At 69.0% G+C, this 115,343-nt stretch carries 93 protein-coding genes (2 of these 93 running past the window's edge); 59 read left to right on the forward strand and 34 right to left on the reverse strand.

The annotated features are described in order from the left end of the window. The 7 genes from OXI49_02910 to OXI49_02940 all read right to left on the reverse strand — a co-directional run. Window positions 1-81, reverse strand: partial view of a thioesterase family protein gene (locus OXI49_02910; GenBank protein MDE2689434.1) — the start only. Its footprint begins 336 nt before the window's first position; only the first 81 of its 417 coding nucleotides appear in the window; it begins with the start codon at window positions 79-81; its stop codon lies beyond the left edge, outside the window. Window positions 82-94: 13 nt separating this feature from the next. Further along, window positions 95-2,269 (reverse strand): prolyl oligopeptidase family serine peptidase, encoded by a 2,175-nt coding sequence (locus tag OXI49_02915; protein ID MDE2689435.1) that lies wholly within the window; start codon window positions 2,267-2,269, stop codon window positions 95-97. Between the two features lie 55 nt (window positions 2,270-2,324). Beyond that, a complete protein-coding gene (locus OXI49_02920) occupies window positions 2,325-3,005 on the reverse strand; it encodes an alpha/beta hydrolase (GenBank protein MDE2689436.1) in 681 nt (226 codons plus the stop codon). Further along, window positions 3,002-4,210 carry an L-2-hydroxyglutarate oxidase gene (lhgO, locus tag OXI49_02925; GenBank protein ID MDE2689437.1) on the reverse strand — a complete coding sequence of 403 codons (1,209 nt, stop codon included), beginning with the start codon at window positions 4,208-4,210 and terminating at the stop codon, window positions 3,002-3,004. Before lhgO ends, OXI49_02920 begins: the two co-directional genes overlap by 4 nt. 7 nt (window positions 4,211-4,217) lie before the next feature. Next, a complete protein-coding gene (locus tag OXI49_02930; GenBank protein MDE2689438.1) occupies window positions 4,218-5,426 on the reverse strand; it encodes a bifunctional chorismate mutase/prephenate dehydratase in 1,209 nt (402 codons plus the stop codon). A 47-nt stretch (window positions 5,427-5,473) separates the two neighbouring features. After that, window positions 5,474-6,451: an alcohol dehydrogenase catalytic domain-containing protein gene (locus tag OXI49_02935; protein MDE2689439.1), complete on the reverse strand. Its 978-nt coding sequence runs from the start codon at window positions 6,449-6,451 to the stop codon at window positions 5,474-5,476. A 73-nt stretch (window positions 6,452-6,524) separates the two neighbouring features. Next, on the reverse strand, window positions 6,525-7,541 hold the full coding sequence (locus OXI49_02940; protein ID MDE2689440.1) for an alcohol dehydrogenase catalytic domain-containing protein: 1,017 nt from the start codon (window positions 7,539-7,541) through the stop codon (window positions 6,525-6,527). 634 nt (window positions 7,542-8,175) lie between these two features. On the opposite strand from OXI49_02940, the gene OXI49_02945 reads away from it, so the two are divergent. Further along, entirely contained in the window at window positions 8,176-9,264 is a 1,089-nt protein-coding gene (locus tag OXI49_02945) for a DEAD/DEAH box helicase (protein ID MDE2689441.1), read from the forward strand. On the opposite strand, the gene OXI49_02950 is transcribed toward OXI49_02945, so the two are convergent. Further along, entirely contained in the window at window positions 9,241-10,383 is a 1,143-nt protein-coding gene (locus tag OXI49_02950) for a mechanosensitive ion channel family protein (GenBank protein MDE2689442.1), read from the reverse strand. The two genes, OXI49_02945 and OXI49_02950, sit on opposite strands and share 24 nt — an antisense overlap. Window positions 10,384-10,441: 58 nt before the next feature. On the opposite strand from OXI49_02950, the gene OXI49_02955 reads away from it, so the two are divergent. The 4 genes from OXI49_02955 to OXI49_02970 all read left to right on the forward strand — a co-directional run bounded on the left by OXI49_02955 (window position 10,442) and on the right by OXI49_02970 (window position 13,151). Then, complete coding sequence (locus OXI49_02955; GenBank protein ID MDE2689443.1) at window positions 10,442-10,822, forward strand: DUF423 domain-containing protein; 381 nt, start codon at window positions 10,442-10,444, stop codon at window positions 10,820-10,822. Between the two features lie 86 nt (window positions 10,823-10,908). Further along, the gene (pruA, locus tag OXI49_02960; protein ID MDE2689444.1) at window positions 10,909-12,534 is read left to right on the forward strand and encodes an L-glutamate gamma-semialdehyde dehydrogenase; all 1,626 of its coding nucleotides are present in this window, start codon (window positions 10,909-10,911) and stop codon (window positions 12,532-12,534) included. Between the two features lie 15 nt (window positions 12,535-12,549). Next, on the forward strand, window positions 12,550-12,831 hold the full coding sequence (locus tag OXI49_02965) for a type II toxin-antitoxin system RelE/ParE family toxin (GenBank protein MDE2689445.1): 282 nt from the start codon (window positions 12,550-12,552) through the stop codon (window positions 12,829-12,831). Window positions 12,832-12,845: 14 nt separating this feature from the next. Next, window positions 12,846-13,151, forward strand: coding sequence for a HigA family addiction module antitoxin (locus tag OXI49_02970; GenBank protein ID MDE2689446.1), 306 nt, complete (start codon window positions 12,846-12,848; stop codon window positions 13,149-13,151). Between the two features lie 24 nt (window positions 13,152-13,175). Here the strand turns inward: OXI49_02970 and OXI49_02975 are convergent, their stop codons facing one another. Further along, a complete protein-coding gene (locus OXI49_02975; GenBank protein ID MDE2689447.1) occupies window positions 13,176-14,603 on the reverse strand; it encodes an FAD-dependent oxidoreductase in 1,428 nt (475 codons plus the stop codon). Between the two features lie 226 nt (window positions 14,604-14,829). Here OXI49_02975 and OXI49_02980 point away from each other — a divergent pair, with 226 nt between their 5' ends. The 10 genes from OXI49_02980 to OXI49_03025 all read left to right on the forward strand — a co-directional run bounded on the left by OXI49_02980 (window position 14,830) and on the right by OXI49_03025 (window position 26,830). Then, complete coding sequence (locus tag OXI49_02980) at window positions 14,830-16,710, forward strand: hypothetical protein (protein ID MDE2689448.1); 1,881 nt, start codon at window positions 14,830-14,832, stop codon at window positions 16,708-16,710. Window positions 16,711-16,765: 55 nt separating this feature from the next. Then, complete coding sequence (rocD, locus tag OXI49_02985; GenBank protein MDE2689449.1) at window positions 16,766-17,956, forward strand: ornithine--oxo-acid transaminase; 1,191 nt, start codon at window positions 16,766-16,768, stop codon at window positions 17,954-17,956. Next, window positions 17,953-18,525 (forward strand): PH domain-containing protein, encoded by a 573-nt coding sequence (locus tag OXI49_02990; protein ID MDE2689450.1) that lies wholly within the window; start codon window positions 17,953-17,955, stop codon window positions 18,523-18,525. Before rocD ends, OXI49_02990 begins: the two co-directional genes overlap by 4 nt. Next, window positions 18,522-19,394: a PH domain-containing protein gene (locus OXI49_02995; protein ID MDE2689451.1), complete on the forward strand. Its 873-nt coding sequence runs from the start codon at window positions 18,522-18,524 to the stop codon at window positions 19,392-19,394. The genes OXI49_02990 and OXI49_02995 overlap by 4 nt, the downstream gene beginning before the upstream one ends. A 68-nt stretch (window positions 19,395-19,462) precedes the next feature. Next, a complete protein-coding gene (locus OXI49_03000; protein ID MDE2689452.1) occupies window positions 19,463-20,383 on the forward strand; it encodes a formamidopyrimidine-DNA glycosylase in 921 nt (306 codons plus the stop codon). Further along, on the forward strand, window positions 20,383-21,159 hold the full coding sequence (locus OXI49_03005; GenBank protein MDE2689453.1) for a TatD family hydrolase: 777 nt from the start codon (window positions 20,383-20,385) through the stop codon (window positions 21,157-21,159). The genes OXI49_03000 and OXI49_03005 overlap by 1 nt, the downstream gene beginning before the upstream one ends. 180 nt (window positions 21,160-21,339) lie before the next feature. Then, on the forward strand, window positions 21,340-23,106 hold the full coding sequence (locus OXI49_03010; protein MDE2689454.1) for a hypothetical protein: 1,767 nt from the start codon (window positions 21,340-21,342) through the stop codon (window positions 23,104-23,106). 159 nt (window positions 23,107-23,265) lie between these two features. Continuing rightward, on the forward strand, window positions 23,266-24,207 hold the full coding sequence (locus tag OXI49_03015) for a PKD domain-containing protein (protein ID MDE2689455.1): 942 nt from the start codon (window positions 23,266-23,268) through the stop codon (window positions 24,205-24,207). Window positions 24,208-24,716: 509 nt separating this feature from the next. Continuing rightward, window positions 24,717-25,562, forward strand: coding sequence for a PKD domain-containing protein (locus OXI49_03020; protein MDE2689456.1), 846 nt, complete (start codon window positions 24,717-24,719; stop codon window positions 25,560-25,562). A 14-nt stretch (window positions 25,563-25,576) separates the two neighbouring features. Continuing rightward, entirely contained in the window at window positions 25,577-26,830 is a 1,254-nt protein-coding gene (locus OXI49_03025) for a PKD domain-containing protein (GenBank protein ID MDE2689457.1), read from the forward strand. A 98-nt stretch (window positions 26,831-26,928) separates the two neighbouring features. On the opposite strand, the gene OXI49_03030 is transcribed toward OXI49_03025, so the two are convergent. Next, a complete protein-coding gene (locus tag OXI49_03030) occupies window positions 26,929-27,315 on the reverse strand; it encodes a M23 family metallopeptidase (GenBank protein MDE2689458.1) in 387 nt (128 codons plus the stop codon). A gap of 563 nt (window positions 27,316-27,878) precedes the next feature. Here OXI49_03030 and OXI49_03035 point away from each other — a divergent pair. The 12 genes from OXI49_03035 to OXI49_03090 all read left to right on the forward strand — a co-directional run bounded on the left by OXI49_03035 (window position 27,879) and on the right by OXI49_03090 (window position 41,504). Next, on the forward strand, window positions 27,879-29,333 hold the full coding sequence (locus tag OXI49_03035) for an amidase (GenBank protein MDE2689459.1): 1,455 nt from the start codon (window positions 27,879-27,881) through the stop codon (window positions 29,331-29,333). Window positions 29,334-29,339: 6 nt separating this feature from the next. Next, window positions 29,340-30,221, forward strand: a complete 882-nt coding sequence (locus OXI49_03040; protein ID MDE2689460.1) for a hypothetical protein — start codon at window positions 29,340-29,342, stop codon at window positions 30,219-30,221. 10 nt (window positions 30,222-30,231) lie between these two features. After that, window positions 30,232-30,891, forward strand: coding sequence for a hypothetical protein (locus tag OXI49_03045; GenBank protein MDE2689461.1), 660 nt, complete (start codon window positions 30,232-30,234; stop codon window positions 30,889-30,891). A 2-nt stretch (window positions 30,892-30,893) separates the two neighbouring features. Then, on the forward strand, window positions 30,894-32,060 hold the full coding sequence (locus tag OXI49_03050) for a polyprenyl synthetase family protein (protein MDE2689462.1): 1,167 nt from the start codon (window positions 30,894-30,896) through the stop codon (window positions 32,058-32,060). Then, on the forward strand, window positions 32,060-32,818 hold the full coding sequence (locus OXI49_03055; protein ID MDE2689463.1) for a ubiquinone/menaquinone biosynthesis methyltransferase: 759 nt from the start codon (window positions 32,060-32,062) through the stop codon (window positions 32,816-32,818). Before OXI49_03050 ends, OXI49_03055 begins: the two co-directional genes overlap by 1 nt. Then, on the forward strand, window positions 32,815-34,326 hold the full coding sequence (locus OXI49_03060; protein ID MDE2689464.1) for an isochorismate synthase: 1,512 nt from the start codon (window positions 32,815-32,817) through the stop codon (window positions 34,324-34,326). The genes OXI49_03055 and OXI49_03060 overlap by 4 nt, the downstream gene beginning before the upstream one ends. After that, window positions 34,317-36,134 (forward strand): 2-succinyl-5-enolpyruvyl-6-hydroxy-3-cyclohexene-1-carboxylic-acid synthase, encoded by a 1,818-nt coding sequence (menD, locus tag OXI49_03065; GenBank protein MDE2689465.1) that lies wholly within the window; start codon window positions 34,317-34,319, stop codon window positions 36,132-36,134. The genes OXI49_03060 and menD overlap by 10 nt, the downstream gene beginning before the upstream one ends. After that, window positions 36,131-36,904, forward strand: coding sequence for an alpha/beta fold hydrolase (locus tag OXI49_03070; GenBank protein MDE2689466.1), 774 nt, complete (start codon window positions 36,131-36,133; stop codon window positions 36,902-36,904). The genes menD and OXI49_03070 overlap by 4 nt, the downstream gene beginning before the upstream one ends. A gap of 46 nt (window positions 36,905-36,950) precedes the next feature. Continuing rightward, window positions 36,951-37,799, forward strand: a complete 849-nt coding sequence (menB, locus tag OXI49_03075) for a 1,4-dihydroxy-2-naphthoyl-CoA synthase (GenBank protein ID MDE2689467.1) — start codon at window positions 36,951-36,953, stop codon at window positions 37,797-37,799. Next, window positions 37,796-38,692 (forward strand): 1,4-dihydroxy-2-naphthoate polyprenyltransferase, encoded by an 897-nt coding sequence (locus tag OXI49_03080; GenBank protein ID MDE2689468.1) that lies wholly within the window; start codon window positions 37,796-37,798, stop codon window positions 38,690-38,692. The genes menB and OXI49_03080 overlap by 4 nt, the downstream gene beginning before the upstream one ends. Before the next feature lie 98 nt (window positions 38,693-38,790). Continuing rightward, window positions 38,791-40,119 (forward strand): class I adenylate-forming enzyme family protein, encoded by a 1,329-nt coding sequence (locus tag OXI49_03085; GenBank protein MDE2689469.1) that lies wholly within the window; start codon window positions 38,791-38,793, stop codon window positions 40,117-40,119. Then, on the forward strand, window positions 40,116-41,504 hold the full coding sequence (locus OXI49_03090; GenBank protein ID MDE2689470.1) for a hypothetical protein: 1,389 nt from the start codon (window positions 40,116-40,118) through the stop codon (window positions 41,502-41,504). Before OXI49_03085 ends, OXI49_03090 begins: the two co-directional genes overlap by 4 nt. Before the next feature lie 15 nt (window positions 41,505-41,519). Here the strand turns inward: OXI49_03090 and OXI49_03095 are convergent, their stop codons facing one another. The 4 genes from OXI49_03095 to OXI49_03110 are packed head-to-tail and all read right to left on the reverse strand — an operon-like array spanning window position 41,520 to window position 46,945. Next, window positions 41,520-41,840, reverse strand: a complete 321-nt coding sequence (locus OXI49_03095) for a hypothetical protein (GenBank protein MDE2689471.1) — start codon at window positions 41,838-41,840, stop codon at window positions 41,520-41,522. An 8-nt stretch (window positions 41,841-41,848) separates the two neighbouring features. Beyond that, on the reverse strand, window positions 41,849-42,658 hold the full coding sequence (locus tag OXI49_03100; GenBank protein ID MDE2689472.1) for a symmetrical bis(5'-nucleosyl)-tetraphosphatase: 810 nt from the start codon (window positions 42,656-42,658) through the stop codon (window positions 41,849-41,851). Window positions 42,659-42,683: 25 nt separating this feature from the next. Further along, window positions 42,684-44,015 (reverse strand): serine hydrolase, encoded by a 1,332-nt coding sequence (locus OXI49_03105; protein ID MDE2689473.1) that lies wholly within the window; start codon window positions 44,013-44,015, stop codon window positions 42,684-42,686. Between the two features lie 47 nt (window positions 44,016-44,062). Continuing rightward, a complete protein-coding gene (locus OXI49_03110; GenBank protein MDE2689474.1) occupies window positions 44,063-46,945 on the reverse strand; it encodes a M20/M25/M40 family metallo-hydrolase in 2,883 nt (960 codons plus the stop codon). Between the two features lie 167 nt (window positions 46,946-47,112). On the opposite strand from OXI49_03110, the gene OXI49_03115 reads away from it, so the two are divergent. Then, a complete protein-coding gene (locus OXI49_03115; GenBank protein ID MDE2689475.1) occupies window positions 47,113-47,328 on the forward strand; it encodes a hypothetical protein in 216 nt (71 codons plus the stop codon). A gap of 57 nt (window positions 47,329-47,385) precedes the next feature. Here OXI49_03115 and OXI49_03120 read toward each other — a convergent pair whose 3' ends face one another. Then, complete coding sequence (locus tag OXI49_03120; protein ID MDE2689476.1) at window positions 47,386-48,630, reverse strand: aminotransferase class III-fold pyridoxal phosphate-dependent enzyme; 1,245 nt, start codon at window positions 48,628-48,630, stop codon at window positions 47,386-47,388. A gap of 4 nt (window positions 48,631-48,634) precedes the next feature. Beyond that, window positions 48,635-50,050 carry an arylsulfatase gene (locus OXI49_03125; protein MDE2689477.1) on the reverse strand — a complete coding sequence of 472 codons (1,416 nt, stop codon included), beginning with the start codon at window positions 50,048-50,050 and terminating at the stop codon, window positions 48,635-48,637. Between the two features lie 105 nt (window positions 50,051-50,155). Here OXI49_03125 and OXI49_03130 point away from each other — a divergent pair, with 105 nt between their 5' ends. The 11 genes from OXI49_03130 (at window position 50,156) to OXI49_03180 (ending at window position 64,401) form a co-directional block, all read left to right on the forward strand. Beyond that, on the forward strand, window positions 50,156-50,299 hold the full coding sequence (locus OXI49_03130; protein MDE2689478.1) for a hypothetical protein: 144 nt from the start codon (window positions 50,156-50,158) through the stop codon (window positions 50,297-50,299). Continuing rightward, entirely contained in the window at window positions 50,296-51,774 is a 1,479-nt protein-coding gene (locus tag OXI49_03135) for a sodium/proline symporter (protein MDE2689479.1), read from the forward strand. Before OXI49_03130 ends, OXI49_03135 begins: the two co-directional genes overlap by 4 nt. A gap of 15 nt (window positions 51,775-51,789) precedes the next feature. After that, window positions 51,790-54,420 (forward strand): M14 family zinc carboxypeptidase, encoded by a 2,631-nt coding sequence (locus OXI49_03140; protein MDE2689480.1) that lies wholly within the window; start codon window positions 51,790-51,792, stop codon window positions 54,418-54,420. Window positions 54,421-54,535: 115 nt separating this feature from the next. Next, window positions 54,536-55,546 (forward strand): ABC transporter ATP-binding protein, encoded by a 1,011-nt coding sequence (locus tag OXI49_03145; protein MDE2689481.1) that lies wholly within the window; start codon window positions 54,536-54,538, stop codon window positions 55,544-55,546. Then, the gene (locus OXI49_03150; protein MDE2689482.1) at window positions 55,543-56,304 is read left to right on the forward strand and encodes an ABC transporter permease; all 762 of its coding nucleotides are present in this window, start codon (window positions 55,543-55,545) and stop codon (window positions 56,302-56,304) included. The genes OXI49_03145 and OXI49_03150 overlap by 4 nt, the downstream gene beginning before the upstream one ends. 12 nt (window positions 56,305-56,316) lie before the next feature. Then, window positions 56,317-58,401, forward strand: coding sequence for a Gldg family protein (locus OXI49_03155; protein ID MDE2689483.1), 2,085 nt, complete (start codon window positions 56,317-56,319; stop codon window positions 58,399-58,401). A gap of 12 nt (window positions 58,402-58,413) precedes the next feature. Then, window positions 58,414-59,475: a DUF4340 domain-containing protein gene (locus OXI49_03160; protein MDE2689484.1), complete on the forward strand. Its 1,062-nt coding sequence runs from the start codon at window positions 58,414-58,416 to the stop codon at window positions 59,473-59,475. Between the two features lie 119 nt (window positions 59,476-59,594). Further along, window positions 59,595-59,963, forward strand: coding sequence for a VOC family protein (locus OXI49_03165; protein ID MDE2689485.1), 369 nt, complete (start codon window positions 59,595-59,597; stop codon window positions 59,961-59,963). A gap of 107 nt (window positions 59,964-60,070) precedes the next feature. Continuing rightward, the gene (locus OXI49_03170) at window positions 60,071-62,380 is read left to right on the forward strand and encodes a TonB-dependent receptor (protein MDE2689486.1); all 2,310 of its coding nucleotides are present in this window, start codon (window positions 60,071-60,073) and stop codon (window positions 62,378-62,380) included. Next, window positions 62,380-62,946 carry a TlpA disulfide reductase family protein gene (locus OXI49_03175; GenBank protein ID MDE2689487.1) on the forward strand — a complete coding sequence of 189 codons (567 nt, stop codon included), beginning with the start codon at window positions 62,380-62,382 and terminating at the stop codon, window positions 62,944-62,946. The genes OXI49_03170 and OXI49_03175 overlap by 1 nt, the downstream gene beginning before the upstream one ends. 54 nt (window positions 62,947-63,000) lie before the next feature. Next, a complete protein-coding gene (locus tag OXI49_03180; GenBank protein MDE2689488.1) occupies window positions 63,001-64,401 on the forward strand; it encodes a tetratricopeptide repeat protein in 1,401 nt (466 codons plus the stop codon). A gap of 12 nt (window positions 64,402-64,413) precedes the next feature. On the opposite strand, the gene OXI49_03185 is transcribed toward OXI49_03180, so the two are convergent. The 3 genes from OXI49_03185 to OXI49_03195 are packed head-to-tail and all read right to left on the reverse strand — an operon-like array spanning window position 64,414 to window position 71,734. After that, window positions 64,414-66,957 (reverse strand): PQQ-binding-like beta-propeller repeat protein, encoded by a 2,544-nt coding sequence (locus OXI49_03185; GenBank protein ID MDE2689489.1) that lies wholly within the window; start codon window positions 66,955-66,957, stop codon window positions 64,414-64,416. Further along, window positions 66,954-70,574, reverse strand: a complete 3,621-nt coding sequence (locus OXI49_03190; GenBank protein MDE2689490.1) for a plastocyanin/azurin family copper-binding protein — start codon at window positions 70,572-70,574, stop codon at window positions 66,954-66,956. Before OXI49_03190 ends, OXI49_03185 begins: the two co-directional genes overlap by 4 nt. Then, on the reverse strand, window positions 70,571-71,734 hold the full coding sequence (locus tag OXI49_03195; GenBank protein MDE2689491.1) for an SGNH/GDSL hydrolase family protein: 1,164 nt from the start codon (window positions 71,732-71,734) through the stop codon (window positions 70,571-70,573). Before OXI49_03195 ends, OXI49_03190 begins: the two co-directional genes overlap by 4 nt. Window positions 71,735-71,808: 74 nt before the next feature. Here OXI49_03195 and OXI49_03200 point away from each other — a divergent pair, with 74 nt between their 5' ends. The 3 genes from OXI49_03200 (at window position 71,809) to OXI49_03210 (ending at window position 74,693) form a co-directional block, all read left to right on the forward strand. After that, the gene (locus tag OXI49_03200; GenBank protein ID MDE2689492.1) at window positions 71,809-73,584 is read left to right on the forward strand and encodes a DUF885 domain-containing protein; all 1,776 of its coding nucleotides are present in this window, start codon (window positions 71,809-71,811) and stop codon (window positions 73,582-73,584) included. A 79-nt stretch (window positions 73,585-73,663) separates the two neighbouring features. Next, window positions 73,664-74,167 (forward strand): hypothetical protein, encoded by a 504-nt coding sequence (locus tag OXI49_03205; GenBank protein MDE2689493.1) that lies wholly within the window; start codon window positions 73,664-73,666, stop codon window positions 74,165-74,167. Window positions 74,168-74,186: 19 nt separating this feature from the next. Beyond that, complete coding sequence (locus OXI49_03210; protein MDE2689494.1) at window positions 74,187-74,693, forward strand: hypothetical protein; 507 nt, start codon at window positions 74,187-74,189, stop codon at window positions 74,691-74,693. On the opposite strand, the gene OXI49_03215 is transcribed toward OXI49_03210, so the two are convergent. Then, entirely contained in the window at window positions 74,694-75,482 is a 789-nt protein-coding gene (locus tag OXI49_03215) for an AMIN domain-containing protein (protein ID MDE2689495.1), read from the reverse strand. It lies immediately after the preceding gene. 72 nt (window positions 75,483-75,554) lie between these two features. Between OXI49_03215 and OXI49_03220 the strand changes: the two genes are divergently transcribed. Both OXI49_03220 and OXI49_03225 read left to right on the forward strand, forming a co-directional pair. After that, entirely contained in the window at window positions 75,555-77,624 is a 2,070-nt protein-coding gene (locus tag OXI49_03220; protein ID MDE2689496.1) for a S9 family peptidase, read from the forward strand. Further along, window positions 77,621-78,325, forward strand: coding sequence for a class I SAM-dependent methyltransferase (locus tag OXI49_03225; GenBank protein ID MDE2689497.1), 705 nt, complete (start codon window positions 77,621-77,623; stop codon window positions 78,323-78,325). Before OXI49_03220 ends, OXI49_03225 begins: the two co-directional genes overlap by 4 nt. A gap of 24 nt (window positions 78,326-78,349) precedes the next feature. On the opposite strand, the gene OXI49_03230 is transcribed toward OXI49_03225, so the two are convergent. Together OXI49_03230 and hemB are read right to left on the reverse strand one after the other, a co-directional pair. After that, a complete protein-coding gene (locus tag OXI49_03230) occupies window positions 78,350-79,954 on the reverse strand; it encodes a sulfatase (GenBank protein ID MDE2689498.1) in 1,605 nt (534 codons plus the stop codon). Next, a complete protein-coding gene (hemB, locus tag OXI49_03235; GenBank protein MDE2689499.1) occupies window positions 79,951-80,931 on the reverse strand; it encodes a porphobilinogen synthase in 981 nt (326 codons plus the stop codon). The genes OXI49_03230 and hemB overlap by 4 nt, the downstream gene beginning before the upstream one ends. 99 nt (window positions 80,932-81,030) lie before the next feature. On the opposite strand from hemB, the gene OXI49_03240 reads away from it, so the two are divergent. The 5 genes from OXI49_03240 to OXI49_03260 are packed head-to-tail and all read left to right on the forward strand — an operon-like array spanning window position 81,031 to window position 85,662. Beyond that, complete coding sequence (locus OXI49_03240) at window positions 81,031-81,762, forward strand: DUF4336 domain-containing protein (protein MDE2689500.1); 732 nt, start codon at window positions 81,031-81,033, stop codon at window positions 81,760-81,762. Window positions 81,763-81,771: 9 nt separating this feature from the next. Then, window positions 81,772-82,950: a CoA transferase gene (locus OXI49_03245; GenBank protein MDE2689501.1), complete on the forward strand. Its 1,179-nt coding sequence runs from the start codon at window positions 81,772-81,774 to the stop codon at window positions 82,948-82,950. Further along, window positions 82,947-83,768 (forward strand): enoyl-CoA hydratase, encoded by an 822-nt coding sequence (locus tag OXI49_03250; GenBank protein MDE2689502.1) that lies wholly within the window; start codon window positions 82,947-82,949, stop codon window positions 83,766-83,768. The genes OXI49_03245 and OXI49_03250 overlap by 4 nt, the downstream gene beginning before the upstream one ends. Before the next feature lie 40 nt (window positions 83,769-83,808). Then, the gene (locus tag OXI49_03255) at window positions 83,809-84,594 is read left to right on the forward strand and encodes an ATP-binding cassette domain-containing protein (GenBank protein MDE2689503.1); all 786 of its coding nucleotides are present in this window, start codon (window positions 83,809-83,811) and stop codon (window positions 84,592-84,594) included. Window positions 84,595-84,618: 24 nt separating this feature from the next. Continuing rightward, entirely contained in the window at window positions 84,619-85,662 is a 1,044-nt protein-coding gene (locus tag OXI49_03260) for a hypothetical protein (protein MDE2689504.1), read from the forward strand. On the opposite strand, the gene OXI49_03265 is transcribed toward OXI49_03260, so the two are convergent. Further along, complete coding sequence (locus OXI49_03265; protein ID MDE2689505.1) at window positions 85,659-86,732, reverse strand: malate/lactate/ureidoglycolate dehydrogenase; 1,074 nt, start codon at window positions 86,730-86,732, stop codon at window positions 85,659-85,661. The genes OXI49_03260 and OXI49_03265 overlap by 4 nt on opposite strands. 356 nt (window positions 86,733-87,088) lie before the next feature. Here OXI49_03265 and OXI49_03270 point away from each other — a divergent pair, with 356 nt between their 5' ends. From OXI49_03270 to OXI49_03290, 5 genes are all read left to right on the forward strand, one after another. Beyond that, window positions 87,089-87,937, forward strand: a complete 849-nt coding sequence (locus OXI49_03270) for a hypothetical protein (protein ID MDE2689506.1) — start codon at window positions 87,089-87,091, stop codon at window positions 87,935-87,937. Window positions 87,938-88,055: 118 nt separating this feature from the next. Then, a complete protein-coding gene (locus OXI49_03275) occupies window positions 88,056-88,193 on the forward strand; it encodes a hypothetical protein (protein MDE2689507.1) in 138 nt (45 codons plus the stop codon). Between the two features lie 170 nt (window positions 88,194-88,363). Then, a complete protein-coding gene (locus tag OXI49_03280) occupies window positions 88,364-89,083 on the forward strand; it encodes a hypothetical protein (GenBank protein ID MDE2689508.1) in 720 nt (239 codons plus the stop codon). A 574-nt stretch (window positions 89,084-89,657) separates the two neighbouring features. Beyond that, window positions 89,658-89,852 (forward strand): hypothetical protein, encoded by a 195-nt coding sequence (locus OXI49_03285; protein MDE2689509.1) that lies wholly within the window; start codon window positions 89,658-89,660, stop codon window positions 89,850-89,852. Between the two features lie 71 nt (window positions 89,853-89,923). Further along, window positions 89,924-90,268, forward strand: a complete 345-nt coding sequence (locus tag OXI49_03290) for a hypothetical protein (protein MDE2689510.1) — start codon at window positions 89,924-89,926, stop codon at window positions 90,266-90,268. Window positions 90,269-90,477: 209 nt separating this feature from the next. On the opposite strand, the gene OXI49_03295 is transcribed toward OXI49_03290, so the two are convergent. Together OXI49_03295 and OXI49_03300 are read right to left on the reverse strand one after the other, a co-directional pair. Next, the gene (locus tag OXI49_03295; protein MDE2689511.1) at window positions 90,478-91,059 is read right to left on the reverse strand and encodes an IS1595 family transposase; all 582 of its coding nucleotides are present in this window, start codon (window positions 91,057-91,059) and stop codon (window positions 90,478-90,480) included. 308 nt (window positions 91,060-91,367) lie between these two features. Beyond that, a complete protein-coding gene (locus OXI49_03300) occupies window positions 91,368-91,811 on the reverse strand; it encodes a hypothetical protein (GenBank protein ID MDE2689512.1) in 444 nt (147 codons plus the stop codon). A 285-nt stretch (window positions 91,812-92,096) separates the two neighbouring features. Here OXI49_03300 and OXI49_03305 point away from each other — a divergent pair, with 285 nt between their 5' ends. The 3 genes from OXI49_03305 (at window position 92,097) to larA (ending at window position 95,115) form a co-directional block, all read left to right on the forward strand. Next, complete coding sequence (locus tag OXI49_03305; protein ID MDE2689513.1) at window positions 92,097-92,312, forward strand: hypothetical protein; 216 nt, start codon at window positions 92,097-92,099, stop codon at window positions 92,310-92,312. Between the two features lie 110 nt (window positions 92,313-92,422). Further along, window positions 92,423-93,811 carry a DUF1080 domain-containing protein gene (locus OXI49_03310; GenBank protein ID MDE2689514.1) on the forward strand — a complete coding sequence of 463 codons (1,389 nt, stop codon included), beginning with the start codon at window positions 92,423-92,425 and terminating at the stop codon, window positions 93,809-93,811. 29 nt (window positions 93,812-93,840) lie between these two features. Further along, the gene (larA, locus tag OXI49_03315) at window positions 93,841-95,115 is read left to right on the forward strand and encodes a nickel-dependent lactate racemase (GenBank protein MDE2689515.1); all 1,275 of its coding nucleotides are present in this window, start codon (window positions 93,841-93,843) and stop codon (window positions 95,113-95,115) included. 155 nt (window positions 95,116-95,270) lie between these two features. Here the strand turns inward: larA and OXI49_03320 are convergent, their stop codons facing one another. The 6 genes from OXI49_03320 to OXI49_03345 all read right to left on the reverse strand — a co-directional run bounded on the left by OXI49_03320 (window position 95,271) and on the right by OXI49_03345 (window position 107,721). After that, on the reverse strand, window positions 95,271-98,186 hold the full coding sequence (locus OXI49_03320; GenBank protein ID MDE2689516.1) for a carboxypeptidase regulatory-like domain-containing protein: 2,916 nt from the start codon (window positions 98,184-98,186) through the stop codon (window positions 95,271-95,273). 320 nt (window positions 98,187-98,506) lie between these two features. Further along, entirely contained in the window at window positions 98,507-100,006 is a 1,500-nt protein-coding gene (locus tag OXI49_03325; protein MDE2689517.1) for a glutamate synthase subunit beta, read from the reverse strand. Window positions 100,007-100,036: 30 nt separating this feature from the next. Further along, window positions 100,037-104,629, reverse strand: coding sequence for a glutamate synthase large subunit (gene gltB, locus OXI49_03330; protein MDE2689518.1), 4,593 nt, complete (start codon window positions 104,627-104,629; stop codon window positions 100,037-100,039). After that, window positions 104,626-105,546, reverse strand: a complete 921-nt coding sequence (locus OXI49_03335) for a LysR family transcriptional regulator (GenBank protein MDE2689519.1) — start codon at window positions 105,544-105,546, stop codon at window positions 104,626-104,628. The genes gltB and OXI49_03335 overlap by 4 nt, the downstream gene beginning before the upstream one ends. A gap of 77 nt (window positions 105,547-105,623) precedes the next feature. After that, complete coding sequence (locus OXI49_03340; protein ID MDE2689520.1) at window positions 105,624-107,408, reverse strand: Na(+)/H(+) antiporter subunit D; 1,785 nt, start codon at window positions 107,406-107,408, stop codon at window positions 105,624-105,626. Window positions 107,409-107,415: 7 nt separating this feature from the next. Continuing rightward, the gene (locus tag OXI49_03345) at window positions 107,416-107,721 is read right to left on the reverse strand and encodes a hypothetical protein (GenBank protein MDE2689521.1); all 306 of its coding nucleotides are present in this window, start codon (window positions 107,719-107,721) and stop codon (window positions 107,416-107,418) included. Window positions 107,722-107,789: 68 nt separating this feature from the next. Between OXI49_03345 and OXI49_03350 the strand changes: the two genes are divergently transcribed. Beyond that, complete coding sequence (locus OXI49_03350; protein MDE2689522.1) at window positions 107,790-112,418, forward strand: DEAD/DEAH box helicase; 4,629 nt, start codon at window positions 107,790-107,792, stop codon at window positions 112,416-112,418. Between the two features lie 26 nt (window positions 112,419-112,444). Here the strand turns inward: OXI49_03350 and OXI49_03355 are convergent, their stop codons facing one another. The 3 genes from OXI49_03355 to OXI49_03365 all read right to left on the reverse strand — a co-directional run bounded on the left by OXI49_03355 (window position 112,445) and on the right by OXI49_03365 (window position 114,618). Continuing rightward, window positions 112,445-112,906, reverse strand: coding sequence for a hypothetical protein (locus OXI49_03355; protein MDE2689523.1), 462 nt, complete (start codon window positions 112,904-112,906; stop codon window positions 112,445-112,447). Between the two features lie 34 nt (window positions 112,907-112,940). After that, a complete protein-coding gene (locus OXI49_03360) occupies window positions 112,941-113,891 on the reverse strand; it encodes an alpha/beta hydrolase (protein MDE2689524.1) in 951 nt (316 codons plus the stop codon). Window positions 113,892-113,961: 70 nt separating this feature from the next. Beyond that, window positions 113,962-114,618 (reverse strand): hypothetical protein, encoded by a 657-nt coding sequence (locus OXI49_03365; GenBank protein ID MDE2689525.1) that lies wholly within the window; start codon window positions 114,616-114,618, stop codon window positions 113,962-113,964. A 156-nt stretch (window positions 114,619-114,774) separates the two neighbouring features. On the opposite strand from OXI49_03365, the gene murA reads away from it, so the two are divergent. After that, window positions 114,775-115,343, forward strand: partial view of a UDP-N-acetylglucosamine 1-carboxyvinyltransferase gene (gene murA / locus OXI49_03370; protein MDE2689526.1) — the 5' portion only. It continues 769 nt past the right edge of the window; the window shows 569 of its 1,338 coding nt (coding positions 1-569); it begins with the start codon at window positions 114,775-114,777; its stop codon lies beyond the right edge, outside the window.

Raw genomic sequence — 115,343 nt, forward strand, 5'->3', positions numbered from 1 at the left:
GTAGTGGGCATTGAACACCACGCCCTGCTTATCGACCTCTCCGTAACGGACGCAGATCGTGTGCCGGTAGGGAGTGGTCATCGTCCCCTGCCGCTCAGAGGCTCGGTTCGAGGCCGACCGCCCAGGCCGCGAAGGCCCACTGGTCGGCGACGTCCTCGATCTGCATCCAGGTCGGCTTGCCGGCGCCGTGGCCGGCCCGGGTCTCGACCCGGATGAGGACCGGGTTGTCGCAGCCCTGTGCCCGCTGCATCTCGGCCGCGTACTTGAAGCTGTGCCAGGGCACTACCCGGTCGTCGTGGTCGGCGGTCGTGACCAGGGTTGGCGGGTAGCAGGCGCCCTCCTGCACGTTGTGGAGCGGCGAGTACGCGTACTGGGCCCGGAACTCGTCTTCGTTCTCGGAGAGGCCGTAGTCCGTCGACCAGTTGCGGGCGTTGGCGCTCGGCAGGTGGTAGCGCAGCATGTCGAGGACGCCGACCGCCGGCAGCGCCGCCGCGAACAGGTCGGGCCGCTGGTTGAGCGTCGCGCCGACCAGGAGGCCGCCGTTGCTGCCGCCCTGGATCGCGATGCGTCCGGCGCTCGTGTAGCCCTCGGCGACCAGCCATTCAGCGGCGGCGATGAAGTCGTCGAAGACGTTCTGCTTCTTCTCCTTGGTGCCGGCGAGATGCCAGTCGCGGCCGTACTCGCCGCCGCCGCGCAGGTTCGGGATCGCCAGCATGCCGCCCATCTCGAGCCAGGCGAGGCGTGACGAGGAGAAGCCGGGCGTCAGCGAGATGTTGAAGCCGCCGTAGCCGTAGAGCAGCGTCGGGTTGTCGCCGTTCTTCTCGATCCCCTTGCGGTGGGTGATGAACATCGGGACGCGCGTGCCGTCCCGGCTCTCGTAGAAGACCTGCTCCGTCTCGTAGCCGTCGAGGTCGGCGTCGATCGCGGGGCTGCGGATCAGAGAACTCTCGCCGGTGGCCACGTCGTAGCGGTGGATCTGCGACGGCGTGCCAAAGCTGGAGTAGGAGTAGAAGGTCTCCGCGTCCTCCCAGCGGCCGCCGAAGCCGCCCGCTGTGCCGATTCCGGGTAGTTCGACCTCTCCGGCCGGAGTCGCGGGCTTGGCGCCGTTCGGTTCGGCCAGACGGACAACGGTGCGCGCGTCGTGCAGGTAGTTGAGCACCAGCTTGCCGCCGACAGCGGAGGCGTAGGAGAGCGTGTCCTCGGCTTCCGGGACCACCTCGTGCAGCGTCGGGTTCCCGGCCGGCGAACCGTCGTTCAGGTCAACGGCGACGATCCGGTTGCGCGGCGCGTCCTTGTTCGTTTCGAACACGAGCACGGGACCGACGTTCACGACGTAGCCGTAGAGAGCGTCCCATTGGTCGAGCAGGGGGCGGATCGCGGAGTCCGGCTCGCCGATCTTCCGGTAGTGGACCGCGTTCTCGAGATACCCCTCCTGGAGGTTGACCAGCAGGTACTCACCGTCCTCGGAGACCGAGGCGTACGGGTTGCGGCGCGGGTGCTCGGGCTGGCTGAACACGAGCCGGTCCTCGGTCTGGTCCGTGCCCAGGGCGTGGAAGTAGACGGATACCGCCTTGGAGCCGTCACCCCGGGTCGGGTCGTCTTCTCGCGGGGGATAGCGGCTGTAGAAGAAGCCCGAGTTGTCCGGCATCCAGGAGATCGAGGTGAACTTCGTGAAGTCGATCAGGTCGCCCGTGTCCTCGCCACTCTCGACGTCACGGACCTTCCACTTCCGCCAGTCCGAGCCGCCGTCCGACTGCGCGTAGGCGACGTAACGGCCGTCCCGACTGGGCGTCATCCCGGCGAGCGCCACCGTTCCGTCGTCGCTCCAGCCGTTGGGATCGAGCAGGACGCGCCCGGGCGGCTCGTCGCCCTCCAGGTCCATCGACTCGGCGACGTAGACCACGCTCTGGTCCTGCAGCCCGTCGTTGTGGCTGTAGAAGTAGCGCTCGCCCCGCTTGCCCGGAGTGCCCCAGCGCTCGTAGTCCCAGATTGCCAGCAGCCGCTTCTCGATCGCTTCGCGGCCCGGGAGCGCGGCCAGGAATGGCTCGGCGACGGCGTTCTGCGCCGACACCCAGGCCGCCGTCTCCTCGCCGTCGAGGTTCTCGAGCCAGCGGTACGGGTCGGCGACCTGGACCCCGAAGTAGTCGTCGACCTGGTCGACGGTCCGGGTCTCCGGATACTCGACCGGCCCGGGGTCGTAAACGTCGGTGGAGCAGGCCAAGAGGGGAAGAACAAGAGCCGGCGCGAACCGGCGAAGAGTGGGTTTCATGATGGGCCGGATTATAGGGCTCCGGTCTCGGTATCGCGGAGGAGGCTCCTCGGTGTCAGAAGCGCAGAGCCTTCCGGCACCAGTCGCTGACCGCCTCGGCGACCTCGAGGTCGACATCCTCCTGTGGGCGGCCTGACCGTTTCAGCACCTGCAGGCTGTGGTCGCCGCCGTCGATGCAGTGAAGGGTGGCTCGTGGGCCGAGCCGCTCGCAGACGCCGGCGAGCAGTTCCGGGTCGGCGAGGCGGTCGCGGGTACCGTTCAGGAACAGCATCGGCTTCTCGACCAGGCTCAGGTGGTCGGCACGCGACGTTCCGGGTTTCCCGGGAGGATGCAGCGGAAAGGCGTGGAAGACGAAACCGGCGACGCTGAGCGCCTCCGTAGCGTCGGCACCGGAGGACATGCGGCCTCCCATTGAGCGGCCGCCGGCAAGGAGCGGCAGTTCGGGCCGCGTGTCCCTGGCGTTCGCTACCGCTGCCCGGACGGATCGCTGCAGGACAAGTGGCGGGTCCGGGCGGCGGCGGCCCTTCTCGGTGTAGGGGAACTGAAATCGGAGCGTGGCGATTCGAAACCCGGCTACGCCGCGGGCGAACGTCTCGATCGTCGCGTGACGCATGCCCGCGCCGGCGCCGTGGGCGAAGACGAGGAGGCAGCGCGCGCCGTCGGGTTCGAGCAGGATCGCGCTGACCCGGCGGTCGCCGGAAACGGTGAAGCCGGTCTCGGTCGTTTCGACCCTCACAGCCCGAACATCTCCGCCGCGCGGTCGGCCAGCGTGTCGCCGATCGCTAGCGAGGCGGTGGCGCCCGGCGACGGAGCGTTCAGGACGTGGAGCATGCGCGGGCTGGTCTCGATCGCGAAGTCGTCGACCAGGTTGCCCTTGCGGTCGAGGGCCTGGGCACGGATGCCGGAGCCGCCCGGCATCAGGTCGGAGTCGCTGAGATCGGGGACGAAGCGCCGCAGGTCGCGGGCGAAGCGGGAGCGGCTGCCGGAACGCGCCATCTCGCTGATGCCGACCTTCCAGAACCGGAGGGCCATCTTCCAGAAGCCCGGATAGCTCAGGCTGCTCCAGGTGTCGCGGGCGTCGAAGCTGCCGCGGTCGTAGCCCTCGCGCTTGAGCGCCAGGACGGCGTTCGGGCCGGCTTCGACCGAGCCGTCGACGCGCCGGGTCAGGTGGACTCCGAGAAATGGGAAACGGGGATCGGGAACGGGGTAGATCAGTCCGCGCAGCAGGTGGCGGCGCTCCGGGGCGATGTCGAAGTACTCGCCGCGGAAGGGGACGATCCGCACGTCTGGATCGAGGCCCGCCATGCGTGCCACGCGGTCCGACTGGAGGCCGGCGCAGTTGATCGCGTGGCCGGCCTCGAAGTCGCCGGCGGTGGTCTCCACGACGACTCCGTCAGGGCGTGGCGCGAGGCCGGTGACGCGCGTCCGCAGGTGGAGGGAGACACCGGCCGCCTCGACCTCTTCGGCGTAGGCGCGGGCCACGGCCTTGAAATCGACGATGCCGGTCTCGGGAACCCAGAGAGCGTCGACGCCGGTCGCGTGCGGCTCGAACTCGGGGATCCGCTCGGGCGCCAGGCGCTCGAGTCCGGCAAGGCCGTTCGCCCGGCCGCGGCGCTCCAGTTCGTCGAGCCGGGGGATCTCTTCCGGGTCGGTGGCGATGACGAGCTTGCCGCAGATCTCGTACGGAATCGCTTGCCGGTCGCAGTAGTCGATCAGCCGCTTCCGGCCGCCGACACAGTTGCGCGCCTTGAGCGAGCCGGGCTTGTAGTAGAGGCCGGAGTGGATGACGCCGCTGTTGTGGCCGGTCTGGTGGACGGCGGGCCGGGGTTCCGCCTCGACGACGCGGATGTCGATCTGCCTGAAGCGGCGGGAGAGGCTTCGGGCAGTGGCGAGACCGATGATCCCGGCCCCGATGCAGACGACGTCGGCGCGTTGGGGCAAGGTGGGCTCAGGCGTCTTCGGCCGTGGCGCCTTCCGCGCCGTCGCCGTCGGCTGGACGCTCGGTGGGCGTTGGCGGCAACGCGCTCGGGTAGGTGCCGAGGATGCGGAGTTCCTTCGTCTTCTCCCCGATTGCCTCAAGCGCCTCGGTCACCGGCGCCGAGGCGGCGTGGCCGTCGATATCCAGGTAGAACTGATAGCGCCAGGGCGTGGCGGGGATCGGCCTGGATTCGATCTTGGTCAGGTTGACGCCCCGCCGCGAGAAGCTGCGCAGCACTTCGCCGAGGTCGCCCGGCTGGTGACCGGTCACGAGCAGTAGAGACGTCTTGCAGGGCTGGTCGGGCGGGCACGGCGCCGCCTCGCTGGCGACCTCAACGAAGCGGGTGAAGTTCCCGGCCTGGTTCTGGATGCCGTGGGCGAGGATCTCCAGGCCGAAGACCCGCGCCGCCGGCTCGCTGGCGATAGCGCCGACCGTCCGGTCGTTCCCTTCGCGGACGCGGGCGGCGGCGCCCGCGGTGTCGAACTCGGGCTGTGGCCGCAGCCAGTCGTGGTCGTGGAAGAACTGGTCGCACTGGCGTAGTGCCTGGGGGTGAGAGAGCACGAGCCGGAGGTCCTCGATCTCCGTGCCGGGCAGCGCGAGCAGGCAGTGCGCGACCTTGCTGATGACTTCCGCGGTGATCACCAGACCGCCTTCGGCCAGCAGGTCGTAGGTTTCGTTGATGCTGCCGGCGGTGCTGTTCTCGATGGGCAGCAGGGCGATGTCGTGGCGGCCGTCGCGGACACCTTCGGCAGCCCCCCGAAACAGTTCGTAGCCCTGGAGTACGACGCCTCCGGGCCGGCCGGCGTACTGCCGCTGGGCGGTCAGGTGGCTGAACGAGCCCTCGACGCCCTGGTACGCGACCCGCAGCGGTGCCCGATCGAGATCGCGGATGTACCCCTGCTGCGCCGCGATCGACATCTCGATCAGCAGCCGGAAGATGCGCTCGGTCTGGTGGGGGTCGAGGTCGAGTTCGGCGGCGATGGTCCGTACGCGGGTCAGCAGTTGCTCTTCGCGCAACTGGTCGCGGAATGGAAAGGCCGACGCGATCTTGGCGCCCGCAACCTCGCGCGACAGTTCGACGCGGCGCCTGAAACCCTTCAGGAGCTCCTGGTCGATGTCCTCCAACTCCTGGCGAACCGCTTCGAGATCGGGCAAGACGTCATGCTCGGCAGCGGCCATGAGGAATCTCCACGGCCCGGGATGGCCGCGGGGCGCAGTATACGGCTCTAGCCGCGGTGCGGCCGGATGGCGACCTTCAGGGCGTGGCGGCCGGTCATCAGGTCGAGCGCTTCCGTCAGCCGGTCGAGGGGCAGCTCGCGCTCGACCAACGCGCCGTAGCGCTCAGGCGCGCTACACAATCGGTCGATCGCCGCGCGGAACGACGAAGGCCGATGGTGGTAGACGCCCAGCAGCGTCTGTTCCTGGTAGTGGACCCGCTCCGCGTCGATGACGAGCTCGGTTCCGGGACGGCAACCGCCGAACAGGGCGGCGACGCCGCCGGGAGCGAGCGATCTCACGGCGTGGTCCCAACCGGCGGGCGTACCGGTCGCATCGATCGCGAAGTCGAACGGATCCTCGGCCGCTGGGCCACTGCCGTCGCCGGCGCGGCCGAGATGCGTCTCGGCGGCGCCGAAGGAGCGCGCCGCTTCGAGGCGGTGGCGGTGCGGGTCGAGGCCGCGGACATGAGTACGCATGCTGTGGAACAGGTCGATCAGCATGAGGCCCAGCGGCCCGCAGCCGATGACCAGGGTCCGCGCCTCGGTGGGCGGACCGCTCCAGGCGCCGAGGCACCGTTCGAGGCAGTGGACGGCGCAGGCTAGAGGCTCCGCCATGGCGGCCACCACCGGTGCGAGGCCGGCGGGCCGCGGGTGCACGCTGCGCTTCGCGACGGCTTCGGGGAGCAGCAGGTAGTCGGCGAAGGCGCCGTTCAGGTAGATGAGGTTGCGGCAGAGGTTCTCGCGTTTGTGCCGGCACGGCTGGCACTTGCCGCAGGAGGCGCTGTTGGCGACGACGACGGCGTCTCCCTCGGTGTGAAAACTCCCGGCCGCGGCCCGGACGACGGTGCCGGTGACCTCGTGGCCGAAGGGCGACGGCAGGGCCAGCATGGTCGGATGGCCGCCGCGGCGGTAGACCTTGACGTCGGTGCCGCACGTGGTCGCGGCGTCGACCCGGATCAGCAGTTCGCCGGGGCCTGGTTCGGGCATCGGCAGCCGCCTCAACTCGACGCTCCCGGGCCCGGTGAGAAAGGCTTGGGTCTGGTACTCCGGGATCATGCCTTCAGGGGTGCAGGAGGACCTTCAGCGCCGCCCGCCGCCGGCACAGATCGACGGCTTTGGCGGCGCGGTCCAGGGGCAGGCGGTGGGTGACCAGCGGCGTGGGGTCGAGCGCGCCCTCGTGGAGCAGATGGAGCACCCTCGCTTGCTCGGCGGGGGAGCCCGAGTAGGCGCCGATCACCTGGCGTTCGGACCTGAAGACCGCGTTGATGTCGAACGTGACGCGGGCATCGTGGGCGGCGTGCGCGAAGAGGACGACACGGCCGCCTGGCCGCGTGACCTGAAGGGCCAGCTCGAAGGCCTCCTGGCCTCCGGCCGTGTCGAAGACGGCGTCGGCGCCGCCTTCGGGCAGGTTTCCTCGGGCCATCTCGGCGGCATCCGCGGGGGGCGCCGCGGAATCGGCGCCCAGCTCGAGCGCCATCGCCCGGCGCTCCGGCGCCGGCTCAGCGACGACGACTCGGCCGCCGGGAAAGACCGCTCTCAGCACCAGCAGATGGAGCAGGCCCATCGAGCCGGCGCCGATCACGACGATCGCGGGTGTCTTCCGGGCAAGGCCGGCGCGGTCGACGCCACGCAGGACGCAGGCGGCCGGTTCGACGAACGCGGCCGCTTCGTCGGCGAGCCCGTGGTCGAGCTTGCGCACGGTGCGTTGGACCGCTCGGGCCTTGAGCCGCAGGCGCTCGCTGAAACCTCCCGGGTCCAGCAGGTTCTCCGCGAACCGGGGGCACATCGTTTCGGCGCCGGACCGGCACAATCGACAGTCGCCGCAAGGGGCGTGATGCGGAGCGATGACCCGGTCGCCGGGTGCGAGCGAGTCGGCGCGGCTCGCGATCACCCTGCCGACGACTTCGTGCCCGAGCACCTCTCCCGGCGTCCGGCCGGCGTCGGCCAACTTGTAGAGATCGGTTCCGCACAGGCCGCAGTAGACGAGTTCGATCAGCGCCTCGCCGGTCTTGATCGGCGGCTCCGGCGCCTCGGCGAGTTCCAGACTCCCGCCGGCGGTGGTGCGCGCGACCTTCACTTGTCTGGCTTGATCCGGTTCGAGCGCGGCATGTCGTTCCCGACGGGCATTCTAGTGAGCCGAGGGGCGGGGCCGGCTTTGACTCGGAGGTCGGGTTCGTGTAGGTTGCGTTTTCCGCCGGGTCCAGCTCGCAGTCCCCTGGTCGCCATTGCGACCGACAACGCTCGATTGCCGCGCCAGGGTTGATGCAGCGGTGGACATGAGTCCTCGCCCCTGCTTGCTCGCCCGCGCCTCAAGACCGCCTCATCACTATCTCCCGACCCGAGGAGTTCCTTTCCTTATGCCCAAGAAGTCTCGCTCGACCGGCCGGCGTCCGCCCGGTCGAAAGCCGCACGGCCGGCGTCCATCCGGCCGAAGGCCGCAGCAAACCCACGATGCCGTCTGCACCGAGTGCGATAGCCCGACGACCGTTCCCTTCAGGCCCGCGCCCGGCAGGCCTGTGTACTGCCGCTCCTGCTTCACCAGCCGTCGTGACAGCGCCGGCGCGCCGGCGAAGGCCGCTCCGGCCAGCCGAGCGGTCAACGGCAGCCATCGCCCGGCCGAAGCTGTGGCCGGCGGTGGACAGGACACCCACGCCGGTGCCGTCTTCGCCGGCATTGCGCTGAGGCCCGCGACCCGGGCTGCGATCGGCCGAATGAAAATCTCCGAGCCGACGCCGATTCAGGAGCAGTCCATCCCCTCGCTGCTGGCGGGGCGGGACCTGGTCGGACAGGCTCAGACAGGATCGGGAAAGACGCTGGCCTTTGCCGTTCCCATCGCCGAAGTCTGCGATCCGGCGGTCCGGCGGGTTCAGGCGCTGGTGCTGGTGCCGACGCGGGAGCTTGCCCTTCAGGTCGCCGAAGTTGTTTCCGGTCTGGCTTCATCGCGGGGCGTGTCCGTGACGCAACTCGTCGGGGGCCGGCCGATCAGGCGGGAGCAGGCGGCGTTGAGGCGAGGAGCCGACGTCGTCGTTGGCACTCCCGGCCGTACCCTGGACCACCTGCGGCAAGGGTCGCTGAATCTGGGCGCCGTGCGATTCCTCGTCCTGGACGAGGCCGACGAGATGCTGGACCAGGGCTTTGCCCGCGATGTCGAGGCGATCCTAAGCCACACCCCCGATGCACGACAGACGGCCCTGTTCTCGGCCACCATGCCGAACTGGGTGGCGAACACGGCGAAGCAGTACCTGCGCAACCCGGTCAAGGTCGAGATCGACGACGGCCTCCGGGAGCCGGCGGTGGAGCATCTGGTCTATTCGATCCAGAGGGACGACAAGATGAACGCTCTCCGGTCGCTGCTGGATGGCCGCAATGGCGACCCGATCCTCGTCTTCGGTCGCACCAAGCACGGCGTCCGGAAGCTGGCGAAGAAGCTCGACGCGCTGGGCTATCCGGTTGGGGCGCTGCAGGGGAACCTCAGCCAGGGCGCCCGAGAGCGCGTGATGAGGGGCTTCCGTTCCGGCGCCGCGCCGATCCTCGTGGCGACGAACGTGGCCGCCCGGGGGCTGGACGTGAACGGTATCGGCCAGGTCATCAACTACGACCTGCCGGACTCGCAGCGACTGTTCACGCACCGCGTCGGGCGGACTGGCCGCATGGGGCGTTCCGGAGAGGCGGTCACCTTCGTGACCCCGGACGAAGAAAGGAAGTGGCGTGAGATTCAGCGCGGGCTTGGCCGCCGGTTCCCGCACCGGCCGTGGCGGGCGCGGGCGCGGTCTTCGTCAGTCGGCCGCGGGCTCGGCTAGGCGGGGTTGCCGCGAGGGCCGCCCTTCCTTGATGTAGATGTCGTGCTTGCTGTACGGGATCTCGATGCCCGCCTCGGCGAACGCACTGATCGTCGCCTTCACCAGCTCGTGGGTGACGATGCCGCGAAGCACCGGCTCCTCGACCCAGCACAGCAGCTCGTAGTCGATCGAGGAGGGCCCGAAGCCCCGGAACCGGACGCGGGGAGTGGGCTCCTTGCACACCTTCTCGTTCTCGTCGGCTACCTGAAGCTGCAGGGCTTCGACCTTCTCGACGTCGCTGGTGTAGGCCACGCCGACCCGGACGCGGATCCGGTACTTGACGTGGGGTCCGCCGCTTTCGTTGTTGATCTTGGCGTTCCCCATCACCGCGTTGGGGATCGTGACCTCGATGTCGTCGCGGGTCAGCAGCCGGGTGCTGCGGATGCCGATCTCGGTCACCATGCCGCGTTCCCCTGTGTCGAGGGTGATGAAGTCGCCGATCTTGTAGGGCCCGTCCGCGAAGATGAAGATGCCGGCGAAGAGGTTGGCCAGCGTGTCGCGGGCGGCGAAGCCCACCGCGAGGCCGGCGATGCCGCCGGCGGCGAGCAGCCCCGAGACGTCGGCGCCCCAGGCGTTGATCACCAGGTAGGCCCCCAGGATCACGATCGCGACCTTGGCCAGGTTCTCGAACAGGGGCTCGGTGTGCCTGGAGACGAGAGCGCCCTCGCTCCTGCGCCGCGCCAGAGCCCGTAGCAGGACTCCCGAGGCGCGAAGCGCCGCGACGACCCAGAACACCAGCGCGACGGTCTGGAGCGCGTCGACGATCCTCTGCTCGGTGGCGCCGGCGAGTTGCAATCGAGCGACGCCCATCCGCAAGCCGATCAGGAAGACCGAAATCCAGAGCGGCCAGTGCGCCGCCTCGAGCAGTCGGTCGTCGACTTCGGTCTTCGTCTTCCTGACGAGTTTCGTCGCGCCGAACTTGAGGATCCACCAGACCACCCAGGCGCTCAGCGCGGAGACGAACGCGATCGCCAGCAACTGGAGCCACGCGCCCCATAGCTCGTGCACGTAGACCGGAACCAGCTCTGCGAGCCGTCCTTCCAGTGCGGTCAGTTGCGCGTCCACGGGTCCAGTGCCCACGCCCGATCACGGGCGTACCGGTTGTTACGATAGCCGACGCCCGGAGGAGGCCACCGTAGTGAACTGGCTGTTTGTGGGACTGTTGATGTGCGCGACCTCGGTGGCCGCGGGCGCTTTCGGCGCCCACGGCCTGCGGTCCGCGCTCGACGCCGAGCACCTGGCGCTGTGGGAGACGGCCGCCCGCTACCTCATGTACGGTGGCGTGGTGGTGGCGCTGCTCGGGCTCGCCGCCCGGGGCTCGAACGTCGACCTGCGGCTCACTGGCTGGCTGCTGTTCGTCGGCTCCCTGATCTTCTCCGGAACCGTCGCGGTGATTGCCGTCGGCGGACCGCGCTGGCTGGGCGCGATCACTCCGATCGGCGGCACGCTGCTGATCGTCGGCATCCTGGTTTTCGCCTGGAGAATGCTGGAAGGTCAGGGGACCCCGGCCGGTTTCTGAGAAACGGGGGAAACCCGCCCCGCGCGGTTTATGCTCCGGCTCCGGCCGCCCCCCAGCGGTCCTTACCTTCCAGGAGATCAACTGAAATGCCGAACGGCACCTTGCAAGTACCCGCACCCCGCAACGAACCCGTCCTCGACTATGCGCCCGGTTCCGCCGAGCGGGCCGCTCTCGAGACGCGGCTGAAGCAGATGCTCGGCGAGCGGGTCGAGATTCCGGTCCTTGCCGGCGGGCGTGAGATCCGCACCGGCCGCACGCAGGACGTCGTCTGCCCTCACGATCACGGTCATGTTCTCGGCACCTGCCACCAGGCCGGCGCCGCGGAAGTCGAAGCTGCCGTGGCGGCCTCCCAGGAGGCCTGGCCGGCGTGGTCCGCGATGCCGTTCAAGGAGCGGGCGGCGATCTTCCTCCGAGCAGCCGAGCTCCTGGCCGGTTCCTGGCGGCAGACGGTGAACGCCGCCACGATGCTCAACCAGTCGAAGACCTGCTATCAGGCCGAGATCGATTCGGCCTGCGAGCTGATCGACTTCCTGCGCTTCAACGTCGCGTTCGCGGAGGAGCTCTACGGCCAGCAACCCGTCTCATCGCCCGGGATCTGGAACTACGTCGAGTACCGGGCCCTCGAGGGCTTCGTGTTCGCGGTCACGCCGTTCAACTTCACCGCGATCGCGGGGAACCTGCCGACGTCGGCGGCGATCATGGGCAACACCGTGCTGTGGAAGCCGGCGTCCACGGCGTTGCTCTCTGGCTACTACGTGATGAAGCTGCTGGAGGAGGCCGGGCTGCCGCCGGGCGTCATCAACTTCGTCCCCGGTCCGGGCGCCACGGTGGGCGATCCGGTCCTGGCCAGTCGCCATCTGGCGGGAATCCACTTCACCGGTTCGACGCCGGTGTTCCAGCGCATGTGGCGGACGATCGGTGACCAGATCGAGAACTACAGCACGTACCCGCGCATCGTCGGCGAAACCGGCGGCAAGGATTTCGTGTTCGCCCATCCGTCGGCGGACCCCGCGGCGCTGACGACGGCGTTGATCCGGGGCTCCTTCGAGTACCAGGGGCAGAAGTGCTCCGCGGCTTCGCGCGCGTACATCCCGGCATCGCTTTGGGGCGAGGTGCGGGAGCGCCTGTGCGACGAGCTGGCGACGGTGAAGATGGGCTCCCCCGTCGACTTCTCGAACTTCATGGCCGCGGTCATCGACCAGTCGTCCTTCAACAACATCTCCGGCTACCTCGCCGATGCGGAGAACGGAGCTCCGTACGAGGTCGTTTCCGGCGGTGGCCGCGACGATTCAACCGGCTACTTCGTGGAGCCGACCGTCGTCCGCAGCGAGGATCCGCGCTCGCGCCTGATGAGCGAGGAGATCTTCGGGCCGGTGCTCACGTTGTACGTCTACGCGGACAACACACTCGACGAGGCCCTGGAACTCTGCGACACGACGAGCCCATACGCGTTGACGGGCGCCGTGTTCGCGCGCGACCGGGCGGCGGTCGCCAGCGTCGGCGATCGCCTGCGACATGCCGCCGGGAACTTCTACATCAACGACAAGCCGACCGGCGCCGTCGTCGGCCAGCAGCCCTTCGGCGGCGCGCGGGCGTCGGGGACCAACGACAAGGCGGGCTCCATGGCCAACCTGCTGCGCTGGACTTCCCAGCGGGCTGTCAAGGAGAACTTCGCGCCGCCGACGGACTACCGCTACCCGCACATGGGCTGATCCGGCTGGCACGACGTGATCGTCGATTGGGCGGACAAGCGCACCGAGGCGTTCTACAACGGTCGTCGGGTCGCAGCGTTCTCGGGCTTCGCACGGACGGCCTCGCGAAAGCTCGACCAGCTCGACGCGGCCACAAGCCTGGGCGATTTGGCCAGGCCGGGCAACCGGCTAAAGGCACTCAAGGGTCGCCGGAAGGGACAGTGGAGTATTCGCATCAACGACCAATGGCGGGTCTGTTTCAGGTGGCCCTCCGGAAGCCCCGGCCCTACGGATGTGGAGATCGTGGACTACCATTGAGACGGAGGCATACCATGCGCGAGCCCATTCATCCCGGCGAAACGCTGCGCGAGGATCTCGACGCGCTCGGCATGAGCGCGGCGGAACTTGCGCGGCGAATCGAGGTGCCAGTGAGCCGCATCACGGGGATTCTCAACGGTCGGCGGGCCGTCACCGGCGACACGGCCCTTCGGCTCGGGCGTTTCTTCGGCACCTCGGGAGAGTTCTGGCTCAACCTGCAGAAGCTCTACGAGTTGCGGCTTGCGGAGCGGGAGAACGGATCAGCGATCTCTCGGCTTCCGACCCTGGACGCAGGCGGGGGCCTCGCCGCGAGGGGTTGAGCAGCGGACTGCCGCTTCCAGGGTTTATCGAAGCCGGCGGATCGCCGCCATCATCGACCCGATGTCGGTGTACTTCTCGCGGACCTTGCTCTGCGCCTCTCCGAGGCGAACTTCGTCCTCGTCAAGCATGGTCCAGTCGTCGAAGCTCACGAAGTCGACGCCGCGTCCGCGCAGCAGTTCGACAATCCTCTCCGGGGCCCTGGCGGAGTCGGCCGGGGCGGTCATGCCGTCGATGTCCTCGATCATCTTCTTGACGGTGGCGGTCGAGTCGGGGCTGTTCGTGCCGATCAGGCCGGTCGGGCCTCGTTTTGCCCAGCCGACGACGTACTGGCCCGGCACGATCTCGCCGTCCGGCCCGGTCTGCAGGCGGCCTTCGTCGTTGGGCAGGATGCCCCAGCGCTCGTGGAACGGCACGCCCGGCAGGGGGATGCCGCGATAGCCGACGGCCTTGAACACCAGGTCGACATCCAGGGTTTCGGTCTCTCCGGTGCCCCGGGGCCTGGGCGTGCCGTCGTCGGCGGCGTAGAGCTCGTTCTTCTCGATCACGACCCGGCCGACCCGGCCGTCGTCGCCCGCCTGAAGGTCGATGGGCGAAACGAGGAAGCGGCAGGTCACGAGGCGGTCGCCGTCGCCGGCCACGGCTCCGGCGACCTCGGTCAGATAGGCCACGTTGCGGCGCGCGCTGGGCGCGGCGCTCTCCTCGAGCCAGGTGCTGCTGATCTCGTCGAGGTCCATCTCCGCTTCGGACACCAGCAGGCTGACGCCTTCGAGCGATCCGATCTCCTTGATCTCCTGGGGCGAGAATGCCGCCTGCGCCGGTCCCCGGCGGCCGAGCAGGATCACCTCCTCGACCCCGCTTTCCCGGAGCACGGCGAGCGATTCGGCGGTGATGTCGGTTGGAGCGAGTTCGTCCGGGCTGCGCGCCAGGACGCGGGTCACGTCCATCGCCACGTTGCCGTTGCCCACCACCGCGACGCACCGGGCCGAGGCCAGGTCGAAGCTGCGATCCTGGAAGTCGGGATGGCCGTTGTACCAGCCGACGAACTCGGTCGCCGAGTGGACGCCGGGAAGATCTTCGCCCGGGATCCCCATCTTGCGGTCGGACTCGTTGCCGGTGGCGTAGACGATGTGGTCGTAGTGCTGGCGGAGGTCCTCGACCGAAATATCGCGACCGAGTTCCACGTTTCCGAAGAAGCGGAAGCGGTCATGCTGTGCGGTGCGGTTGTAGACCCGGATGACGTTCTTGATCTTCTGATGATCGGGCGCGACACCGCCGCGCACCAGGCCGAAGGGCGTGGGCAGACGATCGAACAGATCGACATCGGCCTCGAGACCGTCCGCCTTGAACAGCGCGGCGATCGCGTAGAAGCCGCTGGGACCGGAGCCGATGACGGCCACCCGCAGCGGTCGTTCACTGCTGCCGAGAGGCCAGTTTCCTGAGGTCTCGTGCACTTGTTCCTCGCCTTCGCGTCTCGCAGACGCGGTCTTCGTTCCGGTGTCGGGAGTGGTCGATCGGTCGGGAATCATAGCGTCGCGCCAGCCAGCGCCGTTCCGGCGCGCGGCAAGGCCCGCAGGCGGCATTTGTCAACCCGGCTAAGTGTTGACATGATTAGACATACGCCCCTCCGGCCCGCTCGGTCAAGCGGACTGCGGCGGGGAAACTCTGGGGGAGAATGCCATGTCCCATCGCCGTTGGCTCGCTGAGTACGCCGCCGTCCGCGCTTCGGCGCTGTCGGCCTTCGTCCTGTTCCTTCTCGCCGGCCTGATCCTGGCCGCGCCGGCCGCCGCCCAGCTATGCGAGGGCGCGTCGTCGATCACACGTCTGGGAGGGGCCAACAGGTTCTCGGCGCCGGTCGAAGATCAGGAGTCCCTGCAGGCGCTGTTCGTCGATCATCGCGAGGAGATCCTCTCGCTGTTGGGACAGGCGAACTGGACGGGCGACCCGGACGATCTCTTTGCCGCCGTGGCCGCCTGGCGGGGCGTCACGTCGACCACCTTCGACCCCGGCCAGCGAGTCCAGTGGATGTTCTTCCGCGAGCGCGGCCAGACCCCGACGCTTGGCACGAACCTCTGCTGGGCGGGCGGCGAGGCGTTCGCGGCCTGGGAGATTCGTTTCAACTCGAACGGGCGCTGGTACTCGATGATCGTTCCCGAGTCCTGCGGCAACCTGGCGCTCCTCGCCGAGCAGCCGCTGCCGAAGGTGACCCTCGACCTGGACATCGGCGGCCTCTCCTGCAGCGACCGGACCTTCGACTTCCAGAGTTCCTGCGCCGACGGCGAGAGCGCCGTAACGGTCCGGATGCCGGACGGCGGCGAGCGTTCGGCGGCCTCGGGCGGCGCGTCTTTCCCGTTCACCGCCGAGGGCGACTACACGGTCACCGCGACCTGCTCCGCGATGTCGTCGCGTGGCGACCGGCTCGAGGACTCGGTCAGCAACACGATCGCCGTCGGCTGCCCGAGCTGTAGCGTGACCGCCGCGCCGGCCGAGGTCGACCTGGGCGAGTCGTCCACGTTGACGGTGGCGCCGAACGCCGGCCATGGCGCGGAGTTGTCACGGGTCCTGCTCGACGGGCAGCCGCTCGCGTCTCCGTACACCCGGGAGATGGCCCACGACGGCGCCGACGCCTTCACCCATACCGTGACCGTCGAGACCAGCACCGGCCAGAGCGCCCAGTGTTCGACCGGGATGAAGGTCGCGCCGACGGTCACGATGTCGATCGAGCCGGACCGGGTGCTGGTCCGCCAGACCGCCGTCGTCACGGTGGCGCCGGAGAACGGCAGCGGGGCGCCGGTGACGGTCACACTGGACGGCCAGCCGCTGGACCAGCCCTACCAGCGCGAGGTCGTTCACGCGACCGATGGCGAGTTCACACACACGGCGATGGTGGAGAACGCCGGAGGTAGCAATGAGGCCTCCGCGACGATGAAGGTCGATCGGCGGTGGACCCTGATGCCGACCCTCAGTTCGCTGAGTGGAGACGACGTGCACATTTCGGTGCTCGGTCCGGATACGCGCGACAGGCTCAAGGCCTGCGTGGACGGAGTCGGCGTCGGGCTTGCCGCCGAGTACCGCCTGAGCTATCCCGTGGGATTCATGTTCGGGGCGAACACGATCAACTGCGAGGTCGACTGGTGGCTGCACCCGGGCGGCCGGACCGGTTACGCCGGCGCGGACATCGAGATGAAGAAGTTCTTCGTCGGGCTGAACTTCCACCTGACCCGTCCTGGCAGCCGCGTGGACTGGTGGCTCGGTCCCGTGATCGCCCAGCTCGACTACAGCTCGCCCTCCCTCGTGCCGACCGGAATGGATGGCGCGTCGGTGGACGCCGTCTATCGTCCCGAGTGGCCCGGCGAGACCGTTCTCGGCGCCAACATGGGACTGAAGATCCCCTTCAAGACGGATTGTCCGGTCGGCCTGTATCTCGGCGCCTTCTGGTTCGACGCCTCGATGAAGGCGAAGAGCTCGGAGATCCGGGGAGATGACGGAGCTCTCGCCCCTGCGTTCGAGCTGCGCAAGACGCCGGTCTACGTCCACGCTGGAATCTCGATCGAGTTCTGACGGTTTCCAGCACTCCGCGGCAGAAGTCGCGCTACATTTGAGCAGGGAACCTGCGGTGAAGCCGACGGAACTGGAAGCGCGATACGGCGCCCGGAACTACGCGCCGCTGGACATAGTGATCGACCGCGCCGAGGGCGTTTGGGTCTGGGACCTTGACGGTCGCCGCTACCTCGACTGCCTCGCCGCCTACTCGGCGGTCAACCAGGGGCACTGCCATCCCCGGATCGTTGAGGCCCTGATCCGGCAGAGCCGGAAGGTGGCGGTCACTTCGCGGGCCTTCCACAACGCCGAACTCGGGGCGTTCTTTCGGGATGTCTGCGAACTGACCGGCTTCGAGCGGGCGCTGCCGATGAACACCGGTGCCGAGGCGGTCGAGACCGCGATCAAGCTGGCCAGGAAGTGGGCCTACACGCGCAAGGGCGTGCCTCCCGGCGAGGCCGAGATCCTGGCGTTCGCCAACAACTTCCACGGTCGCACGACGACGATCGTGGGCTTTTCGAGCGAAGCGCAGTATCGCGATGGTTTCGGTCCATTCACGCCCGGTTTCGAGCTGCTGCCCTTCGGTGACGCCTCCGCGGCAAGAGCGGCGGTGGGTCCGAACACGGCGGCCGTGCTGGTCGAGCCGATTCAGGGCGAGGGCGGAATCGTCGTACCGCCGGACGGTTTCCTTGCTGAACTGCGCGACGTGTGCAGCGAGCGGAACGCGCTCCTGATCGTTGATGAGATTCAGTCCGGCCTGGGGCGTACGGGACGGATGTTCGCGCACGAGCACGACGGCATCCGGCCGGACGTGATGCTGCTCGGCAAAGCGCTCTCCGGCGGTCTGTATCCCGTGTCGGTGGTCGTGGCGGACACTGAGATCATGGACGTGTTCCAGCCAGGCGATCATGGTTCCACCTATGGCGGCAATCCGGTAGGGGCGGCGGTCGCGCGCGCCGCGCTCGCTGTCCTGCAGGACGAGAGATTGGTCGAGAACTCGGCCCGTCTCGGCGAGTACGCTCTGGGGCGGTTGCGGAGCGTCCGCTCACCGCTGGTGCGCGAGATCCGTGGCCGCGGACTGTGGATCGGAATCGAACTCCATGAATCCGCCGGCGGGGCCCGTCCGTATTGCGAGAAACTGGCGAGGCAGGGACTGCTGTGCAAGGAGACACACGATCACGTGATTCGGTTCGCGCCGCCCCTGGTGATCGGGCGGGAGGAACTCGACTGGGCGCTGGACCGCATCGAGGAAGTGTTGACGGCATGACGGCCGACGCGGCGAGCGCGGAGCCGGTCGCGGCGCCGCTTCGGCCCGAGACCGCCGCCGACCGGGTGCGGGCGATCCGCCGTCCCCATCCCAAGCTGCTGCGCTACTACGTCCTCTTCTCGCTGATCACCGGACCGGCGTTCCCCGTCGTCTTCACGATCCTGTTCCTGCGTTATCGCACGTTGAGGTATCGCTTCGACGACGAAGGCGTGACGATGAGTTGGGGCGCCGTGTTCAAGCGCGAGATCAGCCTCACCTACAGTCGCATCCAGGACATCCACGTGCAGAGCAACGCGGTCGAGCGCTGGCTCGGCCTTTCGCGCCTGCTGGTCCAGACCGCGAGCGGTTCGGCGAAGGCCGAGATGAAGGTCGAAGGCCTGCTGGAGCTGTCGGCGGTCCGCAACTTCATGTACAGCCGGATGCGTGGCGCGCGGACGGCAGTGCCGGCCGCCACCGGCGCGCTTCCCGCTCCCCCTGCCGGGGACGATGCCGCCGCTCTCGCCTCGACTCTCCGGGAGATCGCCCGCGAAGTCGGGGCAATCCGGAGCGCACTGGAGCGCGGGCGATGACGACCGGCAGCAGCGAAGGCGCGCCCAGCGGCCGGATGCCGGCGGGCCTGAAGCGTTTGCTGCTGCGGTTGTTCCGAGTCGACGAGCGGCCCGAGCCTCCACCCGGATCGCCGGAGTCTCTGCGCACCTTTCGCGCCTCGCCGCGGTTCTTCTGGTACAGCCTGCTCAAGTGGGGTCTGGGACAGGCGGGCGCGCTGTTCGGCCTGGTCGTGTCGACGCTCGGCTTTCTGCCGTTCGCGTTCTGGGTGTCGGACGAGGGCTTCGAGTTCCTGGACATTGGGCCGTGGACCGACTTCACCAGGGCGTTGGGGCCGCTTCTGTTCGTCCTGTTCTTCGTCCAGTTGGTGGGGTCTCTCGCCGTGTTGCGCCTGGGCTACGAGATGCGCTGGTACATGGTCAGCGACCGGGCCCTTCGCATCCGCTACGGCATCTACAGCGTCAGGGAGCAGACGATGACGGTCGTGAACATCCAGAACATGGCGGTCAAACGCGGGCCGTTGCAGCGCCTGTTCGGGATCGCCGACCTGGAGATCCGTACCGCCAGCGGCGCCGGGTCGGACGACGACGAGGACAGCCTGAGCCGGGGCTTGTTGCAGGGTCTGGACAACGCGGAGGAGTTGCGCAACCTGCTGCTGACGTCGCTGCGGCAGAGCCGGGACGCCGGTCTGGGCGATCCCGACGACGATGCGGCCGGGATCGTCGTCGAGGGCGAGCGGGTCGTGGAGGCGGCCGCGACTTGGGCACGGGACGATGCCGCCAGGCCTCCTTCGTCCGGCGGTGCGGGCGACGAATCCGTTCTGGCCGCTGCCCGCCAACTGCTCGCCGAGTGCCGCGAGCTACGGGCGGCGGTCGGTCGGGCCGAGGGATGAGGCGTTGCTCGGCGCCGTAGGAGTGGCGTCCCTGCGGCCGGGCGCCGCGGTTGGCTCATACTTCCGGCATGCCGGAGCTTCCCGACGTCGAGGTCTACTGCGAAGCGATCGAGCAACGGGTCGCGGGCCGCGAACTCGTCCGCGTCCGCCTCAGGAGCCCCTTCCTGCTCCGTTCCGTGCGCCCGCCGCTGTCCGAGGCCGAAGGTCGCACGGTCGTGTCCCTGCGTCGCGTCGGCAAGCGGGTCGTCTTCGTTCTGGAGGGGGAGCTGTTCCTCGCCATCCACCTGATGGTCGCCGGCCGGTTCCGCTGGGCAGGCCCGTCTGCGAAGGTGCCGGGCCGCGTGGGGCTGGCCGCGTTCGACTTCGGCTACGGCACGCTGCTGCTCACGGAAGCCGGGAGCAAGCGCAGAGCGGCGATGCACCTGGTCGCGGGTGAAGACGGGCTGGCTGCCCTGGACCGCGGCGGTCTGGAGGTGCTGCACGCCGGACCGGAGGCATTCAGGGCGCGCCTCAAGGAGGAGAACCACACGCTGAAGCGGGCGCTCATCGACCCCCGGCTGTTCAGCGGTATCGGCAACGCCTACTCGGACGAGATCCTGCATCGCGCGCGCCTGTCGCCGATGCGCTGGACCACCCGGCTCAGCGACGAGCAGGTCGATCGGCTGTACGAAGCCTCGGTCGCCGTCCTCACGGAATGGACAGACCGGCTGCGCGCCGAGGCGGGTGGCCGGTTTCCGGGAAAGGTGACGGCGTTCCGGGAGGGCATGGCGGTTCATGGCCGCTACCGCGAGGCCTGTCCCGTGTGCAATGCGCCGGTGCAGCGGATCGTGTATGCGGAGAACGAGTGCAACTACTGCTCGCGCTGCCAGACCGGTGGCCGGCTGCTCGCGGACCGGGCCCTCTCGCGCCTGCTGAAGAAGGACTGGCCGAGGACGGTCGAAGAACTGGAGGAGCGCCTGGGCGCGGCGGCCGGGGAGCCGGCCGGCTGATGGGTGGAGCCTCGGAGTTGTCGGGCCTTACCGACTGTCATGCCCACCTCTGCGACGGCTCGTTCGCAGGCGATCTCGGCGACGTGCTTGCACGGGCCCGCGACGCCGGCGTCGACTCGGTCGTCGCAGTCGGCGAGACGCGCGCGGACGCGGAGCGGAACCTCGAGCTGGCCGAGACCTATCCCGGGGTCGTGCGACCGACCGCCGGCCTCTATCCGACCCATCTCGATCCGGCGGAAGCGGAACGGGTCGCCGGCCTGATCCGCCGGGAACGTTCTCGCCTGGCCGCCATCGGCGAGGTCGGCCTCGACCGCTGGAAGGTGCGCGACGAGCGCGACCTGGCGGTGCAGCGCGGGATCTTCGCGCTGTTCATCGACCTGTCCATCGAACTCGATCTGCCGCTCAACGTCCATTCGCGTTCCGCTGGTCACTATGCGGTCGATCTGCTACGGGAGCGCGGAGCGACGCGGGTGCAGCTCCACGCCTTCGACGGCCGCGCCGCGCGGGCCGAGCCGGCGGTGGAAGCGGGCTACTTCTTCTCCGTACCGCCTTCCGTCGTGCGTTCGCCGCAGAAGCAGAAACTCGTCCGGCGCCTGCCGCTGTCCTGCCTGCTGCTGGAGACGGACAGCCCTGTGCTGGGGCCGGAGCGACATCAGCGCAACGAACCGGCGAACGCGGTCGTGTCGCTCACGGCCATCGCGCAGATCAAGGGCCTGCCGGTGTCGGAAGTAGCCATGGCGGCGCGAGAGAACACGGCGCGGCTCTACGACCAGTAGCGGCCCGCGCATTTCGCCGAGGTTCGCAAACGACGCGCGCGCAGGTGCACTTGCGCGCTGGCGCCCTTCGTTTCCCAGCCAGGTCGACGTACCTCCCAAACGGGAGATGCGTGGACCTCCTACCTGTTGTAGACAGCCGCTCGATGCGTCAGTGGGCGGGTGTGCAGGCTCGGAGGCGAAATGTCGTGTAGGACGCTGGCATGGGCCGGTGCGGCCGTCTGTGGTCTCGGCCTTCTCCACTCCGTGGTGGAGGCGCAGCCGGCGTTTCCGGGTCGTGAGCCGAACGTGCGCCGCATCGAGTCCGGGTCGGTCGACTCACGACCGCTGCAAGTCAGGCTGCGACGGCCTGACGCCGCGGAGTTGAGGGCTTATGCGGCCGCGGCGGAGCGGGAAGCGCGGCGGCCGCACATGACGGCGGTGATCGGCTTTCACCGTGGCGTGCCGGGCCCCTTCGAGGGCGACCTGTCGGACCGGTTGTCATGGACACTGGCGAGGGACGGGTTTCGGGTGAGCACCGTGACGGTGACGTCGCCTGGCGCCGACTCGGTGCGGCTCGGCATCCGCGCGGCCCTGCCCGAGGGCGGCGAGATCCGGTTCTTCGGGGGGCCTCACGACTCGACCTTCGCTCCGGTGACGCACGAGTTCGCACCCGACTACGACGGTCCGTTTCTGACGTGGTCTCCGACCGTTGAGGGGAGCACGGTCGAGGTCGAGATCTCGCTGCCGCCGGGGGCGGACGTCGATGGCGTGCGATTCGCGATCGAGGTGGTGGCTCACGACGGGAAACCGGAGCGGATTCGCTCCCGGACCACGACCCCATCGTGCAGCGACTTCGATGGCATCGACGTCGCCTGCATCACGTCGAGCAGCGATCTTCCTGCCGAGGCGAGGGACTCCACCGTTCGGATTCGGGTCGAGACGCCGCGAACCGGGCTTTCCAGCACCTGTACGGCGGTTCTCCTGGACGACAGGGACGGAGACGACAACACGCAGTACCTGTTGACGGCCATGCACTGCCTCGACGTGGACGGGCCCGCGACGGCCCAGTCCGTCAGCGTCAGGTGGAACCACGGGTACACCGAGTGCGACGGCGACACGCTGGAATCGCCTCTCCAGGAAACGACGGGAGGCACGTTTATCGTGCGGCCCTTGCCCCACTACGACATGGTTCTGCTGCGCTTTCGTGCCGCCGCGCTGCCGTTGCCTTCGGGACGGAGCGGCGTGTCCTGGGACACTTCCAGCACGCCGGCGGCAAGCGCAAGCGAGGACATTCACGAGTGGCTCTTCTACCAGGGGCGGAGACGCACTTCCTCCGACGCGGTCTTCGGCGTTCATCACACCGGGCAAACCATGGACCGGCTTGCGACGGTCGTGGACGTGAAGAGGTACTCCGCGGGTGTCGTCATGCCGGAGAAAGCGTGCCTCCTGACATCCGGCGACACGTGCGTCAGCGCGGGCCGTGTCCTGCGGTCGTACGTCCCGGTGCTTCTTCCGGACAAGGACACAACCGTTCCCGAGGGAGGCGACGCGGGACCCGGAGCGAGTGGGTCGCCACTGTTCCTGCAAAACAGCTCCGACCTGGTTGGAGTCCTTTCGGTTGGGGGGTGCTGGTTGCAGGGCGCCGTGACGGACATCGCCGTGACGAACGGCGGCTCCGGCTACACGGTCGCGCCGACCGTAACGATCGAAGGCCCGGACTCGTCCGGTACCACGGCGACCGCCTCGGCGACCGTCGCTTCGGGCGTCGTGACGGCGATCACCGTGACGGACGGCGGTTCCGGCTATGTCGGGGCGCCGACCGTGACGATCGACGGTGTCGGCACGGGAGCGTCCGCTACGTCAACGGTTACCTTGAACGACAAGGAGATCGAGCTGTTGTACGCGCCGTTCCATCGGTTCTGGGAGTTCGCCCAGCACTGGCTCGATCCGTCCGGCGCGACGGCCTAGGGCAACGACCACGGTGACACCTACGAGGACGGCACCGTCATCGGTCTCGGGGAGACGGTGGAGGGCACTCTGAAAAGGTGGGGAGAGTACGACTACTTCCGCTATCGCCACCGCGGTGGCCGCGTGACGTTGAGCGGATCAAGAAGCACTTCCGGGCCGGTGCAGATCATCATGGAGTCGGCTGATCGGGAGGCCGGCTTCTGGGCATACGGTTTCCGCGTCAACGAGTTGACGTTCACGGTGAGCGCGCCCGCTGGCGACTACACGTTGGTCGTGACCGATGTCGGCTATGTCAACAACGAGCCGTACGTTCTTGGCTTGAGTGCTGCCGCACCTGATCCTCCCCCGGGCGGCGGTGGCCCCCCGGGCGGTGGCACGCCGCCGCCGCCCGAACCCGAGCCGCCCCCGCCCGAGCCCGAGCCGCCCCCGCCCCCGCCCCCGCCCCCGCCCCCGCCCCCATCTCGACCTCCTACGGCGGCGTTCTCGGTGCAGGGTGCGACCTGCGACGCGGACCTCTGCCGCGCGCTGACCGGCAAGGCCCTGCGCTTCACCGACACGAGCACCGGGACCGTGCGGTTCCGTCGCTGGGAGTTCGGGGACGGCAAGACGTCGCGGTCCGGCACGCCGGTGCATTCCTGGTCGTCGCCGGGCTTTCGCGAAGTGACACTCGAGGTGAGCGACGGCACGTCGCCCTCCACGGCGCGGCGGATGTTTCTGGTCGAGGCCGCGGAACCGAAAGGGACGTGCGCCGTGGACGCGGAGACGTTGTGTCTTCAGGACTCGCGCTACGAGGTCCGGGTGGAGTGGCAGTCGCCCGACGGCGAGATCGGCGCGGGCCGCGTGGTCCATGCGGGGACGAACGACTCGGGGCTGTTCAGTTTCTTCGACCATGACAACTGGGAGATGCTGGTCAAGGTCCTGGACGGCTGCGCGGCGAACGGCCACGTTTGGGTGTTCGGCGGGGCGACGACGGACCTGGGTTACCTGATCCGGGTGACGGACACCGTGACCGGCGCGGTGAAGGAGTATCGCAACGAGCCGGGCACGCCGGCGGCCGCGATCGCCGACGTTGCGGCGTTTACCGAGGGTTGCAGGCAGTAGCCGATTCGGCGCGTCCTCCCTCCTTTCTCTGCGTCTCCAGACCTTCTATCTGGGAGATGTGGAAGGCACCCAACTTGGTGTATCAGGATGCAGGCGCTTACCGCCGAACTTCATGCGCACCCGACCGAAGCGACATCAGCCAGCGTCGGCGCTTGGCCGTTCTGTGTTCGTGGCAGCTCTCGTCATGGGAGCGTGGGCGGAAGAGTCGCACGCGCAGAACACGCATCCGGAAGTAAGGGTCTCCTGGGATCGGTCGGACTTCAGTCTTCGGGAAGGCCAGAAGACCGGCATTCGAGTCCGGGTTGACCGCGGGAACCCGGGCGACCCGTCGGGTTCTATAGAGAGTCACTCACCACGGCGGAGCGGCCCAGGGCGACTACGCCACCAGCGGCATCTGGGTCGTCGACCCGGACGACCTGACGGGGGGTGTCTACATAAGGGCCATTCCGGACGACCTCGACGACGACTGCGAGTGGTTGGAGCTCCGTCTCGTTCCGAGGTCCTCTGGTGTGACCGTCAGCGATCAGCCGTTGCGGATCAGGATCGTCGACGACGATGGTGAAGCGGTCGACTGCGGGGAAGGCTGGCCCTCGGTTGGCAGCGGTCCACCTCCGGCCGAGCCCGCGCCCGGGCCGGAGCCCGAACCCGAACCGGAACCAGAACCAGAGCCGGAACCCGAACCAGAGCCGGAACCCGAACCTCCTCCGCCCCCGGTGCCGCCGGTGGCGTCGTTCAGCGTCGACATGCCCTGCGAGGACGGCCTGTGCCGCGCCCGGACGGGCGGCGACGTGACGTTCACCGACACGAGTTCGGGCACCGTGGCGCGGCGCTCCTGGGACTTCGAGTCCACGGGCAGGGCACGGTCCGCGAAGAGCGTCGAGCATGACTGGTCCTCGCCGGGCTTCTACCGCGCGACGCTGACGGTCGAGGGCGCCGGCGCCGAGTCGACGGCGTCGCGGATGTTCCGGGTGGATGCGGCCGAGCCGGCCGGGAGCTGCGTCCCGGGGCCGGAGACGTCCTGCCTGCAGGACTCGCGCTACGAGGTCGAGGTGGAGTGGCAGGGGTCGGACGGCGGGTTCAGCGCGGCCCGCGTGGTGCATGCGGGCACGAACGACTCGGGGCTGTTCAGTTTCTTCGACGGCGACAACTGGGAGATGCTGATCAAGGTCCTGGACGGTTGCTCGATCAACGGCCACGTCTGGGTGTACGCGGCTTCGGCGACGTCCCTGCCGTTCGAGCTGTCGATCACGGACACGGCGACCGGCGAGGTGTACCGCTACTCGAAGGGCGCGGAGGAGTTCGGGGCGCTGGCCGACCCGGCGGCCTTCGAGAACTCCTGCCCGGCCGGGCGCTAGTTGGAGGAGGCAGGATGACTACAAGACCGAACCGCTCGACTCGAACTCGACACCTGCGTTGGACGCCGGGCTGGCTGCCTCATGCCGGTCTGCTGGTGATCCTCCTGGGCTCGGCGTCGTCCGCATGGCCGCAGGACACGACGCCGCCTGGGTTGATGCGAACTTCCGAGTACAACAGCTCGAGCGGAACCTGGATCCTCTTCATCAACGAGCGGCTCGACATGGACTCGACGCCGGCGAAAGAGGCCTTCCAGTTCCAGATATGCAGCGTTGACTGGAGTCTGAGCGGCGTGCGCGTCGGGAGCTACGGCCCGTTCTCGGACAACCGCGGTCGTTCGCTCGAGTTGACCCTGAGTCCGATTCCGACACTGGAGCAGGAACGCCAACCTTGGAGGCTGGTCTACACGCCGCCTTCGGAGAACCCGCTCCAGGATCTCGCGGGCAACCTCATGCCGGCCTTTGACAGGTCTTCTCGAAGTACCAACCAACTCGCCTGCGGCAGTCCTCCTGGCGGCGGTCCGCGGCCACCGGAACCGCCGCCGCCGCAACCCGAGCCGCAACCCGAGCCGGAGCCCGAGCCCGAGCCGGAGCCGGAGCCGCCACCACCACCACCCCCTCCGCCGGTGCCGCCGGAGGCCGCCTTTGCCGTCGACGCGCCGTGCGCGGACGGGCTGTGCCGGGCGGCCACCAGCGAGGAGGTCACGTTCACGGACACGAGTTCCGGCACCGTCGCGCGGCGCTCCTGGGACTTCGGCGTCCCCGGAGGCAGGGCGCCGTCCGCCGCGACGGTGCGCCACGCCTGGTCCTCGCCCGGCTTCCACGAGGTCACCCTGACCGTCGGCGGCGCCGACCACGAGTCCATTGCATCGCGGGTCTTCCTGGTCGAAGCCGCAGACCCCGCTGGCGCCTGCGAGCCGGACGGCGAGACGATCTGTCTCCAGGACTCCCGCTACCAGGTGCGGGCCACTTGGAGCGATGCGGACGGTGAAACTCAGCCGGCGCGGGCGGTGCGCGCCGGCACGAACGATTCCGGCCTGCTCTGGTTCCACGATACCGAGAACTGGGAGGCGCTGGTCAAGGTGCTCGACGGTTGCGCGATCAACGGCGCGGACTGGGTGTTCGCCGCCTCGGCGACGACTCTGGGGTTCAGGATCGAGGTGACGGACACGGTGACCGCCGAGGTCAGGGAGTACAGCAACGAACCTGGCCGTCAGGCGGACGCGGTCGCCGACACGGCGGCCTTCACCGGCCGCTGCGCGAGCAGGTGAACGGTGGCGCGGTGGTCCGTGCCCTCACCGCCTTGCGCCGTACTGGCACGGAACCGACGGTTTCGCAGTCAGGCCCGCAGAGTGGCGACCGCCAGACCCTAGCGAACCGTCGCGATGGAGGCCGGCTCGCCGAGCCACAGCGCCGGGTCGACCCGTTCTCCCTGCCAGCGGATGCCGAAGTGCAGATGCGGGCCGGTGGATCGTCCGGTCGAGCCGACGGTGCCGATCCGGTGCCCGCGGGACACCTCGTCCCCCTGCTCGACGAACACCTCGTGCAGGTGGAAGTACATGCTGATCAGGCCGTTGCCGTGGTCGAGAAACACCGCGTTGCCGGAGAAGAAGAACTCCCCGGCCAAAGCGACGACGGCGTTCTCGACAGCCAGTACGGGCGTACCCTGGGGTACGGCGTAGTCGGCGCCGGTGTGGGGCGAGCGCGGCTCGCCGTTGATGATCCGCTTCGCGCCGAAGCGGCCGCCGGCAGGCATTTTCTCGAGCGGCGCGCCCAGCGGCAGGGAGAACCTCGGTTTGCCCTGCCGTCCCCACAGCTTGCCGATCAGGGCGTTCTCACGCTGCACGCGAGCCAGGTTCTCGGGTGACAGATCGACGCGACTCCGGTCCTTGATCTCGAGTCGCTGCACGGAGTAGGGGTACTCGCCGAGACCGATGTGCAGCTTCTCCCGCCGGCCATCCCGGTCGCGCTGGGCGATCACGTCGGCGGTTCGGGTCAGGCCGACGGGCACCAGGCAGCCGGGTTCTCCGGCGACCACGGTGGGTGCGAAGGCGCGGTCGCGGACGAGGCAGCGTTCGATGCCTTCGCCCGGCCAGTGGACGAGGCTTCCGGGGGCCGCGGTCTGGGCGGTCAGCGGATGAGCGACGACGGTGAGGACAGCGATGGCGCCGAGTGTGGCGATGGAGCGGAGCGGGTCCATTGGACAACTATAGCCAATCGTGCATAGGCGAGCCCGGGCTCGAGGGCGGTCATGCTGGAAGGACGCGGTACGCTTGGCCTCTTGTGCGGCGATCGGTTGCCGCGTCGGAGAGGTGTCCCGTGAGTCTGAGAGCGACGTATCTGGCCAGCGACGGGCTGGCGCTGGCCGAATTGCTGAGGACCGGCGATCTGGCTCCGGCCGAGGCGGTCGAGTGCGCGGCCGAGATCTCTGCGGAACTGAACGGAGACCTGAACGCGGTCGTCTGTTCGGACTTCGAGCGCGCTGCCGCCGGCGCGGCCGAGGTCGTGGCGGCTGGTGGGCCGTTCGCCGGCGTGCCGTACCTGCTGAAAGACCTCTACGCGAACGCGGTGGGCTTGCCGCTCACGAACGGCAGCCGCCTCTTCGAGGGCAGCGTGCCTGACCACGACTCGGAGATGGTGAGTCGCTACCGGCGGGCCGGGCTCCTGATCGCGGGGCGGACGGCTTCGCCCGAGTTCGGGCTGACGACCAGTACCGAGTCCGCGGTCTTCGGGCAGACGCGCAACCCGTGGAACCTGGAGCACATCGCCGGTGGGTCCTCGGGCGGCGCCGCGGCGGCCGTCGCCGCCGGCATCGTGCCGGCCGCCCACGCCAGCGACGGCGGTGGATCGATCCGCATCCCGGCCTCGTGCTGCGGACTCTTCGGACTCAAGCCGAGCCGGGCCCGGGTTTCGCTGGCGCCTGACGCCGGCGAGGGTTGGGCCGGGTTCTCGGTGCAGCACTGCGTGAGCCGCAGCGTTCGCGACAGCGCCGCGCTTCTCGATACGGTCGCGGGTCCGGTCGCGGGAGATCCATACTGCGCGCCGCCGCCTGAACGGAGCTTCCTCGAGGAGACCGGGCGCGAGCCGGGACGGCTGCGGATCGCGCTGGCCCTGGAGGCGTTCAACGGCTCCCCGGTCGATGAGGCGTGCGTTGCGGCGGCCCGCGGCGCGGCCGAACTCTGCTCGGGACTCGGGCACGAGGTTGCCCACGCGGCCCCGGAGATCGACGCGAACGCGCTCGGCCTCGCGACCCGGCTGATCGTCGGCGCGAACGTGCGCGCCACGATCGCGGAGCGCTGCGAGGTTCTCGGCCGCGACGCCCGGGAGGACGAGCTGGAGCCGCTCACCTGGGCGACGGCCGCCACGGGCGAGCAGAGCGACGCCGCCGCCTACGCGCGGGCGACCCGCACGGTTCACGCCGTGGGCCGCCGGCTGGCCGCGTTCTTCGATGGAGGTTTCGATGTCCTGCTGTCGCCGACGATGGCGGCGCCGCCGGCCAAGCTCGGCGTGCTGTCGCTTTCGAACCGGGGCGACGACTATCTGCCGGCCTTGCTGCAGACGATTGGCTTCACCCAGTTGATGAACGTCTGCGGCAATCCCGCCGCCTCGGTGCCGCTCGGCTGGAGCGGGGCGAACGGCGGCCTGCCGATCGGCGTCCAGATCGCCGCACCGATGGGCGGCGAGGGAGTGCTGCTCCGGCTGGCGGCGCAGCTCGAGCGGGAACGTCCCTGGATCGACCGGAAGCCGCCCTGCTCGGCGTGGCGGAACGGCTAGCGAGCCGTGGCGCGGCCGCGGCAGGCAGTTCGGAAGCCGGCGAAGCTCGCGGCGCCGGCGCTTCTCGTCGCCCTCGCATGGCCGGCGGCGGCCGCCGAACCACCCTGGCAGCGACTCGAGTTCGAGGCCAGGAAGCTGTTCCTCTCGGCGGGCGCCGCGGTCGAGTTCGAGCCGGCGGCGGAGCTCCCGGTGGACGAGCGCTGCGAAGGCAAGCCGCCGATGCCCGGCTCGGCCGCGCGGATCCGGATCGAGTCCACGATGTTCGGCCGTCGCTCGGAGTCCTCCCTGTGGTTCGATCCGGGCAGCCTGAATGCTCATCTTCGAGTCCAGGAAGAACGGGGTAGCCGGAACCGCTACAAGCGGTACACGTTCTGTGAGGGAAGCGTGGAGGCCGAGCGCGCGACTCCCAATCCCGGCGAGGCTGGTCTTCCGGTCGCGGAATGGACCCATCGTTATCCGCTCCATCATCCCGTTCCGCAAGGACTCGAGGCGCCGCTGTCGGAGCCCTCGGCGCTGCTCCATCTCGTCGGACGGCTGGCGGCGCTACCGTCCGGAGCAGAGGCGGAAACCCCGTGGACAGTGCCGATGTTCTCGAACCAGAGGGTGCTGGCGGTGCGGATCGAACGAGACCCGGAGACTGTGACCGCGTCTCCCTCGTTCTCGGTGGCCGGCGGTCAGGCGCCGGCGCAGTTGACGCTTGTTCGTTTCTCCATGACGCCGGTCGCGTACGGGCCCGAGGGTAGCGCGGAGGACTTCGAGCTGCTGGGGCTCGAGGGCGCGATCGAGATCGTGGCGGTGAAGGAACTCCAGGCGCCCGTGTCGATCAGCGGTCGCCTTCCGCCGGCGGGGCGGGTCACGGTCCGGCTGCGCCACGTGAAGTTGCGTTAGGGTGCCGAGCGTGGGGGCTGAAGGCGCCGAGAACGTGGATCGGGTTCGCGAAGAGTTCGTGCAACTCTGGGGCGCTCTGGGCACCTTCTGGGGCGTGCCGCCGACCACCGCGCGGGTCTTCGGCTGGCTGATGTCCCGCAGCGAGCCCGCCGATGCCCAGGAGATCATGGCCGGGCTGGAACTCAGTCGCGGCGCGGTCTCGATGGCCTGCAGGGAGCTGCGCGAGTGGAAGCTCATCTCACCGGAGCGCGTCGCGGGCGCGCGCCGGGTGGTCTACCGGCCCGAGACCGACCTGGAGCGGGTCCTCCGGAACGTCGTTGAGATCCGCAAGCGGCGGGAGTGGGACCCGATCCGTGAGAACATGCGGGACTGGATTCCGGCCCTGGAGGACCCGTCCTTTCCCGGCAAAGCAGCCTCTCCCGAGAATGCGGTGTTTCTCAGGCGCCTGCGCGCGATCGACCAGGTCATGGGACGGGTGGACTCGATCGCGGAGTTTCTCCTCAACGGCGGCACGGTGACGGACTTCGGGCTGAAGGCCCTGCTGGGAGCGGGAGCGGTCGCAGCGCGGCTGGGCAACCTCGCCCGGCGCGAGGCGCAGTCCTTCTCGGGCAAATCCGCCCCACCGGCGGAGCCGGCGCCGGACCTCGACCCGGAGGAGCAGAAGAGTTGACGGTGCTCACGGATCGCCCGGCTGGGCCTCTGTCGAGAAACACGGCCGTGGAAGACGAGGTGCTCGGGCGCCTCCGCGACCTCTGTGACGTCGGCGGCCTCCAGGGTCTTGCCGCGACGATCGACGACCTGGTCGGCTTCGTCCGCGACGATCTCGCCGCGTTGGAGGAGGGACTGGCGGCCCTGTCGACGGGAGACACGCTGGTTGGCGAGGCCGGAGCTTCCCTTGTACACCTCGGTGGTAAACGGTTGCGTCCACTGTGCGTTGTCCTGGCGTCGCGGGTCGGGTCCGCACAGCCTTCCGCGGTGCGTGACATCGCGGTCGCGGCCGAGCTGGTCCACAACGCCACGCTGCTGCACGACGACGTCGTCGATCACGCGGACCAGCGTCGAGGGCGGCCAACGGCACGCGTCGAACTCGGCAACGCGGCCTCGATTTTCGCGGGTGACTACCTGTTGATCGAGGCGCTCAACAGGGTGCGGCGCGCCGCGGTTCCGGGCGTCATGGAAGGCCTGCTCGAGACGATCGCCGAGATGATCCGGGCTGAGTCGCTTCAGCTCGAGAACCGCGGCTCCCTCGACGCCTCCGAGGATCTCTACTTCGAGGTTGCCCGCGGCAAGTCGGCGGCGCTTTTCAGTTGGGCGTTGGGCGCCGGCGCCTTGAGCGGCGGCGCGTCGTCCGAACTCTGCCGGGCGCTTCGGGCCTACGGGGAATCGATCGGGGTCGCCTTCCAGTTGATCGACGACCTGCTCGATCTGGTCGGACACCACAGCAACACGGGCAAGACCCTGTTCAGCGACCTCTCGGAGGGGAAGATCACCTATCCGCTGATCGTCGTGCTGGATCGCGAACCCGCGCTCGCCGACACGATCCGCGCGATAGCCGCCGAGGCGACCCCGTCCTGGGATGCCGACGGCCTCGGTCTGGGGTATGCCGGCTCGAACGGCGATGGTTCGGCGAACGGCCACCCGGGCGGCGCGAACGGGGAGGGTCGGGAGCGTGAGCGCGTCCTCGAGGCGATGCTTCGCTACAACGTCGAGGCGACGTGCCGCGACCTCGCCGCGAGCTACATAGACGAAGGGATCGCAGCGCTGGCGAAGGTCCCCGACGGCCCCGCGCGCCGTGCGCTGACGGTTGTCGCTCGGGCGAGCGTGTTGCGGGAACGATGATGGCGCTGGCTGAGCCGCTGGCGGGCCCGAGCGACGGCTCGGGCGCGATGTTCGACCGGATCGCCGCTCGCTACGACCTGCTGAACCGCCTCAACTCCCTGGGCTTCGATCGGGCGTGGCGCCGGATCACGGCGGAGGCCCTGGCGCCGGCCGCGGCCGCCGGCCGGCCCCTGCGCGTGCTCGATGTTGCGTCCGGAACCGGAGACCTGGCGATCGCGATCGCGCGGCGGTTTCCCTCGGCGGTCGTCGAGGGTGTCGACACCTCGACTGCGATGACGGCGATCGGACGAGGGAAGGTGGAGCACGCCGGCCTCGCCGACCGCGTTACGCTGGCTTCTGGCGACGCTCACGAGCTTGGTTTCCCCGATCGCGCCTTCGACGCGGCGGCGATCGCGTTCGGCATCCGCAACGTCCCCGACCGGGTCCGGGCGCTGCGCGAAATGGCGAGGGTCACCCGGCCGGGCGGCCGAGTCGCGGTTCTCGAGTTGAGCGAGCCGACTTCCGGCCTGCCGGCCGCTCTCGCGCGCTTCCACATCCGCGTCCTCGTGCCACTGATCGGGGCGCTTCTGGCCGGGGGCGAGGAGTACCGGTACCTGCGGAGGTCGATCCACGCCTTTCCGTCGCCGAACGAGTTCGTTGGCACGATGGCCGGCGCCGGTCTGGAGCCGGTCGAAACGCGGCCTCTGACGTTCGGCGTGTGCAACCTGTTCGTGGCCAGTCCGGCCGTGGAGTGTGCGACGGGAGGCTCTGGTCCATGACCTCTCCGGTGATCAGACCGCGTTCGGGTCGAGAGACGCGCGCTCCGCGGTCCGGCCTTCTGGCCGTGGCCGCCGAGGCGCCGCGAGTGGCTCCCGAGGAGTTTCTCCGGCGGGCTTCGCGGAGCTTCCGCGAGATCGGCCCGGTGGGCCACCTGTGGTCGCCCTCCGGAGGGATGCAGTCCGCCGGCTGGGGTGTGGCCCGGCGCTTCGAAGTCGCCGGAGACGCCCCGTCCCCCGGGTTCCCGGGCGGAAACGGCGACGGCGACCACAGGATGCAAGCCGGCGGCGTCGCGCTCGACCAGGTTGCGGCGCTGGCGTCCGGGCTGTTTCGCGAACTGGCGGGAGCGGACGAGGTGCCGTTGCGGCTCTTCGGTGGACTCGCGTTCGATCCCGGGCCGGACAGCCCCGGATCCGGAGCGTCCGATTGGGACGAGTTCGGCGCGGGCAGCTTCGTGCTGCCGCGGCTGGGATACGTTGCCGACGGTGACGCCGCACATCTGTATGCGGTCATCGACGCGACGGCGGTCGGGGCAGCGCCGGAGTGGCAGCGGCGTCTTCAGCGGCTGGCCGAAGACCTCGACCTCACCGGCAGCCTCGGAAGCGGCGCGAACGGCAACGGACACCTGGGAGAGCTTCCGGAAGCGGCCAACACCCTGGAGGCGCTGCCGGGAATCCTGCGGAGCCTTGATCGCCCGGCCGCTTCAGAGTGGCTTCAGCGTGTGAAAGAGCTTCGCGCGGAGGTGCTTTCCGAACGGCTGCAGAAGGTCGTCGCGGCGCGCGCCGTCGAGCTCGACCTCGACCGGCCGTTCGGCATCGACGATCTGGTCCGCATCGCCGGGCGCCTGGGGAACAGCATGCCGACCTGCACGCGCTTCGCCTTCCTGCGCGGCGGCTCGATCTTCTTCGGCGCGACGCCGGAGCTGCTGGTCCGTCGCCGGGGCCGCCGGATCGAGACGCAGGCGCTGGCCGGTTCGATCGCCAGCGACCCAAAGCCAGTGCGTCGGCGCGAACTGGAGCGGCGCCTGCTGGAGAGCCGGAAGGACCGGCTGGAACATGACGTCGTGGTTCGTTACCTGGTCGAACGCCTCGACCGTAGCTGCGGCGGGGTATCGCCGCCCGCCCCTCCGGAAGTCCGTGTCTTGCCGAACGTGATGCACCTGGAGACGCCGATTCGCGCCGCGCTGCCGGAGACCGTCGAGCCGCCGCACGTGCTGCGGCTGGTGCGGGCGCTCCACCCGACGCCTGCGGTCGCCGGCAGGCCGACGCCTCTCGCCCTGGCCGCGATCAGGCGCACCGAAGAGCGGGCCCGGGGCTGGTACGCGGGCCCGGTCGGTTGGTTCGACGGCAGCGGCGATGGCGAGTTCTCGGTCGCTCTTCGTTCCTGTCTCGCGACACGGCGTCGAGGCCTGCTCTACTCGGGCAACGGCATCGTCGCCGACTCCGATCCCGCACGCGAGCTGGTTGAGACGAACCTGAAGCTGGACGCGATCCTCGGAGCATGGGGCTAGGGGCCGGCGCGGGCAAGGCGCAGTTTCAGCGTGCGCGCCTCCTGGTCGGCGCCCTGATGCGGGCCGGCGTCCGGCGGGCGGTGACGAGCCCGGGTTCCCGCTCGACGCCACTGGTGCTGGCGGCGCTCGATGCCGCGGCCGCCGGGCTGGACATCGCCAGCATCATCGACGAGCGGGCGGCCGCTTTCTTCGCGCTCGGTCAGGCACGGGCCACGGGCGTACCCACGGTCCTGATCTGCACTTCGGGGACAGCGCCGGCGCACTACCTGCCGGCGATCCTGGAAGCCCGCGAGGCCGGGGTTCCCCTGATCGCCCTGACCGCCGACCGCCCGATGGAGTTGATGGACTGCGGGGCGCCGCAGGCGACGGACCAGACAAAGCTCTTCGGCCGGGCCGTCAACCACTTCACCGAAGTCGATCTCGCGGGTCCGGTCGATGCGCTGAGCCTGCGGGCGATCCGTCGAACCGCGGCTCAGGCCGTGTTCCGTTCCCGCTGGCCGCGCGGCGGCGCGGTCCACCTGAACGTGCGGGCGCGCAAGCCGCTCGAGCCGGAGGTGGATACCGGAGACGGTTCGCTCGTGGCTACCGTTGACGCTCTGCTCGAGGAGCCGGTCGAGGCGGCTGTGCCCGCGGCGCAACCGGATCCGGCGGCGCTGGATCGGGCGGCGGCGCTGTGTCGGCGAGCGGAGCGTGGCCTGATCGTCTCCGGTCCCTTGCCTCTTCCGTCGCCCGAGTGCCGACGGGCCGGTGACGTCCGGGGTCTGGCGAAGCTCGCGCGGCGTACAGGCTTCCCGCTACTCGCGGAGGCCACGAGTCAGGGCAGGTTCACGGAAGGAGACACTGCGGCCGACGCCGCGCGGCTCGGAGCGGCCTGGATAGCCGACGGCGGAGAAGGCCTGCCTCTTCCGGACCTGATTCTGCAGGTCGGAGCGCCACCGGTCGCGGCAGGTGCTCAGCGCCTGATCGAGGCCGCGGGGGCACCTCAGATCGTGCTGTCCGACGGTCCCTGGACCGATCCGGACGGACTCGCTTCGGTGTTCCTGTTCGGAGATGTCGAAAGCTCGACGTCAGAGCTCTGTCGACGGCTCGGGGATGTGGGGCCGGCCACCGAGGCGGCCGGTTGGCGGGGGGACGTACTTCGGTTGTGCGGGCGATTTCGGGCGGCGGCGGCACGACTTGACTCCGGCGGTCTCGGCTTTCACGACGGGGAAGCGGCCGGAGTGGCGGTCGCGGCAACGCCGGCGGACGCGCTCCTCATGCTTGGCAACAGCCTGCCCGTGCGCCTGGTCGAAACCTGGGCCGCGCATCCCGGTCGCCGGCTCTGGGTTGCGAGCCAGCGGGGGTTGAGCGGGATCGACGGGTTGGTTGCGGGCTTCCTTGGCTCGCTCGGCGCGGGCGGTTTTCCGGCCGGCCTGCTGCTCGCGGGCGACGTCAGCCTGCTGCACGATCTCGACGGTCTGGCGATCGCCCCCGAGTACGGCGACGGTCCGCCGGCGGTGGTCGTGGTGATCGACAACCAGGGCGGACGGATCTTCGACCGACTTCCGATCGCGAAGGCCGGGATTCTCCGTGGCCCGGACGGCAGGCACTGGTTGACGCCGCACGGGGTCGACTTCGGCGGCCTGGCACGCGCGTTCGGCGTACCTTACGCACGAGTGGAAGATGCCTCGGCACTCGCACGGGAGATCGAGGCGGCCCTCGGTCGGAGAGGCGTTTCCCTGATCGTTGCGGGGGTCGCTCCAGAGTCGCTGGCGGCGGCCGAGGAGTCGCTGCGGCAGGCAATGGGCGCGGCGTCGTCGTCGCGATGACAACGGCCGTCCTGATCCACGGCTTTTCGGGCAGTCCGGCTAGCTGGCGGCGGGTCGAAGCGTGGCTCGACGCGCCGAGCCACGCGGTGGCGGTCTGCGGTCATGGCGGCGAAAGTCCGCCAGCGATCTCCGAAGGTCCGGCGGCGTTCGAGGCCGAGGTCGATCGGCTGGCGGCTACCGTCCGGGCCGAGGTGCCGGCGCCTCGTCTGGCGGTTGGCTACTCCCTGGGGGGGCGGCTGGCCCTCGGCCTGCTGGTCCGTCGCCCGGACCTGTTTCGCGGCGGCGTTCTGATCGGCGCGAACCCGGGCATTGCCGGCGAGGACGTCCGCGTCGCTCGCCGACGCGACGACGATCGCTGGGCTCGGCTCATCGAGGAAGAGGGCCTCGCCGCCTTCGACAGCGAGTGGTCGGCTTTGCCGCTGTTCGCCAGTCAGCACGACCTGGATTCCGGACGGCTGGCGGAGCAGCGGCGTACTCGCCTCAGCCACGATCCTGCGGCCCTCGGGGCGGCGATGAGGGCGCTCGGTCTCGGCGCCATGCCGGACTACCGACCCTTCCTGTCCTCGATCTTCTGCCCGGTCGAGTTGATAGTGGGCAGTGAGGACTCGAGGTTCGTCGGTCTGGCGCGACAGATGGCCGGACGCCTTCCGTTCGCCACGGTCCGCATCGTCGACGGAGTTGGCCACAATGTTCCACTGGAGGCGCCGGCCGAGCTGGCCCGCCTCCTGAACGCGACTCTGGGCAAGGTTGATCGGGACCGCGGGCGCTGATGGCACCCCCCGTTGTAGTGTCGCTGATCGAAGGAGGCGGGAGGGGATGAGCGGAGAATCGCACCAGGAATGGCGGAGTGGCGGTGACTACACGGATATCCGCTACGAGAAGTCCTACGTCGGCGGCGAGCCGGAGGGGATAGCCAAGATCACGATCAACCGGCCGGAGGTGCGCAACGCCTTCCGGCCGCTGACGGTCCAGGAGATGAGCGCGGCGGTCGACGTGGCCCGCGATGACGGTGAGGTCGGCGCGGTGATCCTGACCGGCGAAGGACGAAACGCCTTCTGTTCGGGCGGCGATCAGCGTATCCGGGGCGACGCCGGCTACGTCGGTGACGACGGCGTGCCGCGCCTGAACGTCCTCGACCTGCAGCGTCAGATCCGCACGTTGCCCAAGCCGGTCGTGGCGATGGTCGCCGGCTACGCGATCGGCGGTGGCCACGTGCTGCACATGGTCTGCGACCTGACGATCGCCGCCGACAACGCCCGCTTCGGCCAGACCGGCCCGCGGGTGGGCAGCTTTGACGGCGGTTACGGCGCCTCGTACATGGCGCGGATCGTGGGCCAGAAGAAGGCGCGGGAGATCTGGTTCCTGTGCCGTCAGTACAACGCCCGGCAGGCGCTGGACATGGGCCTCGTCAACACGGTCGTGCCGCTCGAGCGGCTGGAACAGGAGACCCTCCAGTGGTGCCGGGAGATGCTGGCCAACAGCCCGATGGCGCTCCGCTGCCTGAAGGCGGCGATGAACGCCGACTGCGACGGCCAGGCCGGCCTGCAGGAGCTGGCGGGGAACGCGACCCTGCTGTTCTACATGACGCAGGAGGGGCAGGAGGGCCGGCAGGCGTTCCTGGAGAAGCGGAAGCCGGACTTCTCGAAGTTTCAGCGCTACCCATGAGCGGGCGCCGCCCCGGCAACCTGGGGGCGTGGGCGCAGGCGATCCGTCCGAAGACGCTGTGGGCGGCGGTGACGCCCGTCGTTGTCGGCAGCGCCTGCGCCATGTCCGTCTCGGGCTTCCGGGTCGCCCCGGCCCTGGCCGCGCTCGGCGTCGGAGTCTTCATCCAGATCGGCACGAACCTGTCGAACGACGTGCTCGACTTCGACCGCGGCGCCGACACGGAACGCCGGGTCGGGCCAGTGCGGACGGTGCAATCGGGGCTGCTCAGCCGCGGCCAGGTGTGGGTCGGGGCGTGGATCGCCTTCGGTCTCTGCATCGTTTGCGGCCTCTACCTGGTGGCGGTCGCGGGCTGGCCGGTGCTGGTAGTCGGCGCGGTTTCGATCGCATCAGGGCTGCTGTACACGGCCGGCCCCTGGGCGCTGGCCTACGTCGGCCTGGGCGACCTGTTCGTCTTCCTGTTCTTCGGTCTGGCCGCCGTGGTCGGGACGGTGTATGTCCAGGCGCTGGAAGTACCGGCCGTCGCCTGGTGGGCGGCGATCGCCGTCGGCGCCCTGGCGACGGCGATCCTCGTCGTGAACAACCTTCGCGACCGCGAGACGGACGCGGCGGCCGGCAAGCGGACGCTGGCAGTGCGCTTCGGCGCGCGTTTCACGCGGCTGGAGTATGCGGCGCTGCTCCTGGCCGGGCATGCCGCTGCCCTGCCGCTGGTCGTCCGGTTCGGTCCGTGGCCCCTGCTGTCGTGGCTGGCGCTGCCGTTCGCGGTCGCCCTGCTGCGGTCCGTGTGGCGCGGCGAGGGCGCGGCCCTCAACCTGGCGTTGGCGGCGACCGCCCGCCTGCTCCTCCTGTTCGGCGCGCTCCTGTCGATCGGCATCGTGCTGGGGGCCCGGCACTGAGCGACGCACTTTCGGTTCGAGCGGCGGGCTGTGAAGCGCGGGGGCCGGCGCTGGTCGACGGTGGCCATGAGGTCGGCTGGGTGGAGCTTGCGGAGCGGGTGGATCGGACGCGAGACGCGCTGCGTTCGCGGCTCGACGAACTGGACGCGCCGGTCGTCGCCGTCGTTGGGGGCACGGGGCCCGACACCGTGGTCAACCTTCTCGCACTGCTTGAGGACCGGGTCTCGTTCGTGCTGATCCATCCCCGGTGGACGCGCGCCGAACGCGACCGGGCGATGGCGATCGCCGGGGCCTGCGTCTGTCTCGAGAGCGGCGGAGCCCTGGCGCCGGCGCCCGCCGCGGTCGGCAACCCGAGCGTCGGCCAGGGCGCCGCGATCGTCTTCACTTCCGGCACGACGGGTCGGCCGCGGGGCGCAGTTCTCAGCCGGGCGGCGCTGCGCGCGTCGGCGCTTGCGCATGGACGGGTGCTGGGCTGGCGCGCCGACGACCGTTGGCTCCTGAGCTTGCCGACCGCTCACGTGGGCGGCCTGATGATCGTCGTTCGCTGCCTCCATGCGCGGCGGACGGTGGTCGTGGGTGGACGTCGGGCTTCCGGGAGCTTCGATCCCGCCGAGACCCTTGGGGTCGTCGAACGCGACCGGATCACGCTTCTGTCCGTCGTGCCGACGATGCTCGCGCGGCTTCTTCAGGCAACCAGGCGTCCGCCGCAGAGCCTGCGGGCCGTGCTCGTGGGCGGCGCCGGCGCTCCGCCGGCTCTGATGGAGCGGGCCAGAGAAAGCGGCTGGCCGGTGTTCGCGACCTACGGGCTGACGGAGGCCTGTTCCCAGGTCGCGACGGAGCGGCCGGGCGAGACGTTTGGGGGGGTGGGTACGCCGCTGCCCGGGATCGAGGTGCGGGTTGCGGCTCCGGACGGGTTCGCCGGCACGATCGCGGTGCGGGGCGACGCGCTGTTCGACGGCTATCTGGGCGCGGAACCGGGGGCGCTGCTCGAACGGCCTTTCGATGTGGACGGCTGGTTCGATACGGGCGACCTGGGTGCGATCGGCGAGGACGGCCGGCTCCGGATCGTGGGTCGGCGCTCCGAGCGGATCCTGACCGGCGGCGAGAACGTCGATCCGGCGGAAGTGGAAGCGGTCGTCGTGGAGTGGCCCGGCGCGGCGGCGGCCTGCGTGGTCGGTCTGGAGGACGAGGAGTGGGGCGAAACGGTGGGCGCCGTCCTGGTCCCGACCGTCGGTTTCGAGTCCCTTGGCGGGCTGGCCGGACTCGGGAGGCACCTGGGTGGACGTCTCGCCGGGTTCAAGCGGCCGCGGTGCTGGCGTGTCGTGGATGGGCTGCCACTGGCCGCTTCGGGCAAGGTGGACCGAAGCGCCTGCGTTCGACTCCTGGTCGAGTCGCCAGGCCTGCGGACGGGGCAGGAGGGACAGTGACTGTCGCCGCCGCGGTGGCGGAGTTCCGGGACCGACTCGACCTCGAGTGGCGGCTCCGGGCCTTCGAACCGTTTCGCTATCGGGCGAGCGACGCGGGGACCAGGACCCTGCACCTGGACGACTTCGCGGCGATCCCGTTCCTCGACGGCGTGAGCGGCGTCGAGCACTATCAGCACCGGGCACGGCTGCGGGCGCGAGGAGGTGACTCCTATGTGGCCTCGACGCCTGGGTCAGCCGGCTACGAGCGCTACTGCCGGGAGATCCTCGGCCTCGGCGCGGTGGAGCTCCTGGAGGTCGACCCTGTCGGCGACCGGCTCGCGATTGCCCGCGCCTGCATGGAGAACCGCGCGCTCCTCGAACGGCTCGGAGCGCTTGCGCGCCGGGGCGGCCTCGTCGTCGAGCCTTTTCTCGGCGCCGAGGCGATCTGGGATCTCGCGGCGGCCGTTGCCGCCGAAACCACCTCCATGGTGCGGGTGCTGGCCCCGCCGCCGCCGGTGACCTGGATCGCCAACGACAAGGCGAACTTCGAGGACCTCGTCACCGCGGTCCTCGGTCCCGGCTTTCTGCCCGAAAGTCGCCGGTCGGCGTCGCCGGAAGCGCTGGCCCGCGCGCTGCTCGAACTCTCGGAAACGGGTCCGTCCGTGGCGCTCAAGCGGCTGCGCTGCGCTTCGGCGATGGGCAACGAGGTGTTCGAGTCCGCGGCGCTCCGTCGCCGCGGACTCTCGGGCACCCTGGACATCGTCCGGGATTTCCTCGAGAGGACCGGCTGGGAGGGCGGCGAGGACGTACTCGCGGTTCGCTGGGAGCAGGCGACCTCGTCTCCTTCGACCCAGTGGTGGCTGCCGCCCCCTGGCGGCGGGGAGCCGACGCTCGACGGCGTCTACGAGCAGATCCTGGCCGGAGAGGAGGGTGTCTTCGTTGGCAGCCGGCCGAGTGGGCTGGCGGCGGAGGTGGAGGAGCGGATCGTGTCGCAGTCAGGCCAGGTAGCGGCCGCCCTGCAGGGCCTGGGCTACGTGGGCCGCTGTTCGTTCGACCACCTGGTGCTGCCGGATGGACGGGTCGTGTTCACGGAATGCAACGGACGCTGGGGCGGCACCAGCACCCCGATGAACCTGGTCGACAGGCTCTACCCGGGCGGCCGCCCGCCGTACCAGGCGCAGGCTTTCCTTCACCCGGACCTCACGGGAACCACGTTTCAGCAGCTCCTGGCGCGCTTCGGCGACGCCGTGCATGACCGCGGTTCTGAGGCCAGCCGGTTCCTGCTCTACAACGTGGGGCCGCTGGAGCAGTTCGGCAAGTTCGATGTCGTGGCGCTGGGTTCGAGCCGCTCCCATGCCGAGGATCTGATGGCCCGGGAGCTGCCGCGCCGCCTCGGGCTGTCCTGACCTCACCTCGCGGCGTCAGACAGGGGTGCCGTCGTCGCGGAGGCTGCGGTCGAGCGCCTCGCTCATCTGGCGCAGTCGCTCAGCTTCGGTTGGCGACAGCAGGCCGCCGTCCTGGCAGGCCTCGATCGTCGACGTCATCTCGTTCAGACGGTCGAGCGCCTCGTCGGACGCACCGCGCCGCTCCGGTGACGCGTGAGCCGCCGCGAACAGCAGGGTCGACAGCGTCAGCGCGAGCCGGCGCAGACGCTGGCGCGGCGCCGGGGCGGACTCCGGCTCGGCGGTCGCGTCGTAGACGTCCGCCAGCAGGATGCGCGAGATCGCGTATGCGTCCTTCATCTCATTGGTTACAACGAATGGGAGGCCCGGTTGGTTTCCGGCAATCGATCGATCACCTTCTTCTGCATGACGCGCCGGTCTTCGAGCCGGATTGCAGTGAGCCCTTCACCCCAGACGCAGCCGCTGTCGAGGGCGATCAAGTCGGGTCGCAGGCGGAGTCCGAGGGCGGCCCAGTGCCCGACGACCGCCGTATGGTCCGGGCAGCTGCGCGGCGCTAAGTCGAACCAGGGTCGGAGTCCTGGCGGCGCTTCCTCGAGAGGGCCGCTGTAGTCGTGGGGCCGGCTCTTCCCGTCGAGCATCCGCATGCGAGTGAACGCCGCCAGCGACTTGTCGTTCCGGCGGCACAACAGGCTCCTCGCCTTCGGACCGCGGAGCTTTCGTTCGAGCCGCCTGGCCGCATTGGTGACGTCCTCCCGGGACCAGCCGGGCCGCAGGCCCGCGTGGACGAGGACGTAGTCGTGTCCTGCGACCCGTTCGATGTGAACGAAGGGCCGCCTGCGCAGCCAGTCGACCAGCTCGGTTGCGTCCGCCGCCTTGAGGACCTTCTTCAGGGTGTCTCGCGGTTTCTTGCTGGTGACCCCGAGGTGCCGCGCGATCAGGTGCAGGTCGTGGTTGCCGAGGACGACCTGGAACCGATCGCCCATCTCGGCGTCCAGCGTACGTGCCCAGCGCAGCGTCTCGAGTGAGCACGGTCCCCTGTTTACCAGGTCGCCCACCATCCAGAGACGGTCCCGACTGCGGTCGAGGTCGATGTGCCGGATCAGCGCGTCAAGGGTGCGGAAGCAGCCGTGGACGTCGCCGATCGCCCAGGTCGCCATCGGAGACCGTCGCCCTCCGCGATCGTCAGTCGACGATGGCCTGGTACGTCAGGCTCTGGAGATCCTGGCGGATGTTCAGGTGCGTGTACGGCCGGACTTGGGTCATCAGGATGCCGATCAGCTCTTCTACCGGATCGACCCAGAACACGGTGCAGTAGGCGCCGCCCCAAGAGTACGACCCGACGGAGGCCGGCATCGCCGAGGCGCCCTTGTCCATCACCACGCTGTAGCCGAGGCCGAAACCGTAGCCCGGTCCGCGCAGCCAGAGGCCGTGGTCACCGGTGTGGTTCGACGTCATCAGTTCGACCGTCTTGCGGCCGAGGATGCGGTGACCGCCCAGCTCGCCGCCGTTCAGCATCATCTGGTGGAAGCGGTAGTAGTCGGCGGCGGTGGAGACCAGGCCGCCGGAACCGCTGAAGTACTTGTGCGGCTCGCGGACGTGCCGGGCGTTCACGTTCGGCGCCTCGGTGAGGACGATCCTGCCGTCCTCGCCGGGCCGGTAGAGCGCGGCGAAGCGGCCGACCTTCGACTCGGGAAGGTAGAAGTACGTGTCGACCATGCCCAGGGGCTCGAAGATGCGCTCCCTCAGGTACTCGTCGAGAGCCTGGCCGGACAGCACCTCGACCATCCGCCCGACGACATCGACGGAGGGGCCATACTGCCAGGCGTCGCCGGGGTGGAACTCCAGCGGCAGTTCGGCGAGGGCCGTTACGAAGTCGCCGACGGTCCACTCGGGGTCACGATTCGTCCGCAGCTTCGTGTAGTCCGCGTTGAGCAACCCGCGATAGTTGTTCGCGAAACCGGCGGTATGGGTCAGGATGTGTTGCACCGTGATCGGCCGCGCGGCCGGGACCAGTTTGTACGGCGCACCCAGGTACTCGTCGGCGTCCGGCACCGTCGCGACCTGCATCTCGGCGAACTCGGGCAGGTACTTCGCGATCGGATCGCGAAGCTGGAACCGGCCCTCTTCGTACAGGGTCATCAGCGCCACGGAAGCGATCGGCTTGGTCATCGACGCGATCCGGAAGATCGTGTCCCGGGTCATCGGGGCGCTCTGCTCGGGCCAGCGTTCGCCCTGGGCTTCGAAGTGGACGACCTTGCCGCGGCGGGCGACCAGGGTGACGGCGCCGGCGATCTGCTTGCGGTCGATGTAGCCGGCCATCGTTTCGGTCAGACGCTCCAGGCGCTCGCTCGACATGCCGGCGCTCTCGGGCTCGGCGATCGGTAGCGGAGCAGGCGCCGTCTGGTCGGCGGCTGTAGCTGGCGGAGCGGCCGCCAGGGCGCCGGCGAGGCAGCCTCCGAGGAGGAACGCGGCGGCGGACAGCATCGGGACACGGTTGCGTTGGTCGAGGTTCATGGTGCGCCTCCCTGGGAGTGTGGCGGTGGTCGTCGGGACTTGGGCGTTCAGCGCCTCGCCCGGGGCGTCAGGGTCGTCGTATGCCTTTCGCCGTCGCGCATGTAGACGACCTCGATCGGCTCGTCGATCTTCACGGCGTCGAGGGCGTACGTGTAGTCGTAGATGTTGGCGATCTTCTGGCCGGCGAACTCGACGATCACGTCGCCGCCCTCAAGCCCCGCCTCGGCCGCCGGTCCGCCTTCCATCACCCCGCCCAGCAGCAGGCCTTCCACTTCGCTGGCGTAGTCCGGGATCGTGCCGGTGTAGGCGCGTACGGTGTCGCGGCTGCCGCCCTGCTGGAGGCTCCGCTCGACCTTGACGAACTCGAGCGGCTCGTCCTGGTTCGCGGCCCGGCGTGTCAGCAGGGCGGCGAAGCGGGCCACGCGCTCCAGGCCGTCGTAGTTGATGCGATCCGGCGTGTCGGTCGGCCGGTGATAGTCCTCGTGGGAGCCGCTGAACAGGTTGACCGTCGGAACGCCGGCATTGTTGAAGCTCAAGGTGTCGGTCGGCAGGTACGGATCGGTCTGCACGCCGAGATCGAAACCGACCGGGACGTTGGAGGCTTCGACCAGCCCCGTCCAGTCGGGACTTGAACCCACGGCCTGGACGGTCAGGCGATTGTCGCGGACGCGACCGACCATGTCCAGGTTCACGTAGGCCGCGATCCGGTCGGCCGGAATGACGGCGTCTTCGACGAAGGCCGCGGAGCCCAGGAGCCCGAGTTCCTCGCCGGACCAGAAGGCGAGCGCGACGTTCCGGTCGTGGCCCATCTCGCGCAACTGCCTCGCGGCGTCGAGCACCGCGGCGATGCCCGAGGCGTTGTCGTCAGCGCCGAGGTGAATGGCGCCCTTCTCGTCCGCCCGCGCCAGCGAGTTGCCGCCGCGACCCCGGCCGAGGTGGTCGTAGTGGGCGCCGACGACGACCCACGGCTTGTCGAGGCTCTCAGCCTTGCCGCCGGCGAGGACGGCGACCACGTTCCGCGCCGTGCCGCGCTCCCGCTCGATCGCCGTTGTCAGGGTGACTCGCGTGTCGGGGATGGCGAAGCCCGCGGTGTGCGGGTTGCCGTCGTCGAAGCTCTTCTGGATCTCCTCGAGATCACGGCCGGTGCCGGCGAACAGCGCTCTCGCGACCTCGCCGTCCACACTGGCGGCGGCGACGCCGGAGCCGGCCGCCGCGGTGTCGAATGCCATCGGGATCGTCTCGCCGGCGTTCGGTGAGCGCGGTCCGGTCAGGACGAGGAGCCCCACGGCGCCCGCCTCGCGCGCGGTCAGTGCCTTGTAACGGAGTCCCGAGTAACGGTTGAGGATCGCCCGTGCCTCGCCCTCGACATCCTCGGGGACGTAGCGCAGAACGACGGCGATCTTGCCGCTGACGTCGAGCGTCGCGTAGCTGTCGTAGCCGAAGTCCTGGGAGTCCGGCACCCTGATGCCGTAGCCGGCGAACACCGCCTCTCCTTCGACCTCCGTCGAGTCGGAGAAGCCGAGCGCCTGGATCTGCGTCTGGTCGCTGAATGCGGCGGTGCCGCTCTCGGTCTCGATCCGGATCGTCGAGCCCGTGTCGCGGGCGCCGGAGGTGAACTCGAAGTCGAGCAGCAGGTCGTCCTCGCCGGGGAGCGGCTCGGCGCCGAGCGCCCCAAGCTGCTCGACGAGGTAGGCGGCGGCTCGCTGCTCGCCCTCCGTGCCCGTCAGCCGGCCGCCGAACTCGGGCGAGGCAAGGGTGGTGACGTGGCTCTCGAGCGCTTCCCGGGGATCAGGCGGCGCGTCCGGTCGGCCGCCCGCGACGCGGGCAGGAGCGGCCGCCAGCGCGTCGAGTGCCGCCTCGTGGTTCCAGTCGGCGATGTAGAGCTGGCCGCCGTCGCCGCCGTGGCGGCTCGAAGTCCAGACGAGTTGTCGGCCGTCCGGCGACGGCACGGGCAGACCGTCGAAGCGGTCCGTGTAGGTGATCCGGACGGGTTCCTTCGTCCCCTCGGTGTCGACGATGAAGACCTCGAAGTTCTCGAAGCCGAGCTTGTTCGAGGCGAAGAGGATGTACTGCCCTGAGGGGTGCTGGTACGGCGCCCAGCTCATCGCGCCGAAGTCGGTCAGCTGCCGCTGATCCGAGCCGTCGGGCTTCATCGACCAGACGTCGGCGATCAGGCCGTCCTCGCCGAAGCGTCGCCAGACGATGCGGGAACCGTCGGCGAAGAAGAAGGGGCCTCCGTCGTAGCCGGGAACGTTCGTCAGCCGGGTCTGTTCGCTGCCGTCGGCGCGCATGACGTAGATCTCGCCGAAGTAGGCGGGATCGACTTCCAGCAGGTTCGCCTCGCGCTCCGAGAGTTCCCGGTTGAAGGCGTCGCGGGTGGAGGCGAAGACGATCCACTCGCCGTCCGGGGAGTAGGCGCCTTCCGCGTCGTAGCCGCGGACGTTCGTCAGCCGGCGCGGCTCGCCTCCGGCCATGGGCACCGTGTAGATCTCCATCTCCGGGTCGTAGTCCCAGGCGTAGCGCCGTTCCTGGCCCGAGGCGCGGAAGTCGAGCTCCTGTTGCTGAAACTCGGCCGAGCGCGGGTCGTGGTGGGTCGACCCGTACAGGATCTCCGAACCGTCCGGGCGAATGAAAGCGCAGGTCGTCTTGCCGATTCCGGTCGACACCTCGCGGGTGTCACCGGTGGCCAGATCGAGCAGGTAGATCTGGTAGAACGGATTCTCGGGCCGCCGCTCGCTCTGGAAGACGAGGAGCCCGCCGTCGGCGGAGAAGTAGCCTTCTCCGGAGCGCCTGCCCTCGTAGATCAGACGCCGGGTGCGTTCCAGGAACGTGTTTTCGTCGAGTTCGCCGTCCGAGGCTTGGACCGGGGCGGCGCTGACGGCGAGAGCCACCGCTACCAGTGCGGCGGTTACGGACTGAGGTCTCGGCACAATGGATCTCCCTCGCCAGTTCTCGACGGGCCTGCGAGGCCAGGAGATCCCGCCGCGGAACGAAGTCGGGCGAGTCTACTAACGGTGCTCGCACACGCCGGGATCCGTGCCATACTCAGGAGGCCAACTCGCCGGTTCTCCGGGGCGCCTCGTGGAGGCAAAGTGACATGACGACCGCGAACGTGACGACCGCCGATCCGCCCCGGACGGACGACTGGGTTGCGTGGCGCGCCCGGATCGACGAGCGCATGCAGCACATGGCGACCAAGGCCGACCTGGCTGATCTCAAGGTGTGGATGCTGAAGACCATGGTTACGACGATGGTCACGACGATGATCGGCTTCGGCGCCTTGATCGTTGCGGCGATCAGGTTGCTGCCGTAAGCCGCCTGGTTGGGGCACCACGGCTAGCCTGACGGTGGTGGCCAGCGGCCGCCACTACTACGGCGGCGTCAGCGGGGTCAGGGCGAAGGCGCGGCTGGCGATGTCGATGGCCTCCTCGATGTCGTCCGGCTGGTGCGCCAGCGACAGGAACCAGTTGAGCCGGGGGTGGAAGATGGCGCCGAGCCGGGCCGCTTGGCTGCCGAAGATGCGGGCGCGCTTGGCCTTCACGTCGCCGCGAAAGAGAAAGGTGGGCATGGTCGGTGGCCCGGACATGACGACGTCCTCGTGGCCATGCGCCCGTCCGGCGGCGACGATGCCCTCCCTGAGCCGCGTGCCCATTCGCACCATGTGCTCGAAGACGTTGTCCCGCCCGTAGATCTCGAGCGTCTTCATGCCGGCGCGGAAGGCGACCGCGGAGAACATGTAGGTCGCGGTGAAGGCGATCCGTTCCGCGCCCTCCCGCAGTTCGTTGCGGCCGAGTACGGCCGAGACGGAGTAGCCGTTCGCCAGGGGTTTGCCCAGGCAGATGAGATCAGGCTCGAGGCCCATGCCGAGGTGGGAGCCCTTCGGGTGCATCCGGAAACCGGCGCGGACGTCGTCCAGGGCCACGCGGCACCCGGTCCGTTCGCGCGCGGCGTGAATCGCCGCGACGATTTCCGGGCTCGCCTCCCGCGTCTCCTGGCTCGGGTTCTGGTCGAGGGGGCTGATCATGATGCCGGCGAGGCGGTCTCCGAGTTCCTCCACCGCGCGCTCCAGGGCCCCGGCGTCGTTCCAGGGGACGCGCGCGACGTGCCGCTGCTCGCCGGTGGCCGGGGTTTCCGGGTGGAGCGCGATCTCGGTCCCGAAGCCGTGGTAGGAGTCCCGGAACAGGATGACGACCGGCCGGTGGGTCGAGGACCGCATGGTGCGTAGCGCGAGGTTCGTGCTGTCCGATCCGTTCTTGGTGAAGATCATCCAGTCGAAACCCGCCACCGCCTCGAGCAGTTGCTCGGCGTAGATCGGCATCGCCTCCGGGAAGAAGGCGCTGAGGTCCATCTCGCCGGCCTGCTCGGCTGCCGCGGCGTCGACCTCGGGGTGGCAGTAGCCCAGGATGTTCGGCCCGTTCCCGCAGTTGAAGTCCAGGTAGGAGCGGCCGTCCGCGTCCTCGATCCGGCACCCCTTCGCCGAGCGGATGAACCCCGGTAGCACGTCCCGACCGGCGAAGCGCGCGGACCGGGTCAGGTAGATGCCGCCGCGCGGGATGACTGTGTCCGTTCTCTCCCAGAGTTCCCGGCCCCGCGGACCGTCGACGGAGTCGTTCATCGGGTCAGGCTCCTTCCGTTCCGGCCGCGGTGGCGCGCGAAGTCTCAGCTTCTTCGGCGTGGATGTCCCCCTTGACGCCGGGGCCGGCTCCTCGCGGCGGGACGTGAGGGCACTTGGCGACGGAGACGTGGTAGTCGCGCATGAGCCCGTTGATCGGCTCCGCAATCCAGGTGTTGGGTTCCATGATGTCCCACTCTTCCTTCGGGTCCTGCTCGACATTGAACAACTGGGGGTTGTTCAGGGAGATGCGCGTGCGCCGTCCCGCTTCCGGCTGGAACTCCACGAAGTGCATCTTGAACTGCCGCCACTTGATGGCCGCGAGTTCGTCCTTGATGAAGCACAGAAGGTGCTCACGCGGCCCTTTGTCGGTGTTCCCCAGGAAGACCCCCGACTGGTCCACGCTGTCCAGGACCCGGTCGTCCGGCACCAGGTTCCCGGCATCCGCCAGGTGGGCGAGGGTGCGGTAGAAGTCCAAGACGCTCACGATCTGGTCGCTGACGGCGCCCGCCGGCACGCGGCCGGGCCAGCGCAGGATGCAGGGCGTGCGCAACTGGCCTTCGTAGGCGGTGCCCAGGCAGCCGCGCCAGGGACCCGAGTCCGCCTGGGGGCCGAGACTGGGGATCAATACAGGTCCGTTGTCGCTGGCCCACACGACGAGCGTGTCCCGCGCTATGCCGGCCTCCTCGATGGCGTCGAGGATCTGGCCCGAGCGATGGTCGCACTCGACCATGCAGTCGGCGAAGTCGCCGCCGCGGGTCCGGCCCTTGAAGTCGGGGTGTGGCATGGCCGGATGGTGCACGAGTGAGTAGGGAATGTAGAGGAAGAAGGGCTTGTCGCCGCGCGCGTGTTCGCGGATGTAGGCCACGGACTTCTCGGTGATGATCGAGTCGACGAACGGGCGGCTTTCCAGGTTGTAGGGCTGCACCGGCACACACGGTTCGCCGAGGCGGCCCTCCCACAGCATGGGATTGTCCATCTCGTCCGGATCGAAGCCGATCAGGTCGCCGTAGATGGCGGGCGCGGTGCTGTCGCGTACGCCCCACCACTCCTCGAAGCCGAAGCGGGTGGGCATGCGCGTCTGGACGTTACCCAGATGCCACTTGCCGAAGATGGCGCAGCGATAGCCGGCATCCCGGAGCAGCTCGGCCAGGGTGTACTCCCAGGGCGCCAGCCCCTGCTTGATGCCGGGTGGAATCACCCGGTGGCAGCCGGTGCGGATGGGCATTCGACCGGTGAGCAGGGCGGATCGGGTCGGCGTGCACTCGGCTTCCACGTTGAAGTTCGTCAGTCTCAGGCCTTCGGCGGCCAGTGCGTCGAGGCGGGGAGTCGGGGCGCCCCGCGTGATGCCGCCGCCGTAGCAGCCCAGGTCGCCGTAACCGACGTTGTCGGTCAGCATGAAGACGATGTTGGGTGGTTTCATGCCTGCCTCTCGTTCCTCGTGCGGTGGCTGCCGCGAGGTGTCGCCGTGCGCCGTGCTGCCGGATGCGGACTGATCCTGCCACGGCGACTGCTAGCCTGACGGCCCATGTGGGCCGGCCTGCCGATCTCGACCTGGGCTCTGCTCGCGGTGTCGGTCGGCAGCGGACCGGCTCTGGTCCTGCTGCGGTGGTGGCTTGAGCGGCGTGGTCGCCGCCGCGGTCACGGGACCGCGCGGAGCGGTGCGGCGTGACGGCAAGCGCGCTGGTCCTCGTCCCCCTGGGCCTCTACATGCTGGTCCTGATCGGGCTCGGCCTGTGGGGCCGGCGCGAAGGAGGGAGCCTGGAGGGCTACTACGTGGCCGGCAAGAAGCTGCCCTCCTGGGTCATTGCCTTCAGTTCGAACGCCACCGGCGAGAGCGGCTGGCTGCTGCTCGGTCTGACCGGCATGGGCTACGCGGTGGGCTTCCACGCGCTCTGGGTCGTGTTCGGCGAGGTGATGGGCGTTGCGATCGCCTGGACCCTCGTTTCGCGGCCGTTCAAGGAGTACACCGACCGCTACCGGGCGATTACCGTTCCCGACTACCTGGAGGAGCGGTTCCGGGACCGCCGGCAACTGCTGCGGAAGCTGAGCATCGCGATCATCCTGTCGATGGTCGCGGTCTACTGTTGCGCGCAACTTGTCGCGACGGGCAAGGCCTTCTCGTCCTTCCTGGGCTTCAGCTACGTCCACGGCGTTTTTCTGGGCGCGGGCGTGACGATCGTCTACACGGCGGTCGGCGGCTTCAAGGCGGTGGCCTACTCGGACCTGGTGCAGGGCCTGCTCATGGTGGGCGGGCTCGCCATGCTCCCGATCGTTGGCGTCGCGGCCGCGGGCGGTTGGCACGAAGTGATCGGCGCGCTCCAGGCGGCCGATCCCAACCTGTTACGTGCGATGGGCAGCCACGGCGCGACCTGGGCCGGCGTGCTTTCGGCTGCGAGCTTCGCCGGCATCGGCCTCGCCTTTCTTGGCGTGCCGCAGCTTCTGACCCGGTTCATGTCGGCGGCTTCCGGCCGCGAACTGGTCCGCGGCGGCCGGGTCGCGGTCGTGTGCATGGTCCTGTTCGACGTCGGTGCCGTGTTCACCGGGATCGCCGGACGGGCCCTGTTCCCGTTGCTGGACGATCCGGAGACCGTGATGCCGACGATGAGTGCGGAACTGTTCCCGGCCCTCTTCACCGGCATCTTCCTGGTCATCGTTCTGGGCGCGATCATGTCGACGGTCGATTCCCTGTTGATCCTCGCCTCGTCTTCGGTGGTGCGGGATTTCGGACAGAAGATCCTCGGTGCGGCGCGTGGCGGGGGGCGCCTGTCGCGCTACGGGAAGTTCGTCACCGCGCTCGTGGGCCTGGTGGCCATCCCCTTCGCCCTGTCCGAACCGCCGCTGCTGTTCTGGTTCATGCTCTTCGCCTGGTCAGGGCTGGGCGGCGCCTTCGTTCCGGTCATTCTCTGCTCCCTCTTCTGGAAACGGACGACGTTGCCGGGTGCGCTGGCCGGGATGGCGGCGGGATTCGCGGTGACGGTGATCTGGGTCGTACTGTTCAAGGCGTCCTACTACGACCTGTACGAGCTGATCCCGGGGCTCATCGCCGGGACGGCGGCGACGGTGGTCGTCAGTCTGTGGACGAGTCCGCCCGAAGGCGCGGCGGCGGAGTTCGAGGACGTTCACGCGGTGGTCAGAGGTTCGTAGGACTACACTCGCGCGATGCGCCTTAGACTGCCCTTCGTTCTTCTCATCTTCAGCACCGTAGCTGCGGCTGCCGCCGAAGATCTGTCGTACTACCTGCCGGACGCCCGCGACCCGGCGGGCTACGACCCGGGCGTGCCCCGTCCGTCCGCCGTGCTTGGCTACGAGGTGGGCGAGTGGCACGTTCGTCCCGATCAGCTCAACGCCTACATGCGGGCCGTGGCCGCGTCCTCGCCACGGGTGACCATCTCCGTGCAGGGGCACAGCCACGAGCAGCGTCCCCAGCCCCTGCTGACGATCACGTCGCCGCGCAACCATGCCCGGCTCGACGAGATCCACGAACAGCGGCGCGGCGTCGTCGACCCGCGGCAACCGGCGCCGGAACTCGAGGACCTGCCGGTCGTCATCTGGCTCGGCTACAGCATCCACGGCAACGAGCCGAGCGGCGCGAGTGCCTCGATGCTGGTTGCCTACCACCTGGCCGCGTCGCTCTCCGACGTCGTCGCGGAGCAACTGGAGCAGGCGGTCATCCTCCTGGATCCGAGCCTGAATCCGGACGGGATCGGCCGCTTTGCCCATTGGGCGAACACGAACCGCGGCATGGTGCTGAATGCCGATCCTGCCCACCGGGAGCACCGTGAACCGTGGCCGGGGGGCCGCACGAATCACTACTGGTTCGACCTGAACCGGGACTGGCTGCTGCTGCAGCACCCCGAGTCGCGGAACCGGATGGTGACCTGGAAGGCCTGGCAGCCGAACCTGGTCGGCGATTTCCACGAGATGGGCTCCGACGCCACGTTCTTCTTTCAGCCGGGCGTTCCGAGCCGGCGCAATCCCCTGATTCCCGAGCGCAACGTGGAGCTGACGGAAGCGATCGCGGCGCATCACGCGGCCGTGTTCGACGGCGCGGGCCGGCTCTACTACAGCCGGGAGGGCTTCGACGACTTCTACCTCGGCAAGGGCTCGACCTACCCGGACGCACACGGCGCGGTCGGTTTCCTGTTCGAGCAGGCGAGAGCGGCGGGGCACCGGCTCGAGACGGCGAACGGCGAACTGGCGTTCGTGTACGGGATCAAGAACCAGTTACTGGCCTCGCTGTCGATGGTCGAGGGCGGCGTGGCGAAGCGCCTGGAACTGCTGGAGCACCAGCGCGACTTCTTCCGCGGCGCTCTGGCCGAGGCGGAGGCGGCCGGTCCGGCCGCCTGGGTGTTCCACGTGGACGGCGACCACGGCCGCGCCCACCGGATGCTCGACCTGCTGCTGAGGCACGAGATCGAGGTCTACGGGACGGCAGAGGAAATCGCGGTTTCCGGCCGGGCCTACACGCCGGGCACGTCATGGCTGGTGCCGCTGGCGCAGCCCCAGTCGACGCTCGTGCGCTCCCTCTTCGAGAAGGTCACCGAGTTCAACGACTCCGTGTTCTACGACGTCTCGGCGTGGACGCTGCCGCTCGCCTTCGGCGCCGAGTACGACTTGCTCGAAGGCGGCGTCTACCGGCCCGAGTTGCTGGGGACGGCGGTTACCGACGCCGCGATCGAGCCGGGCGCGTTCAGTGCCCCTCCCCGAGGTACGTCGACCTACGCCTACGCCTTCTCCTGGGACGGCTACTTCTCGGCCCGCACCCTCAACCGCCTGCAGCGGGCGGGCGCGCGGGCCCGGGCCGCGACGGCTTCGTTCATCGCCGAGACCCCCGACGGCCCTCAGGCTTTCGAGCCGGGAGCGATCGTCGTGCCGGTCGGCCGGGACGGCGAGCCGGGCGCCAATGCCCGGGTCGCGCTGGAGGCGCTGTTCGCGGAGGCGGCGGCCGCGGACGGCGTCGACGTCCATCGCCTGATCAGCGGTCAGGCGGCGGCCGGGATCGACCTCGGCAGTCCGAGTCTGCGGCCTCTGGTCGCGCCGCGTCCCCTGCTCGTGACCGGCAGGGGCGTTTCCGCGTACCGGGTCGGCGAGGCCTGGCACGTGCTCGACGAACGCTTCGGCGTTGAGGCGTCCCTGGTCGATCTCGGAGCGCTCGGCGGCGTGGACCTGGACCGCTACACCCATGTCGTGCTGACTCTTGGCGGCTTCGGCGGCGGGGCCCCGCGGGACGACGTTCGGGATCGCCTCCGGAACTGGGTGCGGAGCGGCGGCGCGGTCGTGGCCATCGGCGCGGCCAGCCGTTGGGCAGGCGTCGAACTTCTGGGCCGCGAAGCGGAGGTCGACGAGGGTGAGGACGCGGGCGCGTCCGAAGCGTCGGAGCGTCACCGCTACGCCGACTACCGGGACCAGCGAGCCGAGCAGCTCATGGCCGGCACGATCGTCGGCGCCGAACTCGATCTGACGCATCCGCTGGCTTACGGCTATAGGCGGTCGGCCCTCGCCGTGATCCGCACCGGCGAGTGGATCCTCCCGCCCAGCTCCGATCCCTTCGAGAACGTCGCCCTGTACCAGGACCCGCCGCGGCTCTCCGGTTGGATTTCACCCGAGAACCAGCGTCGGCTGGCCGGCAAACCGGCCGTCATCGCCAGTCGGATGGGCCGCGGCGTCGTGATTCAGCTTCTCGACAATCCAAACTTCCGCGCCTACTTCTACGGTGCCAACCGGCTGTTCCTGAACTCGATCTTCCTCTCCGGCCTGATCGACGCAACGTCGGCGCCGGATACCTGGTAGGCCGGCGGTCCGAGGTCAGCTCGCGACTTCGCCAGGAATCTTGCGCTCCCTCGCAGGGTTGTGCTGAGATCCTGCGTCGAAAACTGGTGTCCACTGTTCACGGAGAACGTCGAGAGTGACCGAAACCGACCACCCCGACTCCGTCCCGTCCGCGGTAGCGGCGGAGACCGAGGCCGCATTGCCCGAGGCCGACGCGCCTGGCGAGGTCCTGATCTCCGTCGCCGACCTGACCAAGCACTATGGTGCGATCCGCGCCGTCGACGGCATCAGCTTCCAGGTGCGCCGCGGCGACGTGCTCGGCTTCCTGGGGCCGAACGGCGCCGGCAAGACGACGGCGATGAAGATGATCACCGGTTTCCTGGAGCCGGACCGGGGTTCGGTCGCGGTCGCCGGCATCGACGTCGCCGCCGACCGCCTGGCCGTCAGCCGGCGGATCGGGTACCTGCCGGAGGACGCCCCCGCTTACGGCGAGATGACGGTCGAGGCGTTCCTGCGGTTCATCGCCGAGGCCCGGGAGCTGGAGGCGGCGGATGAGGCGATCGACAGGGTGCTCGAGACGGCCCACCTGCGGAGCGTGCGCGGCCAGACGATCGAGACCCTGTCGAAGGGATACAAGCGCCGCGTCGGTCTGGCGCAGGCGCTGATCCACGATCCGGACGTGCTGATCCTGGACGAACCGACGGACGGCCTCGACCCGAACCAGAAGGCGGTGGTCCAGGACCTGATCTCCAGCCTTTCCGCGAATCGCTGCATCGTCCTCTCGACCCACATCCTCGACGAGGCCGAGCGAGTGTGCAACCGCGCGGTCATCCTCTCGGAAGGGCGCATCCTGGTCGATTCGACGCCGGACGCCCTGGTCGCCCAGGCACCGGGCCACAACGCCGTCCGTTTCCGGGTGACCGAGGGCGACGCCGCCGACGTGGCGGCGATCCTGTCCGCCGCCGACTGGTGCGCCGGCGCCCGCGTGTTGCCCGGTGGCGAAGTCGAGGCGGAGCCCAGGGACGGTCAGAACCGGCTGAACGACTTGCTGGCGGCGGTCGGCGAGCACCGGGTCGCCGATGTCAGGGTGCGTGAAGGCCGGCTCGACGAGCTGTTTCGCGACGTGACCAGGGGAGTGGCGGCATGAGCGGTCTGGCACGCCGGTTCACCGGCATGAGAGCGGTGCTGCGCCGGGAGTTCCACGGCTACTTCGCCTCGCCGCTGGGCTACATCTTCATCGTCATCTTCCTGATCGCCAGCGGCTACTTGATGGTGTCGCGCGACTTCGGCCGTTTTCTGGAACTCCGCGAGGCGAATCTCGACGCATTGTTCAGCTACCTGCCGTGGATCTTCGTCGTGCTGGTGCCGGCGGTGGCGATGCGGCTCTGGGCCGAGGAACGCCGGTCCGGCACCGTCGAGCTGCTGCTTACCCTGCCGATCACCCTCGAGGGTTCCTATCTCGGGAAGTTCCTGGCCGGCTGGGCCTTCCTCGCCGTCTCCGTGTTCCTGACCTGGCCGGCGGTGTTCCAGGTGGCCCGCCTCGGCGACCCGGACTGGGGCGCGATCTTCGCGAGCTACGTCGCGACGCTGCTGGCGGCGGCGGTGCTGCTGGCGATCGGCCTTCTGTTCTCGGCGCTGTCGAAGAACCAGGTGGTGGCATTCATCCTGGCCGTGGCGGCGTCGGTCGGCTTCCTACTGATCGGCGTGCCGCAGACACAGGAGTTCGTGGGCAAGTGGTTCGGCGGCTACGTCGAGCGGGTCGTCTCGTCGCTGAGCCTGCTCGATCACTTCGAGACGCTGACCCGGGGTCTGTTGCAGTTGAACTCGTTGCTGTTCTTCGTGTTGTTTACCGTCGGCTGGCTGGTCTGCGGCATGTTGGTGCTCGGCCAGACGAAGACGAACTGAGGGTGTGGGCAGATGACTGACGAACCGAGGACGAAGCAGAGCCGCGTGCTGACGCTGGCACTGATCGGCCTGATGACCGCGCTGTCGATCCACGTCGCGAACGAGTGGTTCGAGGGCCTCCGCGTCGACCTGACCGGCGACGACCTCTACTCCCTGACGGACGGATCCCACGTCATCCTCGATCGGATGCAGGAGGAGGGGATCAAGCCGCTCGACATCCGGCTCTACTTCTCCGAGACGACGGGCAAGACGCTGCCCAAGTTCGTCAAGGACTTCATCGGATACGAGCGCTACCTCCGCAGCCTGCTCGGCGAGTACGAGCGGGCTGCTGCGGGGAAGATCCAGGTCGAGTGGATCGACCCGATTCCGGACAGCGACGCCGCCGACCAGGCCGCCGAGGACGGCCTCGACGGCAAGCTGATCAACCAGAACGGCGACCTCTTCTACTTCGGCCTCGCCTTCGAGACCCAGACCGGCAGCCGGGAGACCATCGAGTTCCTGTGGCCTCAGGAGCAGGGGAACATCGAGTACGAGATTTCGAAGAAGATCCACGGCCTGCTCTGGCCGACACGCCAGCGGGTGGGGGTCCTGTCGAGTCTCGAGGTGTTCGGCGGCGCCCAGGATCCGATGATGGCGCAGATGCTGGCCGCCCAGGGACGGACGCCTTCCCAGAAGTGGATTCTCGTCCAGGTCCTCGAGGATCTCTACGACGTCTCGCAGGTCCCTGCCGACGTCGACGAGATCCCGCGCGAGGACTACGACCTCCTGGTCGTGCTTCATCCGAAGGCGCTGCCGGACAAGACCGTCTTCGCGATCGACCAGTGGGTGGCCGGGGGCGGCAACACGCTGGTCTTCGTCGATCCCTACGCGTTGGGCGACACGCCGCCGCAGAACCCGCAGCAACCCTGGGCGGCGCTCCAGTACCAGCCGGCCTCGAACCTGGCGCCGTTGCTCGACGCCTGGGGCCTGGAGCTCCTGGACAACGAGTTCGCGGCCGACTTCGAACTGGCGGCGCGCCGGCCGATGAGCCAGTTCGGCGCGTCGGAGTCGGTGATCATCGACCTGGTGGTCGACTCGAGCCGGCACGACGATGTGCTGGATGGGGAGAGCCCGATGCTGAGGGGCCTGTCCGAGCTGCGTTTCTTCCTTTCCGGAGTGCTGCGCGAGAGCGAGAGTCGCGAAGAGGCAGTCGCGGAGGCCGGCGCCGCCGAGGAAGAAGAGGACGCGGCGGATGTCGCCGAGCAGGCCGGGGGCGTCGAGCGCCGTCCGCTGATCTCGACCACGGCCGCCGGCAACACCCTCGAGGTGCTGCCCGGCTTCGGCGGCGGCGATGCCCTCGCGTACACCGACCTGAACGACGGCGCCAAGCTTCGCGACGCCTTCATGCCGGGGGAGGAGCCCCTGGTCCTCGCCTACGTGGTTCGCGGCAAGCTGCCGACTGCCTTCCCGGAGGGCGTGGACTACCCGGACAGGGAGGCGGTGCGGCCGCCGAACCTGCCGCCGGAGATCGAGGTTCCGCCGCCCGACGACGTGGAGATCATTCACCGCGATCCGCTGCCCGACGAGGAGCGTGCAGAGGCGGCGGTGGTCGTGTTCGCGGACGTGGACTTCGTCCACGACCAGATCGCCTTCCTGCAGAACCCGTTCGGCATCGTCCAGGCCCAGAACGACAACCACAAGGTCGTCCTGAACAGCATCGACTACCTGCTTGGCTCCCAGGACCTGATGGCGGTCCGGGCCAAGAGCGGAATGAGTCGGCCCTTCCTCCGTTTCGACGAGATCGAAGCCCAGGCGGAACTCGACACGCTCGACCGCGAACGGCAGATCCGCGAGGAAATCGAGAGCTTCCAGGAGGAGCTGCGGGAGAAGCAGGGCGAGATCACTCAACGGAACGCGGCACTGTTCGAACGGCAGTTGCAGGACGAGGTCGACGAGTTGAACGAGCGGATCCTGGAGGCGAACCGCGAACTCCGGGACATCCGCAAGGGCCGTCGCGAGGCTCTGGAGCGCGAAGAGTCGGCGGTGCGCTTCGCCGTCATCGGCTGGATGCCGATCGTCGTGCTGCTGGTCGGCCTGTACCGGGCCCGAAGGCGTTAGGAGTCAACCGGCATGAACCAGATGAACCAGCGACTGGCGGCGGCCGCCGCGGTGCTGCTCGCCCTTTCCGTCTTCAGCTACTGGAACAGCGTGTCGCGCGCGGAGCGCTTCGAGACCGGCCAGAGGTTCCTGCCCAACCTGAACCCGGACGAGATCGCGCAGGTAGAGGTGATCCAGGGCGGTGAGCAGGTGACGCTGACGCGTGACGGCGACCGCTACGTCGTCGAGGAGGTCCACGACTACCAGGCCAGGAACGAAGGAGTGAACCGGCTGGTGCGCAACCTGCTCGACATCGAGCTGGCCAAGGATGTCGGCTCCGGCGAGAGTCTGGCCGCGGAGCTCGGGATCGAACCACCCGGTGAGGACACCGTCGAGGTGGCGCTCAGGAACGCGGCCGGCAGCGACATGGTCCGGCTACGGGTCGGCGACCGCTTCGCCGATGGCAGTGGCAACTACGTGCGGCGCCTCGACGGCGAGGACGACCCGATCTATCTGACCGCAGCGACCGTGCTGATCGACAGCACCGCGGATCAGTTCCTGCAGAAGGAGATCGTCGATGTCGCCTCAGGCGACGTGGTGCGCATCGAGGGTCCCGACTTCACGTTCAGCAAGGACGGCGAAGAGGGCGCGGATCTCGCACTCCAGCGGGTGCCGTCCGGGCGGCGTGAGAAGACGAGCGAGGTCGGCCGGGTCAAGAACTTCCTGTCCCGCCTTCGGTTCTCCGAGGTCCATCTGGCCGACGACGAGGAAGTGACCGATCTCTCCTTCGATGGCGAGTTCCGCTACGAGCTGGCGGATGGCTCCGGCTACGCCGTCGCGGTCGCCGCGCGCGAGGACGACCGCTACATCCGCATCGGCGGCTACCACACGGTGCAACAGGTGGAGATCGAGCGGGACACGCCGGAGGAGGAGCTCCAGGAGAAGGCGGACATCCTGAACCGGGCGGAGGAGATGCAGGAGTTCAACGACTACCACGGCTCCTGGGTCTACAAGCTGGACAGCTTCACCGGCGAGAAGCTCGACCTGCGCCGCGCCGACCTGATCGAGGACATCGGAGGCGACGAGGAGAGCTGAGAGCAGGGCTCGTAGCGGGCTCTCGGAGCGCTTCGCGCGCGGTCGATTCGGGCTGCTATCTTTCGGCTCCGCACGTCGCGGCTGGTTGCGACGGTAGCGACTTCAAGGGAGCACTCTCGATGTTGGGATACTGCACGATCGGCGTGAACGACATGGACCGGGCAACGGCCTTCTACGATGCGCTGCTCGGCGAGCTGGGCGCGAAGACGATGTTCGACATGGGCCGGATCAAGGGCTACGGCGTCGCGCCCGGACAGCCGATGCTCGCCATCTGCATTCCCTACAACGAGGAGCCGCAGGTACCCGGAAACGGGAACATGGTGGCGATCGCCGCGGCTTCGCAGGAGCAGGTCAACCAGCTCCATGCCAGGGCGCTCGAGCTGGGCGGCACCGACGAGGGCGCGCCCGGAACGCGGGTGGCCACGTTCTATGGCGGCTATGTGCGGGACCTGGACGGCAACAAGCTCTGCTTCTTCAAGATGGGCTGAAGCTCGGACGGCCGTCGGGCGATTCGGCTGGCAGCGCGTCGCCCCCGGGAGTTGTTCGATGTCGCGCAGTTGATTTTTAGTAGGAACTAAAAATAAGATTCGCGACCATGGAAAGGCTGCGGATGTCCGAGCTTGTGCCGAGCGGCGCTGCCGTCGTTGCGGCCGGAGCGCTGGCGCTTCTGGCAACCGGGCAGGTGATGGCGACGGTGTGTCCGACCGACAGCGGAGTTCACGGCACGGTGAAGTCGCTCCAGGGCCAGCCGGTAGCCGGCGCCGCGGTGACCTTGACCTCGTCGTCCGCTACGGCGGTGACGTCGGTGGACGGTCGGTTCTGCCTCCACCCGGTGACCGCGGGCGAACACCGCCTGGTGGTCTACGCGGAGGGTTACGGCCTCGCAGAGCAGGGATTCCTGATCGAGGACCGGGAACCGGTTCAGCTCGACGTGCAGCTTCGCCCTTCCTTCGGCGCGGAGGTCGTGATCAGCGCGACGCGGACGGAGAAGCGGTTGGCGGACGTGCCGCTCCACATGCAGACGGTGCCGCGCTCCCGGATCGAGAGCGCGGCCGCCCGGACCCTGGCCGACGCGGTCGAGTGGACGCGCGGCGTGCGCGTGGAGTCGACTTGCCAGACCTGCAACGCCTCGCAGGTCCGGCTGCTGGGGCTCGAGGGACCGTATTCGCAGCTCCTGGTCGACGGACAGCCGGCGCTGTCTTCGCTGGCGATGGTCTACGGCATCGAGCAGTTGCCGGCGCGCCTGATCGACAGTATCGAGGTGGTCAAGGGAGGTGGCTCTCCGGCCTATGGCGCGGGCGCCGTCGCGGGCGTGATCAACCTGATTCCACACCATCCGGACCACACCCACGTCGAGGCGGACGCCCGTTCGGAGAGGATGGGCGGCGCCGCCGGTACCGCCGAGACGCCGTCGTACAGCCTGGTCGCGGACTGGATTCCGAGCGAAGGGACTCCGAGTTCAGGGCGTGCCGCGACGTTTCATGGCCAGGTCGACCGGGTGGCGCCGGTCGACGTGGACGGCGACGGCTTCAGCGAGGTGTCGATCCGCGATCTCGACGCCGCCGGTGCGCGCTACCACGAGTTCTTCCTGGACGGCTCGGCGCGGCTCGCGGCCGAGGTCAGCTACATGTCCGAGTTCCGTCGCGGCGGCGACCGGTTTCACCTGCCGCCCGAGCAGGCCGAGGTCGCCGAGCAGTTGGACTCGAACCGGAGCGGCGGCGCTGTCTCCTGGCTGCACACCGTCTCGCCGCTTTGGGACTGGCGCGCTACGGTGTCGCATGCCGCCACCGGTCGGGCCAGCTACTACGGCGCGGGCGGTGATCCCGGCGCGTTCGGCGCGACCCGCAATCCGCTGTGGGTGTTCGACTCCCACGTCAACCGCGGCGGCGACCGGGGAACCGTCAGCTTCGGCGTCCAGGCCGGGCACGACCTGATCGACGACCGGCAACCGGCCTATGGGCGTCTGATCCGGGAGACCTACCGGAGTGTCTCGGGCTTCGTTCAGGACGACCGCCGGATCGGCGATCACGTGACCTTGCTGTACGGGCTGCGGGCGGACCGGCACAGCGCGGTCGACGGGTCGATCGTCTCGCCGCGGGCGGCACTGATGTGGACGCCCCGAAGCGACCTGACCCTGCGCGTCTCCCACAGCGCCGGCTTCCTTCCGCCCGCGGTGTTCGACGAGGAGCTTCACATCGCTCTCCTGGGCGGCAGGGCGATGGTCGTGCGCGACGACACCGGCCTGCGCGAGGAGACGTCGGCTTCGCGCATGGCGAGCCTGGAGTGGCGGCCGACCGTGGGCCGGCGCATGTCGATGGCGTTCGACGCGACCGTCTACGACACCAGGATCGACGACCTGTTTCACCGCCTGGAGGCCGACGATCCAGCGACCCCGGAACTCGAGTTCCTGCGCGCGAACTTCGGCCGCGCGCGGGTGCGGGGCGTAGAGGTCGGCTGGGGGCTTCGTCGCGGCGGCCTGACAGTCGACGCGGGCTACGCCTGGCAGAGGGCGGAGTTGGGCGAAGCGGAGCCGGACTTCGGCAGCATGACGATGTTCCGGACCCCCGAGGAGTACGGCACGGCGAGCGTCCAGTGGCCGTTGCCACGCGAACTCACGCTCTTCGCCGGGCTCCGGTACACCGGTTCGATGCTGGCGCCTCACTACGCGGGCTACATCGCCGAGGACCGGCTGGAAGTCACCGCGAGCTTCCTGACCTGGGACCTCGGCCTGTCCCGCCGGTTCGCACTCGGCGGCGAGCGCCGGCTCACGGCCACCGTTGCGCTCAAGAACCTGACCGACGAGTACCAGCGCGACCTGGACCGCGGGCCGTTCAGGGATGCGGGTTACGTCTACGGACCCCGGTTCCCGCGGAGCCTCGTCGTCGGCCTGAAGGCGGTTCTGTAGTGCAACGGACCGACGTTCTCCGACTGGCGCTTGTCGCAACGCTGGGTGTCGCATCGGCGACGCCGGCGGCGTCTGCCCTGGAGGGTGGAGAGACTCCGGCGAGCGTCGAGTCGTCGGCGCCAGGGGAACTGCGCGGAGTTCGGCTTGCCGACCTCTGGTCGGACCTGGAGGCGCGCGACATCGACGGCCGGGCATGGACAGGTGCCGACTTCGAGGATCGTGTCGTCCTGGTCGAGTTCTGGGGCACGTGGTGCGCTCCCTGCCTCGCCGACTTTCCGCACATCGAGCGTGCCCGGGCGGCATACGCCGACCGGGGACTCGTCATTCTGTCCGTCTCGCTGGACCGCTCCTCGCGCCGCAGGCTGCGGAGTTTCGGCCGGCGGCAGGGCATCACCTGGCCCGTCCTCTTCGACGGGCTCGGCGCGGCCGGCGCCGTAGCCAGGCGCTTCCAGGTGGAGTATCCGCCGCGCTCCCTGCTGTTCGACCGGGAGGGTCGGCTGGTCGCGCTCGATCCTCGTGGAGAGATGCTCGGCGCGGCGCTGAGGGTCCTTTTCGCCGCGGAGTGACTGCTACGCTGACTGCCCGTGTCCGGGCCAGCCGCCAAACCCGTCGCAGGCTCCGTGTCTGGCCTCGGCCGCGCGTCGATCCTGCCGTGCAGCCTCGTGGCCGCCCTCCTGGTGGGCGCGGCCGTGCCGGTCACACCTGGCTGGATCGTTCCCGGCGAGGGTGAATCCGCAGCGCGCGACCCGGTCGAGTCCCTGGCGCAGGCCCGTGCGGCGGTGGAGCGCGCGCCTTCGGAGTTCGGGCCTGTCCTGGCGCTGGCCCGGGCTTTGCTGACGCTTGGCCGCGCGGACGATGCCCTGGCGGCGTTCTCCCGGGCGCGAGAGCTTGAGCCGGATGGTCTGGCAGCCGCCGGTAGCGGGGCGGCCCGCGACGTGGCGTCGGCCTACCTGGCGCCAGCGCTGCTGCTTCGCGACCTGGACCGCACTGGCGAAGCGATCCGGCTGCTGGAGCAGGGTGCGGCCCGGGGGCTTGGCAGCGCAGACATCTACGAGCAACTGGCCCTCCTGCGGCTGGCCGACGGTCAGGCGGGGGAGGCGCTGGCGGCCGCCTCGGCGGCCGCGGCCGAGAACGTCACGAGTCCCGGCCTCGACCTCGCCCGCGGGCTGGCGCTGGCGCGCGATCCGAGCCGCCGCGTGGAGGCCCTGGGCTACCTGCAACGCGCTCTCGACGTTGGTGTAGGCGAGGCGGTCGTCGTGCGTCTGGAAGCGGCGGACCTTCTCGTGGCCGAAGCACGCTACCCGGAAGCGCTCGAACACCTGCGCGTCGCCGCGGAACTGGCGCCGGAGGAACCGGAAGTGGTCTACCGGCTCGGGCGGACGCTTGCCGCCGCCGGAGACCGGCAAGCCGCCCAAGCGGCGCTCGACCGCTACCGGTCGCTCGAGGAGGCCGGGGAACGTGCGGCGGAGAGTGAGCGTCTGGCCTCCACGGGGACGGTGTCGGCCCTGTCGGAGGCGCAACGGTTGGCGGCGGCTGGCGACCTGGAAACCGCCCTTGAACGCCTGGCGGGCGTGCCGGGACGCCTGGACGATCCGCGTGCCGCGGACGTTCACTCTCTGCGGGCCAAGGTGCTGTTCTCCCTGGGTCGGGCCGCCGATGCCGCGGCCAGCGCTCGTGAGGCGCGCCGACTTGAACCGAACCGGGTCGAGCACCACTACCTGGAGGGGATGTTCCTGCACACGAGTGGGCGTGCCGAGGGCGCCGCGTCCGCGCTTCAACGCGCCCTGGCGCTCGATCCCGATCTCGGCGAGGCCCACGCCCTTCTCGGCATGATCGCCGCGGAGGCCGGCCTACACGCCGAGGCCGCCGAGCGGATGGAGAGGGCGCTCGACCTCGGGCTCGACGACAACCCGCCGCTCCGTTTCAATTATGCCCGAGTGCTCGAGGCTCTGGGGCGCAGCGAAGAGGCGAGCGCGCAGATGGAGGTGTACGAGCGCTTGCGAGCAGACGGGCCGCCGTAGCGGTTCGCGGCTCTACTCGCAGTTGAACGCCTGGTTGTTGGCGACCGGCTGGAACAGCTCGCCGAGCGGACTCGTGATGACGCGTCGTCGCTGGGTCACCGGGTCGGCGACTTCCAGCTCGACCTCGAGGTCGGTGAGGCCGGCTGCGTAGAGCCAGTACTGCCCGCTCAGCACGCAGGCGTCGAGGACCTTCAGCACGATCTCGATGTTCTCCGGGTCGAAGAAGGTGAAGTAGCCGGTGTCCCCGGTCAGGCGGGTGCCGGCGGCTGAGGCGTAGTCCCCCCCGACGGCCGTGGCAAAGCGGGCCCGGATCCGGAAGCGGCCGTCGTTGAGGCAGAGGGTGGTCGGGTCCGGCACGCATTCCGCGATCGGCCCGGTCGGAGCGTCCGCCTCCTCGACCGTGACGACCATGCGGCGCTCGCCGAGGGCCGCGCCGCCCAGTGCATCGTGAAGTTCGAGTTCAATCGTCTCCGGTCCCTCGCCGGCGCCGTCCTCGAGCAGCCGGAGCGTGAACATCCGGCTGGCCGAATCGCTGTGAGCCCAGGCGAGTGTGCGGGCGATCGGCTCGTAGTCGGTTCCCGCCGTGGCGGTACCTCCAGCGGTCCGCACGGAGGCGGCGACCGCCCCGTCGCCGCCGCCGGCGCGGACGACGCTCAGCGTGATCTCACCGTCTGTTTCCCGGGCCGTCACGGACGGCGGGGAGAAGCCCAGGGTGCCGGGACGCTGCTCCGGCAGGTCCGACGCCAGGGAAAGGGCGACGAGTTCGGCGTCGAAGGACCCGGCGCCGACCGCGACGACGACGTACTGGCGGCCGTCCACGGTGTAGCTCATCGGGGCGCCCGAGGCTGCCGCCGGCAGCGCGATCGTGCGGACGACGTCGCCGTTCGCGGGATCGAGGACGGTCAGTGAGGGCCGGCTACGGTTGGCGTAGAAGAGCAGATCCTGAGTGGCGAGCAGGGACGGAGTGCCGGCGTAGCCGTTCGCACCGTCGTTTACCCGCTGCCAGAGGATCTCGCCGCGGTCGAGGTCGTAGGCCGCGACGTGCCCCCAGGGCGGCTTCAGCAGATAGCGGTTGCCGGACGCCCACAGGATGCCCGAGTCGTACAGGTAGTAGCCGGAGATCGCGGTCTGGTACAGGCGGATCCAGAAGGGAACGACCCCCTGGACCGGAACGTAGAGCCTCGAGCGGGTCGGATCGAAGGCGGCGCCGCCCCAGTTCGCGCCGCCGCCGAGACCCGGGTAGATGACGGCGCCGCGGGTGGACAGGGGCGTGTAAATCGGCCCCCAGTCCAGGTCGGCGAGCACCTCTTCGGCGCCGTCGCCCAGATCCTCCGGCGCGATCCCCAGCCGGTCAAAGGGCGGCGGTTTCGTCGGCCGCGGCTGGGTCAGCGCGGTTCGCTCGCCGGGCACGGACGACTGGGGAACCGGAACCTCGTGGATCGGCCACACGGGCCTGCCGTTCCGCCGGTCGAACACGAACACCCAGCCTTGCTTGGTGACCTGCGCGACCGCGGGGATCTCGCGGCCTCCGACCGTGATGTCGACCAGGTTGGGCGGCGCCGGCAGGTCGAAGTCCCAGATGTCGTGGTGAACGATCTGGTAGTGCCAGACGCGGCGGCCGGTCCTCGCGTCGAGACAGACGATGCTGTTGGCGAACAGGTTGTCGCCCTTGCGGTGGCCGCCGTAGAAGTGGTTCGACGGGGCGCTCACCGGCAGGTAGACATAGCCGAGTTCCGGGTCGGCGGTCATCGGCGCCCAGACGTTGGCCCCGCCGACCCGTTCGGCGGAGCCGTTCTCCCAGGTCGAGTAGCCGAACTGGCCGGGGCGGGGCACGGTGTGGAAGGTCCAGAGCAGCCGTCCCGTGCGGGCGTGGTAGCCGCGGACGTCGCCCGGCGGCCATTCCGGCTGCGGCGCCCAGTCCATGACCGACGAGCCAACGACCACCACGTCGCCAACGACGGTCGGCGGCGAGGTGTGTCCGTACTGGTCGGATCTGCCGTTCAGGGAGCGGATGCCGGCTGTGAGGTCCACGGTGCCGCGGTTGCCGAACTCCCGCCGGGGCCTTCCGGTCGCCGGATCGAGCGCGATCAGGCGGGCGTCGCCGGTGGCCAGGTACACCGTCTCCGTCTCGCCGTCCGTCCACCAGGCGAGTCCGCGGTGGAGGAAGCCGTTGTTCGGAGGGCGTCCGGAGTCGTAGCTCCTCGGGTCGTGAAGCCAGAGCTGCCGGCCGGTCGCGGCGTCGATGGCGGCCGCCTGGCTGAATGACGTGCTGGTGTAGAGGACGCCGTTCCTCATCAGCGGGGTGGACTCGAAGGCGACGTTGTCGAGACCGGCGTCGGGGTCCGCGATCGAGTTGTCTGGCGATTCCCAGCGCCAGCGGATGGCCAGATCGTCGACGTTGCCGCGGTGGATCTGACCGAGCGGTGCGTACTTCGTGCCGCCGGCGTCGCCGCCGTACTCGTGCCACTCTCCTCCGATCGCGCCGTGCTGTCCGGCCGCCGGCGCCACGGTCGCCGCGGCGACGAGCAGGATGACGGCGGCCGGCGCGCGGGTCACGGCGAGTGGAGCACGTAGCGGATCAGGTCCTGGACCTCGGACGGCTGGAGAGTGCTGAGCAGGCCGCTCGGCATGGGCGAGAGAGACGACTCGTCGAGACTCTCGATCTCCTCGCGTGGAATCGACTCGATGTGGTTCGGGTCGAGCGGGTTCGAGCGGATGCGCACGGCCTCCTCGCCGGCCTCGACCAGAAGACCGGAGTAGAAGCGGCCGTCGCGGGTCTCGACCAGGCTCGTGCGGTAGTCCTCGGCCACCTCGTCAGAGGGCTCCAGGATGTGCCGCAGGGTGTCCAGCGCTCCGAGACGCTCGCGCACGTCGTCGAGGGCCGGGCCGATCTCGCCGCCGGCGCCGCCGAGTTGGTGGCAGGTGGCGCAGCCGGCCTCGAGGAAGAGCAGACGGCCGCGCTCGAGTTCCTCGTCGCTTGCCGGCGGCGCGGCATCCAGGGGAGCGACGTCGGTCTCCAGCATCTCGTACTTCCAGTCGGCGACGAAGGCGCGCTGGGGAACGTCCGGGGCGAGCCGGGGAGCGGCGTAGCGGGTGACCGCCGCGCCGTCGAGGCGCTCGACCACGCGCATCGTGCCCTTCATCAGGATCCAGTGTCCGGGGAAGGTGCAGACGAAGGGATAGAGGCCGGGTTCCGTTGGGGCGTTGAAGCTCAGGACCTCCGTTTCGCCCGGCTGGACCAGGCCGGTGCGGAAGAGGACCAGGGGCGTCTTCGGGACGTAGCCCGACGCCTCGGCTCCGGCCGGATTGCGCTCCGCCTCCGCGTCGGCGGCGCGGCCGACCTCTTCAAGCGCCCCGGGCCTCGTGACGACGACGTTGTGGGGCATCACGTCGATGTTCTCGAAGGTGATCTCGACCGGCCCGCCGGCGCGCACCGTGAACTCCTCGAGGTCGAACAGCATCTGGTGAGGGACGGGTCGGAGCGTGACGATCGCGGCGCCGAGGTTGACGATCTCTTCGCGGAGGTCGCCGCCGCCCTCGCCGTCGCTGCGATCGATCTGCCGGTCGGCGAGGCGCAGGCCCAGGTCGTGGATGCGCCGGTAACGCGGCGAGGTCAGTTCGCGGGGCGGCGCGTCGCGGAGGGCGGCCAGGATCGGACCGGCGAGCGCGTCCTCACCGCCGGCCGCGGGCCAGGCGTCGGAGGCCTCGGCGGTCAGCTGGCCGAGACCTTCGAGTGCCGCCAGCCCCATCGCTGGATCGGAGACGAGATCGGCCAGTCTCCGGAAACTGCGGCCGGCGTCCCGGGTAATGCCGGCGAGCGTCCGGACCGCCGCGTCGAGCGCGCTCCGGTCGCGTCCGCGGCGCTCGTCGAACAGGGAAGAGACGGCAGGGTAGGCCTCTCCCCGGAGCGCCGGCGGCAGGGAGTCCACGGCGCGCAGCCAGTCGATCAGCCGGTCGTCCGTCCGCCGGCGAGGCAGCACGTTGCCCGGCGAGGGGTCGCCGGTGGCGACGATCAGGGCGGCGATGGCGGCGCTTCGTGTGCCCTGCCGGGCGCCGTTCCCGGCCAGCGCTTCGAACTGGCCACGGGCGGCGAGCAGGGAGGGTGCGTCCTGTTCCATCAGGTGCAGGATGATGCGGTCGAAGCGCTCCGGGTCGGCGGACCCAGCCTGGTCCAGCTCCGCCAGCTCCCCGGCCAGGAGCATGGCCGGCGTTTCCCCGCTGCTGCGTTCGCCGCTGGTCAGGCTGGTGAGCGCCTGGCGCTGGCGTTCCACGCTGGCGTCGGCACGACGGAGCACGGCGCGGTCGGTGAGCGGGTGGGCGGGCAAGCGCTCGAGTTTGCGGGTCGACAGGCGACTCAGCAGGTAGCCGGCCAAGGGCGGCGCCAGGGTGTCGAGCAGCGCCGGTTCGCGGTCCGACTCGAGCGCCGGGAGCCAGAAGTCCTCCAGGGTGTCGACCGTCTCGCCGAGGACGTAGTCGAGGTAGTAGTCGGTCTGCTGGTCCAGCGTCTTGAGGGCCGCCAGCGCCGCCGGCTCCGATTCCAGGTAGCTCAGACCGAGCAACGCTTCCAGGCGGGTCCGCGGGAAGGAATCCTCGGTGCGGGCGGCCAGGATGGCCAGGGGATCGTCCAGTTCGCGCCGCCAGAAGCGGGCGACCCGGGTCGCCGCCGCGCGCGCCTGCGGTTCGGGTGAGTCGAGCATGCGGTCGAGCAGTTCGGGTTCGACGACGTTCAGGTTCTGGTAGAGCCACAGGGCTTCCAGGCGGTGGTGCTCCAGATCGGAAACGTTCGCGTCGTCGCCGGCCCCCAACTCGCGGGTGTCCAGCTCGCGGGCGTCGACGTCGTCCAGCCACGCCTCGACCGCGGCCAGCACCTCGTCGCGCGGGCGTTCCCGGAGTTCGCGGCGGACGCGGTATCGGGTGCGGTCTTCGTAGCTCTCCAGCAATCGGACGAGTCCCGGCGTCGAGGCGCCCGCGATCTCGGGCGGATCGAGCAGCGGCCGCGAGCCATGCCGCACGCGCCAGATCCGGCCGTGGTCGTGGTCGCGGCGCTCGTCCCGGAGCGAGTACTGCATGTGGCCGATCAGCGGGTTGAACCAGTCGACGACGTAGAGCGAACCGTCCGGTCCGAACTGCAGGTCGACGGGCCGGAAGTTGATGTCGGTCGAGTAGAGGAGCGGCTCGACCTCCTCTGAGGTGAAGCCGGAGTCCTCCTCGATCACCCGGTGCTGCTTGATGCCCTGGAAGCCGATCGTGTTGTTGATCAGGAAGTTGCCCTGCGCCTCGTCCGGGAAGTGGCGCGAACTGACGATCTCGCAGCCGGACGTCGGCCGGACGATCGAGGTGAACACCTTCATCCGCCGCCGCTTCGTCGGGTAGGGCGCGTTGCCGGTGATCGGGGCGCCAAAGTAGTTCGAGCCGCCGGAGGCGTCGGCGATGAAGTTCTGTCCCCAGCGGTCGAAGACGTGGCCCCAGGGATTGGCGAAGGGGTAGGAGACGAAGACCTCGAGGTGGAAGCGGTTCGGCTTGTAGCGGAACACGCCGGCATCGACCAGCCGCACCGGGCCGTGGGGTGTCTCGACCTGGCTGTGATGGAACACGCCCTCCTGGAAGTAGAGCGCGCCGCCGGGTCCCCAGGTGAAGGCGGAAATCGAGTGGTGGCTGTCCTCCGTGCCGAAGCCGTGGAGGATGACCTCGTAGCGGTCGGCCACATCGTCACCGTCGGTGTCCTCGATGAACATCAGGTTCGGCTGCTGGGCCACGTAGACGCCGCCGTCGCCCAGTTCGAAGCCGGTCGGCACGTGCAGGCCGCGGGCGAAGACGGTGTGGTGGTCCGCGCGCCCGTCGCCGTTGCGGTCTTCGAGGATCACGATCTTGTCGTCGGGTTCCTCCTCCGGCAGTCGCTGGGGATAGGAGGGCATGGTCGCCACCCAGAGGCGCCCTCGGGAGTCGAACGCCAGCGCCACCGGGTTGCCGATCGGGAAGTCCTGCTCGGAGGCGAACAGCGAGACCTCGTACCCCTCGGCCGGGTGCAGGTGTTCCAGCGCGTAGGCGGGATCGCGGGCTTCGTAGCGGGCCTCGCCGCCGCGATTCGGTTCCTCGTCGGCGACGTTCTGGGCGATCGCCGGACCGGTAGTGAGCGCCGCCGCCAGGAGCGCCAGGAGCGGGGCGCGGTTCATCGGTCGACGCGCTCCAGGCGCCAGACTTCGTCCGACCGGGCGAGCGCCGCGGCCTCGTCGTCGAGTTCGCCGACCAATTCGTCGAAGCGGACCATCTCGGGCGGGAAGGAGTGAACGCCGAAGGGCTCCTTGCGCCCGCCGTAGATGTAATAGCCGTTCACCGCGCGGTAGCGGTCGAAGAACAGCCGGCTCTTGTGCAGCACCACGCGGCGCAGGCCGTCGCCGGTCTCCATCAGGGCGGTGATGGCCGACGTCTCCTGGACTTCGAGTCCCTTCGCCCAGTCTCCGTCGCTGGCGGAGGCCAGGGTCTGGTCGCCGCGCCGCAGGGCGTAGTAGCCGGGCGCCAGGTCGCGGACGCTGATCCGGAGCCCGTCCGGTTGCGGGTTGGGCCCCGGTGGCAGGACCGGCGGGCGGATCTCCAGCCCCGCCCCGCCTTCGGCCGAGGCGACCACGGTGCCCGGCGCCGAAGCGCCGAGCGCGTCGAGCAGCACCCGGGAGACGTGCCAGTAGCCGGCCTCGTTCAGATGCAGACCGTTGACGGTCAACGGCGCGGGTGCGCCGGCGAAGGCGGCCGCGACGCCGTCGAAGATGTCGACGAAGGGCACGCCGTTCCCGGCCGCGACGGCCTCGGCCGCTTCGGCGTAGGCGCGCAGGTCGGTGTTGCGCCGTTCGACCGCCTCCGGACCGAGCCCGCGACCGGAAGGCAGCGCCTGCTGCGGTATTGGCGAGACGAGGGCGATGCGCGCCGGCTCGGAGCCGTTGTAAAGCTGCTTCGAGACATGGCGGAGCAGCCTCCCGAGGTCGTTCCTGAAGGCCGGCAGGCCCTCGCTGCCGGCGAACGACTCGTTGGCGCCGTAGAACAGCAGGACGACGTCCGCGCCCTGCGCCTCGAGATGACGGTCGACCGCGCCGAAGTCCAGGGGTCGCGGCCGCAGGGCCGCTTCGTCGGCCGACCAGGCGAGGTTGCGTACCGACAGCTCCAGGTCAGGGAATGCCGCCAGCAGCCCGCTCTCGAAGTAGCCGAAGAGCTGGAATCGCTCGGCGAACGTGTTGCCCACCAGGCAGATCCGGTCGCCGCGGCGAAGGTCAAGCGTGGCGGCGTCCGTCGCGGAGGCGCCGGTCGCGACCATTGCGAGCAGAAGGGCGGACAGTTTCTTCACGCGCGGTCGAGGATCGTAACAGCCGGCAGTCGGCCGCACCCGTCCACTGCGCTTCGATAGGGTTGCCGCTTCCGATGAGCAGAATGCGACTGGAGTGGATGGCCTCCGCGTTGCCGATGCTGATGGCGCTGGCCGCGCTGGCCGCCTGCGCGCCGGCTCCGGACGCTCGCGACGAGCTCTACGCGCTGTTCGACGAGGACTGGGCGGCCAGGCTCGTCGAGAGCCCGCAGTTCGCGACGAGCGTCGGCGATCACAGCCGGAACGACGAACTGGCGGACATGAGCCTCGAGGCGATCGAGCGCCGGGTGGAACGGCGCCGCGAGCTGCTGCGGCGTCTCGAGGAAATCGATGTCTCCGGGCTCACGGCGGCGGACCGGATCAACGCGCGGATGTTCGAGCGCCAGCTTCGGAGCAGCGTGCAGGGCTTCGAGTTCGGCGGCTACGAGATGCCGCTCAACGCGGATTCCGGCTTCCACATGGGGTTCGCCCGCATGCATCGCCCGATGCCGTTCCGGACCGCGGACCACTACGAGGACTACATCGCCAGGATGCTGGCGATCCCGGCCTACTTCGAGCAGCAGCAGGGCCACATGCGCGCGGGGATCGAGCGCGGCTTCACCCTGCCGCGGGTGACGCTAGAGGGCTACGAGGACACGATCTCGGCTCACATCGTCGACGACCCGCAGGACAGCGCCTTCTGGGCGCCTTTCGAGGAAGTGCCGGCGACCGTGGGAGAGATGGACCGCGAGCGGATCCTGACCGATGCCGAGGCCGCGATAACCGACGCGGTCGTGCCGGCCTACCAGGGTTTCCACGACTTCTTCGTCGGCGAGTACCTGCCCGGGGCCCGAAAGACCATCGGCGCATCCGACCTGCCGAACGGCGAGGCCTACTACGCGGACCAGGTGCGCTGGTTCACCACCCTCGACGTCACGCCCCAGGAGGTGCACGAGATCGGCCTCAGCGAAGTCGCGCGGATCCGGGCCGAGATGGCGGACGTGATCCGCGAGATCGGCTTCGAGGGCTCCTACGCCGAGTTCCTCGACTTCCTGCGCACCGATCCGCGCTTCTACCCGAAGACCGCGCAGGAACTGCTGGAACGCGCCGCCTGGATCGCCAAGACGATGGACGGCAAGCTGCCGTCGCTGTTCGCCACCTTGCCGCGGGTCCCCTACACGGTCGAGCCGGTCCCGGACCACATGGCGCCGAAGTACACCGCCGGCCGCTACGTGTCCGCTCCGTACAACAGCATCCAGCCCGGCATCTACTGGGTCAACACGTACAACCTCCCGAGCCGGCCCCTCTACGCGCTCGAAGCGCTCACCCTGCACGAGGCGGTGCCGGGGCATCACCTCCAGACCGCGCTCGCGGCCGAGATGGACGCGGTCCCCGAGTTCCGTCGCCACGACTATCTCTCCGCTTTCGGTGAGGGGTGGGGGCTTTACGCCGAGTACCTCGGGCTCGAAGCGGGCATCTACGAGGATCCGTACAGCAACTTCGGCCGCCTGACCTACGAGATCTGGCGGGCCTGCCGGCTAGTCGTCGACACCGGAGTACACGCTCTGGGCTGGACGCGCCAGCAGATGCTCGACTACCTGGCCGAGAACACGGCGCTTTCGTTGCACGAGGTCACGACCGAGACGGACCGCTACATCAGTTGGCCGGGCCAGGCCCTTGCCTACAAGATCGGCGAACTGAAGATCCGCGAGTTGCGGGCAAGGGCCGAGGAGGCGCTCGGCGCGGACTTCGACGTCCGCCACTTCCACGATGCGGTGCTCGCCAATGGCTCCGTACCGCTCGACATCCTGGAAGAGCTGATCTCCGACTGGATCGAAGAACAGCAGCCGTAAGGACCGCATGATGTTGGAAGACATGAGCCGGGCCTGGATCGAAGAGCAGCGTCAGTAACGGACCGCGCGGACTGCGAGGGTGATCGACTTTCTGATCTGGCTTGAGGAAACACGCCCGTCCACGTGGATGCGGGAGTCGGGTGGGGCGTTCTTCTCGAGCCTCGTCTTCCATTCGATCGGGATGGCCTTCGTGGCCGGTATCCACGTGGTGACGGACCTTCGCATCCTGGGCGTCGCTCCGGGCGTGCCCCGGTCGCTCATGCGGCGATACCTGCCGGTGCTGTGGGCGAGCCTCGTGGTGGTCACGTTGTCGGGACTCGCGCTGCTCCTGGCGTACCCGGCCAAGGCGCTGACCAACCCCGTCTTCTACTTCAAGCTGGCGGCGATCGTCGCGGCTCTCTGGATCATGAGAGCGCTGATGCGCGGCGTGCTGGGGGACTCACGCCACGACCCCGTCCCGGCGCCCAGGAGGGAGAGAGTGCTGGCGGCGGTGTCCCTCGTGCTCTGGGTTGCCGTCATCACTTCCGGTCGCTTCCTCGCCTACACCGCGAAGGTCATGTTGGCTTCGCACCTTCTGTACTGAGACGAGGCCGACGGAAGCCATGGAAGACCTGCTGTACTCGATCGGCCAGGAGAGCGGCATCTACAGCTTCATGCACACCTCCTGGGGCTGGCCGACTGTGGAATCTCTCCATTTCCTGGGCCTCTCCCTGCTGATCGGCTGCATTGGCCTCTGGGACCTCCGCCTGCTCGGGATCGCCCGGGGCGTGCCGATGGGCGCGCTGCACCGGCTCGTGCCCTGGGGCGTCGGCGGCTACGCCCTGAACCTATGCACCGGTTTCCTGTTCGTGGTCAGCGCTCCGAACCAGTATCTCTACAACCCGGCGTTCCAGATCAAGCTGTCGCTGATGGCGATCGCCGGCCTGAACATCCTCGTGTTCTACCGCTTCGCGTTCCGGCCGGTGCGGGCGGCCGCGGCGGGAGCGCCTGCACCGCCGGGCGCCCGGGCCGCGGCGGCGATCTCCCTGGCCTGCTGGATCGGCGTCATCGTCTGCGGCCGGCTGATCACCTACTTCCGGCCGCCCTACCACTGGTGCTTCTGGTGTTGACTACGACCCGGGCGGGTCGTCTTCGTCAATGAAGCGGAACGGCGGTCGATCCGCGGGGTCGCCTTCCTCGACGGGCGCCCGCGCTTCCGGTTGGCCCGGCACTTCGGGGGTCGTCGGGCTGACGGGGCGGGCGAGCTCGGCTTCGACCTGCTCGATCAGCTCTTCCGCGGATTGCTGTTGATCGAGCCCTGCCGCGGCGAGTTCCGCGTCGATCAGGGCAAGCAGTTCGTCCGTCGTCAGGTCGTCGAGGTTCTGCAGTTCGCTGCCGGTCGGAGCCGGCGACACGGGAGAGATCGCCACCGCCGGCTGTCCGGCTGGCGCGGCCTCGACGGCGACGTCGACGACCGGCGCGGCGGCAGCGCGAGGCGCCGATGGTGATCCGGGATCCGGCGACTCCCCGATCAGGACGCCGGTCGCGGATGGCGGCAGGGTGCCGGAGCCGAGACCGACCTCGACGAGTCCTTCCGACTGGCGTACCTGGTAGGACGGCAGGGCCGCTCGCAGGTCCACGACCACGCGAAGGAAATCGGCATGCTCGCCGGTACGCACTTCGAAGGCCGGGCTGCCCTGTGGCGGTTGCGGCATCTCGGCGGCCGACTGGTCGACTCCGAAGATGTCGATCACGACGCGCGGCGGGCTTGACAGGGGGAAATGCCGAACGGCCTGTGGATTCCGGGAGACGTCCAGCCGCAGGACATCGCCGTCCAGCCGGGCCGACGTGAGCCGGTTCGGCTGGGCCGTGACGGCCGAACTCAGGAGCGCCGAGGCAAGGAGGATGAGAACTCTCATGATGGGTAAGTATCGGGGGGCACTCTAGCACCTGCCCGCTCCGGATCCGTGCGATAGCGTGCGCGTTAGCCAATGCGCCGCATCTCACCTGCCGCCCTCGTCGTTTCGCTCGTCCTTGCTACCGGGGCGGTTGCGGCGCAGGACACGCGTCCGTTCTCGATCGACGACATGCTGGCGATGGAACGGCTCTCCGACCCGCAGATGTCGCCGGACGGGTCGGCGGTTGCCTTCACGGTCCGGTCAACGGATCTCGAGGCCAATCGCGGGCGGACGGACCTCTGGATCGCGTCCCTCGATGGCTCGGAACCCCGCCGTCTCACCACGAACGAAGCGGCCGATTTCCATCCGCGCTGGGCGGCGAACGGCGACGGCCTGTTCTTCCTGTCGACCCGTTCCGGCAGCTCCCAGGTCTGGCGCCTGCCCGTCTCCGGCGGCGAACCGCACCAGGTGACCGACCTTCCCCTCGACGCCGGCAACCTGGTCGTGTCTCCGGACGGCCGCCGCATCGTCCTCACGATGGATGTGTTCGTTGACTGCGAAACGCTGGACTGCACGGCGGAACGGCTGGAGGAGCGTGCGTCCGGGAAGACCACCGGCGTCGCCTACGACGACCTGTTCGTGCGTCACTGGGATGTATGGAAGGACGGCCGGCGGTCACACGTCTTCGTCCTGGAACTCGACGACTCGGGCAGTGCTGCCGGGGAACCGGTCGACCTGATGCGGGGGCTCGACCAGGACGCCCCGCCGAAGCCCTTCGGCGGCGCCGAGGAGATCGCCTTCGGGCATGAGGGCGACGCGGTCATCTTTGCCTCGCGGCTCGGCGGCACGGGGGAGGCGTTGTCGACGAACTTCGATCTCTATCTGGCGCCGGCGGACGGGAACGCTCCTCCCGTCAACCTCACGGCCTCCAACCCGGCCTGGGACAGCCACCCCGTGCTGTCGCCGGACGGCGACACCCTGGCCTGGCTGGCGATGGAGCGTCCAGGCTACGAGTCCGACCGGTTTCACGTCCGGCTTGCCCGCCTCGACGGGTCGCGACTCGAGGACGAGCGAGCCCTGACCGTCGACTGGGACCGTTCCGTGTCGGGCCTCGCCTTCGCGGCCGACGGCGAGACGCTGTACGTCACCGCGGCCGACCTCGGCCAGCGGAGCCTGTTCGCCATCGACGTGGCCAGCGGCGAGGTGACCCGGCTGCACGGCGAGGGCTCGATCGCCGGCCTGGCGGTGTCGGAGGACCGGCTCGTGACGCTGCACAACGACCTGGCCGGCCCGTCGGAGCTCTACGTGAGCGCGCCGGACGGTAGCGGCCGGAGCCCGCTCACCGCGATCAACGCGGGGCAACGGGCGGCGGTGCGGGTGGGCAGTTACGAACAGTTCACGTTCGCCGGCTGGAACGGCGAGACGGTGCACGGCTACCTGGTGCGGCCGGTCGACTTCGATCCGGATCGTCGCTATCCGGTCGCGTTCCTGATCCACGGTGGACCGCAGGGCTCCTTCGGCAACAGCTTCCACTACCGCTGGAACCCGCAGGCCTACGCCGGCGCGGGCTACGCCGCGGTGATGATCGACTTCCACGGCTCGGTGGGGTATGGGCAGGACTTCACCGATTCGATCCGCGGCGACTGGGGCGGCAAGCCGCTCGAGGACCTGCAGAAGGGACTGGCCGCGGCGCTCGAGCGGTACTCGTTTCTCGACGGCGACCGGGTGTGCGCGCTGGGTGCTTCGTACGGCGGCTACATGGTGAACTGGATCGCCGGTGCCTGGCCGGATCGCTTCCGTTGCCTGGTGAACCACGACGGCGTGTTCGACCTGCGCTCGATGTACTACACGACGGAGGAACTGTGGTTCGTCGAATGGGATCACCTCGGGAGCTACTTCGCCAACGCGGACGGCTACGAGCGCCACAACCCGGCCATGCTGGTGGACCGTTGGCGGACCCCGATGCTGGTGATCCACGGAGCGCTCGACTTCCGCGTTCCCGAAACCCAGGGACTGGCGGCCTTTACCGCGCTCAAGCGCCGCGACGTGCCCGCCCGGTTGCTCTACTTCCCGGACGAGAACCACTGGGTGCTCAATCCGGCGAACAGCGTTCAATGGCACGAGGAGGTGCTGGGATGGCTCGCCCGCTGGCTCGAACCGTGAACCGACCCTTCGGGAGGCCTGCGGCCGTCGCCGCGGCGGTGGTGGCCGCGCTGGCGTTCGGGTTCGCCCCGGCGGCGGCTCAGACCGCCGCCGACCCGGGTGTTTACAAGGGCCGGAAGATCGCCGACGTGATGTCCTTCCGGGGCGCCGGCTGGCTGGAGCGCGCCTCGCGCATCCAGGAGGAGAACCCCGACGCGCTGATGGCCGCTCTGCCGATCGAGGAAGGGATGCTGGTCGTCGACATCGGTTGCGGCTCGGGCTACTACGCCCGCCGCATGGCCGCGGTGGTCGGCCCGGAAGGCAGCGTGCTGTGCAACGACATCCAGCCCCAGATGCTGCGCATCGCGGAGGAACTTGCCCGGCGCGAGGGCGTCACGAACATCTCGTCGGTGCTTGGCACGGAGGACGATCCGAAGTTGCCCGAGGGCGAGGTCGACCTGATGCTGCTGGTCGACGTGTACCACGAGTTCTCGAAGCCCGAGGCGATGCTCGAGGCGATGCGGGAGGCGCTTTCGCCCGACGGTGTGATCGCTCTGGCGGAGTTCCGGCTGGAGGGCCGCACGGCGGCCCACATCAAGCTCGACCACCGGATGTCGATCGACCAGGTGATGAAGGAGTGGATCCCGGCGGGCTACGAACTCGTCGAACGGATCGATTCGCTGCCGACCCAGCACCTGTTCCTGTTCCGCACCGCCCGGTAGAGTCGCCAGACGGGTCGCAGGCTTCTACCGGGTCGTCGGCATCGCCGCCGACACGGACTCGCGCCAGGCGTGGAGCCGGTCACGCAGTTCAGCGGCCTTCGCGGACTGCTCGGCGGCGAGATCGTGCTGCTCGCCCAGGTCGTTCTCCAGGTCGAAGAGCTGCACCGTGCCGTTCTCGAAGTACTCGAGCAGCTTGTAGGTGCCATCGCGGACAGCGCCGCCTGGGCTCTGCATCCCGTGATTGCTGTAGTGGGGGAAGTGCCAGTAGATCGCTCCGCGCTCGAAGTCTTCGCCCCTGACCGCCGCGGCGAAGCTCGTGCCGTCTAGGTGTTGCTCGGGCCTGGCGGGAAGGCCGGCCATCTCCAGCAGCGTGGGATAGAAGTCGGGGCTGATGACCGGCTCGTCGCGAACCGCGCCGGCTTGCCCCGCGCCCGGCCAGCGGACGATGAGCGGCACCCGGATCCCGCCCTCGTACAGCCAGCCCTTGGCGCCGCGCAACGGCAGGTTCGACGTGGAGTAGGCGACGTCCAGCAGGTCGGGGGGTATCTTCCTCGCGGGATTGCCGAGATTGGCCGCCGCCATTCCTCCGTTGTCCGAGTAGAAGACGACGATCGTGTTCTCGGTCAGTCCCAACCGATCGAGGGTGCTTTGCACGCGCCCGAGGCTGTCGTCGATGGCGGTGACCATCGCCGCGAACTCGACGTTGTCCTGGTGCTGCCTGATCTTGACGGTGTTCTGGGGCAGTACGCGGTGCTCTTGATGCGATGGCTGCTCCAGTAACGCGTTCAGTTGCGCGCGCGAAAGTGGCTCGGGATCGTCGGGGTTGCCTTCCAGGAGAAAGGCCGGCCCGGCGGGCGGCTCCGTTCGCGCCGCCTTCTCGCGGTACTTCAGGACGAGATCCGGGCGTCCCTCGATCGGGTCGTGCACGGCGAAGTGTGACAGGTAGAGGAAGAAGGGGCGGTCCTGGCTCTGCTCGATGAACTCGACGGCGAAGTCGGTCAGGCGATCGGTGAGGTACTCGTCTTCCTCGCCTTCGACGACCAGGCCGGCCATCAGGTACGGCGGGAAGTAGCCGCCTCGAGGGGTCGAGCCGGGGAAGTCGGGCGCCTGCACGTCGAAGCCCTGGTGGAGAGGCCCCGCCTCGTCGCCGCCGAGGTGCCACTTGCCGAAGATCGCCGTGCGGTAGCCGTGGTCCTGGAGCGCTTCGGCGAGCGTCACTTCCTCCAGCGGCAGGGCCGCGAGCTTCTCGGCGCTCAGCAGCCGTTCGAAGGCGTGCTCCCTTCGGCCCGGCAACCAGTCCGTCAGGCGCAGCCTTGCCGGGTACTTGCCCGTCATCAGTGAGGCCCGAGTAGGCGAACAGACGTGCGTCGCCGCGTACGCGTCGGTGAAGCGCACGCCCCGCTCGGCGAGTGCGTCGATGTGGGGCGTCTCGTAGAACGTGCTGCCGAAGACGCCGACATCGCGCCATCCCATGTCGTCGACCAGGAAGAAGACGATGTTTGGCGATCGCTCGGCGGCCGCGTCGACAGCGGGCGAGGACGCCGGCGCATCCGGTTCCGCGGCGCAGGCTCCCAGGACGAGAGGCACGCCGAGCGCGACGAGGCAAGCTGGGAACAGGTCGCGTTTCATCGGTTCAGAACCTGCGCGCAGTGGCGTGCGAAGTAGGTCAGGATCATGTCGGCGCCGGCGCGGCGAATCGAGGTCAGGGTCTCCAGCATCAGGGCGTCGCCATCCATCCAGCCGTTCGCGGCGACCGCCTGGATCATCGCGTACTCGCCGCTGACCTGGTAGGCGGCGACCGGAAGGTCGACCGCCTCACGGACCGCACGGATCACGTCGAGGTAGGCGAGGGCGGGCTTGACCATGATCACGTCGGCCCCTTCCTCGACGTCGAGCCGGGCTTCGCGCACGGCCTCGCGGACGTTCGCCGGGTCCATCTGGTACGTCTTCTTGTCGCCGGCGCGCGGCGCCGAGTCCAGGGCGTCGCGGAACGGCCCGTAGAAGCTCGAGGCGTACTTCGAGGTGTAGCTCAGGATCCCGACCTGGTCGTGGCCGGCGCCGTCGAGGGCGGTGCGGATGGCTCCCACCCGGCCGTCCATCATGTCCGAGGGGGCGATGACGTCGGCGCCGGCGTCCGCCTGGGATACGGCGGTCGCGGCGAGGATCTCGAGCGTCGGGTCGTTCACGATCTCGCCGTCCTCGACCAGGCCGTCATGGCCGTCGCTGGAGTACGGATCCATCGCGACGTCGGTGATGACGAGCAGCTCCGGCAGCGCCGACTTGAGTTCACGCACGGCGCGCTGGACCAGCCCGTCCGGGTCCAGGGCGCCGCTGGCGGTGCGGTCCTTCAGTTCGTCGTCCACGGCCGGGAACAGCGCTACGGCCGGCACGCCGAGCGCGTGCGCGGCACGGCTCTCTGCGACCAGACGGTCGATCGTCAGCCGCGCCTGCCCCGGCATCGAGTCGATCGGGACGGCCGCGTCCCGGCCCTCCATGACGAAGAGAGGATAGATCAGCCGGTCCGGGCCGAGGTTCGTTTCGCGGACCAGGGAGCGGATGGCTGCGGAGCGCCGGTTGCGGCGGGGACGGATGGGCAACTGGCGCATGGCCGGGGATTCTACGCGCATGGAGCCGGCCGCGACCGCGTGCGCCGGCGCGCTCTTCGACGCCGCCGGTTCCATGGGACCGGACCTATACTTGCCGCCATGGCGCTCAGGGAGATATGCCGGGATCTCTGGATCGCCGACCACGACCAGAAGATCCCCATGGGCTTCACGGTGCCCGCCCGCATGACGGTTGTTCGCCTGGGCGACGGAGAGCTGTGGTTGTACTCGCCGGGGCCGATCGACGACCGGATGGCGGAGGAGCTTCAGAGCCTCGGCCCGGTTCGATACCTGGTCGCGCCGAACCGCTTCCACCACCTTCATCTGCCCGCGGCCACGGCGCGCTTTCCGGAGGCTGATGTTCTTGGCGCTCCCGGTTTGGCGGAGAAGCGCAAGGACATTGCGTTTACGGGAACGTTGGGCGTTGCCTCCGCGTGGGGCACGGAGTTGCAGCCGATTCCCATCGACGGCATGCCCTCCTTCAACGAGGTCGCCTTCTGCCACCGCACGAGCGGGACACTGCTCGTGGCCGACCTGCTGTTCAACCTGCAGCAGGACCTGGGCTGGCTTGCGTCCCTCTACTTTCGGCTCACCGGCGTAAGCCGTCGGGTCGCGATGAGCCGGATGTTCCGGCTCTCCATCCGCGACCGCGCGGCCTGCGCGGCGAGCTGCCTGCGCCTGTTGCAGTGCCCGTTCGACCGTCTGATTCCGTGCCACGGCGATGTGGTGGAGGAAGGGGCGAAGCCTCAGGTCGAGGCGGCGCTTGGTTGGATCTTCAAGGAACTCGAGACGCCTCCCGAGCCGACGCCGGCCGGGGCGGTGCCCGAAGTCTGAGCCCTCGCGATGTCACTTCCCCTGGCGGACCTGCGGGTCCTCGACCTGACGATCGCCCGAGCCGGGCCGACCGCGGTGCGGCAGCTCGCGGACTGGGGCGCCGACGTCGTGCGGATCGAACGCCCGCCGGCGCCCGGCAAGGAGATTGGCATCTCCCGCCGGCTCGGCCACGACTACCAGAACCTCCACCGCAACAAGCGCTGCCTGACGCTGGACCTGAAGAAGAACGAGGGCCGCGAGGTGTTGCTGCGCCTGGCGCGCGACGCGGACGTGCTGATCGAGAACTACCGCGCCGACGTGAAGCACCGGCTCGGTTTCGACTACGAGACCGTGCGGGCGATCAACCCGCGCATCGTCTACGCCAGCGTGTCGGGCTTCGGCCAGACCGGACCGTACCGGGGACGCGGCGGCGTCGACCAGATCGCCCAGGGCCTGGGCGGGTTGATGTCGGTGACCGGTCTTCCCGGTCAGGGTCCGGTGCGGGTGGGCACGGCGATCTCCGACCTGGCGGCCGGGCTCTACCTCGCCTTCGGCATCATGACGGCCCTGCGCGAGCGCGACCGGTCGGGCGAGGGCCAGTGGGTGAGCACGTCCCTGCTCAAGGCGATGATCGGCATGCTCGACTTTCAGGCCGCGCGTTACCTGGTCGAGGGCGAAGTTCCCGGCCAGCAGGGCAACCACCACCCGACGATCTCGCCGATGGGGACGTTCCCGGCGGCCGACGGTTGGGTCAACATCGCGGCCACCAGCGGCAAGCACTTTCGGGCGATGTGCCAGGCGCTCGGAGGCGAGGAGCTTCTTGAGTGTTCGGAGTACCGGAATTCGGCCGGACGAGTCGCCAACCGGGACCGGCTCGAGGACGAAGTCGCGGAGCTGACGCGGCGCTTCAAGGTGGATGAGATCGTCGAGCTGCTCAACGAAGCCGGTCTTCCCTGCGGTCCGGTCTACGACGTGGGACAGACCTTCGCCGACCCGCAGGTCGAGCACTGCCGGATCGCGGTGCCGCTCGAGCACCCTGAACTCGGAGATGTTCGTCTCGTCGGCCAACCGGTCCGGCTGCGCCGAACGCCCTTCGAGCTGCGGCGCCGTGCGCCCGGCCCTGGCGAGCACACCGACGAGATCCTCACCGAGGTTGGACTCAGCGCCGCGGAGATCGGCGAACTTCGGGCCGGAGGAGTGGTGGCGTGAGCGCGACTGCGGAAGGGACGGTTGTCGACCTGCCGACGCCGAAGATTCTGGCCGAGATCCAGGACGGCGTCGGCTGGCTCACCTACAACAACCCGGAGCGGCGGAACGCGCTCTCGTTCGAGATGCAGGTCGCTCAGGCGGAAGTCTTGCACCGGTTCCAGGAGGACGACGCCGTGCGCGTCGTCGTACTGCGTGGAGCGGGCGACCGGGCCTTCGTCTCCGGTGCCGACATCTCGGAGTTCGAGAAACTGCGGACGACCGTCGAGGCGCGCGAGCGCTACGACCGGGCCGGCCGCGAGACCGGTATGGCCTTCGCCGCGCTGGAGAAGCCGCTGATCGCGATGATCCGCGGCTACTGCCTGGGCGGCGGCTTGGCCACGGCACTCAACGCCGATCTGCGCATCGCCTCCGAAGACTCCCTGTTCGGGATCCCGGCCGGCCGCCTTGGCGTGGGCTACGGCTTCGCCGGGATCAAGGTGCTGGTCGATCTCGTGGGGCCATCCCGCACCAGCGAGATCCTGCTGACGGCGCGGCGGTTCACGGCCGCCGAGGCGCACCACATGGGGCTCATCGACCGGGTCACGACCGTCGATGAGCTGGAGGGCGCCGTCCGCGACCTGGCGGGAAGAATGGCTGCGAACGCCCCGTTGACGCTCCGGGCCGCCAAGCGCGCGATCAAGGAAGCCACGAAGGACCCGGAACGCCGCGACCTGGACCGCGTGAAGCAACTCGTCGAGGCCTGCTTCCGCTCCGAGGACTACGTCGAGGGCCGGAAGGCGTTCCTCGAGAAGCGGCCGCCGCGGTTCCAGGGGCGGTGACGGCATCTCCCGTCCTGCCGCAGCGGGCACGACGACCGCATTGAACGAACCGCTGCTTGAACTCGCCAACGTGACGGTCGTGCGCGGCGGCCGCCGGGCGCTCGACGGCGTGACGCTTTCGATCCCGCGCGGAGAGAACACGGCCGTCCTCGGTCCGAACGGCGCCGGCAAATCGACCCTGCTGCGGATGCTGAACGGCGAGTTCTTTCCGGTTCGGGGACCCGGCGTCCGGATGCGGTTGCTGGGCCGGGATCGATGGAACGTGTTCGATGTCCGCCGGCAACTCGGTGTCGTGTCGCACGACCTGCAGGTGACGCATCACGGCTGGCTCAAGGGCAGGGATGTGGTTTGCTCGGGCTTCTTCGCCAGCGTCGGCGTCTACCGGCACCAGGGCCTGACGGACGCGCAGCGGCGCCGGGCTATGGCGGCGGCGGCCAGCCAGGGCGCCGGCGACCTGCTGGAGCGCCGCTTCGACACACTCTCCTCGGGTGAGCAGCGTCGCCTGCTGTTGGCTCGGGCCCTGGTTCACGAGCCGCACACCCTGCTGCTTGACGAGCCGGCGACCGGCCTGGATCTGCGAGCCGCGTTCGGGCTGATGGAGCGGCTGCGGGCCCTGGTGTCGGCTGGCACGACGCTGATCATCGTCACCCACCATGTCGATCTGATCCCGCCGGAAGTCGAGCGGATCGTGCTGCTGAAGGGCGGTGGAGTGTTCGCCGACGGACAGAAGGACCAGGTCCTGACGAGCGCGACGCTGTCCGACCTGTTCGACGTCGGCGTGCAGTTGGTGGAGCGGGACGGCCACTTCCAGGTGCTGCCCGGCTAGCCAGCCGCGCTACGATGCCGGCGAATGCTCCCACTGCGACTGTCCTTTCTCGCGGCGCCGGCGCTGCTAGCCGTCGCAGGCCCGCTCGCCGCCGCGGACAGCCCGGGCTGTTCGTCCGGCGGCGGCAACGTATCGGTCGAGCCCGGAACCAGCGTCGACCTGGAGCTTGCCCACGGCGGCCTGATCCGGAGCTACCGCCTCCACCTGCCGGCCCGCTACGACGGCGCTTCGCCGGCGCCGCTGTGGCTGCACGTCCACGGCTACACGGGCAGCGCGCGGCACAGCGACGGCTGGACGGGCCTGTCCGAGCTCTCCGACCGCGAGGGCTTCGTGCTCGTGTTCCCGCAGGGCACGTCGTTCGAGGCCTCCATGGGTCCGCCGGGCCAGAGCCGGAACGCCACGATCACGTCCTGGAACGACCTCGCCTGCAGCGCGACGCTCCAGCCGGAGGCGCCGGCCTGCCGGGAGGACGCGGATCCGTATCCCTGCCCGCCGGAGTGCGGGACGTGCGGGCCGTGCAACTGGTGCTCGTGCCATGACGATGTCGGTTACGTCGCCGCCCTGATCGACGAGCTCTCGGCGGAGCTCTGTATCGACACGGACCGCGTCTTCGCCTCCGGCTACAGCAACGGCGGCATGTTCGCCCACCGGCTTGGCTGCGCCCTCGGCGACCGTCTGGCCGCGGTTGCTCCGATGCACGGTTACCTTGCGCGGGGCTTCAACTGCGTAGCTGAAGCACCCGGCCCCTCGATGCTGCTGGTCGGCGGCACGAGCGATCGCACCGTTCCCATCGACGGTTCGCACGCCAGCGACGGCTACATCTACACGTCGCAGGAAGGGGTAGCGGAGGAGTGGGCTCAGGCCCAGTCCTGCTCAGCCGAACCGGTCGCGGTCGAGACTCCCTGGGACGGCCGGCGGGAGTTGAGTTGCGTCGAGTATCCCGGTTGCGCCGGTGGCCGGGCCGTCCGCAGTTGCTCCTGGGACGGCGCCCACGTTTGGCCGCGCGACGAAGCCGGCAACTTTGGCGGTGAGTTGATGTGGCGCTTCTTCGGCGGGGCGACGCGCTAGGCGGCGATCGCCTCGAGTCGCCCGGCCGGCACACCCAGCCGTTCGCCGGCGGCGACGATCTGGCGCCAGGACTCGGCATCGACCGGGATCGCTTCGGCGCGCTCGACGCGGCTGGCCCGCTCGGGGTCGCCCGGCACGAGTACGGGTTCGTCCGGGTCGGCGGCCGGTGACGCTTTGACGTGGGCGACCAGGGCGGCGAGCTCGTCTTCCATCGCCGAACGGGGGACCAGCCGCTCGGGGTCGAACACGATCATGAACATGTTGTTGCAGATCGTGCCCTCCACCCCGTGCTCGGGCTGGGAGGTGCGGCCGCCGCTCATCATGCCGCCCAGGAGTTCGCAGAACACGGCCAGGCCGTAGCCCTTGTGGTCGCCGAAGGAAGTGAGCGCGCCGACAGGCTGCTTGAACAGGACGCCCGGGTCGCGGGTCTTGCGGCCGCGGTGGTCGATCAGCGAGCCTTCGGGCGTTTGCTCGCCCTTGTTGTGGGCCACCCGCGCCTTGCCGTGGGCGATCCGGCTGGTCGCCATGTCGAGAAGGACCGGCGGCTGCGCGTTGCTGCCGGGCAGCGACAGGCAGATCGGATTGGTCGAGTAGCGGGCGTCTGTGCCCCGGTAGGGCGCGACCAGGGCCTGGTGGCCGACCACGTTGACGAAGTGGAGCGAAGCCAGGCCGGCGTTCGCCACCTGCTCGCCGTAGGTGCCGATCCGGCCCAGGTGGTGGCAGAAACGGACCGGCGCCAGGACGATGCCGGTGCCGCGACAACGGTGGATCGCCGCCGCCGTGGCCTCACGACCGACCACCTGGCCGTAGCCCATGCCGCCGTCGAACATCATGATGGCGCCGTCGTCGCGAACCAGTTCGACCTTCCGGTTCGGATTCAGGGTTCCGTTGCCGAGGCTCCGCTCATAGGCGGGAAGCATGCCGACGCCGTGGCTGTCGTGTCCCGAGAGGTTCGCCAGCACGAGGTGGTCGGCGACGATCCGGGCTTCCTCTGGCTCGCTGCCGCCGGCTTCGAGGATCATCGTGGCTGCCTCGCGCAGCGCCCGTGGATGGATGTCGATCGAATCCAAGGGTTGCCTCCTTCTGTCTTGCCCCAAGGCTCGGAGCGGCGATCCTATGCGGCCACATCGGCGCCGTCGGCAGCGGCGTTTGCATCGGGAAGCCTGCTGACGCGCGTGCGAGGGGGCCTATAGGGAGAAGTAGCCAGTAGTCGTCACGGCGGCTCCGTCGCGTCGGTGGTGTAGGGTGGCGACAGTGAGACCGAGAGCGCGCCTGCCTGCCGGGCCGCTCGCAGAATAGCCGCCATCAAGGCGACGGGTAGCTCCCGGGCCGGGCGGTGAACACGCGGGAGTCGCATACAGCGCGCTGTCGGTCTCACGGACGGCCCGGCACCAATCCAGGCGTCGGCGCCTCACCGGAACCGTGAGTGGCGACCGCCAGTTCTCCCGCAGGCTACGAGCATCCCGCGCGTCAGACCAAGTTGGCTTTGGTCGAGACCGCCCATCGGATCACCGAGTTTCGGTCGTTCGCGGACCTCGGGGGGTGCTGGGGAGTCAATGGCGCGTACTCGTTCCACGCGGCCGAACTCTGCGGCCCGAGCCTCGAACGGGCCTTCATCCTCGACGGGAGCATCACGCCGCAAACCCGCGACCGAGCGGGCCAACACCCGAGGGTCCAACTCGTCGAGACGCTGCTCGGCTCCCGCGAGGCCCACGAGGCGGTAGGCCACGTGGGCGCGGTCATCATGTTCGACATCCTGCTCCACCAGGTCGATCCCGACTGGAACGACTTCCTGCTCGCGTGGTCGCGCCAGACCGACACACTCGTGATCCACAACCAGAACTGGCTCAAGACGCCTCGGACGATCCGCTTCGTCGAGCGCGGTCTGGAGTGGTATCGCCGCAACGTCGTGGTGTGGGAGGACGAGTACGCGCCTTCGGTGGAGCGCTGGTTCGCACGCCACCACGAACGTGACTCGCGGGGTCGGCTGGAGCGTGACAGCTACGACTTCTGGCAGTGGGGCATCCGGCCGCTCGAACTCATCAACCTGCTGGCCCGTCACGGCTTCGAGTTAGTCCACATGGACAGAGACGCGCTGCCGTTCGGCCCGCACTACCCCTGGATCGTCAACGACGGCATGGTGTTCCGGCGTGCTGCGTTCCCCGAGGCATCGCGACGGTCCCGCATTCGTGCGACCGCGCGAGCGCTGTTGTCCAGACGCGCCGTGACCTCTCGCCCTACCGAGACCATGCGCTTGACTGAAGTAAGGACTTGAAGCACTTCTTCGTTCCTGATGGCGGGATGTTGCGACCGCACAGCGGCGGTCGGCGCTACTGGTGCCCGTGACGGTGGGGCGAGTGCGTCACCGAGAGCCTCTCGGCTGGTTCGGCACTATGACCGCCGTGGTGTTCGGCAACCTGGTCGCGTGGGCGATCGTGACCGCTGTGGTGTTGATCCTCTGGATCGGCGCCTGTGGGCTGGCACTGTCCGAGGCCGGGCGGATCCTCGAAGGAGTAGAGAGCTTGCCGTAGCTAGCGCACCGCGTTGACGGGCACGGAATCCGTCTATGCCGGTACAGGTTGGAAGAGCCGTAGGGGTTCTTCCGCTAGAGTCGCGGAGACACTCAGTCCAGCAAAGGGAGACCCGCAATGCGCCCCACCGAACACACCGACAAGAAACCAGAGGCTGCGGAACCAGCCGCGTGACCGTCACAGTGTGGGCCGTGATTGCTGCGGCCGGAGCGAGCGGGGGTTCCGCCGGTTGGACGACAGCGGTGCGCGAGTGGGGACCGGTGATCGCAGCGGCAACGATCGCTGTTGTGGCGGTTCTGACGTTTCGCAGATTGAAGAAGACCGACACCGAGGAGGCGCTAGCCGCTGCCAAGAAGGAAGGCGAGTGGAAGGGCCGCATGGACGCGTTCAAGAAGAACACGACCAAGAGGCTCAAGGGGATCGACAAGAAGGTCGGTGGCATCGACAAGAAGGTCGGGGTCGTCGAAGCAACGGTTCTCCAGATCGAAGCTTGGTTTCAGCGCGCAGGAATCTCCAAGGTGAATAGCCCGCTGACACTGAACGAACTAGCCGAGAGAGCGTGGCGTGAGTTGGACGCCGAGAACTGGCTCGAGCAACACGCGGTAGAAGTGTCGGAGAAGGTCACGGACATGGGCGAGTACGATGTACAGGAATTCTGCTTCGCCCACATGGCGACTCTGGAGTTGGAGCCTGAGCGCCAACGGCGTCTACGGAATGTCGCCTACCACAACGGCCTGACCGAGTTTCAGGTTCGCCAGATCATGGCGATCAAGCTCCGCGATCAGCTCCTAGATCTTGCGGGCTTAGACCGCCCCACTGACGAGAGAGAGCTGCCAGCGCCCCTACCAGGCCCTTGGGATCAACCTCAACAGCGACGGGGCGACCAATGAGAGTTCACTGGAACAAGTGTGGAGACGGGGTTTGGTGCGACCTGCTCAACCTCAATCTGAACCACCCTCACTTCAACGACCTCAAAGGTGTCTACGTGATCTGGCGAGCCTCAGACGGCCGCGTCGTCCGCGTGGGCGCTGGCGAAGTCGCTGCCCGCTTGATGGTGCACCGAAGAGCAACTTGGGCGAAGGCGCACGGCGGACTGCTGGCAACATGGACGAGGATTGAAGACAGCCAACAAGCGGGAGTTGAGCGCTTCCTTGCCGACCAACTCAACCCACTTGAAGGGAGGGCGTACCCCGACGCCGTCCCGATTCCCGTCAATCTGCCTGGACAGTGAGACTCGTAGCGTCTTGATCGCCGGCACGGCACGGCACGACGGCGACCGCCCCTAGCGGATCAGCGATACGGCGAACAGGATCATCGCGGCTCCGACCACGACCGTTCAGCGGTCTGTCATCGGACGCCCAGTAAGGTAGGCCGTCTGCTTGACCTATCCGCAACACAGGCTGATAATGAGCGGGCCTGTCAACAACCGCAGGCACCGATGGGACGACCGAAGGAGACCAGCCGATGAGCCGTCGTGAGGCGGCACCGCGGAACACGTCCGCCAACGCCGCGCGGCCGACCGAGCGCTCGCGGACCGTCAAGAAGGCCGAGCGAGAGGCCGAGTTTCCCGCCCGAATCGAGGAGGCGACGCCAGAGCAGATCGCGAAGGCGATGTTCGCTGCTACGGATCTCCGTCGCCAGAAAGCGTCTGACGGCTAGAACTGCGATACGATGCTCGGTTTCCTCGGTCCCACCGAGGCGCTTCCAGTGACTCACTTCTGGAGGTCCAAATGACGACCAACATTATCCATCTTGATGCCAATCTGGCGTGGCGAGTAGCTCGCTTGGACGAGCGGCACGAGTTCCGCTGGCTCGGCATCTGCGACGAACTGAAGCTGACAGTCGAGTCCTCGACCTATCAGGAACTCCTGGAGGACATCGGGGACGCGCTTGACGCGGTGTTTCTGGACCTCTGCCTAGAAGGCCGCTTGAACGACTTCCTGACCCAGCAAGGATGGAAGATCGTCGATGGTGGCCAGCACTGGCTGGAGACCGACCCGAACGAACTCTCGTTCGACCTCCCCTTCACCCCTCAGCAGATGTCAAGCCGTGATCTCGAGGCGAGTATTCACTAACAAGGTTCGGTCTCTCGGTTACAAGCGGCGTCCCGAGAAGAAGCGGTCCTACCCGTACCGCCACCCTGAAACGCTGCACATCATCCCGATCCCGAAGAGGCAGCAGATCACCGAACCGTTCGTCCGTTCGGCGCTCCGACAAGCTGGACTTGAACCGGAGGAGATCGAGAAGTTCATCGGTGAAGCGACTGCCTGACCTTCGCTGTGCGTTAGGCCACCAGATCCCGATAGCGCAGCCGCTTCCCCTCCATGCCGCGCCACGTTGCGGCCATGCGGTCGAGCGCCGGTAGGCGCCGCAGGTTGTGGCGTCCCGCCGCCGCTTCGACGTGGCGCCGCAGGTGCTTGCGGCTCCACCAGTGGTGGACGCCGATGTAGGAGCGCTTGAGGCCGCTCCAGCTCTCGATGCTCTGAGAATGGGTCTCGGGGTTGTCGCGGTTCACGTACTCGCCGCGGGAGTGCTTGACCGTCCGGTGGCGGTAGGACTCCATCAGATCCTCGTAGCCCCCGTGGTCATCGGTGTAGACGTTGCTGCCGTGGCGGACGTGGCGCTCGCCGAACCGCGTGAGCGTGTCGGCGTCTGGCGTGTCGATCACCGCCACCACCACCGGCCCGTCGCGCTGGATCGCGCCCACGACCGGCTTCTTGCCCCAGAAGTTCTCGCCCGAGTGGAGGAGTCGCTTGGCCCGGTGGCGGTTCCGCTGCTTCCCGCCCACGTAGGTCTCGTCGACCTCTACGGTGCCGCGTGGCTTCGCGGCCCCGACCGGGAACGCCTCGCGGATCCGGTGGAGCATGTATCAGGCGGTCGGCTGCGACCCCGATGTACTCCGCGAGCCGACCGCTCGGGATGCCCTTCGGTTCTGAGTTGAAGAGGTAGATCGCGAGCGCCCACGCGCGGTAGCCGAGCCGACTGGACTGCATGATCGTGCCCTTGCGGACCGAGAAGTGCTTCCGGCAGGCCCGACAGCGGTACGGCATCGTCGGATGGTTGACGGCGCCGTACTCGCACGACCCGCAGTCTGGACACACGGGTCCGTCGGGCCACCGCTGCTCCTCGAACCAGCGCTCGGCCGCCGCGTCGTCAGGGAACTGTGCGACCAGTTCAACGACGCTCAGATTCGGCTTGCTGGCCCGTGACTCCGGTTGTTGGTTCATGGGTGTTCGAGTCGATCAGCGCCCAGCCGACGCCGGCGTGGTAAAGGATTTCGTCAGACCTCGACATCGCACTCGACACGGTCGTTCGGGTCACCTCGAGGCCGGCCTCCAGGACGGCCCTATGAACTGCGCTGACGGGGGCCGGCGCACTGCGAGCCATCAAGAACGGCCTCACGATCTCGAGGACTTGTGCTTCGCGTGAGCCACGCACGCTCCTCTTCTTCGTGGCTCGCCTCGGTGTACGTCCGACGGGGAGTTCGAGTTGTTCTCCCAGCAGCGACGCGAGGTCGGCGGTACGGAGCCGCTCGAGAGCCGCGATCGCCTCGTCAATCGCCTGATCCAGAACCTCCTTCTTCATGGTACTCAGAAGGGCAGCAGTCAGCTTGTCCATTTGGCGCTCCTCGGATTCCTGTGCTACAACTGACAAAGAGAAACGTGTGGGGGGCGGTTTCCCGACCCCCGCCCCATTCCCCGGGGCCCAGTCTTCTGGCCATTGGTTTCTCCCGGTTCGAGCCGGGCGCTGACCTCATCTCCGAATGACGCGGTAGTGCCCGGCTCGTCCTTCGTTACGACAGTGTATCAGGCGTTCGGCGCAATGCAAGCGTGTCACGAAGAAAAATTCGTGACACGATCCGTGACATGCGATGCGTGGCGGAACGCCAGCCAAGGAGAGTGCATGTCCGACACTACGACCTACAGCCGAACCACAGAGAACGCTGAGATTGAGATTGACCCCACGCCTGACGGCGAAGTCCAGATCGAGTTCCCGTCCGCGGTTCTCCCGCTGGATACGTCCCTCGTCCTGAGACTCACTCCCGAAGGGGCTAAGCGCTTCGGGGAGGAACTGATTCGCGTCGCCGATATCGCCGCTCAGGGTTCCGGCGGCGGCTGAACTTCTAGGGCGTTGGCTCACGCTCTAGGCTGCGAGTCCCTTGCGCCTCGCATTTGGCTACTCTCCCGATAGCCCCCCGTGCGAGCGCGGGACGCTAAGCTGACGCTTCGATGCGTCACTTCGCAGCCTCGTCGTTCCTGCCGGCCGGTTTGCTGGTTCTTGTCGGTGCGACTGCACCCGGGCTTTCACAACCCAATCCGGATTCGGGCTGGATCGACCTGACCGCGGGTGGCATCGAAGACGGGTGGCGGCAGCTAGGCGGCGTGGCCGAGTACGCGCTGGAGGACGGTGTCGTCGTCGGCACCGCGGTCATCGAGACGCCCAACTCCTTTCTCGCCACGACGGAGGAGTACGGTGACTTCGCGCTGCAACTGGAGTTCAAGATCGACGAGGGACTCAACGCGGGAGTCCAGATCCGCAGTCACAGCGATCCCGACTATCGCAACGGCACGGTGCACGGCTACCAGGTCGAGATCGATCCGAGCGAGCGGGCGTGGAGCGCCGGGATTTACGACGAGGCCCGGCGCGGCTGGCTGTTTCCGCTGTCCGTGAACCCCGCGGCGAGCCGGGCGTTCCGGCAGGGAGACTGGAACCACCTCTACATCGAGGCGATCGGTCCCGAGATCCGGACCTGGCTGAACAACGTGCCGGCGACGTTCCTGATCGACGAGATGACGCCGCGCGGCTTCATCGCGCTCCAGGTCCACTCGGTCGGACCGGAGCAGGGTGGACTGCAGGTTCGCTATCGGAACGTCCTGCTGCGAACCGAAGACCTGGCGCCGAGCGGACGATCTTTCCCGTACGTCGTCGACACGCGGCCGAACCGCCTCTCCGAAGCGGAGGCGGCAATGGGTTGGAAACTGCTCTTCGACGGCGAGAGCACGGAGGCCTGGCGCGGCGCCCACCGCGAGGACTTCCCCGCCACCGGCTGGGAAGTGCGCGACGGCGAGTTGACGGTGCTCGGCTCGGAAGCAGGCGGGCAACGGGGTGGCGGGATCGTGACGAGGGAGTCCTTCTCGGCGTTCGAGCTCCAGTTGGAGTTCCGGATGACAGAGGGCGCGAACAGCGGCATCAAATACCTGGTCACCGAGGGCTACGGCTCCGCGCCCGGTACGGCGGTAGCGTTCGAGTACCAGATCCTCGACGATATGCGTCATGCCGATGCGGAAGCTGGACGCGACGGCAACCGGACGCTCGCCTCGCTCTACGATCTGCTGCCGGCCACCAAGACCGGGCGCTTCGTCCACGGACCGGGCCGCTACAACCACGCGCGGATCGTCGTTCGCGCCGACGGCGCCGTGGAGCACTGGCTGAACCATCAGCTGGTGCTGGCGTTCGACCGGAAGTCGGCGGAACTCGACGAGGCGATCGCCCTGAGCAAGTTCGCCGGTCGGGAAGGGTTCGGCAAGTGGCCGGAGGGCCGCATTCTGATCCAGGACCATGGCGACGAGGTCGCGTTCCGCAGCATCAAGGTGCGCCGCCTCGACGGCACGGAGTAGGCGGTCCGGAGAGACCTGGGATTCCGGACATGCGCGTGCGCCTCGCCTACGGCCGCGGAGGCCTCATGATCGACGTCCCGAGTGAGCGGACGACGGTCATCATGCCGGTCCAGGCGCCCGCGCTGGCGGATCCCGACGCCGCCCTGACCGCGGCGCTTCGTGCTCCGGTGGCCGGCCCGCCGCTGCGGGAACTGGCAAGCCCCGGTCAGACGGTGGCGATCTCGGTATGCGACATCACGCGGGCCCAGCCGCGGCGGGAGATGGTCGCCGCGGTGCTGCGGGAACTCGAAGGCGCCGTCCGCCCGGAGGACGCCACCATCCTGATCGCGACCGGCACCCACCGGGCGAACACGCCGGCCGAACTCCAGGCGATGCTCGGCAACGAGATTCTCGGCTCATGCCGCGTGATCAACCACGACGCTCGCGATGACTCTTCTCTTGTTGACCTGGGGGAGACCGGCAACGGCGTTCCGACGCGGCTCTGCCGGCACTGGCTGGAGGCGGACCTGCGGATCACGACCGGCTTCGTCGAGCCCCACTTCTTCGCTGGTTTCTCGGGCGGTCCGAAGATGGTCGCCCCGGGGCTCGCCGGGCTCGACACCGTGCTCACCCTGCACGACGCCGTCCGCGTCGGCGATCCCCGGTCAACGTGGGGGATCGTGGAAGACAACCCGCTGCACAGCGACATCCGGGCGATCGCGGCGCGGCCGGAGGCGAAGCCCCACTTCAGTGTCGACGTGCTGCTCGACCGGCAGCAGAGGATCACGCACGTCTTCGCGGGCGAGCTCTTCGAGATGCACCGCCGTGCCTGCGCGGCCGCGAAGCCGATCGCCATGCGGGAGACCAATCACCGGTTCGAAGTCGTGGTGACGACGAACTCCGGCTATCCGCTCGACCAGAACCTCTACCAGGCGGTCAAGGGGATGTCGGCGGCGGCGCAGGTGGTTGCCGACGGTGGAACGATCCTTTGCGCGGCCGAGTGCAGCGATGGCATTCCGGACCACGGCCGCTACGCCGAACTGCTCGGTCGCGGCGGCTCGCCCGAGGAACTGCTCCGGCAGATCGAGGCTCGGCAGGAAGCCGAGCCGGACCAGTGGCAGGTCCAGGTCCAGGCGTTGATCCAGCGGCGCGCCCGGGTGCTGGTCAAGGCGGACGGGCTGAGCGGGGACCAGCTTGCCGCCGCTCACTTCGAGCCGGCGCCCAACCTCGATGCCGCGCTCGCCGAGTGCGTGGCGGCCCGGCCGGACGCGCGTATCTGCGTGCTGCCCGAAGGGCCGCAGACGATTCCCTACGTCGCGGACTGATCGTCGCCGCTTCGCGGCGCAGTATCTAGGCCGCCTTCGGCGGCAGCGGGTCAGAGGACCCGCGCACCCAGAAAAAGGGCCTCCCCGTCGCCGGGGAGGCCCTGAATCTTCGGCCACGGCATCAGGCGCCGTGGCTTCTTCCGGAAGAGCTCAGCCTAGAAGCTGAACCGGCCGCCGATCTGCAACTGGCGCGGCCTCGTGGTCAGGAACGACGGAATCCCGAGAGTGTCGGGCACGACTTCGTTCCTGATGTTGCGCTGACCGAAGCCGACGCCGAAGCTGTTCTGGTCGAACAGGTTGAACGCCTCGACGAAGACGTCGAGGCGCATGCCGTCGCCGAAGCGGAAGAACTTGCCGACCCGTAGGTCAATCGTCTGGATCGACTCGTTCCGCTCCGTGTTCCGGCCGACAACGAGGCCGCCCATGACCGCCCGGTAGTCGGGGCAGTTCCAGCCGACCGAGCTGCAGTAGGCGAAGTCGACGCCGGAGTCGACCAGCGTGTACGGGTAGCCCGACTGGTAGTTCAGGATGCCCGAGATCTGGAAGTCGAGCGGCAACTGGATCATGCCCGTGACCACCAGGCGATGCTCGATGTCGCGATCCGACAGTCCCCAGTCGTAGTCCAGGTTGCCGGTGTCGGAGATCGTGACGCCGGTCGCCGAGCGTTCGTTCGAGTCGGTGTCGCGGTCCTTGCCCCAGGTGTAGTGGGCGCCGAACTGGTAGCGGCCGGTGAAGCGCCTGTTCGCCTTGATCGTGATCGCCTGGTACTCGGACTCGCCGCGGGACTGCCGGACGAGGATCTCGGCTACGTCGTCGCGCACGCGGCCGTCCCACATCGGGCGGCCGTACTCGTCGTAACCACCGAACTGGCGGTTCCAGTCCGTGTTCCGCTGCAGGCCGGTCGCCTCGGCGTAGACTGCATCGACGCCCGCGCTCCAGCCGGAGCCGAGTTCCCGCTCCCAGCCGAGGCTGGCACGAATGGTCTGCGCGTCGTCGAACGCGGGATCGACGTAGGAGATCGCGGGGGTGATCCCCGGCGGCGGGTTCTCGTTGTCGATCGGCGTTCCGAGAGGCACGTAGCCGTTCTCGCCCGCGCGAACGTTGATGCGGCCGTAGTTCGGCGGTACGCCGTTGGCCTGCACCTGGTTGGCGAACAATAGGGTCGGCGTGCGACCGAAGAAGAAGCCGACGCCGCCGCGAAGAACGGACCGGCCCTCATCCGACGCCATGGCGAAGCCGAAGCGAGGCGCCAGGTTCTCCGTATCCGGGATCTGGCGACCGTCCGGCTCGATGTGGTCGAGGCCGTCGGGGTTGTCCGTGGACGTGTAGCGGAGGCCGTAGCTCAGCGTCAGGTTGTCACGCTTCAGGCTGTCCTGGCCGTAGAACGCGAGCGCGGCCTGCGTCTCGTCGTAGTTCGGATAGGTCGAATCTCCGAACCAGATCCGGGCGTTGCTCGCGTTGTTGTTCAGGAAGTCCTCCGGCGACTGGAAGTCGTATCGACCGTCCCGGCTGCCGGCGAAGAGTTGCGCGAGGTCATCCTTCGAGTAGTCGACGCCGAACTTCATGTCGTGGGCGCCGAACAGGTAGGAGAAGTCGTTCTTGATCTGAAGCTGCGACTCCTCGACGAAGATCGGCAGGAAGTCGAACTTGCCCACGCTGTCGCGGGAGCCGAACCGGAACCGGACCTGCGCCTCGATCGGCGTGCCGACCCGCAGGGACAGACGGTCCAGGTTGTCGTCGGCCGACTGGATGCGGAACTCGTTCACGCCGCGGCTGCCGATGACGGAGGTCATCGACGCGATGAAGGACAGCGTGTCCTCCGTCTTGAGCGACTCCTCATCGAGATAGCTGCTCTCGCGCTCGAAGTCGGTCAAGTTGGCTCGCAGGGTGATCAGGTTCGCGTCGCTGATCTGGTGGTCCAGCTTGCCGAACAGGATCTGATTGCTCACCGAGCGCAGGAACAGGCCGGTGGCGGAGCCGTCGGCGTTCCGGTCGAAGCCGTCGACCAGAGCCGCGAAGGCGGGCTCGTTCTGTGCCCGCTGCATGATCAGGTCGTATGTGCTGAAGTCGCCGGTCGACCGCAGCGAACGCGTGAACGGAATGTCCTGGTCGCGCTGGTCGATGCCGAAGTAGTAGTGGGTGCGGTCGCGCTTGAACGGACCACCGATCGAGAAGCCGTAGTTCTGGGTGTCGAACTCGTCGACCGGCCGCGAGCCGTCGTTGCCGAAGTGGTCGTCGAGCGGCGACGAAGGCAGATCCTCGGCCATGCTGTCATCACGGAAGAACGCGAAAGCCGACCCTCTGACCTCGTTCGTGCCGGACTTCGTGACGACGTTGACGAAGGCGCCGCCGTGCCGGCCGTACTCGGCTGAGAAGCCGTTGGTGATGACCTGGAACTGGCGGACCGTGTCCTGAGCGACGATCAGGCCGTCGTTCTCGGTGGCTTCGCCGCCGCGGCCGTAGCCGAAGAAGGTGCTCTTGTTGTCCGCGCCGTCGACCGAGAGTCCGCTGTACATGCCGCGCTGGCCGGCCATCGTCAGGAAGCCGCGGGAGCGGTCGCGCTGTACGCCGGGAGTGAGAATCGCGAAGTCCGTGAAATCGCGGCCCACGGTGGGCAGGCTCTCGATTGCCACCTCGTCGATGTAGTTGGCCGCGCCGGAGCGGCTGACCTCGATGATCGGCGCCTCGGAGGTGACGGTGATCACTTCGGAGGTCGACTCGATCTCGAGCGTCAGGTTGACGTCCTTGATTTGACCGACGAGAACGGAGACGTCGGCTTGCTGTGTGGTCTGCATACCGGAGAGCTCGGCGTTCACCGTGTAGGTGCCGACCTGGAGCGCCTTGGCGCTGTAGAAGCCGTTGGCGTCCGAGATCACGGCACGGGCGATGCCGGTGTCCTGGTTGGTGACGGTCACCGTGGCGCCGGGAATGGCGCCGCCCTCGACATCCGAGATGTAGCCCTGGACGGTGCCGGTGATGGTCTGGGCGAAGCCGGCACCGCCGATCAGGAGGGCGCAGGCCGTTGCCAGGAGGATCGCAAGAAGACGTGCCCGGGGGCGGGTCGACTGCATGGTTGGGTTTCTCCTCTGTGTCTTAGTAGGCGCCGTCGAACTCAACACGAATTCACCGGCGTGCTGTTCACGCTTGGGAAGGACTGTCTTGTCTGTGGATGTGGCGGTGGTGGGGCGCTCGCGCGCAAGGCCACGGACCGGACACGACTATAGAGACCGCTTCGCCCCCCGTCAAAGGAGCGGCTTTCGCTTCAAGATGTTGAATCGGCGGGTCGAGCCAGGGCCTCATGCTGCGAGTCTCGTCCAAGGCGTTGAAGCCATCGTGAAGGGAGGGGGATGCGGGCAAGGATGCCCGTGTTGCCAGGGTTGTCCGGAACGCCCTAAGTCGTTGAGCAAACTGGCAGTTCGGTGCTGCCGGTCAGATACTCGTCGATCCGGGCTGCCGCGCCGCGGCCCTCGTTGATCGCCCAGACGATCAGGCTCTGGCCGCGGCGGCAGTCGCCGGCCGCGAACACGCCCTCGACCGAGGTGGCGTACTGCCCGGGCTCGGCGGCGAAGTTGCTGCGCCGGTCGGTGGCGAGCCCCAGTTGCTCGGCGAGCGTCGCTTCGGGGCCGAGAAAGCCCATCGCCAGCAGCACGAGTTCGGCCTCGAAGGTCTCCTCGGTACCCGGCACCTCCTCCATCGTGAACCGGCCGGCGCTGTCCCGCCGCCAGACGACACGGACCGTCTCGATGCCGGCGACTCCGCCGGCCCCGTCGTCGACGAAGCGCTTCGAGAGGACGGAGAACACCCGCGGGTCGGCGCCGAACCTGGCCGCTGCTTCGGCGTGCGCGTACTCGACGCGGAAGATGCGCGGCCACTCCGGCCAGGGGTTGTCGAGCGCCCGGCCGTCCGGCGGCCGGTCCAGCAGTTCGAAGTTGACAAGCGAAGCGCAGCCGTGCCGGATCGCGGTCGCGATGCAGTCGGCGCCGGTGTCGCCGCCGCCGATCACGATGACGTTCCTGCCTTCGGCGTGAATCGGTGCTTCGACGGGATGGGCACCATCGCTGGGAAGGTCAGCATCGAGGAGCGCGCGGGTGTGCTCGGTCAGGAAGTCCATCGCGAAGTGGATGCCCGAGAGCTCGCGGCCCGGGATGGGCAGATCGCGCGGACGCGTCGCGCCGGCGGCGAGCAGGATCGCGTCGTGGTCGCGACGGAGCTCGCCTGCGTCGACGTTCACGCCGACATGGGCGCCGGTGACGAACCCGATCCCCTCCGCGCGCATCAGGTCGATCCGCCGGTCGACGACCAGGCGCTTGTCGAGCTTCATGTTCGGGATGCCGTACATCAGCAGGCCGCCGATGCGGTCTTCGCGTTCGAACACGGTGACCGAGTGGCCGGCGCTGTTCAACTGCGCCGCAGCGGCAAGGCCCGCGGGCCCGGAACCGACGATTGCCACCTTCTTGCCGGTCCGCTTCGCCGGCGGCCGGGGGACGATCCAGCCCTCCTCGAAACCGCGGTCGACGATCGCGTTCTCGATGTTCTTGATCGTCACGGCCGGATCGGTGATCCCGAGCACGCATGCGCCCTCGCACGGCGCGGGGCAGACGCGACCGGTGAACTCGGGGAAGTTGTTCGTCTGCTCGAGCCTCCGGAGCGCCTCGCGCCAGCGCCCCTGGTAGACGAGGTCGTTCCATTCCGGGATCAGGTTGTCGATCGGGCAGCCGTCGTTCGACTGGCAGAAGGGGACGCCGCAGTCCATGCAGCGGGCGCCCTGCGTGGCCAGGTGCTCTTCGGGCACCGGTCGCAGGAACTCGTCGTAGTGACTCAGGCGGATCAGCGGATCCTGGTACGGAACCGCGGCGCGCGCGTACTCCTTGAAGCCGGTGTCCTTGCCCATGCTCCGCCTGTCCGCGTCGGTCCGCCGACCTCAGGCCGCGGCTTCGGCCTTCGGGATCGTCTGGTCTTCTGGCATCCGCTCCCCGGCCTCGCCCCGTGCCAGGAGAACGCGACGGTAGTCATGGGGCATGACCTGCGTGAACTGACGCACGGCATCGCTCCAGCGCTCGAGCAGCCGGCGCGCCACCGTCGAGCCGGTGAAGCGGGCATGCCGCGCGACCAGTTGCCGGAGTTCGCTCCGGTACTCGTCGCCGACGGGCTCGAGTCCCACCATCTCGAAGTTGCAGTTGTTCTCCAGGTCCTTGTGCGGATCGAAGACCCAGGCGATTCCGCCGCTCATGCCGGCCGCGAAGTTGCGCCCGGTCGGGCCCAGGATCACCGCGCGGCCGCCGGTCATGTACTCGCAGCCGTGGTCGCCGATCCCCTCGATGACCGCGCGGGCGCCCGAGTTGCGGACGCAGAAGCGTTCCGCTGCGCGGCCGCGGAAGAACGCTTCGCCGCCGGTGGCGCCGTAGAGCGCGACGTTGCCGATCAGGACGTTCTCTTCGGCGACGAATCGGGACCGGCGCGGTGGGTAGAGGATGAGCCTTCCGCCCGACAGCCCCTTGCCGACGTAGTCGTTGCCGTCGCCCTCGAGTTCGATCGTGATGCCGGGCGCGAGGAAGGCGCCGAGGCTCTGGCCCGCGCTGCCGGCGAGCGAGATGTGGATCGTGTCGTCGGACAGGCCGTGCTCGCCGCGCGCCTTCATGAGCTCGTGGCTGAGCATCGTGCCGATGGTGCGTTGGGTGTTCTCGATGGGCAGGTCGATCCGCACGCGGGAACCGCGCTCGAGTGCCGGCCGGGCGCGGTCGATCAACTCGTTGTCGAGCGCGTACTCGAGCGCGTGGTCCTGTTCGATCGTCTGCACGACCTCGACGCCTTCGTGCCTGCGCACCGCCGGTTGCAGCACGGCGGAGAGGTCGAGGCCCTCGGTCTTCTCGTTCAGGACCGCGAGTTCGGGCAGGAACAGGTCCGTCCGGCCGACCAGCTCCCGCATCGTCGCCACGCCGAGGCTCGCCATGAGCCGCCGCGTCTCCTCGGCGACGAGGAAGAGGTAGTTGACAACCTCCTCCGGCGTGCCCTCGAACTTGGCGCGCAGCTCCGGATCCTGGGTGGCGATGCCGACCGGGCAGGTGTTCAGGTGGCACTTGCGCATCATGATGCAGCCGATCGTGATCAGCGGCGCGGTGGAGAAGCCGAACTCCTCGGCGCCGAGCATGCAGGCGACGACGACGTCGCGGCCGGTCTTGAGCTGGCCGTCGGTCTGGAGGATTACCCGCGAGCGCAGGTCGCTCAGCACCAGCGTCTGGTGGGTCTCGGCGATGCCGAGTTCCCAGGGCAGGCCGGCGTGCTTGATGCTGGTGAGCGGCGAAGCGCCGGTGCCGCCGTCATGGCCCGAGATCAGGATGTGGTCGGCGTGGGCCTTGGCGACGCCGGCGGCGACCGTGCCGACGCCGACCTCGGAGACGAGCTTCACGCTGACCCTGGCGCCCGGGTTCGAGTTCTTCAGATCGTGGATGAGCTGCTTCAGGTCCTCGATCGAGTAGATGTCGTGGTGGGGCGGCGGCGAGATGAGGCCGACGCCGGGCGTGGAGTACCGGGTCCGCGCGATGATCTCGTCCACCTTGTGGCCGGGCAGTTCGCCGCCCTCGCCCGGCTTGGCGCCCTGGGCGATCTTGATCTGCAGTTCGTCGGAGTTGGTCAGGTACCACGAGGTGACGCCGAAGCGGCCGGAGGCGACCTGCTTGATGGCCGAGCGGCGAAGGTCGCCGTTGGCGTCCGGCGTGAAGCGGGACGGGTCCTCGCCGCCCTCGCCGGTGTTGCTCTTGCCGCCGAGGCGGTTCATCGCGATGGCGAGCGTCTCGTGGCTTTCGGCCGAGATCGAGCCGAAGCTCATCGCGCCCGTGCAGAAGCGCTTGACGATCTCGCTCGCCGGCTCGACCTCGTCGAGCGGCAGCGGTTCGAGGTCCGTGCGGAACTGGAGCAGGCCGCGCAGCGAACACTTCCGCGTCGTGTCCTCGTTGGCGAGTCGGGCGAAGCTCTCGTAGGCCTCCGTACTGTTCGTGCGGGCCGCGTTCTGGAGCCGCGAGATCATCTGCGGGTTCCACATGTGGCGTTCGCCGCCGGCGCGCCAGTGGTAGTCGCCCGGATTCGCGAGCTCGGCGACACGGTCGCGGTCGTCGGCGGGAAAGCCGCGGGCGTGACGCTTCAGCGCGTCCTTTGCCAGCCGTTCGAGGCCGGCACCCTCGATCCGGCTGGCGGTGCCGGCGAAGCAGCGGTCGATCACTTCGGTGGAAAGGCCCACCGCCTCGAAGATCTGGGCGCCCTTGTAGCTCTGCAGCGTGGAGATGCCCATCTTGGCCATCACCTTGAGCATCCCCTTCCTGACTCCCTTGCGATAGCGGTCGACGACCGCCTGGTCGTCGGCCGCGGCCGGCAGCCGGCCCTGGCGGCGCGCCTGCCAGAGCGCTTCGAAGGTCAGGTAGGGGTTGATCGCGTCGGCGCCGTAGCCGACCAGCAGGCAGTGATGGTGCACCTCGCGCGCCTCGCCGCTCTCGAGCAGCAGGCCGACCCGGGTGCGCTTGATCGTCCGCAGCAGGTGGTGATGGACGGCGCCGCAGGCGAGCAGCGTGGGCACGGGGACGCGGTTGGGGCCGGCGGCCCGGTCGGACAGGGCAACGAAGCTGCAGCCGTCGTCGACCGCCTGCTCGGCTTCCGCGCACAGGCGGTCGAGAGCGTTGCCGAGGCCCGAGGCGCCCTCTTCGAGGGGCCAGGTGGCGTCGAGCGTGCGGCAGGAGAAGCCAGCGTCGCCGGCGTCGGCGAGCGCCGCGAACTCCCGGTTGCTGAGGATCGGATGAGGAAGGCGGACGCGCCGGCAGTGGTCGGCCGTCGTCTCCAGCAGGTTGCGCTCGGGGCCGATCGTGCAGTCGACCGACATGACGACTTCCTCGCGGATCGAGTCGATCGCCGGGTTCGTGACCTGGGCGAAGAGCTGCTTGAAGTAGTCGTAGACCGGGCGGTCCTGGTCGGAGAGGAAGGCGAGCGCGGTGTCGTTGCCCATCGATCCGATCGGATCGCGCTGCTCCTCGATCAGGGGGCGCAGCATGAAGCGCATCGTCTCGCCGGTGTAGCCGAACGCCTGCAGGCTACGGGTCAGGGTGTCGTCGTCCATCGACGCCTGGTTCGCGGGCGCGTTGCCGTTGCTTTGGGCGTGGGCGACGAGATCGGCGAGGTCGGTGCGGTTCTCCAGCCACTCGGCGTAGGGTCGTCTGCCGGCGAACGTGCTCTTCAGCTCTTCGTCGGCGACGATGCGGCCGAGATCGAAGTCGACCAGGAACATCCGGCCGGGCTTGAGCCTCCCCTTGCGCAGCACCCGCTCCGGCTCGACCGGGACGACGCCGGCCTCGGACGCCATGATGACCAGGTCGTCGTCGGTGACGTAGTAGCGGCTCGGACGCAGGCCGTTGCGGTCGAGCACCGCGCCGATGTAGCGGCCGTCGGTGAAGGCGATCGACGCCGGGCCGTCCCAGGGCTCCATCAGGCAGGAGTGGTAGTCGTAGAACGCCTTCTTCGCGGCGTCCATGTGCGGGTCGTTCTGCCACGCCTCCGGGATCATCATCATGACCGCCTCCTGGAGGGTGCGGCCCGTGAGCAGCAGGAACTCGAGCACGTTGTCGAAGCTGCCGGAGTCGGAGCAATCGGGTTCGACGACCGGGAAGGCGAGGGGGAGGTCGTCCCCGAACAGGTCGCTCTCAAGCACGCCTTCGCGAGCGTGCATCCAGTTCATGTTGCCGCGCAGCGTGTTGATCTCGCCGTTGTGGCTCATGAAGCGGTTCGGCTGGGCGCGGTCCCAGGACGGGAAGGTGTTCGTGGCGAAGCGCGAGTGGACCATCGCGAGGTGCGATTCGTAATCCGGCGCCGCCAGATCCGGGAAGAACGGCACGAGCTGGCCGGAGGTCAGCATGCCCTTGTAGATGATCACCCGCGTCGACAGCGAGCAGACGTAGAACATCTGCGCTTCGGCGAGCGCATCGTTGCCGCGCAAGCGGATCGTCGCCTGCTTGCGGATCAGGTAGAGCTCGCGTTCGAAGGCGTCCTGGTCGAGCCCGTCGGCCGCGCGGATGAAGAGCTGTTCGATGACCGGCATCGAGTCGATTGCCGTGGCGCCGATGTCCGCGACCTCGGGGCGGGTCGGCACCTTGCGCCAGCCGATGAGCTGCTGGCCGCGCTCCGCGACGATCTCCTCCACGACTCGCCGGCACAGCTCGCGTTCGCCGTCGTCCTGGGGCAGGAAGAAGACGCCGGCGGAGAAGGTGCCGGGCGCTCCGAGTTCGGCGCCGAACTCGTCGGCGGCGACGCGCCGGAGCAGGGCGTGCGGCAGTGCGGTCAGCATGCCGGCGCCGTCTCCGGTGTTCGGTTCGCAGCCGCAGGCGCCCCGATGGTCCATCTGCGTCAACATGTGGGCGGCCTGCTGCATCAGCCGGTGGCTGCGTTCGCCGCGGACGTGGGCGATGAAGCCGACGCCGCAGGCGTCGTGCTCGTAGGCCGGGTCGTACAGACCGATCTTGCCGGGACGGAGCTTCATGCCGCCTCTCCGCGCTCTGCTATTGCCTCGTCGTCCGCGGGCATCGGCCCGGCGTTCTCGGTCAGGAAGGCGGCGAATTCTTCGGCGGCCTGACGGAGGCGGCCGCGGGCGTAGACGATTCCCACCGGCCGCTCGAGCGGCGGGTCGAGCGGCACCGCGGCGAGCAGTCCCGCGCGCACTTCGGCGAGAAACGTCCTGAGCGGCAGGATCGCGGCGTAGTCGGTCGCCTGCAGCATGCTCTTGAACGTGTCGATGTTGTCGAGCCGCTGGGCGAACACGGCCTCGGCCCCGTTCCCGACCAGGTAGCTGCGAATGTGGCGCGCGGCGGGGAGTTCGTGGGTGAAGTGGATCAACTCGCGGCCGTCGAGGTCGGCGGCCAGCACGCGCTTGGCGCCGGCCAGTTCGTGGTTCACGCCGCAGGCCAAGCACATCCGCTCCTCCCGCAGCGGGCGCGATTGCAGGCCGGGCCACTGCTCCGGGTAGGAGACGATGCCGAAGTCGCAGCGGCCGGTTCGCGCCGCCTCGGCCACCGCGGCCGGCGGTTCGTACTCGATCTGCACGTCGAGTTCCGGTCGCTGGAGCTGGAACTCGGCCCGCAACTGGTTGAGCAGGGCGATGCCGGCGGAGTAGATCGCGTGGACCCGGACCGTCCCGCCCCGCTTCGGATCGAGACGGGAGACACTGCGCGCCAGGGCGTCGTAGCGGGCGACGAGTTCGCGTCCCTCGCGGGACACGAGTTCGCCGGCGGGAGTCAGCACGAAGGGCCGCTTGGAGCGGTCGAGGAGCCGCGTTCCGAAGAGCTCCTCCAGGTGCTGGATGCGCTGGCTAACCGCCGACTGGGTGATCCCGTGAAGCTCGGCTGCGCGGCTGAAGCTGCGCAAATCCGCGACATCGCAGAAGATCCTGAGCCCTTGCATCGTAAGGGCGGGATCTTACATTAGGTCGATCTCATGGAGCAACCGCAGAGCATTAGAGAAGCTGATGTTAGAGCCGCCTACCCCAACCGCCAGTAGAACACCACGAGATACGCCGCGAGCAGCACCGCGACCCACAACGCCATCGACGCCGTGAGCCACGAGCGCCCGAGGAACCCCTGCGGGCCCAGGTGACGCTGCGCCGTTTCGAGCGCGGCGGCGGCGAGCCGGCCGGCAACGGCGTAGCCGGTGCGGTGCGTTGCGGTGAACGCGGTGGCGACGCCGTCCCAGATGCGGAACCCGACCCGTCGGTAGAGCCAGTCGGCGTCGAGGTTCACGGAGCGCAACTCGGGGGGATAGAGGCCGGTGCGCATGAGCGTCGCGAAGGCGAGCGCCGAGAAGAAGAGGAGCTGGCTCTGGGTGATGACGTGGGTCGTCGTGTACACGTCGTAGTCGACCGGGTAGGGCAGCAGCCCGTAGAAGGGGTTCGCGACGCCGAACCACATCTCGGCCAGCGGGAACAGGCCGATCGCCATGCTCGCGGCGGCCGCCAGGACCATCGCGACGATCATCGATCGCGGCGCCTCCTTGCAGCGGATGCCGGAGTCGTGGTGGAAGAAGGCGAAGAAGGGGATCTTGATCCCTGCGTGATGGAAGACGCCGGCGGAGGCGAACAGGAGCACGAGCCAGAGCCCGAAGTACTCCTTGTACACGGCCGCGCTCATGATGAGCGACTTCGTCGCGAAGGCGGAAAACAGCGGGAAGGCCGAGATGGACGCGGCGCCGATGATGCACAGCCCGGTCGTGATCGGCATTGACTTGTAGAGGCCGCCGAGGTCCGAGCCGTTCACGTGGCCGACCCGGTAGAGCACCGCCCCCATCGCCATGAACAGGAGGCCCTTGAAGAGGATGTCGGCGAAGGCATGGGCTACGGCGCCGTTGATCGCCAGCTCGGTGCCGATGCCGATGCCGACGACCATGAAGCCGAGCTGGTTCGTCATGCTGTAGGCGAGCACCCGGCGCAGGTCGTTCTCGATCACCGCGAAGAAGATCGGAAACGCGGTCATCAGCGCGCCGATCCAGATCAATTCGGACTGGCCGGGGAAGGCGCGCGCCAGGGCGTAGATCGCGAACTTGGTCGTGAACGCCGACAGGAACACGGCGCCGGCCGGGGTCGACTCGGGGTACGCGTCGATCAGCCAACTGTGCAGCAGCGGGAAGGCCGCCTTGAGTCCGAAGGCGAGGAAGATGAGGGTCGCCGCCAGGTTCGAGAAGCCAAGCCCGCCGTCCTCGAGGAAGCCCGTCAGGTTGCGGAACTCCGCCCAGCCGGGGCCCGCGCCGACTTCGTGGCGGAGCAGCACGATGCCGGCGAGCAGCAGGACGCCCGAGACCATCTGCATCCCCAGGTAGCGGAGGCCGGCGCCGGCCGCCCTGCCGCTTCTCCGGACCCAGACCAGCAGCGCCGACGACACGGCGGCGACCTCCCAGAACAGGAACAGCGTCCAGAGATCGCCGGCCAGCACTACGCCCAGGGCCGACCCGGCGTAGAACACCCCGACGAGCGGCTGGAAGTTGTCCTTGACGTAGAACGAGTAGATGCTGCCGATCAGCGCCGCCAGGTGGAAGATGACGACGAAGATCCGGCTCAGGGGATCGATCCGGACGAGCGTCAGGGTCTGGCCGAAGAGTTCGAACTGGGCGTAGTCGCCGAGGTCGAGGCCCCAGAAGCGCCAGAGGGAGTAGATCGGCAGGGCCAGGAGCAGCGCGCGTAGGGCGGTGCGCGGCAGCACGTTGCGCGGCGCCGCGGCCAGGACCACGCTGCCGAGCATGAGCAGCAGCGGCGGCGACAGCAGGAGTTCCGTCATCCGGGACTCAAGGAGCTCCGCCGTCGCGGCGCCGCTCGTAGTAGTCCTCGGACCGCATCAGCACGCGCCGCATCTGCTTCGCGGCCAGCACCAGCAGGAAGGCGCCGACGAAGCCGTAGACGGGGTAGAACCCGAATCCGCCGTCGGCCCAACCACCCCAGGCGTCGAACTCCGCCTTCTTCTTGTGGAAGAAGTCCGCCGCCAGCCACAGGACGTCGACGGCGATCAGTGCGTAGAACACCTTGGCGACGTTTCGTTTACTGTCGAGCCAGTAGCTCCTGCCGCCGTGCTTGCCGTGGTCGTGGTGCGCCATCGCTGGGCGGCGAGGTTAGCAGCCGGACTCGGGCTCCACGGGGTCGCGCGCGGCGCGTAGGATGACCCGTGGACTCGTTCTCGGAACCGGTACGCCGGTGGTTCGACGACTCGTTCCCCGGTCCCACCCGGGTGCAGGAACTCGGCTGGCCGGTGCTGACCCGCGGCGGAAACGCGCTGCTGGTGGCACCCACCGGCAGCGGCAAGACGCTTGCGGCTTTCCTGTGGGCCATCGACCGGCTCAGCCTTGGCGACGAACCCGATACGCCGGGCGTGCGAGTCGTCTACGTTTCGCCGCTCAAGGCCCTCGCCTACGACATCGAGCGCAACCTGCAGGCGCCTCTGGTGGGCGTCGTCGAGGAGGCTCGCAGGCTCGGTGCTGCGGTGCGGCCGGTCAGCGTCGACGTGCGCACCGGGGACACGCCGCCGGCCGACCGGCGCCGCCAGCTACGAAAGCCGGGCGAGATCCTGGTGACGACGCCCGAGTCCCTGTTCCTGGTGCTCGGCTCGAGGGCGGCGGCGAACCTGCGTACGGTCGAGACGGTGATCGTCGACGAGGTTCACGCGATGGCGGCGACCAAGCGCGGCGCCCACCTGGCGCTGTCGCTGGAGCGGCTCGCGGAGCTGGCGGAGGCTCAGGATCCGCAACGGATCGGTCTCTCGGCGACGGTGCGGCCAATGGACCTGGCGGCCGGGTTTCTCGGCGGCGACCGGCCGGTCGAGGTCGTCGACGCCTCCGAGCCGCCGGACATCGACCTGCAGGTCGTCGTGCCCGTGCCCGACATGGAGGCGCCGCCGCCGGCGCCTGAGTCTCTTTCCTCCGGCGAAGGCTGGCCGCGCAGCTTCGAAACGTCGGGCCTGTGGCCGTCCGTCTTCCCGCGCATCCTGGAGGCGGTCCGGCGCCATCGTTCGACGATCGTCTTCGTCAACAGCCGTTCGCTCTGCGAACGGCTGGCCCAGCGTCTCAACGAGCTGGACGACCGGACTCGCGCCGCCGACATTGAAGACGACGAAACGGATGACCGCGAGCCGTTGGCCCGAGCCCACCACGGCAGCATCTCCCACGAACGACGACGTGAGATCGAAGGTGCGCTCAAGGCCGGCCGCCTACGCTGCATCGTGGCGACGAGCTCGCTCGAACTGGGAATCGACATGGGCAGCGTCGACCTGGTCCTCCTGGTCGAGGCGCCGGGGTCCACGGCCAGCGGACTGCAGCGCGTGGGCCGTTCCGGGCACGCGGTCGGCGAGCGCAGTCGCGGTCTGATCTTCCCCAAGTTTCGGGGCGACCTCCTGGAGTGCACGGTGACCGCGATCCAGATGCAGCGCGGCGCGATCGAGTCGATGAAGCTGCCGGAGAACCCGCTCGACGTGCTGGCGCAGCAGATCGTCGCGATGTGCTGCGGCCGGGAATGGACCGTCGACGGGATCCTGGCCCTGGCGCGGCGCGCCCGCCCCTACCGCGGCCTGACCCGCAACCTGCTGGCCGCGGTGCTGGACATGCTGGTCGGCCGCTTTCCCTCGGAGGAGTTCGCCGACCTGCGGCCCCGGTTGTCGTGGGACCGCGGGCGCGACGTGCTGACCGCCCGGCGCGGCGCCGACTTCCTGGTGCGGATGAACGCCGGCACGATTCCGGATCGCGGCCTGTTCACGGTGCACCTGGGACCCGAGGGTCCGCGGGTCGGCGAACTCGACGAGGAGATGGTCTACGAGTCGCGCGCCGGCGACACCTTCCTGCTCGGGGCATCCGCGTGGCGGGTGACCGACATCACCCGCGACCGGGTCATCGTCCGGCCGGCGCCGGGCGAGCCGGGGCGGATGCCCTTCTGGCACGGCGATGGCCCCGGCCGACCGCTGGAACTGGGCCGGGCCCTCGGCGCCTTCGTGCGCGAACTCGGCCGACGGCAGGGCGCCGCCGCCAGACGCTGGCTCGCACGCGAAGCGCCGCTCGACCCGCATGCCGTCTCGAACCTCTGCGCCTACGTCGAGGAGCAGCGAGACCGCACCGGCGCGCTGCCCACCGACCGCGCGGTGACTCTGGAGCGGTTCCGGGACGAGATCGGCGACTGGCGGGTGTGCATCCTGACTCCGTTCGGGGCCCGCATTCACGCGCCCTGGGCGATGGCGCTGGAGCGCCGGATCGGCCGGCGTTTTGGTTTCGAGGTCCAGACCCTGTGGACGGACGACGGACTGGCGCTCCGCTTCGCCGACACCGACGAGTTGCCGGCGGCGCGGGAGTTCCTGCTCGAGCCCGACGAGGTCGAGGATCTGGTCGTCGAACAGGTCGCCTCCTCGCCGATGTTCGCGAGCCGGTTCCGCGAGAACGCGGCCCGCGCGCTGCTCCTGCCGCGCAACCGGCCCGGCAAGCGGACGCCGCTCTGGCAACAGCGCCAGCGGTCGAAGAACCTGCTCTCCGTCGTCCGCAGGTACCCCGACTTCCCGATCCTGCTCGAGACCTACCGCGAGTGCCTGAGCGATCTTTTCGATCTGTCGGGCCTGGTCGAGCTCATGGCGGAGGTCGCGGAAGGGGAGGTCCGGGTCGACGACGTGGAGACCCTGGCGCCTTCTCCTTTCGCCCGCTCCCTCGTCTTCTCCTACGAAGAACGCTTCCTCTACGACCAGGACGCCCCCGCCGCCGAGCGCCGGGCCCAGGCACTGACTCTCGACCGGGAGCTCCTGCGGGAACTGCTGGGCACGGCCAGTCTGCGGGAGTTACTCGATCCGGACGTGATCCAGGCGATCGAAGAGGAGTTCCAGGGGCTTTCGCCGGACCGCCGCGCGCGGCACGAAGACGACCTCTACGATCTGCTGCGGCGAACCGGCGGTCTGACCCGGGAGGAGATCGAGGCGCGCGCACCCGGCGAGGCGGACGAGTGGCTCGCGGACCTGGAGCGGCAGAAGAGGGCCGTCGAAATCGAGTTCAAGGACGGCGAGCGGATGTGGACGGCCGCGGAGGACGTGGCGCTCTACCGCGACGGCCTGGACGCGACGTTGCCCGAAGGCCTGCCGGGCGAACTGCTGGCGCCACGGCCGGAGCCGCTCGAGAATCTGTTGAGACGCTACGCCCGGAGCCGGGGTCCGTTCACAGCCGCTGACGCGGCGGCCCGCTTCGGCCTGCCGGAGGGGGCGATCGAACCCCTGCTGACGAGTCTCGAAGAGGCCGGCCGGCTTGCCCGGGGCGAGTTCCGAAGGGAAGGCGGCGGGGTCGAGTGGTGCGACCCGGAGGTGCTCCGCCGGATCAAGCGCCGGACGCTGGCCAGGCTCCGGCGCGAGGCGGAGCCGGTCGACGGAGCGGCTCTGGCGCGGTTCCTGGGTCGCTGGCAGGGCGTCGACACGGACACAGCGGTGCCGACTCTCCCGGCGTCGCGGGGTCGCGGGCGGGCAGGGATGCCTGCGTCGTCGGATCGTGCCCTGGTTCGTCTTCGGGAAGCCGTGGCGCAGCTCGAAGGAGTGCCGCTTTCCTGGCGGACCCTGGTCGGCCACGTCCTGCCCGCAAGGGTGCCGGGCTTTCGTCTCGACATGCTGGACCGCCTTGCGGCGTCGGGGGAGCTTCTCTGGCTGGGCGACGGCAGGCTCGGGTCGAGAGACGGCCGGATCGCGATTTACCGTCGGGAGCGGTTCCAGGTCCTGGCGCGCGGGAGCGAGCCGATCGAAGCCTCGGATGAAGCGCGGGCCGGGACTCCGCACGCCACGGTCCTCGACCGCCTGAAGGCGCGCGGCGCCTGCTTCACGTTCGACCTGGTCGGCGGAGTGGCCGGTGACGGCGACTGGGGCGAGACGGAAGTCGAGGCGGCGATCTGGGACCTCGTATGGGCTGGCCGCATCACCAACGACACCTTCCTGCCGCTCGCGTCGCTTGGTAAGCGGCGACCAGCGCCCGGTGGGCGTTCTCCCCGCGGGCTTCCCCGTGGTTGGCGTCGCGGGCCGCGGGCCGGGACAGCGCCGGCTGCCATGCGGGCTGTTGTCTCGGGGGCCCGCCGCGGCCGGGCAGGGATGCTGGCCGGCGGCCGATGGTCGCTGGTGAGCGATCTGGCCGCGCCGGCCGGGCGGTTGAGCGATACGGAGTGGGCTCACGCCACGGCAACCCTGCTGCTCGACCGCTACGGCGTGGTCGCGGCCGAGACGGCCCGCAACGAGCACGTGCCCGGCGGGTTCGAGGCCCTCTATCCGGTGCTGCGCGAGATGGAGGAGGCCGGCCACATCCGCCGCGGCTACTTCGTTCACGGCCTGGCCGGCCGCCAGTTCGCCCTGCCGGCGGCGGTCGAGCGCCTGCGGCGGGAGCGGCGGGGACCGGCGAAGCGCGGGCCGATCGGGATCCTGCCCGCCGTCGATCCGGCGAATCCGTGGGGCGCCGTGCTTCCCTGGCCCCGGCTCGGAGCCGAGATCGATCCACGAAGGCGCGGCCCACGCCGCGTACCCGGCGCCTGGGTCGTCCTCCGGGCCGGCTCTCCCTGTCTCTTCCTCGAAGCCGGCGGCCAGGGCGTCTGGACCTTCGCCGCTCTCGGCGACGACCCGGAACCCGGGGAGGCCTGGGCCGCCCTCCGTGACCTCGCCGGCCGCCGCCGCCGGCGAACCCTCAGGCTCCTACGCATCGACGGTCGCCCGGCCCGCGAGTCCCCGTGGACCGCGATCCTCGACGCCTGCGGCTTCGAGAAGGACCTGGACGGCTATCGCGTCAGCCGGCTGCTGCCGGCGGTGTAGCCGGCATCGGCGGGCGTCGCCGCCGGTCAGTTGTGGCCTGGTGCGTCGCCCGGGGGAGCCGGGAGCGCTCCTCGCTTGGACCACGGATCGCGGGGGATGCGTCGCTCGTCCTGGAGTTCGCCCCGGACGTAGGTAGCTTCTTCGAGGACGTGACCGACGTGGTCGCGGATCCGCCACCTGCCGTGGACACTGTCGTCCTCGAACCGACCGACGACGCGGTTGCCGTCGGTGAGGCGGACGGACCAGCGGCCGTGGCGCTTGCCGTTCCGGCAGCGTCCCTTGATGACGCTGCCGTCGCTGAGCCGGGCGGTCCAGCGGCTGCGGGACTTCGCGTCCAGACACTCGCCGGTCCAGTCCGCTCCGCCGGCTGTTTCGAGGTCAGACAGGACGCGGACCAGGGTGGTTTCGCCCTGAGCCGCGGAGTCCTTGTCGATTGGAGCGGCGGTCACGAGTAGCAACAGGGCGGGGATGCTTGACATCAGGCTCATGGGTGCTCCTCCCACCGACTCCAACCAGCAAATTCTATGCCGCGTCCCCGAATGCTCCGCGCAGCGCCGCGCAGGCCTCGTCGACCGCCTTCCGGCCGCCATTGAGGATCGGTGACAGTTGGAAGAAAACATGGACCTGGCCCTCGTAGTTCGAGAGCGTCGCCTCGACGCCGGCGGCCAGGAGCTTCTCCGCGTAGTCCCTGCCTTCGTCGCGGAGCGGGTCGAATTCGGCGGTGATGACGAGAGCCGGCGGCAGGCCGCTGTGGTCGGAGGCCAGGAGCGGCGAGGCGCGGAAGTCGGCGCGGTCGGCGTCCGAACGCAGGTAGTGGCCGCGGAACCAGATCATGTGGTCCCTGGTCAGGACGTAGCCGTCAGCGTTCTCGTCGATCGAGGGGCGGCTGAAGTCCATGTCGACGGCGGGGTAGACGAGGAGTTGGAAGGCGAGGTGCGGACCGCCGTTGTCGCGAGCGAGCAGGCTCATCACGGCGGAGAGGTTGCCGCCGGCGCTGTCGCCGCCGACCGCGATCCGGCCCGGGTCGCCGCCGAGGCTCTCGGCGTTGGCCGCAATCCACTGCAAGGCAGCCCAGGAGTCGTCGACCGCGGCCGGGAACTGTGCTTCAGGGGCCAGGCGGTAGTCCACGGAGACGACCAGGCATTCGGCGCCGACGCAGAGTTCACGGCAGGCGTAGTCGTGGGTGTCCAGGTCGCCGATCACCCAGCCGCCGCCGTGGTAGTAGACCAGGATCGGCAGGGCCTCGCCGGCATCCCGGGACCGGTAGATGCGGACTGGAATGTCGCCAGCCGGGCCGGGCACGGCGGAGTCGTCGGTGTCTACCTCGGGACCCTGCCCGAGCATCTCGGCGACCGCGAGATAGCCGGCCCGGGCCATCTCCACGGTCTGCTCGGTGATGGGCGGAACCTGGTTCTCGATCGCGGCCTGGGCCTGGGCTTCGAGGAAGGCCTGCACCTGGGGGTCGACTGGCATGTGCGCTCCTTGGGTCGTGGAACGCGCAGCCTACAGTCAGCCCGGCGCGCCCGGTTCCCGGGATGCGCCGCTATGCGTCGACCGCTGCCTCTGCCGCTCTTTCCGCTGCTTCGGCTGCTGCCTCTGCCGCTTCCTCGGCGGCCTCCGTCGCTTCCTCGGCGTGGTCGACTGCCTGCTCGACGGTTTCGCTGACGAGATCGGCGAAGCCGCTCCAGTCGGCGGCTTCGACGCTGGCTGCGATCAGTTCCGCCAACTCGCCCATCTGCTCACCGAGCGCTCCAAGCGCTTCGCCGAACATCTCCCAGTCGGCGCCCTCCATGGCTTCCCCCAGAGAGGTGCCGAAGCGTTCGCCGAACTCTTCCCAGAACTGCTCGAAGCGCTCCCAGTCGACTTCGCCGTCAGGGTGCTCCATGTCCTCGAACTGCTCCGCCCAGGTGTCCCATTCCTCTTCGTCGAACGCCTGCTCGAAGGACGCTGCAAACTGCTCGCCCCATTCCTCCCAGCGCCTGCCGAACTCTTCCCAGTTCTTGCCGTGGGACTCCCAGTCGGCGTCCTCGAAGCTGCGGCCGAAGCGCTCGCCCCACTCCTCCCAGCGCTGACCGAGCTCCTCCCAGCGCTCGTCGTGACCTGGATCGGCATGCTCCTGGGCCAGGAGCGCTCCGGGAACGAAGGCGATCAGGAGGGCGAACGCCAGGGTCGCCCAGAGATGGCGGTGAAGGTCTTTCATGGTCGGTCTCCTTGCCGGTACGGAGATGAGGGGCCCCCGGCCCGATGGGGCCGTGTCTCATTCATACAACGTCGCGACGTCGCGCGAGTTTCAGGATCGGGCGAATCGGAAGAGCGGGCAACTGTGGTGGTGTTCCTGTGGTCAACTAGCCGCGCGATGGACACGGCCGCACACATGCCGCGCTCCCAGTTCGTGATCGAGGGCGGACAACCGATCTCGGGCACGCTGCGGGCGCGGGGCAACAAGAACGCGGCGCTGCCGCTGCTTGCGGCCGCCCTCCTCACGGATGAGGAGGTCACGCTCCGGAACGTGCCCCGGATCCGCGACGTCGAGGCACAGATGGCGTTGCTGCGCCAACTCGGCGCCGAAGTGGCGCTCGCCGGTAGCGACACGGTGCGCGTCCGCGCCGCGGGTCTCGGCGACGACGATCCCGACCCTGATCTCTGCCGGGCGATTCGCGCCTCGATCCTGCTGGCGGGGCCGCTGCTGGCGCGGCGGGGGCGCGTGAACATGCCGGCCCCGGGCGGCGACGTCATCGGCCGCCGCCGGCTCGACACGCACCTGCTGGCGCTCGAGGGCCTGGGCGCCGGCATCGAACTCCTCCCGGGCGGCGGGCTCCGGTGCCGCGTCGAGGGTTCGCGGGAGCGCCTGCGCGGGGTCGAGGTTTTTCTGGACGAAGCCTCGGTGACCGCGACCGAGAACGCGGTGATGGCGGCTTCCCTGGC

The sequence above is a fragment of the Acidobacteriota bacterium genome, assembly GCA_028875725.1.
Lineage (GTDB): Bacteria > Acidobacteriota > Thermoanaerobaculia > Multivoradales > Multivoraceae > Multivorans.

Excerpts from the sequence above, each read along its gene's own strand:
- hemB (MDE2689499.1), bottom strand. The coding sequence starts at position 80,931 with ATGCGCCAGTTGCCCATCCGTCCCCGCCGCAACCGGCGCTCCGCAGCC.
- OXI49_03190 (MDE2689490.1), bottom strand. The coding sequence starts at position 70,574 with ATGAACCGCGCCCCGCTCCTGGCGCTCCTGGCGGCGGCGCTCACTACC.
- pruA (MDE2689444.1), top strand. The coding sequence starts at position 10,909 with ATGCCGAACGGCACCTTGCAAGTACCCGCACCCCGCAACGAACCCGTC.
- OXI49_03365 (MDE2689525.1), bottom strand. The coding sequence starts at position 114,618 with ATGAAAGACCTTCACCGCCATCTCTGGGCGACCCTGGCGTTCGCCCTC.
- OXI49_03155 (MDE2689483.1), top strand. The coding sequence starts at position 56,317 with ATGACTGACGAACCGAGGACGAAGCAGAGCCGCGTGCTGACGCTGGCA.
- OXI49_03230 (MDE2689498.1), bottom strand. The coding sequence starts at position 79,954 with ATGAAACGCGACCTGTTCCCAGCTTGCCTCGTCGCGCTCGGCGTGCCT.
- OXI49_02980 (MDE2689448.1), top strand. The coding sequence starts at position 14,830 with ATGTCCCATCGCCGTTGGCTCGCTGAGTACGCCGCCGTCCGCGCTTCG.
- OXI49_03025 (MDE2689457.1), top strand. The coding sequence starts at position 25,577 with ATGACTACAAGACCGAACCGCTCGACTCGAACTCGACACCTGCGTTGG.
- OXI49_03055 (MDE2689463.1), top strand. The coding sequence starts at position 32,060 with ATGGCGCTGGCTGAGCCGCTGGCGGGCCCGAGCGACGGCTCGGGCGCG.
- gltB (MDE2689518.1), bottom strand. The coding sequence starts at position 104,629 with ATGAAGCTCCGTCCCGGCAAGATCGGTCTGTACGACCCGGCCTACGAG.
- OXI49_03105 (MDE2689473.1), bottom strand. The coding sequence starts at position 44,015 with ATGAACCTCGACCAACGCAACCGTGTCCCGATGCTGTCCGCCGCCGCG.
- OXI49_03355 (MDE2689523.1), bottom strand. The coding sequence starts at position 112,906 with ATGAGCCTGATGTCAAGCATCCCCGCCCTGTTGCTACTCGTGACCGCC.
- OXI49_03125 (MDE2689477.1), bottom strand. The coding sequence starts at position 50,050 with ATGAAACCACCCAACATCGTCTTCATGCTGACCGACAACGTCGGTTAC.
- OXI49_02915 (MDE2689435.1), bottom strand. The coding sequence starts at position 2,269 with ATGAAACCCACTCTTCGCCGGTTCGCGCCGGCTCTTGTTCTTCCCCTC.
- OXI49_03200 (MDE2689492.1), top strand. The coding sequence starts at position 71,809 with ATGAGCAGAATGCGACTGGAGTGGATGGCCTCCGCGTTGCCGATGCTG.
- OXI49_03115 (MDE2689475.1), top strand. The coding sequence starts at position 47,113 with ATGACGACCGCGAACGTGACGACCGCCGATCCGCCCCGGACGGACGAC.
- OXI49_02990 (MDE2689450.1), top strand. The coding sequence starts at position 17,953 with ATGACGGCCGACGCGGCGAGCGCGGAGCCGGTCGCGGCGCCGCTTCGG.
- OXI49_02930 (MDE2689438.1), bottom strand. The coding sequence starts at position 5,426 with ATGGCCGCTGCCGAGCATGACGTCTTGCCCGATCTCGAAGCGGTTCGC.
- OXI49_03245 (MDE2689501.1), top strand. The coding sequence starts at position 81,772 with ATGTCACTTCCCCTGGCGGACCTGCGGGTCCTCGACCTGACGATCGCC.
- OXI49_03160 (MDE2689484.1), top strand. The coding sequence starts at position 58,414 with ATGAACCAGATGAACCAGCGACTGGCGGCGGCCGCCGCGGTGCTGCTC.
- OXI49_03240 (MDE2689500.1), top strand. The coding sequence starts at position 81,031 with ATGGCGCTCAGGGAGATATGCCGGGATCTCTGGATCGCCGACCACGAC.
- OXI49_03340 (MDE2689520.1), bottom strand. The coding sequence starts at position 107,408 with ATGACGGAACTCCTGCTGTCGCCGCCGCTGCTGCTCATGCTCGGCAGC.
- OXI49_03320 (MDE2689516.1), bottom strand. The coding sequence starts at position 98,186 with ATGCAGTCGACCCGCCCCCGGGCACGTCTTCTTGCGATCCTCCTGGCA.
- OXI49_03060 (MDE2689464.1), top strand. The coding sequence starts at position 32,815 with ATGACCTCTCCGGTGATCAGACCGCGTTCGGGTCGAGAGACGCGCGCT.
- OXI49_02945 (MDE2689441.1), top strand. The coding sequence starts at position 8,176 with ATGAAAATCTCCGAGCCGACGCCGATTCAGGAGCAGTCCATCCCCTCG.
- OXI49_02995 (MDE2689451.1), top strand. The coding sequence starts at position 18,522 with ATGACGACCGGCAGCAGCGAAGGCGCGCCCAGCGGCCGGATGCCGGCG.
- OXI49_03305 (MDE2689513.1), top strand. The coding sequence starts at position 92,097 with ATGTCCGACACTACGACCTACAGCCGAACCACAGAGAACGCTGAGATT.
- OXI49_03005 (MDE2689453.1), top strand. The coding sequence starts at position 20,383 with ATGGGTGGAGCCTCGGAGTTGTCGGGCCTTACCGACTGTCATGCCCAC.
- menD (MDE2689465.1), top strand. The coding sequence starts at position 34,317 with ATGGGGCTAGGGGCCGGCGCGGGCAAGGCGCAGTTTCAGCGTGCGCGC.
- OXI49_03210 (MDE2689494.1), top strand. The coding sequence starts at position 74,187 with ATGGAAGACCTGCTGTACTCGATCGGCCAGGAGAGCGGCATCTACAGC.
- OXI49_03325 (MDE2689517.1), bottom strand. The coding sequence starts at position 100,006 with ATGGGCAAGGACACCGGCTTCAAGGAGTACGCGCGCGCCGCGGTTCCG.
- OXI49_03345 (MDE2689521.1), bottom strand. The coding sequence starts at position 107,721 with ATGGCGCACCACGACCACGGCAAGCACGGCGGCAGGAGCTACTGGCTC.
- OXI49_03215 (MDE2689495.1), bottom strand. The coding sequence starts at position 75,482 with ATGAGAGTTCTCATCCTCCTTGCCTCGGCGCTCCTGAGTTCGGCCGTC.
- OXI49_03290 (MDE2689510.1), top strand. The coding sequence starts at position 89,924 with ATGACGACCAACATTATCCATCTTGATGCCAATCTGGCGTGGCGAGTA.
- OXI49_03335 (MDE2689519.1), bottom strand. The coding sequence starts at position 105,546 with ATGCAAGGGCTCAGGATCTTCTGCGATGTCGCGGATTTGCGCAGCTTC.
- OXI49_03300 (MDE2689512.1), bottom strand. The coding sequence starts at position 91,811 with ATGGACAAGCTGACTGCTGCCCTTCTGAGTACCATGAAGAAGGAGGTT.
- OXI49_03310 (MDE2689514.1), top strand. The coding sequence starts at position 92,423 with ATGCGTCACTTCGCAGCCTCGTCGTTCCTGCCGGCCGGTTTGCTGGTT.
- OXI49_03000 (MDE2689452.1), top strand. The coding sequence starts at position 19,463 with ATGCCGGAGCTTCCCGACGTCGAGGTCTACTGCGAAGCGATCGAGCAA.
- OXI49_03080 (MDE2689468.1), top strand. The coding sequence starts at position 37,796 with ATGAGCGGGCGCCGCCCCGGCAACCTGGGGGCGTGGGCGCAGGCGATC.
- OXI49_03295 (MDE2689511.1), bottom strand. The coding sequence starts at position 91,059 with ATGCTCCACCGGATCCGCGAGGCGTTCCCGGTCGGGGCCGCGAAGCCA.
- OXI49_03070 (MDE2689466.1), top strand. The coding sequence starts at position 36,131 with ATGACAACGGCCGTCCTGATCCACGGCTTTTCGGGCAGTCCGGCTAGC.
- larA (MDE2689515.1), top strand. The coding sequence starts at position 93,841 with ATGCGCGTGCGCCTCGCCTACGGCCGCGGAGGCCTCATGATCGACGTC.
- menB (MDE2689467.1), top strand. The coding sequence starts at position 36,951 with ATGAGCGGAGAATCGCACCAGGAATGGCGGAGTGGCGGTGACTACACG.
- OXI49_03260 (MDE2689504.1), top strand. The coding sequence starts at position 84,619 with ATGCTCCCACTGCGACTGTCCTTTCTCGCGGCGCCGGCGCTGCTAGCC.
- OXI49_03360 (MDE2689524.1), bottom strand. The coding sequence starts at position 113,891 with ATGCCAGTCGACCCCCAGGTGCAGGCCTTCCTCGAAGCCCAGGCCCAG.
- OXI49_03010 (MDE2689454.1), top strand. The coding sequence starts at position 21,340 with ATGTCGTGTAGGACGCTGGCATGGGCCGGTGCGGCCGTCTGTGGTCTC.
- OXI49_03165 (MDE2689485.1), top strand. The coding sequence starts at position 59,595 with ATGTTGGGATACTGCACGATCGGCGTGAACGACATGGACCGGGCAACG.
- OXI49_03140 (MDE2689480.1), top strand. The coding sequence starts at position 51,790 with ATGCGCCTTAGACTGCCCTTCGTTCTTCTCATCTTCAGCACCGTAGCT.
- OXI49_02970 (MDE2689446.1), top strand. The coding sequence starts at position 12,846 with ATGCGCGAGCCCATTCATCCCGGCGAAACGCTGCGCGAGGATCTCGAC.
- OXI49_03150 (MDE2689482.1), top strand. The coding sequence starts at position 55,543 with ATGAGCGGTCTGGCACGCCGGTTCACCGGCATGAGAGCGGTGCTGCGC.
- OXI49_03285 (MDE2689509.1), top strand. The coding sequence starts at position 89,658 with ATGAGCCGTCGTGAGGCGGCACCGCGGAACACGTCCGCCAACGCCGCG.
- OXI49_03120 (MDE2689476.1), bottom strand. The coding sequence starts at position 48,630 with ATGAACGACTCCGTCGACGGTCCGCGGGGCCGGGAACTCTGGGAGAGA.
- OXI49_03100 (MDE2689472.1), bottom strand. The coding sequence starts at position 42,658 with ATGGCGACCTGGGCGATCGGCGACGTCCACGGCTGCTTCCGCACCCTT.
- OXI49_03095 (MDE2689471.1), bottom strand. The coding sequence starts at position 41,840 with ATGAAGGACGCATACGCGATCTCGCGCATCCTGCTGGCGGACGTCTAC.
- OXI49_03275 (MDE2689507.1), top strand. The coding sequence starts at position 88,056 with ATGACCGCCGTGGTGTTCGGCAACCTGGTCGCGTGGGCGATCGTGACC.
- OXI49_03130 (MDE2689478.1), top strand. The coding sequence starts at position 50,156 with ATGTGGGCCGGCCTGCCGATCTCGACCTGGGCTCTGCTCGCGGTGTCG.
- OXI49_03030 (MDE2689458.1), bottom strand. The coding sequence starts at position 27,315 with ATGCCTGCCGGCGGCCGCTTCGGCGCGAAGCGGATCATCAACGGCGAG.
- OXI49_03170 (MDE2689486.1), top strand. The coding sequence starts at position 60,071 with ATGGAAAGGCTGCGGATGTCCGAGCTTGTGCCGAGCGGCGCTGCCGTC.
- OXI49_03220 (MDE2689496.1), top strand. The coding sequence starts at position 75,555 with ATGCGCCGCATCTCACCTGCCGCCCTCGTCGTTTCGCTCGTCCTTGCT.
- OXI49_02935 (MDE2689439.1), bottom strand. The coding sequence starts at position 6,451 with ATGCCCGAACCAGGCCCCGGCGAACTGCTGATCCGGGTCGACGCCGCG.